This is a genomic window from Micromonospora peucetia (assembly GCF_900091625.1).
Taxonomy (GTDB): Bacteria; Actinomycetota; Actinomycetes; order Mycobacteriales; family Micromonosporaceae; genus Micromonospora; species Micromonospora peucetia.
On sequence record NZ_FMIC01000002.1, the window covers coordinates 3,078,869 to 3,191,012 of the forward strand.

The following is a 112,144-nucleotide window of genomic DNA, read 5'->3' on the forward strand; positions in this document are numbered from 1 at the left end:
CCTGGACCGGGCGGCCCACCGGCGCACCGACCCCGGGTGGCTGGCACAGGCGTGGAGCCAGGCCCGGGTGCTGGTGCTCGACTCCTCCGACGGGGGCCGGGCGCTGGTGCGTACCGACACGCCGACGCCGACGCTGGTGCTGGTCGACCGGGCCGGGTTGCCGGCGGCGACGTCGCCGATGTTTCTCGGCGTTGAGCCGGACGGGGTGCCGGTGTTCGCCGTGGACGCCCCGCTGCCGGCGGTGCCCGGGGCCCGGGCGGCGCACCTGCGCGAGGTCGGCCACCTGCTCGGCGACCGGGACGCCGGGCTGTTCACCACCGCGCTCGCGCTGGTCAACTGGCACCTGCGGCACCGATACTCGTCGGCCACCGGGCATCCGACCGAGGTGGACGAGGCCGGCTGGTCCCGGGTCGACCCGGCCGGCGAGCGGATCTGGCCGCGTACCGATCCCGCGATGATCGTGCTGGTCCACGACGGCCTCCCGGGCCAGGACGGGCGGTGCCTGCTCGGCAACAACGCCACCTGGCCGCGCACCGCTGGCGAGCGCCGGTTCTCCTGCCTCGCCGGCTACGTGGAGCCGGGGGAGTCGGCCGAGGCCGCGGTGCTGCGCGAGGTTCGCGAGGAGGTGGACGTCCCGGTCGAGGACATCGCGTACGCGGGCAGCCAGGCCTGGCCGTTCCCCGGCTCGCTGATGCTCGGCTTCCTCGCCACCGCCGACCCGGATCATCCGGTGCGGGTGGACGCGACCGAGATCGCGTACGCCCGGTGGTTCTCCCGCCGGGAGATCGGCACGGCCCTGGCGGGGCGGCCGGTGGAGGTCGGCGGTGCCCGGCTGGTGCTGCCGCCGCCGTCGTCGATTGCGCTCTTCCTGATCCACCGCTGGCTCGACGGGCACTGCTGACCCGCCCTCGGCGTCGATGGCCGGGGCGCTGGTGCGGTCCCGGTCCGTGACCGCCGTTGCCGCGGCGGTCACGGACCGGGAACACGGGCCGTCGTGGTCGGCTGGGGCAAGGAACGCGGCGGGGGAGCCGGTCCGACCACGACGGACATCTGGGTGCGGGTCAGCTGCCGCGGTCTTTTGGTGTGGCCCGCCGGCCGAGGCCCGGCTCGTCGAGCGGGAGCACCTTGACCCGTTGTCTGCCGGAGCGGACCGCGCCGACCGTGGCGAGGGCCCGGGCCAGCAGCAGCGCGGCGTCGCGCTCCTCGGCGTGCACGATCTGGCGGCGCGGTTCGGGCGTGGTGGTCTCGTCCCGCAGGCGGTCACCGCACGCCCACGCGGCGGCGATGTCCACGTCGGCGGCGGCGCGGATGTCGGTGCGAACGATCAGGAAACGCATGTGGGTCTCCGTGATGAATCGCGACAGTGGAGAACGGGTGGAAGTTCCACGTCACTCTGCGCTCATGTTACGCCGCGCGGTCGTCTCATCAAGTGAAACGCGACGATTGGTTCGTAGCCTCGTCCGATCAGCGGATGCCTGGTCGGCGGGGTGGCAGGGCGCAGACGGGACAGGGCCGCCGGCACTCTGCCGGCGGCCCTGTAACGGTCTGCGGATCAGTTCAGATCGAACTGTCCGTTCTTCGCGCCGGCGATGAAGCCCAGCCAACCCGCCCGGTTGAACAGCAGCACCGGACCGCTCTGGTCCTTGCTGTCCCGCAGGGCCACCGCGGCCGGCCCGGTCCTCAGTGGTGCGACCTCGACACAGTTCGAGGTCTGGCTGCGCGTGCTCTTACGCCACGGGGCGTTCGTGAGCTGGGCGAGTACGGACGGCGTGTTGCGGATCTCGTTCATCGTGCCACTCCTGAGGTGAACTGCTCCGATGGAACGAGTGGCGCCGCACGGCCCGACGGTGGGACCCCCGTGATCACCGCTCCGTCAGGCGCCCGGAGTGCCGGCGGCGCTGGGTCGGCGCCGTTGCCGATCCGTACGCCACCGTGGACGCGGTCGCCGTGCCGGGCAGCCGCCCCGTCGCCTCGATCAGCCAGGAGAGGGTGTCCGATTCGGAGAGCGCCGCCGTGCATAGCCACTCGAACACCACTTTATAGCGATTTAGGGCGTTTGCCTCGGTCGACATGACGTCAGTGAACCCCCCTTCGATCGCCAACGTCTCCGGATCGAGCGGATCGGCGAACCGGTAGACCGAGAACGCGGTCGGTGGGAGGTACCAGTCGCCGATCTGGGTGTCGCGGGGCAGCACGTGCAGCGTGATGTTCGGCAGCATCGCCAGGTCGCAGAGCTGCACGAGCTGCTCGCGCAGGACCTCCGGTGGCGCGGTCCGCCCGCCGAGCGCGGCCTCCTCCAGCACCGCGGTGTAGCGGGGCGCGTCGGCGGCGCGGGTGAGCAGCGACTGGCGGGCCAGCCGGGCCCGCACCTCGGTGTCGATGTCCTCGCCAGCCTCCGGGTCGCCGGCCTGCTCGTCGACCTGCCGGGCCGAGGCGATCCGCACCGACGCGTACTCCGGCGTCTGGAGCAGGCCCGGCACCAGGACCGGGTTGTACTCCGAGATCTTCGCGCAGCCCGCCTCCAGTTCGGCGAAGCTGCGCTGCTGCTGGGTCATCACCGGGTAGTTCCGCAGCCAGCCGCGGATGTCGCCGGCCTCCTGGGTGATGCCGAGGAGTTCCCGGCAGGACGCCTCGTCTGCGCCGTAGAGATCCAGCAGCACGCGGACGTCGTCCGGGTCCGGGCGGCTGCGGCCGTTCTCCAGCCGGGACAACTTGGATGCGGACGCCCAGCCGATCCGCTCGATGACCTGGTCTCCGGTGAGACCCGCGGCCTCGCGCAGCCGGCGCAGTTCGGTGCCCAACCTGCGGCGGCGCAGGATCGGGCTGGGTGAGGCAGGAGGCACGACGTCCTCTTTTCCCGTGGACCGACGCGGACGCGACGGTAACTGTATGAAATTCGCCCCCCACGGTCAGTATGGACGGCGTGACTCTCGCCGGAGGTCCCGGTGGGGGCGTGTCTCGCAGAAAAAGAGGACCGTGGAGGGTGCGGCGTCCGGCACGACGCCGTCGCCCCACCCGCGCCATCCCCGACCGCGCCATGCCGCGCACCACCCCCGCCGGAGGGACCCCATGCGCACCGTCCTGCGCCGCCCGGAATTCCGCCTGCTCTTCGGCGGCCTGCTCGCCAGCATGGCCGCCGAGTCGATCCTGTTGCTGGCCCTCGCCATCTGGGTGAAGGACCTGACCGGGTCGGACGGACTGGCCGGCGCCACCATATTCGCGGTCATCGCCCCGATGACCCTGGCCCCGCTGGTCGGGTGGCTCGTCGACCGCTACCCCCGGCGCCCGTTCTTTGTGGTGGCGAACCTGGTGACGGCCGTCCTGCTCACCCCGCTCCTCGCGGTGCGGGACCGGGGCGACGTGTGGATCATCTACGTGGTGGCGGCCCTGTACGGACTGTCGTACATCACGCTGAGCGCGGTGCTCAGCGGCCTGATCCGCCAGCTCGTCCCGGTGGAGCTGCTGGCCGAGGCGAACGGGGTGCTCCAGACCGTGCGCCAGGGGCTGCGACTGATCGGCCCGCTGGCCGGCGCCGGGCTCTACGCCGCCGTCGGTGGCTGGATGCTGGCCGTGATCGGGATGGTCGGCTTCCTGTCGGCGGCCGTCGTGGTGAGCCTGATCCGGACGACGGAGACGCCGCCCGCCGGGCCTGGGCTGCGCTGGCCGGCCGAGCTGAGCGTCGGGCTGCGGCATCTGGCCGGAGAGCCGGCGCTGCGCCGGGCGCTGCTCGGCTACGGGCTGGGGTCGCTGGCGATGGGCTTCAGCGAGTCACTGATCTTCGCGTACGTCGACCAGGGGCTCCGCCGGGACGCCGCGTTCGTCGGCGTGCTGGTCACCGTGCAGGGCATCGGCGGACTGGTCGGCGGGCTGCTCTCCCCGGCCGTGGTACGCCGTGCCGGCGAGGTGGGCACGCTCGCCGCCGGGGTGGCGTTCTTCGGGCCGGCCTCGCTGGCGCTGGTGTACCCGAACCTCTGGCTCGGCTTCGTCGCGGTGCTGCTGGCCGGGGTGTCGCTGCCGCTGACCATGGTCGGACTGCACACGCTGATCCAGCGGCGTACCCCGCCAGGGCTGCTCGGCCGGGTCGCGGCGGCCTCGGAGGCCGTGGTCAGCGGCCCGCAGGCGCTCTCCATCGGCGCGGGGGCGCTGCTCGTCGGGGTGCTGGACTACCGCGTCCTGTTCGCCCTGATCGGGGTGGCCACCCTGCTCGCCGGCGGCTTCCTCTGGCACGGCCGCACGCTCAGCCCGCCGCCGTCCGCCCGGATTCCCGCCCCCCGCCGGCCGGCCGACGGGCTCACCCGCGCAGACCGGGTCGACACCGTGGGTCAGACGGTCGGCGGTACGACACCCCCGGGCCCGGGGCGATGACCTGCTGGCCCTTCCCGTCGCCGCCGCGATCGCCCCGCCGGGACGCGACGAGCGGCCGGCCCGGGTGGGCGGCCGCTCGTCGGCGACGGGCGTCGGATCAGGCGTCGATCGTGGTCAGGTGCTGCTTGACCTGGGTGATCGAAGGGTTCGTCAGGGCGCTGCCGTCGGCGAAACGCAACGTCGGGACGGTCTGGTTGCCGCCGTTGACGCTCATCACGAACTCCGCGGCCTTCGGGTCCTGCTCGATGTCGACCACCTCGTAGCCGATGCCCTCCCGGTCGAGCTGCGACCTCAGCCGGTGGCAGTAGCCGCACCAGGGGGTGGAATACATCGTCAGCATGCTCAAATCCTCCAACGGTCCACACGGCGGCTTGCCGATCAAGCCCAGGCTAACCGCTGCAACGTCCGGCGGAGCTGAGACAATTCCTCGCTGTGGTGGTTCACTCAGCATCGGAACGCGTGCTCGCCGGGCTCGACCCGGAGCAGCGGTCGGCCGTGACCGCCCCCGCCGGCCCGGTCTGCGTCCTGGCCGGGGCCGGCACCGGCAAGACCCGCGCGGTCACCTCCCGGATCGCCCACCGGGTGCTCTCCGGGGAGGTCTCCGCCCGGCACGTGCTCGCGGTGACCTTCACGGCCCGTGCCGCCGCCGAGATGCGGGCCCGACTCACCACGCTCGGGGTGGGCGGCGTCCAGGCGCGGACGTTCCACGCCGCTGCACTGCGTCAGGTGCGCTACTTCGCGCCCCGGCTGCTGGCGGGCAGGGCCATGCCCGAGCTGCTGGACAGCAAGATCCGCCTGGTCACCCTCGCCGCGGCCAAGGCCGGCCTGCGCACCGACCGGGCGGCGGCCCGGGACCTCGCCGGTGAGATCGAGTGGGCGAAGTCGTCGCTGGTGGAGCCGGGGGAGTACGTCGTCGCGGCGGCCAAGGCGATCCGGGACACCCCGCACGAGCCGGCCCGGGTCGCCGAGGTCTTCGCGGCGTACGAGCGGCTCAAGCGGTCCAACGGGGTGATCGACTTCGAGGACATGCTGCGCGCCGCGGTCTGGGGCATCGAGGAACACCGGGACGTCGCCGAGCAGGTCCGCGCCCAGTACCGGCACTTCGTCGTCGACGAGTACCAGGACGTCAACCCGCTCCAGCAGCGGCTGCTGGGGGCGTGGCTGGGCGGGCGGGACGACCTGACCGTGGTCGGCGACGCCAGCCAGACGATCTACTCGTTCACCGGGGCCACCTCGTCCTACCTGGTCGACTTCCCGCGCCGGTACCGGGGGGCGACGGTGGTCCGGCTGGTCCGTGACTACCGCTCCACCCCGCAGGTCGTCGGGCTGGCCAACGCGGTGATCTCCCAGGCGCGAGGCGCCGAGGCGCGGCTGCGCCTGGAACTGGTCGGCCAGCGCCCGCCCGGCCCCGAACCGCAGTTACGGATCTTCACCGACGAGCCGGCCGAGGCCAACGCCGTCGCCGCCCGCTGCCGCGCCCTGGTCGACGCCGGCACCCCGGCGAAGGAGATCGCCGTACTGTTCCGGACCAACGCGCAGTCCGAGGCGTACGAGAAGGCGCTGACCGAGGCGCAGGTGCCGTACGTCGTGCAGGGGGCGGAGCGGTTCTTCGAGCGCGTCGAGGTCCGGCAGGCGATGGTCGCCCTGCGGGCCGCCACCCGGTCGATCCCGGGGGAGACCCCGCTGCCCACCGCCGTGGTCGAGGCGCTCACCGCGGTCGGCTGGGCTCCCGACGCCGCACCGGCCGGCGGCGCCGCCCGCGAGCGGTGGGAGGCGCTCGCCGCGCTGGTGCAACTCGCCGAGGAGTACGCGGCCACCCCGCAGGTGCTGCCGATCGGGCCCGCCGCCTCGGTCGAGCGCCCGGTCACCCTGGCCGACTTCAACGACGAACTGGCCCGCCGGGCCGCCGCACAGCACGTGCCCACGGTCGACGGGGTGACCCTGGCCTCGCTGCACTCCGCCAAGGGTCTGGAGTGGGACGCGGTCTTCCTGGTCGGCCTCTCCGAGGGCACCCTGCCCACCACGTACGCCAGGACAGTCGAGCAGGTCGAGGAGGAGCGCCGGCTGCTCTACGTCGGCCTCACCCGGGCGCGGGAGTGGCTCTGGCTGTCGTACGCCTCGGCCCGATCGCCGGGCGGACGGGCCCGGCGGCCCTCGCGGTTCCTGCCGCAGCTCGACCGCTCCGGCGGGCCGGAGCGGGCCGGGGCCGCTCCGGTGGCACGCCGGCCGGAGCGCCGCCGGACCCAGATCGTCTCCTGCCGGATCTGCGGCGCGACCCTGCTCGCCGGGCCGGACCGCAAGCTCGGCCGCTGCCCGACCTGCCCGTCGGACATCGACGAGGAGTTGCACGAACGGCTGTACGCGTGGCGCCAGCGGGTGGCCGGCGGACAGCGGGTGCCGGCCTATGTGGTCTTCACCGACGCCACGCTGGTCGCGCTCGCGGAGCGGCGCCCCGGCCGGACGGAGGAGCTGATCGCCATCGCCGGCATCGGGCCCCGGAAGCTCGGCCTCTACGGGGAGGCGGTGCTGGCGCTGGTGGCGGGCGCGGCTGTCGACGAGATCTGCCCTGAGAAAACTTTCGAAATCTCGCCGTAAATTCGTTTGCCCTCGCCCCGTGGCGAGGAATAGCCTCATGACACACCTTGCGAGCGGCACCATTCGGGCTGCTCACGAGGGGTAGAGACCGTTTCGGCACGAGAGAACGTCAGAGGAGGTGGCCCCGATGGAGATCGTCTACAACTGCGAGCGTCCGGCGGCGCTGCCCGCTGTCGTCGCTCCGCTGTCGGCTGTCCGGGTGGCCCTCGCCACTGCGCGACCGCAGGTTTCCCAGGTGCACCGGGTCGAGGTTCAGGCCGAGCTGATCCTCGCCACCGCGCCAAACGGAATCCAGGGCACCAGTGGCTTCACGGGCAAGGGCGTCGATGCTGCCAAGCGTCGCATGGACGCCCGCGGAGTTCCACCTCGAGGTAGACCAGTCTGATCATCAGACACCGGCTCACCTCGAGGCCGCGGAACCCGCTACCGGGATCCGCGGCCTCAGTTTTTTGCCCGCCCGAAGTACGTCGGAAATGCGATCCATGAGATCGAAGTGTGAGAGAGAGGTGACCGGGCGATGAGTCTGGCGTTGGCACCGCTCGACGTGAGCGTCGACGTGGAGGCGAACCTGTCCTGCCGGAAGTTCGACCCCGACCTGTGGTTCTCCGACTCGCCCGCCGAGCTCGAGCTGGCCAAGTCGCTCTGCGGGGACTGCCCGCTGCGCGTCGAGTGCCTGGCCGGGGCGGTGGAGCGGGCCGAGCCCTGGGGCGTCTGGGGCGGCGAGATCTTCGAGCGTGGCGCGGTCGTCCCGCGCAAGCGGCCCCGTGGCCGCCCGCGCAAGGAGGACCTCGCCCGTGACGCGGCGCTCCGGGTCGAGGCCGAGGCACGACTGGCGGCCAGTGGGCTGTCCGAGTCGCGTCCCACGGTCCGGCTGGCGGCCTGACATGTACCCGATCCATCCCACCCATGCCGGTGCCACACCGGCAACGAGAGAGCTGACCACCATGCTGAACGTTCTTGACGGAGTCGCCGAGATGCAACTACTTCACGAAGCGTTGTCCCGGGCTCGAATGCGCCGGCCTCAGGCCGGTCGTACCACCACGAGCACTGAGGCAACCCTTTCCGCCCGTACCGTCGCCATGAACAGCCGCAACCGAGCGGCGCGCGACCTGGGCGTTCTCTAGAACCACCCGATGCCGAGGGGCGGTGGCCGGATTCCGGCCACCGCCCCTCGCGTGTTCCGTGCCTGAGCGCCGCCGCCCCGCCGGACGGCTGCTCAGCCCGCCGGACGGCTGCTCAGCCCGCCGGACGGCTGCTCAGCCCGTCGCCTCGCCGGACGGCTGCTCAGCCGATGGGGCGAAGCCGGGCAGCCAGCGCTCCAGGATGCCCCGGTAGGGCGCCTTCGCCTCCAGTTGGCACAACACGCCGATCGACCCGAGCGTCACCCGGTGGATGAGCAGGTACGACGGCGGCAGGTTGAGCTGGCGGCTCAACTGGTACGCGGGGGAGCGGGGGCTGGCCAACCGGGTCGCCTCCGCGCGCAGCCAGGCCCGAGTGAAGCGGAACTCCTCGGCGGCGATGGGCTCCAGCATCGGACGGAGGAAGTCGAGCACCGCCTGGGCGTCGAGCTGCTCGGTGGAACCGATGAAGCCCTCCGCCCGCAGGCCCGCCACCACCTCGTCGCCGTCGCCCCGCAGCGCCAGCGCGGCGATCCGGCCGATCGGCTCGGGCGTGCCCTCCGGCATTCGGGCCACCGCACCGAAGTCGATCACGCCGAGTCGGCCGTCCGCCAACAGCCGGAAGTTGCCCGGGTGCGGGTCGGCGTGCAGCAGCCCGGCCCGCTGCGGCGCGGACAGGTGCAGGATCGCCATCAGCCGGCCGGCCTCGTCGCGCTGTTCCTCCGTGCCCTCGCGGATGATGTCCGCCAGCGGGGTGCCCTCGATCCACTCGGTGACCAGCACCCGGGGCGACGCGGAGACCACCGCCGGGATGTGGATCTCCGGATCGTCGGCGTACGCGGCGGCGAAGGCGCGCTGCGACTCGGCCTCCAGCTCGTAGTCGAGCTCCTCCGTGATCCGTTCCCGCAGCTCCACCAGGAGCGGCTTGACGTCCAGCCCGGGCTGGATCGCCCGGAACATCCCGCCGAGCCGGGAGAGCTGCTTGAGATCGGTCAGCAGGGCGTCGCCGGCACCCGGATACTGGATCTTGACAGCCACGTCGCGGGTGTGCGGCGCGCCGGAGGGGCCGTAGCCCGGCTCCCGCCAGACCGCGCGGTGCACCTGGCCGATGCTGGCCGCGGCGGCGGGGGTGTCGTCGAACTCGACGAACCGGTCCCGCCAGTCCGGGCCGAGCTGCTCGGCGAGCACCTTGTGCACGCTGGCCACCGGCAGCGGCGGCGCGGCCTCCTGGAGCTTGGTGAGCGCCTGCCGGTAGGGGGCGGCGATCTCCTCGGGCAGGGCGGCCTCGAAGACCGACAGCGCCTGACCGAACTTCATCGCACCGCCCTTGAGCTGCCCCAACACGCTGAAGAGCTGCTCGGCGGTGCGTTGCTGGATCTCTGCGGAGATCACGTCGGAGGCGAGCCCGGTGACGCGCTTACCCATGCCGAGGACGGTCCGACCGGCGAAGCCGAGCGGCAGAGCGGCGAGCTTGGCGGTCCGGGACACGGCCCGGCGCGGGATGTCGGTCACCCGGTCATTGTTACCGACTCCGGGGGCCCGCGGCTGCTCTGCCGCCGGGCTGGGTGCCTGTCCCCGCCTACGGGAGGCGTCACCGGCGTCGTCGGGAGCATTCGCAGGAGGGATGCGGCGGCCACATCCGGCGACGGAACCGTCCCGCCCCGGTGATCTCCACCGCGCAGCCCAGGGTCTCCGGGGTGCCCCCGTCGAGCTGGGTCAGCGCCTCGGCCGCCGCGTACGCCCCGGCGGCCAGGATGGTGGCGGTGGCGCACGCCTGCTCGCCGCCACCGGTGGCGAGCTGGGCGGCCAGCGCCGGCCAGTCCGGGTCCCGGTCCGCCCGGTGCAGGTCGAGGCAGTTCAGGCAGGGGCCGGCTGGTGGGCGGACGAGTGGGCCGACCACGGGCACACCCTCGCGGAGGCCGAGCAGCAGGTGCGGCTGGCGGCGCTGGGTGTGAACGGCGGCGAGCAGGGCGGCCGGTCGGTCCGCGCCGAGCTGCACGACCAGGTCGACCCGGCCCCGCCGGAGGGGACCAGTGCCCGTGCCGGGGGCGGTCCGTTCGACGGCGTCGCGTACCGCCGGAGCGAGCGGCCGGCCGAGCGCGGCGGCCGGGATGCCGGTGCCGACCAGGTCCGCCGGTCGCACCGGGCCGGCCAGGTCCGGGTGCACGTGCCCGACGCCGGCCTGGGCCAGCGCGAGAGCGACCGGGGCGCCGAGGTGGCCGGTGCCGCTGACCACCACCCGGGCGGCCAGCCGCCGGCGCAGTATCTGGGCGGGTGTGCCGGGCAGCCGTGCGGCGGCCAGGGCGAGCGCCCCGGCCTCGGCGGTGAGCCGGGCCCGGGGCAGGCCGGCCAGGTCCTTCGGCAGCAGGGTGTGCGCGGGTACGACCAGGCCTGCGGTCCGCAGGGCGTCGAGCAGGGCGCGGGCCTCGTCGGGGGCCACCTCGGCGGCGACGGCGTGTTCCACGACGAGGCGTTCGCTGCGGGTGCCGTCGAGCAGGTCGAGCAGTCGGGCAGCCCGGGGATCGGTGATCTCCAGCAGCACGGCGCGGCCAGGCTCGACGCCGAGTTGGAGGGTGTGGCGGTTCCGCCAGAGTCTGGTGAGGCCCGGCAGCAGGGTGGGACGGGGCAGCGTGACACGGCGCATGACACGAATCGTGACCGTGTCCACGCTCACCGTCGATCGTTGTCCACAGGTGCGCGCTGCCCTGTCCAGGGTTGTCCACAGGAAATCCCGGGATATCCACAACCCGCCGGTAACCATGTCGGCGAGCCGACAGTGTGGCGGCCGGGTGCGCCAGCGCTGGGCGCCGGGTGCGCGGGCCGGGCGGAGTTGATGAGTGCGTCGGCCGGGGGCGGGTGCGCCAGGCGTCGGGGTCGGTTCCGGATGCAGGTGCGGTCATGCAGGAGGGGGCGGCCGACGGCCGCCCCCTCCGACGCATCCTGGGTCAGACCTTCGCCTTACCCAGGATGCGGTTCACTGTTGTGCCGCAGACCGGACACTTGCCCTTGGCCATGTTCATCCCGGTCTTCGAGACCTCGACGCGGCCCTCGAAGTCCCGCTTCTCCTTGCACTTGACGCAGTAACCGTTGTAGGTCTGGGCCTGGTCGGCCACGGTGCCCTCCTCGTCTCGTCCGCCGGCCGATGCCGTCCCGGCGGGTTCCCGGCGGCGGGCCACTCGGGCACCGGCGCTGGGTCGTCTTCCCACGGCCACGCTCGTGACCGCTGGTCCGCGGACCCTACCCAGGTCTGGGCAGTTCCATGTCAGCTGTGCTTCGTCACTGTGAGCAAGTCGACGTCGAGAGTGTGCACGGCGAATTACGTCGGATAAGTCAGTTTGGCGGGGACACGCCGACCGAACCCGGCCAGATACCCCGTGCGGGGCACCCCGAGCTGCGCCCGCTACGGAGATCACCTACGGTGGGGTTCGTCCCCGTCGCGCCCTGCGGACGGCCGCCACGAAGGGTGACGGCGACGAATCGCCGTGATCCGGCAAATATTTTTTCGGGACTCCGGCCGACCAATCGCCATTTTCCGGGCGGATGTCGGGGTGTTGACCCTTGCGGACCCCTGGTCAGTACGCATTAGCTTTCCTTCGTGGCAGGAATCCGAGGCTGCGCGGCCCACTGATGGCAGGGGTGCGGAAGCCGGTCGTCGAAGTGCGGCGCAGCCAGCGTCGGCGACGCACGGTGTCCGCGTACCGCGATGGCGAGCGGGTCGTCGTCCTCATCCCGGCCCAGTTCTCCCGAGCCGAGGAGAGCGAGTGGGTCGACCGGATGCTCGCCCGCCTCGCCGCCCGGGAGGGGCGCCTCGCCCGGTCCGACGCCGAGCTGCTCGCCCGGGCCACCCGTCTGATCAAGCTCTACCTCGCCGAGCACGGCACGCAGGCGGTACCGGCGAGCGTCCGCTGGGTCACCAACCAGAACGGCCGGTGGGGGTCCTGCACCCCGGCCGACGGCACGATCCGCATCTCGCACCGGATCCAGGACATGCCCGACTGGGTGATCGACTACGTGCTCCTGCACGAGCTGGTACACCTCATCGTGCCCAGCCACAACGCCCGGTTCTGGGCGCTCGTCGCGCGCTACCCGAAGTCCGAGCGGGCGCGCGGCTACCTGGAGGGGGTCGCGGCGGCCTCCGGTACCCCGTTGACGGACTGACCCCTCGGCGCCAGCGTCGCGCACATCATCCCCGTCGCGCACATCACCCCGCCAGCGTTGCCCGGCACCCGCCGGGGCTGCCGGACGTCGACTGCGTCGGCTGGCGTCGACTGCGCCGGCTGACGTCGACTGCGCCGGCTGACGTCGACGGGGTCGGCTGACGTCGACGGGGTCGGCTGACGTCGACGGGGTCGGCTGACGCTGGCTGACGCCGAGCGCGAGGTCGTCGACGCGCCCTGACGCCCGCCCACCACTGCGGTTGAGGTCGACGGGGCCGGCCGCAGAGCTGGAGTTGGCAAGATCTTGGTACGAAACGGCCCCTCCAGGGGCCTGTTCCTACCAAGATCTCGACACCGTCTCCCGACGACCGCCCGGCCTCGGGTTGGGTGCCTGTCGCCTCTGGTTTCTGGCGTCGCTCGTCGTTCCGCACCCGTTGTGCCGGATCCGTGGCTCCAGGCCGGAGTCCCGGACTGGCGGTCCCGGACTGGCGGTCCCGGACTGGCGGTCCCGGACTGGCGGTCCCGGACTGGCGGTCCCGGACTGGCGGTCCCGGACTGGCGGTCCCGGACCGGCAGTCCCGGGCTCGTGGTCCCGGGCAGCGCGCCGGGGCGTCGTGCCGCGCCGTGGTCTGCGTGGGATCCGGCTAGGGTCGTGGGGTGGCCCGACGTGTGGTGGTGGCGTTGCTCGGACCGGTGGCCTGGGCGCCGCCCGGCATCGACCCGGTGGACTGGCGGGCCGCGCTCGCCGAGGACGTGGTCGACCTGCTCGCCACGCTCAACGAGGTGGAGACGGCGGTCGCCGTCACTCCGGCAGACCGGCGGCTGGCCGACGCGGTGGTGTGGCCGGGCACGGCCGTGCACGAGGTGCCCGAGGTGACTCCGAACGCTGTCTTCGCCGCTCTCGCCGACTCCGGCTACGACCAGGTGGCTGTGATCGCCGGTGACGCGCCCGACGTGCCGGGCCTGACCATCGGCAAGCTGCTGCGGACGCTCACCACCCAGCCGGTCGCGGTCGCCCCGGTCGAGGGCGGCGGACCGGGGCTGATCGGTGTGGCCGCGCGCCTGCCCGTACCGGCGTGGCTGCCGGCACTGGACCTGGACACCACGCGACCCGCGGCCGTGCGCGCGGTGGCACCGCGACCCGGCGACCTGGCGGTCACCCCGGCCTGGCGGCGCCTGCGCGGGCCAGGCGACCTGGCCTTCCTCGATCCGGCGGTCGAGGGCTGGGAAACCACCCGCGCGCTGCTCTCCGGCACCGCCCGGCCTCGCTGACCCGAGCATCGCCCGGGGTTGGTCGCCCGATCACAGCCCTACCCGGGCCGCGATCGGGCTGCCCTACCCGGCGCGCGATCGGGCTGCCCGACCGCGATCGGGCTGCCCTACCCGGGACGCGGCCCGGCCGCCTGACCCGGGCCGCGATCGGGCTGCCTGATCCGGGGCGCGGCCCGGCCGCCTGACCCGGAGCACGACGGGGTCGCCTGACCCGGACCACGACCGCAGGCCGCCCGGCCCAGGGCGGGTCGGGCGGCAGCCGCCGTCGGCGGGTCAGGGGCGGGAGTCGCCGTCCTCGGTGTCGTCCGGGCGCCGCTCCGGCTCGCCCGGGGCCTTCTCCTCCGGCCCGCCCGGCGCGCTGAAGTCGAAGCTCTCCAACTCACCGAGATCCCACTCGGACATCGCGAACGCCACCGGGTCGGCGAAGTCGTCGTCGGAGGGGAGCAGGTCGGGGTGGCCCCACAGGGCGTCCCGGCCGGCGATGCCCCGGTGCTCGGTCAGCGCCGCCCAGAGCGCCGCCGCCTCGCGCAGCCGGCGCGGACGCAACTCCAGGCCGACCAGCGCCGCGAAGGTCTGCTCAGCCGGGCCACCGGCGGCCCGGCGGCGGCGGAACGCCTCGCCGAGGCTCACGACGTTGGGCAGCCGGCCGTTCGCCGCGCTGTCCACCACGTGGCACACCCAGCCCTCGACCAGGGCCAGGGCGGTCTCCAACCGGGCCAGCGACGCCTTCTGCGCCGGGCTGTCCTCCGGGGTGAAGATGCCCTCCAACGCGATCGCCTGCATCGACTCCGGGTCGGTCGGGTCGACCCGGCCCATCGCCTCCTCGATCGCCTCCCGGTTGACCTTGATGCCGGCGGCGTACATCTCCACGGCGTTGAGCACGTGCCCGCGCAGCCACGGCACGTGCTGGAAGAGCCGCTGGTGGGCGGCCTCGCGTAGGGCCACGTAGAGGCGGACCTCGTCCTCGGGCAGCTCCAGGCCCTCGCCGTACGCCCGGATGTTGGCCGGGACCAGTGCGGCCGTGCCGGCCGGGCCGAGCGGCAGCCCGATGTCGCCGGCGGAGAGCACCTCCGCGGCGAGCGAGCCGAGCGCCTGGCCGAGTTGGCCGCCGAAGAGCGCGCCACCGAGGGTGGCGACCATCGACTGCATCGGGCCGAGCTGGGCGCGCGCCTCCGGCGGCACCAGGTCGCCCATCGCGCCGACCATCCGGCTGGCGACCGGGTCGCAGAGCTTGCGCCAGACGTCGAGCGTCTTGTAGATCCACTCGTTGCGGTTCCAGGCCACCGAGGTCTGGATGCCGGAGGGCAGGGCGGAGGCCGGCTCCAGCCACAGGTCGGCGAGCCGCAACGCCTCCTCCACCGCGTTGCGCTCGAAAGGCGACACCGCCGGGTCGCCCGAGGCGGCGAGCTGGCTGGCGGCCACCTGCCGGGCCAGGTCCCAGTTGACCGGCCCGCTGCCCGACGCGGAGAGCAGGTGCTGCAACTGCGACATGAACTGCTGCATCTGCGCGGGATCGTTGGGGTCTGGTGGTTGCCCACCGGGGAGCGCGAAACCGAACGGAATATCAGGCACGACGTCTACGGTACGCGCGCCGCGCCCCAGGTAGCCGCCGCTGGCGTTGCGCTGAGGGCGAAGTCGTGATTCACCCGCCGGACGCCCCGGCCCTGGTCGGTACGCTCTGCCGCATGAGACGTCGCGGCGTGACCGTCCTGGTCGGTGCTCTGCTCACCGCTCTGCTCAGCATCGGCGTGCTCGGCGCGCCCATCCCGTACGTGGTGCTCGGCCCGGGGCCGACCGTCAACACGCTGGGCAAGGAGAACGGCAAGGAGGTCATCCAGGTCACCGGCCGGGAGACATCCACCTCCGCCGGTCAGCTCCGGCTGACCACGGTCGGGGTGCAGCCCACGGTCAAGCTGCGCTCGGCGATCCAGGGCTGGTTCTCCGGCGACGAGGCGGTGGTGCCCCGCGAGCTGGTGTACCCGCCCGGGGAGAGCCGTGAGGAGGTCGAGGAACGCAACGCGGAGGACTTCAAGGTCTCGCAGACCAGCGCGGAGACCGCGGCGCTGCTCGAGCTGGGGTACCCGGTGCAGGTGGTGGTCAAGACCGTCGCCGCCGACGGCCCGGCTGCCGGCGCGCTCAAGCCCGGTGACGTGCTGACCTCGGTCGACGGGCAGCCGGTGCCGCTGGCGGCCCGGCTCACCGAGCTGATCCGGGCGAAGCCGGCCGGGACCGCGCTGGAGATCGGCTACACCCGGGGCGGCACCGCCGCGACGGCGACGGTCACCAGTCGGGAGCAGGACGGCCGCCCTCGCATCGGCGTCGAGATCGAGCAGCAGCAGCCGCACCCGTTCACCCTCAGCATCGACCTGGCGGACATCGGCGGACCGAGCGCCGGCCTGATGTTCGCCCTCGGCATCGTGGACAAGCTGACCACGGAGGACCTCACCGGCGGGAAGGTCATCGCCGGCACCGGCACGATCGACGACTCCGGTCGGGTCGGCCCGATCGGCGGCATCGCCCAGAAGCTGGTGGGCGCGAAGAAAGCCGGCGCGGCGGTCTTCCTGGTGCCGGCGGACAACTGCGCAGAGGCCGTCCGCAACCCGCAGCCCGGGCTGCCGCTGCTGAAGGTCGGCTCGCTGGACGAGGCACTGACCGCGCTGGAGACGCTGCGCGCCGGGGGCCAGCCGACCCGCTGCTGACCGCCGCCGCGTGGGTGGTTCGCCCGGGCTGCGGATCAGCCGGCCTGTGCCGCTTCGGCGTGCGGGGCGAGGACCGGCAGACGTCCCGACGAGCCTGCGCGCCCATCGACGCTTCTGCCATCCGGCGTGGCGCCGGGCAGTCGCCGTGTGACCTTGGACCGACACGTTCAGGAACACCCCGTACTCTGGGTGCCTGGTCGGAGCCGATCATATCGAGCGTGCGGAGCCAACAGTGGTCATGCGTAGCAGCAGCCCCCTGCCGAGGATGAGCCGACGCGGACGCGTCACGATCGGTGTCCTGGTCGGGGTGTTCGTGCTCTTCACCCTGCTCGGCTGGGGTGTCCAGGCGTGGACGGACTGGCTGTGGTTCGACGAGGTTCGTTACACCGGGGTCTTCACGGGGGTGCTGACGACCCGGCTGGTGCTCTTCCTCGCCGTCGGTCTGGGCATGGCGGCGATGGTCGGCGGGAACCTCTGGCTGGCCCAGCGGCTGCGCCCCCGACTGCGCCCGCACTCGCCGGAGCAGGTCACCCTGGAGCGTTACCGGATGCTGCTGAGCCCCCGGCTCGGCCTGTGGATCTCGCTGCTCGCCGTCGTGGTCGGCCTCTTCGCCGGGCTGTCGGCGCAGAGCCGGTGGAACCAGTGGCTGCTCTTCCGTAACGGCGGGGACTTCGGCGTGAAGGACCCCGAGTTCGGCATCGACGTCGGCTTCTACGTCTTCCAGTTGCCGTTCCTGCGCTACCTGCTCGGGGTGGGTTTCACCGCGGTGGTGCTCTCCGTGATCGGCGCGCTCGCCGTGCACTACATCTTCGGCGGCGTCCGGCTGCAGGGTGTCGGCGACCGGATGACCAACGCCGCCCGCGCCCACCTGAGCACGCTCGTCGCGGTCTTCGTCCTGCTCAAGGCGCTCGCGTACGTGCTGGACCGGCGGGCGATGCTGCTGGAGTACGGCGACGGACCCGTCTACGGCGCCGGCTACGCCGACGTCAACGCGCTGCTGCCGGCCAAGGAGATCCTCGCCTACATCTCCATCGTGGTGGCCATCGCGATCATCGTCTTCTCCAACGCCTGGATGCGGAACCTGGTCTGGCCGGGCATCTCGCTCGCCCTGCTGGGCGTCTCCGCGGTCGCCATCGGCGGCATCTACCCCTGGGCGGTGCAGACCTTCGAGGTCAAGCCCAGCGCGAAGGAGAAGGAGGCGCCGTTCATCGAGCGCAGCATCACGGCCACCCGTGCCGCGTTCGGTCTGACGGCGGCCACCACCACGCCGTACGCGGCGAGCAACCTGACCCCACCGGCGAGCCTGGCCACGGACACCTCCGTGGTGCCGAACATCCGGCTGCTCGACCCGCAACTGGTCTCCGAGACGTACACCCAGCGCCAGCAGGTCCGGCAGTTCTACGACTTCGGCGAGAAGCTGGACGTCGACCGGTACGGGGTCAACGGCAAGGTGCAGGACTACGTGGTCGGCCTCCGCGAGGTCAACTACCGGCAGCTGACCCCCCAGCAGAACACCTGGATCAACCGGCACACCGTCTACACCCACGGCTACGGGCTCGTGGCGGCGCCCGGCAACCGGGTGGTCTGCGGCGGCCAGCCCTTCTTCGTCTCCGGCTTCCTGGGCGACCCGCAGGAGCAGCAGAAGGAGCAGGGCCAGCAGCAGACGAGCGAGCAGTGCGCCGCGCAGACCGAGCAGATCGCGGCGAAGCAGCCCCGTGTCTACTACGGCGAGCGGATGGACTCCAGCGACTACGCGATCGTCGGCCAGAGCGACCCGGAACGGAAGGCGGAGTTCGACCGCCCGGTCGGCGAGGGCGGCGAGTCCTACACGTACACCGGCGAGGGTGGCGTCGAGATCGGCTCGTTCCCGCGCCGGCTGCTCTACGCGATCAAGGAGCAGGAGTCGAACTTCCTGCTCTCCGACGCGGTCAACGACGACTCCAAGCTGCTCTACGTGCGCAACCCCCGGGACCGGGTGGAGAAGGTCGCCCCGTTCCTCACCCTCGACGGCGACCCGTACCCGGCGGTGGTGGACGGCCGGATCCAGTGGATCATCGACGGCTACACGACGGCGGCGACCTACCCGTACGCCGAGCGGGTCAACCTCCAGGAGCAGACGGCCGACGAGTTGACCGGTCGGGGCACCTTCCAGCTCGCCCGGGAGAACGTCAACTACATCCGCAACTCCGTGAAGGCCACCGTCGACGCGTACGACGGCACGGTCCGGCTCTACGAGTTCGACGAGACCGACCCGGTGCTCAAGGCCTGGAACAAGGCGTTCGGCGGTGACCTGGTGGTGCCGAAGTCGGAGATCCCGGCGGAGCTGGCCGAGCACTTCCGCTACCCGAGCGACCTGTTCAAGGTGCAGCGCAACCTGATGACCCGGTTCCACGTGACGGATCCCGGTGCCTTCTACTCGGAGACGGACTTCTGGCAGGTGCCGAACGTGCCGGACGCCCCCGACACCGGCCAGAAGCAGCCGCCCTACTACCTCTACACGCAGTTCCCCGGCCAGGACTCGGCCCGCTTCCAGCTCACCTCGGCGGTCACTCCGAACGGCCGGGAGAACCTCGCCGCGCTGATCTCCGGGTCGTACGTTGACGGGCAGCCGAGGCTGGAGGTGCTCGACCTGCCCGACCAGACCCGGGTATCCGGCCCGGTGCAGGTGCACCAGTCGATGACCAACAACGCCAACATCCGGCAGCAGCTCAACCTGTTGCAGTCCCAGCAGGCCCAGGTGCAGTACGGCAACCTCCTCTCCCTGCCGTTCGGCGACGGCATGCTCTACATCGAGCCGGTCTACGTGAAGACCGCCGCGCAGAACGCGCCGCCGCTGTTGCAGCGGGTGCTGATGTCCTACGGCGACGGCGGCTCCTACGTGGTGCTGGCCAACAACGTGGCCGACGGCATCAAGCAGCTCGTCGAGCAGGGCAAGCAGGCCGCGGCCCCGGGCACGCCGCCGCCGGCCGGTGGCACCCCGCCGCCGGCCGGTGGCACCCCGCCCGGCGGAACCGCGCCCCCGATGACCGGTGAGCTGGCCGAGGCGGCGACCCGCGTCCAGACCGCCATCACGGAGGTCCGGGCCGCGCAGACCTCGGGTGACTTCGAGCGGTACGGGCGCGCGTTGAAGGCGCTGGACGAGGCGCTCACCGCCTTCCAGCAGGCCCAGCGGGCCGCCAGCACCCCGGCCCCCGGGGCCAGCGCTCCGGCGGCCTCCCCGTCGCCCGGCGGCAGCGCGCCGGCATCCCCGGCACCGGGCGGCAGCGCCACACCCACCCCGGGCGGCTGACCCGCGCCACTCCCGGCAGCGCCCCCGGCACACGGACCGATCCGGTCCCGACGCCGGGGGCGCTGTCGCGTTCACGACGACCGGCCGGGCACCCGCAACCCGCCGCCCCGTGCTGCCGTCTCTCCTGCAAGAGGCGGGTACGACCGGGGAGCGTGGGTCGGGGACATGAGAGACGCGACGAGCTTCGACGAGTTCTACCGGAGCACCTCCCGGCGGATGCTCCGCTACGGCCACGCCGTGGCCGGTGACCACACCGAGGCGCAGGACCTGGTGCAGGAGGCGTACGCCCGGGCCTGGCGGCAGTGGGGGGCGCTGGCCGCCCACCCGGCGCCGGAGGCCTGGCTGCGGCTGGTGGTCGCCCGGCTGGCCACCGACCGGTGGCGCCGGTTGCAGGGCTGGCGCGCGGCGCTGAGCCGCACCGGCCCGCCCGAGCCGGTGCTGCCGCCGAACGAGGATGCCGTGCTGCTGGCGGGCGCGCTGCGCCGGCTGCCGGCCGCCCAGCGGCAGGCGCTCGCCCTGCACTACCTCTTCGACATGTCGGTGCGGGACATCGCCCGGGAGACGCAGGTGCCCGCCGGCACCGTGAAGTCCTGGTTGTCGCGGGGGCGGGCGCGGCTGGCCACGCTGCTGCCCGGCCTGCCCGCCGAGGAGTTGGAGGCGAACGATGTCGCGTGAACTGTCCGATCTCTACCGGTCGCTCGCCGAGGATGCCGACGGCCGCAGCCTGGCCGGCCCCGGGGGCCTGCGCAGGCGTGCCGACCGACGGGCCCGGCGCCGGATCACTGGTGCCGCGCTCGGAACGGCACTGCTGGTCGGTGGGCTGGCGACCGGCACCGGGCTGGTGCTCGCCGAGGAGCGCGGTCCCGTTGCGCCGCCCGCCGCCGTCCCGCCGCAGGCGACCGTACCGGCGTCGCCGGCCGCGTCCGCACCGCCGAACGCCACGACTCCGTCCAGCGGCCCGCCCCGGGCGACGGGCACGCCCGCGGCGACGGCGGGAGGCACCGGCGCCGCACCGCCGCGGGCACCCCGCTCCGTACCGGATCGGGCGTTCTTCGTCCAGGCGGCCGGGAACCGGACGGGCATGGAACCGGCCTTCCGGGACACCGACGCGCTGCCGGCGCTCTGTGACGCCCGCTACCGCAGCGACGCCGGGATCGTGCAGCGCCGCACCCGCAACCTGGCCTACAAGCTGCCCCCGACCCCACCGGGGTACGTCCCGGACGGCAGCTACGCGCACACCATCACCCTCTACCGGCCGGGGCGGGCCGACGAGTTCCTTCGCGAGCTGCGGGCGGCGGTGCGGGACTGCCCCGCGCAGCCCGGGGTGGGCGGCGGCAACGCGTCGACCTCCCGACTGCGGCTGCTGGCCGATGACGGCTTCGGCGACGGGTCGGTGCTGTTCGAGATCCGGACGCCGGCCCGGGACGTCGACGGCAACCCCACGGGCGGCGACGAGGTCCGGCTGGTCCGGGCGATCAGGGTCGGCGACGTGGTGACCGTGCTCTGGGAGCAGGGCTGGGAGGGCACCTCGTCGACGCGGGCCCAGGTCGACATCGACAGTCGACGGGCGGTGGACGCGATCGAGGACTGGCTGCGCTGAGGGGTGTGCCGCCCGGGCCGGATTTCGGACCCGGGCGGCCGGCCACCGGGGTCGTTTTGCGGCGACGGGGGTAGGTGGGATACCGTATAGAAACCGACGCGGGGTGGAGCAGCTCGGTAGCTCGCTGGGCTCATAACCCAGAGGTCGCAGGTTCAAATCCTGTCCCCGCTACCACGATCGGAACGGCTCCGAGGATATCTCCTCGGAGCCGTTCCGCTTTCCACGACCGCCTGCCTCGCGACCGTCGGCCGCCCGCCTCGCGGGTCTGGTGTCGGCCTTGCCCGGTGTATGCCGGAGCGTCCGCGCCTCCCGCCGGCGTGCTGCCGTCGCCGTCCTTCAACGTTCCGGATCGTCCGTGGATTGTGTGGCCCCGGTCACTTCTCGCGGAAATCTTCGCCTGATGTGGCGGGGAACCGGGCGTCGAGTGATGGGCGACGGGCTGCGGGTCGTGGGCGCACTGCGACGGCTGGCAGGCTGTTTGCGCTGGTCGGGGGCGGTGGCCTCAGTCGGTTGGGGGGTCCGCTGATCATCGCGACGTCGGGTGCGCTACTGTTAACGAGCCGACGCGGGGTGGAGCAGCTCGGTAGCTCGCTGGGCTCATAACCCAGAGGTCGCAGGTTCAAATCCTGTCCCCGCTACCACGATCGGAACGGCTCCGAGGATATCTCCTCGGAGCCGTTCCGCATTTCCGGGCTCCGACGTCGCCGTCTGCACCTGCCGGCTGCGCACCCCACCGGAGCATCGGGCCGGGCCGACCGGCGGGGCCGTCGCCGGACCCGGCGGTACGTTCCCGGGCCGACCGACGTGCCGAGGTTGCGGTTGTCGGCGAGGATGTGGACATGTCTTCTTTTGGTAAGTGGTGGGGCCGGTTGACCGCCGTCCTCGGTGTTGTCGTGTTGTCGGTGTTCGTGCCCGTCGCGGCCTGGGCGTCCACCGGCACTGGTGAGCTCGTGGTGGAGGCCGCGCGGCGGCGGCGCGGTGGCGGGTTCGGCTTCATCGGCCTGCTCTGCTGCCTGGTCGTGGTCGCCGGCGTCGTCTTCCTGTTGCTGCGCATGATGCGCAACCGCCGGGGCGGCCCGCCGCGCTGAGTCGCGGCACCGCCGCCGAGCCGGCCCGAGGCAGCACGCTGCGGCCCCATCGCGCCGCGCCGGGAGCACCACGCCCCGGTTACCACCGCGCCGCCCCAGGCTGGAGCCGCACGCCCCGGTACCCGTCGGGTGCTGCCTTCGCGGCGACTGGGCCTATCCGGCCAGCGCGGCGTTCGCCTGGGCCATGAAACGGGCCGTGGCCGCCCGGGTGCCGGCCGCGCCGCCACGGACGTTCTCGGCGGCCTCCAGCAGCAGCGCCCGCACCCGGGGATGGCCCTGCGGCGGTGGGTTGGGCGCCGGCCCCAGCCGGTTGGCCAGCGCGGTGCCGAGGGCCGCCGCGCGCCGCTGCGTCGGATCGGTGATGCCGGCCTCGACGTAGCTGCGCACGGCGAGGCTGGGGCTGAGCCCGCGCTCGTGACCGAGCACGGCGCCCGCCTCGCCGTTGCCGGTCAGGAAGTTGATCACGTCCGCGACCAGGGCGGGTTGCCGGGTGCCCCGGAAGGCCGCCCAGTACATCGACGCCCGGTGCCACTGTGCCCCCGGAGGACCTGGCAGGGCGGCCAGGCCGAGTTCGGTGTCGGTGAGCCGCTGGAGTTCCGGCAGTTGGTGTGACCAGGCGAACGAGGCGGCAGTGGCGCCGGTGACCACGAGCTGCCGGGCCGGTTCGCCGCCGTCGGCCTGCTCGACCAGGGCGGCACTCGGGGTGGCCCGGCCGGACCGGGCGCGACGCCACAGCTCGAACCACTCGATCAGCGCGTCGGCACCGAAGCCGAGCTGTCGATCCCGGTAGAGCTCGTCGCCCCGGCCGCGCAGCCAGAGCCAGAATGCCCGGTAGTCGCCGGACGGGTCCATCGTGCCGGCCACCCGGCCCTCGCCGGCCCGGGTGACCCGCCCCGCCCAGGCGACGTACTCGGCCCAGGACATTCCGGTGCTCGGCTCGGGCAGCCGCAGCCGGCGCAGCAGCGTGCGGTCGTAGACCACGGCGGCGGCGGTCTGCGCCGCGGCGACGCCGACCGTGCGCCCGTCGACCTGCCCGTACCGGACCAGGCCCGCGGGCAGGGTGCGCAGGTCCAGGCGGTGGTCGGCGACGTACTCGCTGAGGTCCAGGACGATCTCGCGGCGGGCGTACTCGGTGAGCATGCTGTCGTCGAGCTGGATCAGGTCGGGCACGTTGCCGCCCACGGCCTGGGTGGCCAGCCGGTCGTAGTAGCCGTCGGGGCCCTGCCAGGTGACCCGGAAGCCGACGCGGGGGTTGCGGTCGGTGTAGAGCCGCAGCACCCGTTCGGTGAGCTCGGCCCGCTTCGCCCCGCCGTACCAGAACACCGACAGCTCGACCGGCTCGGTCTGCACCGGGGCCGCCCGGTCCTCGCCGCACCCGGTGAGCCCGCCGGTGGCGAGCACCGGGGCGCCCAGCAACGCGGCGAGCAGCCGCCGCCGGCCCGGATCCGCTCCGGCGCGGAGCAGCGGGGAACGGACAGCGGACACGAAAACTCCTGGCGGACCGGTGGGGCGGGCGGCCGGATCATTCACGCAGGCGTCGCGGGAGGGTGTCAACGTACGTCCGGCCACACCGCGGTGCCCCAGCCGTACGCATCGATGCCAGCGGCCACCGGGGGAGGCCGTACGCGGCCCGCATGGTGTACTAACGCGCGTGGAACTTCTGCACTCGGGCAAGGTCAGGGACGTCTACGCCGACGGCGAGGACCTGATCCTGGTCGCCTCCGACCGCATCTCGATCTACGACGTGGTGCTGCCGACGCCGATCCCCGACAAGGGCAAACTGCTCACCGCGCTCTCCCTGTGGTGGTTCGAGCAGTTGGCCGACGTGGTGCCGAACCATGTCATCTCCGCCACCGACGTGCCGGCGGAGTTCGCCGGTCGGGCGATCCGCTGCCGGCGGCTGGAGATGGTTCCCGTCGAGTGCGTCGCCCGGGGCTACCTGACCGGCGGCGGCCTGAAGGACTACCAGCGCACCGGGGCGGTTTCCGGCGTCGAGCTGCCGCGCGGCCTGGTCGAGGCGTCCATCCTGCCCGAGCCGATCTTCACCCCGTCGACCAAGGCGCCGGTGGGTGAGCACGACGAGCCGATCACCTTCGCCGAGGTGGTGGACAAGGTCGGCGCCGAGACCGCCGAGCGGCTGCGCCGGATCACGATCGACGTCTACCGCCGGGGCGCCGAGCTGGCCGCCGACCGGGGCATCCTGGTCGCCGACACCAAGATCGAGCTGGGCTGGGCGCCGGACGGCACCCTGACCGTCGGCGACGAACTGCTCACCTCCGACTCGTCCCGGTTCTGGCCGGCGGAGTCGTACCAGCCGGGCCGGGCGCAGTTCTCCTACGACAAGCAGTACGTCCGGGACTGGGCGGTGCAGAGCGGCTGGGACAAGCAGGCCCCGGCGCCCGAGGTGCCGGCCGAGGTGGTCGAGGCGACCCGGGCCCGCTACGTGGACGTGTACGAGAAGCTCACCGGCAACCGCTGGAACTGAGCCCGCACGGCGGTCAGTTCTCCCAGTCGAGGGTGCGCTGGACGGCCTTGCGCCAGTTGCGCAGCTCCCGCTCCCGGTGCGCCGGCTCCATCGTCGACTCCCACTGCGCGTCGGAGCGCCACTGGCCGCGCAGCGTCGCCAGGTCCGGCCAGAAGCCGACCGCCAGGCCGGCCGCATACGCGGCACCGAGGCAGGTGGTCTCGGTGATCCGGGACCGGACCACCGGCACGTCGAGCACGTCGGCGAGGAACTGCATCAGCAGCCGGTTGGCCGTCATCCCGCCGTCCACCCGGAGCCGGCGCAGCGCTACGTCGGAGTCGGCGTTCATCGCGTCGACCACCTCGCGGGTCTGCCAGGCCGACGCCTCCAGCGCCGCCCGGGCCAGGTGCCCCTTCGTGATGTAGCCGGTCAGGCCGGCGATCACCCCGCGTGCGTCGCTGCGCCAGTGCGGGGCGAACAACCCGGAGAAGGCCGGCACGACGTAACAGCCGCCGTTGTCGTCGACGGTGCGGGCCAGCTCCTCCACCTCGGGCGCGGTGGAGATCAACCCGAGGTTGTCGCGCAGCCACTGCACCAGCGAACCGGTGACCGCGATCGCCCCCTCCAACGCGTACGCGGCGGGCTGGCCGTGGATGCGGTAGGCGACCGTGGTGAGCAGGCCGTGGGTGGAGGGGACCGGGCTGGCACCCGTGTTGAGCAACAGGAAGGCGCCGGTGCCGTAGGTGCACTTGGCCTCGCCCGGCTGGAAGCAGGTCTGCCCGAACAGGGCGGCCTGCTGGTCACCGAGCGCGCTGGCCACCGGCACCCCGGCCAGCACCCCGGTGGCCTCCCCGTAGACCTCGGCGGAGCTGCGGATCTCCGGCAGCATCGCGGCCGGCACACCCATCGCGTCGAGCAACTCCGGGTCCCAGTCGAGGGTGGCCAGGTCCATCAGCAGGGTGCGGCTGGCGTTGGTCACGTCGGTGACGTGCCGGCCGGTCAGCTTCCAGATCAGCCAGCTGTCCATCGTGCCGAAGAGCACCTCGCCGGCCTCGGCGCGCCCACGCAGCCCGTCGACGTGCTCCAGCAGCCAACGCAGCTTCGGCCCGGCGAAGTAGGTGGCCAGCGGCAGCCCGGTGCGGGAGCGGAACCGTTCCTCGCCGTACGCCTGATCCAGCTCGCGCAGCAGCGGCCCGGTGCGGGTGTCCTGCCAGACGACGGCGTTGGCCACCGGGCGGCCGGTGGCCCGGTCCCAGACGAGCGTGGTCTCCCGCTGGTTGGTGATGCCCACGGCGGCGAGGCCGGCGGCGTCGGTGCCCGCGGCGTGCAGCGCCTCCCGGACCACCCGCTGCACGTTGTCCCAGATCTCCTCGGCGTCGTGCTCCACCCAGCCCGGCCGGGGGAAGATCTGCCGGTGCTCCCGCTGGGCCACGGAGACGATCTCCCCGGCCCGGTCGAAGACGATGCACCGTGAGGAGGTGGTGCCCTGGTCGATGGCGGCGACGTACTGGGGGGTCACGGCAGCACCGTACCCGGACCGGCCGCCTTCCGCCTTCCGCCGGCCGACCGGGCCCGGCCCGGTTCCCGTCCGTACGATGTGCAGACGTGCGTGACATCGCCGTTTTCAGTGGAACCGCCCATCCCGAACTCGCCGCCGAGATCTGCGCCCATCTCGGCGTGCCGCTACATCCGGTACGGGTGTCCCGGTTCGCCAACGACTGCCTGGAAGTGCAACTACAGGCCAACTGCCGGGAGCGGGACGTCTTCCTGATCCAGCCGCTGGTGCCGCCCGTGCAGGAGAACCTGGTCGAGCTGCTGCTCATGATCGACGCTGCCCGGGGCGCCTCGGCCGGCCGGATCACCGTGGTGCTGCCGCACTACGCGTACGCCCGGTCGGACAAGAAGGACGCGCCGCGCATCTCGATCGGCGGACGGCTCGTCGCCGACCTGCTCACCTCGGCGGGCGCGGACCGGGTGCTGGCGATGACCCTGCACTCGCCCCAGGTGCACGGCTTCTTCAGCGTGCCGGTCGACCACCTGCACGCGCTACGTGAGCTGGCCGACCACTTCACCCGCTACGACCTGAGCAACACGGTGGTGGTCTCGCCGGACCTCGGCAACGCCAAGGAGGCGGCGGCGTTCGCCCGGCGGCTCGGCACCCCGGTGGCCGCCGGGGCGAAGCAGCGGTTCAGCGACGACCGGGTCAAGATCAGTGCGGTGATCGGCGACGTGGCCGACCGGGACGTGATCGTGCTCGACGACGAGATCGCCAAGGGCAGCACGGTGATCGAGCTGATGGAGCACCTGCGCGAGCGGAAGGTCCGCTCGATCCGGCTGGCCTGTACGCACGGCCTCTTCTCCAGTGGCGCGTTGCAGCGGCTGAGCGAGCAGGAGGGTGTGCTGGAGATCGTCTGCACCAACACGGTGCCGATCCCCGCCGACAAGCGGGTGCCGAAACTGGAGATCCTCTCCGTGGCGCCGGCCCTGGCCGAAGCGATGCGCCGCATCCACAACGGCGAATCCGTGAGCACCCTCTTCTCCTGACCCGCCCCCGCGCCCCGCCCCGCCCCGCGCGCGTCGGCGATCTTGCACTTTTGGCCCTCCGTATGGGCGCTCTGTCCAGGTTTGTCGGGGCAGAAACTGCAAGATCGCGGGGGCGGGGATCGCGGGCCAGGGGTGGGCGGGGATCGCGGGCACGGGGACGAGGTGCGCGGGGGCCGAGGTGTACGGGGTGGGGTGAAGGTGCGGGGGTGTGGGTGGGTCAGCCCCGGCGGTGGCGGGCGGTGTGTTGCGGGGCTGCGACGGCGGTGCTGATGCGGACCGTCGTGCCGTTCGTGCCGGTCTCGACGTCCATGCTGTCGCTCATCTCCCGGGCCAGCCAGAGGCCCCACCCGCCGGCGGTGTGCGCGGCGGGGCGGCTCCGGTCGCCCAGCCGCTGCGTGCTGATTCCCTGCCCGTGGTCGGATACCTCGCAGAACAGCTGACCCGACTGCCGCCACATTCGCAGCCAGCCCCGTCCGCCGCCGTGCCGGACCGCGTTGGTGATCAGCTCGTTGACCGCCAGCACGAAGTCGTCCAGGCGCTGCCCGCTCAGTCCTACCGCATGCGCACATGAGGTGACCGAGTGGCGAAGCTCGGTCACCTGAGCCTGCTCGAAGGCTTCGGCGATGAGAAGGGAGGGTTCGATGGGCACAACCGTACGCTGTGCACCGGGTTCCGCATTCGTCATGGCCCCGTCCCGACAGCGGATCGCGGAGATTTTCGCGGCTTTTCTACCGTACGTCAGGATTTTCCGGAGCGCATCCGCCGGCCCACCGGCCGGTCCGCCGGCTGTGGCATGGTGACGGGCGTGCCGACGCCGCCCGGTGGTTTCGAGGTCCCGCTCTGGCGGGCGATCGCCGTGTTCCGGGTCGCCTCCCTGGCGTACGTCTGCGTGCTGGCGCTCCGGGACGCCGACCGGTACGCCCATCCGCTCGCTGCCGGCGGTCTGGTCCTGCTGATGGCGGCCTGGACCGGCGTGACCGCCGTCGGCTACGCCGACCCGACGCGCCGGGGCTGGCCGCTGCTCCTGGCGGACCTGGGGGTCGTCCTCGGCATCATGCTGGCCACCCCGTGGGTGATCGGACGGGCGGCGCTCGCCGCCGGTGTGCCCACCCTGGCGGTGGCGTGGCTGGCCGGTCCGGTGCTGGCCTGGGCGGTCTCCGGCGGTCGGCGCCGGGGGACCGTCGCGGCCCTGGCGCTCGGCGCGGCGGACCTCGCCACCCGCGAGCGGATCGGCCAGTCGTCGCTCACCGGGGTGATTCTGCTGCTGCTCGCCGGGGTGGTGGTCGGGCACGTCGCCCGGCTGGCCGTGACCGCCGAGGAGCGGCTGCACCGGGCGGTGGAGTTGGAGGCCGCCTCCCGGGAACGGGAGCGGCTGGCCCGGGACATCCACGACTCGGTGCTCCAGGTGCTCGCGTTGGTGCAGCGGCGCGGCGCCCACCTGGACGGCGAGGCAGGTGAGCTGGCCCGGCTCGCCGGGGAGCAGGAGGCCGCGCTGCGTGCCCTGATCGGCGGCGCCGCGCCGGTCGGGGCCACCGCCGACGGCAGGTCGGTGGACCTGCTCGGGCTGCTCGGCCGGTACGCCTCGGCGACGGTCTCGCTGTCCGCACCGGCCACCCCGGTGCCGCTGCCCGGACGGATCGCGCACGAGTTGGCCGCCGCGACCGCCGCCGCCCTGGACAACGTGGCCCGGCACACGGACGGGCGGGCCTGGGTGCTGGTCGAGGACGAGGGGGCGACGGTGACCGTGTCGATCCGCGACGAGGGGCCGGGGTTCCCGGACGGCCGGCTGGAGGAGGCCGCCGTCGAGGGGCGGCTCGGCGTCGCCCGGTCGATCCGGGGCCGCCTCACCGACGTCGGCGGGACCGTGCGGATCACCTCCGCTCCGGGCGTCGGCACCGAACTGGAACTGACCGTCCGGAGGGAGGACCCGTGACCGGTGTACGGGTGATGGTGGTGGACGACCACCCGATGTGGCGGGAGGGGGTGGCCCGGGACCTCGCCGAGGCCGGGCATGTCATCGTCGCCACCAGCGGCGAGGGTCGGCAGGCCGTCCGGGTGGCCGCCGCAGCCCGGCCCGACGTGGTGGTCCTCGACCTGCAACTGCCGGACGTCTCGGGAGTGGAGGTGATCCGCGGGCTACGGGCCGTGCTGCCGCAGGTGCGGGTGCTGATGCTCTCGGCCAGCGGCGAGCAGCAGAGCGTGCTGGACGCGGTGAAGGCGGGTGCCACCGGCTACCTGGTGAAGTCGGCCGCCCCGGCGGAGTTCCTGGAGGCGGTGCGCCGGACGGCGGCGGGGGAGCCCGTCTTCACGCCCGGCCTGGCCGGGCTGGTCCTCGGCGAGTACCGCCGGCTCGCGGCCGACCCGGGAGGGGCCGGCCCGGCCGCCGGGCGGGACGCCCGGGGCGTCGGTTCGGCGCCCCGGCTCACCGACCGGGAGACCGAGGTGCTGCGCCTGGTGGCCAAGGGGATGTCCTACAAGCAGATCGCCGAGCGGCTCGGGCTGTCTCACCGTACGGTGCAGAACCACGTGCAGAACACGCTCGGCAAGCTTCAGCTGCACAACCGGGTGGAGCTGACCCGGTACGCGATCGAGCGGGGCCTGGACGACTGAGGGGCCGCCGGGGAACCTCCCCCCGAAGGGTTCCCCGACAGCCCCGGCCACTCAGACCGAGTGTGGCGGTCGCGTCTCGTGGATGGCCAGTTCCTCGGCGCTCGCGCCACCGCCGGCCGAACCCGCGTCGTACGCCACCGAGTCGGTCTCCTGGTCGGTGTGCGCCCCCTCGTCCGGTTCGACGAGCCGGCCGACCTGGCCGTCGGCGACCGTGCCGAGCCTGCCGTGGTCGTAGACGGAGACCGGCGAGTTCGGGTCGGAGGTGGGGCCGGGGTCGATCACGTCCGCGTCGAGCTGGGCCTGCGCCGCGGCCTCCTCGCTGTCGGCCTCGGCGGCGATGTCCGGGTCGACGGGCCCGGCCAGCGGGTCGTCGGCCGGGCGTTCGAGCTGCTCCCGGTCGAGCTTGTAGTCCAGCGACTCGCCGTCGAGCTGCTCCTCGGCGGTGGTCCCGAACCGGTCCACCGCGACCGGCGTCCGGTCACCGGGCAACTGGGCCGGCTCCGGGCCGTCCGCCTCGCGCCCGGTCAGGACGTCGTCGTTGGCGCTCGAGTCGTCGTCGGCGGTGTCGGGCAGGCCCTCCGCCTCGGGGTCGGACACGGGGGTCGGGTACTCGTCGTCGCGCATGGCAGATCACTACCCACTGCCCTCCCGGCATAACCGGTACCGCCCGTGGCCATCAGGGCGAAAGGGGCACGTCGGGGGACGGAAGGGCCGGATCGGGGCGGCGGGCCGCGGCCTCGTCGTCGGCGTGCAGCACACACCAGACGACCTTGCCGTCCGGGACCCGGCTGCTGCCCCAGCTACGGGCGACGGTGTCGATCAGCAGCAGGCCCCGCCCGCCCGCGGTGTCCAGCGGGGCCGACCCGGTGAACGTCGGCTGCCGGGACGAGTGGTCGCGTACCGCCAGGTGCAGGGTGTCGTTCCGGGGCGCCAGGCGGACCGTCATCGTGGTGTGCGCGTGGGCGACGACGTTGTTCACCATCTCGGTGACCGCGATGCAGGCCGGCTCGACCAGCTCGTGCAGGTTCCAGCGGTCACACCCCTCGGCCACGAGCTGCCGGGCCTGCCGGGCGGCCCCGACGACGGGCGGAAGGTCGGCGCCGACCACCGCGGCCGGCGGCGTGGCGGCCAGCCCGGCCCTCGCCCCGGCCAGGGTGGGCCAGGCCGGCACCCCCTCGACGGCGCCGGTCGGATCACAGAGCAGCAGGTCGGCGGCGGGCCAGTCGCGTATCTCCCGGCGCACCTCGGCGAAGACGCCCCCGGCCACCGGGTCGGCCACCCGCAGGCCGGTGAGGTCGGCGACCACCGGGCCGGGCCGGCCGCAGAGCCGGGCGAGCAGGCCGTCGCGCACCACGTCGACGCCGGACCGGTCGAGCACTCCGGTCAGCCGGACCACCTCGGAGGCCTCGTCGGTCTCCACCCGGCAGCGCACATCGGTCGGCATGATCGCCCCATTGTGCACCGCCGGCCCGGATCGCGCACCCGACCGCTCGGCCCCTGGCATCAGCGGTCCGTCCGCGCTCGGCGGGTCATCGCGGCCACCGTCCCGACAGCCGTCCCCGCCGCCGCCAACCCGAAGGCGGCGGTCATCCGGACCAGGTGCCGTCGCCGGCCGTGCCAGTCGCCCCCGCGCCGTGCCGCCGCGTCCGCGTGGAAGACGTTGCCGGTGCTGTCCGGCCGAGGGGCGGGCCCGAACTGGGTGCGGTGCGCGTACCAGCCGAGGACCCGCTCGGCGAGCGCCGGGGCGAGCCGCCACTGGAGGCCGATCAGCCGGGCGGCCCCGCCGGCGTACGCCTCGCGCCGGGGGCGGCGCAGCAGCCGGACGATCGTCTCGGCCACCACCTCCGGCGGATAGACCGGGGGCGGCGGCACCAGTTCCCGGCCGCTGTGGTTGGCGGCGTGCCGGAAGAACGGGGTGTCGATGGTGGCCGGCAGCACCGTACAGATCGAGACGTTGCCCCGCCCGGTGACCCGCATCTCCTGGCGGACCGTGTTGGCGAGCCCGCGGATGCCGTGCTTCGTGGCGTTGTACGCCGACTGGTAGGGCATCGCCACCTCGGCCAGCACCGAGGCGTTGTTGACCAGCACCCCGCCACCCGCCGCGCTCAGCTGGGGCAGGGCGGCCCGGGTGCCGTACGCGGCACCGAGCAGGTTCACCTCCAGCACCCGCCGGAACTCCTCCACCGGAATCTCGTCGAAGAGCCCGACCACGCCGACCGCGGCGTTGTTGACCCAGCCGTCGATCCGGCCGAACTCGGCGACCGCGCGGGCGGCGAGCCGTTCCACGGCCGCCGGGTCGGTCACGTCGGTCGGCACCACCAGTGCCCGCCCGCCCAGCTCCCGGCACCGCTGGGCGACCTCCTCCAGGGCCACTTCGCTCCGGGCGGCCAGCACGACGGCGGTGCCGCGCCGGGCGAGGGCGTACGCGGTGGCCGTACCGATGCCGCTGGAGGCGCCGGTGAGCACGACGGTGGCGTCGGCGAGGCTGCGGGTGAGAGGCATTCTTCGCCCGTACCCCCGCTGACATGGCTCATGCGACCGACGTCGGCCGGATGACCGTGCAGCCGGGCGGCATCCGGCAACAGTTGCCGTCGCGCAAGTACCTGCCGGGCTCTTCCCGATCTGCCAGGTTTCGGCTCCCGGGGGTTCGGTTAATGGGACCCTCTGACCGAGGACCACCACTTGAGAAGATCGCATGGAGGTGACCCATGCGCGTCGGCCTCGTCTGCGCGCACGCCGGCCCGCCCAGGGGCGCCGACGGCCTGACCGTCGGCACCCACCAGCACATCGCCCGGGTCGCCGCCGAACTCGCCGCGCGGGGCCACGACGTCCGGGTGTACGAACGCCGGGACGACCCGGACCTGCCGGAGACGGCGACGGTCGACGGCTACCGGGTGGAGCGGGTGCCGATCGGCCCGGCCGCCCCGCTGCCCACCGCGGAGCTGGTGCCGCACGTGTCCGCGTTCGGCGCCTGGCTGGCCGACCGGTGGGCGGGTGACTGGCGTCCCGAGGTGGTGCACGGGCACTACTGGATCGGCGGGCTGGCCGCCGCGCACGCCGTCCGCGAGACCGACGTCCCGGTGGTGCAGACCTTCCACTCCCTCGGCGTCGAGCAGCTGCGCCACCTCGGCCGACAGTACGACGGGCCGGGGGAGCGGATCCCGCTGGAGCGGGCGCTGACCCGGGCGGTGGACATCGCGGTCGCCCAGTGCAACGACGAGGTCGACGAGCTGACCCGGATGGGACTGCAACGCGCCTCCGTGGCGATGGTGCCGGCCGGCGTCGACACCGCGCAGTTCCACCCCGACGGCGAAGCCGCCCCCCGCGACCAGCGGGCCCGGATCCTCTCCGTCGGCGGGCTCTCGCCCGGGCACGGCCAGGAGGACCTGATCCGGGCCATGCGGCTGGTCGGCGACGCCGAACTGGTGATCGCCGGCGGCCCGCCCGCCGGGCAGCTCACCAACCACGCCGAGGCCCGGCGGCTGGGCGAGCTGGCCGAACGCAACGGGGTGGCCGAGCAGGTGAAGCTGGTGGGTGCGGTGCCGCACGACCAGATGGCCACCTGGTACCGCTCGGCGGACGTGGTCGCCTGCACCCCGCGCTACTCCTCCGCCGGCCGGGTGTCGCTGGAGGCGATGGCCTGCGGGGTGCCGGTCGTCGGCTACGCCATGGGCGGGATCGCCGACGCGGTGGTCGACGAGGTCACCGGCCGGCTGGTGCCGCCGGGCGACGTCCGCACGCTGGGCGTGACGCTGCGCCGGCTGCTCGGTGACAACGCCGGGCGGTTCGCGTACGGGCACGCCGCCGTGGACCGGGTGCGGTGCAGCTACACCTGGGAACGGACGGCGGGCGCGCTGGAGCGCCTCTACGAGCGGGTGGTGAGCCGCCGCAAGCCGGTCGAGGCGGCCTGACGGACCGTCCTCTACAGCGGGCGGCCGGGCACCCCGACGCCGACCATGCCCCGGTCCCGTTCCCCGGCGACGGCGTGGTGGTGCTGGGGTTCGGCGTACCGGGTGAGACCGATGACCGCGGCGAGGGTGACCAGGAACCCGACCGCGGCGAGCCACTCCCGCCCGGGCCAGATCTTGTCGTTGAGCAGCAGCAGACCGACGATCGCGGCGGGCACCGCCCCGGCGGCGTCCATCGCCGCCACGGCGGCCGTGGTCGAGCCGCGCTGCATGGCCAGGCCGAGCAGTAGCTGACCGACGATCGAGTGGGCGATCAGCAGGTAGAGCAGCGGGTCCTGGACGAAGGCCTCCGGCGTCGGGGCGGAGGCCAGCGGTCGGGCGGCCACCGCGGCGGCGGAGAACGCCAGCCCGGCCAGCGCGCCGAGGGCCACCGAACCGGGCGCCCCGTGCAGGCGTACCGCGAAGAAGCCGACCACCGCGATCACGCCGAGCGTCACCGCCAGGACGATCATGCCGGCGGTGCCGAGCGGCTTCGCCGGCGCGGGCTCGGCGGAGAGCACCAGCGCGGTGATCCCGGCGAACAACAGCACCAGCAGGGCCACCTCGGCGGCCGGCAACCGCCACTTCAGCACCAGCACGCCGAACAGGGCGGTGACCCCGAGCCCGGCGGCGACGCTGGACTGGACCAGGAAGAGCGGCAGGTCCCGGCGGGCCAGCAGGGCCAGCACGAAACCGGCCACCTGACAGCCCAGCCCGATCAGGTAGGTGCGGTGCCCCGCCAGCCGCAGCAGCAACCCCGGGTCGAAGGTGTGGTGCACGGTGGTGCGGGCGGCGGCCACCGACTGGAACAGGTTGGCTACGCCGTACGCGACGATCATCGCCGCGAGGAAACACCAACCGGAGGAGACCACCTGGCGAGGATAGAGGCTGCCGGAGGTCAGTGCTCGGTTGGCTGACCCAGCCGGGAGAGGATGTCGGCGTGCAGCGCGCCGTTGCTGGCCACGGCGCTGTTCTCGGTGCCGGCGTCGCCGGAGGGGGCGGGCCGGCCGGCCAGGTCGGTGAACGTTCCGCCCGCCTCGGTGACGATCGGCACCAGCGCGGCGACGTCCCACAGCGACAGCTCCGGCTCCACCATCACGTCCAGCGCGCCCTCGGCCAGCAGCATGTAGCCGTAGAAGTCGCCGTACGCCCGGCTGCGCCAGGTGTCCCGCATGAGCTGGAGCATCGCGTCCAGCCGGCCGGTGGACTCCCAGCCGGTCAGGGACGAGTAACAGATGCTGGCGTCGGCGAGATCCCGGACCGCGGAGACCCGGATCGGGGCGCCGCCAGCGGCGTCCGGGCCCGCGTACGCGCCCTCGCCGAGCGCGCCCCACCAGCGGCGGCCGAGCGCCGGCGCGGAGACCAGCCCGGCGACCGGGCGGTCGGACTCGAGCAGCGCGATCAGGGTGGCCCAGACCGGCACGCCGCGGATGAAGTTCTTCGTGCCGTCGATCGGGTCGACCACCCAGCGCCGGCCGTCCGGGCCGCTGGCCGGCTCCTCGCCGTACTCCTCGCCGAGCAGGCCGTCGCCCGGCCGGTGCGCGGCCAGCAGCGCGCGGATCTCCCGCTCCACGGCGGTGTCCGCGTCGGAGACCGGGGTCAGGTCGGGTTTCGCCTCGACCCGCAGGTCGAGCGCGCGGAACCGGGCCGTGGAGACGGCGTCGGCGGCGTCGGCGAGCAGGTGGGCGAGGGCGATGTCGTCGGCATACCCGGGCATACGCAAACGGTAGCGACGCCTGGGTCACGACCCGGCGAGTGGGTCGCCCGGATTCCGCTGGTCGGGCTCGCCGCGGGCGTCGCCCTCCCCGGACCGGGAGGCCAGCAACCGGCGGTACGACGCCAGCCGGCGCGGGTCGGCCCTGCCGGCGGCCACCCAGGCGTCCAGGCCGCAGTCGGTCGCGTCGGGCGTGTGCGGGCAGTTGGCGGGGCAGTCGACCGTCCCCTCGACCAGATCGGGGAAGCCGTGCAGCAGGCTGTCGGCCGAGACGTGTGCCAGCCCGAAGCTGCGTACGCCCGGGGTGTCGACGATCCAACCCGCGTCGTCGTCGCGGTCGGGCAGCCGGGGCAGTCGCAGCGCCACCGCGCTCGTGGAGGTGTGCCGGCCCCGGCCGATCGCGCTGACCGTGCCGACCGCTCGGGCGGCGTCCGGCACGAGGCGGTTGACCAGCGTCGACTTGCCCACCCCGGAGTGCCCCACCATGACCGAGATCCGCCCGGCGAGCAGGCTGCGCAGGGCGTCGAGGTCGGACTCTGGGCGGATCAGCACGTACGGCAGTTCCAGCTCGGTGTAGTAGCCGAGCACGGTCTCGGGGCCGGCCAGGTCGGCCTTGGTGAGGCAGAGCAGCGGCTCGATGTCGGCGTCGTACGCGGCCACCAGGCACCGGTCGATGAAGCCGGTGCGCGGTGGCGGGTCGGCGAGTGCGCTGACGATGACCAACTGGTCGGCGTTGGCGACGACCACCCGTTCCAGCCGCCCCTCGGCGGTGGTCTCGTCGTCGTCGGCGGTGCGCCGCAGCACCGACGTACGCTCGGCGATCCGGACGATCCGGGCCAGCGCCCCGGCCGCACCGGAGGTGTCCCCGACCAGGCCGACCCGGTCGCCGACCACCACCGACTTGCGTCCCAGCTCCCGGGCCCGCATGGCGGTGATCATGGGCGCGTCCGGCCCGGTGCCGGGCAGCACGCACGTGTAGCGGCCCCGGTCGACGGCGATCACGAAGCCGTCCACCGCGTCGGAGTGCCGGGGTCGGGTGCGGGTACGCGGGCGCGACGATTTGCCGGGCCGAACCCGGACGTCGTCCTCGTCGTACTCCCGCTTTCTGGTCGCCAGGACCTGCCCCCCCGTCGTGTCAGCTCTTGCCGGTCACCATTGCCGACCATAGCGCCGGGAACTCGGGCATGGTCTTCGAGGTGCACGCCACGTCGCTCAACTCGATACCCGGCACGGCCAGGCCGGCCACCGCGGCGGCGTGCGCCATCCGGTGGTCGTGGTAGGTCTCGAACACCCCGCCGTGCAGCGGCCGGGGCCGGATCTCCAGCCCGTCCGGGGACTCGGTGATGTCGGCCCCGAGCGCGGCGAACTCCCGGGCCAGCGCGGTCAGCCGGTCGGTCTCGTGGCCCCGGATGTGGCCGACCCCGGTGAACCGGGACGGCGAGTCCGCGAGCATCGCCAGCGCGGTCAGTGCCGGGGTCAGCTCGCTGACGTCGGAGAGGTCGGCGTCCAGGCCGTGCACCACGCCGGTGCCCCGGACCGTCAGCCCGGCGGTGGAGAGCGTCACCTCGCCGCCCATCCGTTGGAGCAGCGAGCGGAGCTGCTCGACGGGCTGGGCGCTGCTGCGCGGCCAGCCCTGGAGGGTCACCTCCCCGCCGGTGACCAGGGCGGCGGCGAAGAACGGCACGGCGCCCGACAGGTCGGGCTCGATCTCCCAGCCGCGCCCCGTCAACGGGCCCGGCTCGACCACCCACACGTCGGGGGTGCCGTCGTCGACCGCCGCGCCGGCGGCCCGGAGCATCTGCACCGTCATCCGCAGGTGCGGCGCGGAGGGCACCGGCGGGCCCACGTGCCGGACCACCACGCCCCGGTCGAAGCGAGGCGCGGCCAGCAGCAGCCCGGAGACCAGCTGGCTGGAGGCGGAGGCGTCGATCACCACCTCGCCGCCGGTCACCCGCCCGGTGCCGAGCACGGTCAGCGGCAGGCTGCCGGTGGCGGGGGCGTCGACCCGTGCGCCGAGGGAGCGCAGCGCCCCGATCAGCGGCCCGAGGGGCCGGGTGCGGGCCTGCGGGTCGCCGTCGAAGGTGATCCGTCCGTCGGCCAGGCCCGCCACCGGCGGGACGAAGCGCATCACGGTGCCGGCCAGGCCGACGTCGACGTGCGCCGGGCCGACCAGCGGGTGGGGGCGGACCAGCCAGCGCTCGTCGTCGCTGATCGACATGTGCGCGCCCATCGCGCGCAGCCCGGCGGCCATCAGTTCGGTGTCCCGGGCGCGCAGCGGCCCGGCCAGGGTCGACGGGCCGCTGGCCAGCGCGCTCAGCACCAGGGCACGCGCGGTCATCGACTTGGACCCGGGCAGGCGCAGCGTCGCCTCGACGGGATCGGAGGCGGTCGGAGCGGTCCACGGCTGCGGCGGCCGGGTCGCGATGAGGTTCCCCACGCCTACATTCTGCCGTGTCCCGGGGCGGGTGAGGCCGGCCGACGCCCGTACTCCCGGTCAGCGGGACAGCTGGGCGGCCTGCGGCGGGTTAGCGTGTGCGGCATGTGCGGGAGGTATGCGACGACCCGGAGCGCGGGCGACCTGAGCGCGATGTTCGAGTCCCACGACGAGACCGACGGCCGGGTCGGCCCCGACCGCAACGTCGCGCCCACCGATCCGGTGCCGCTGGTGCGGGTCAGCCCGGAGGGCCACCGCGCGTTGTCGGTCGGCCGCTGGGGGCTGGTCCCGTCCTGGTCCCGGTCGCCCGCCGGCGCCGCCCGCATGATCAACGCACGCGCGGAGACGGTCGTCACCAGCCGGGCGTACGCGAGGGCCTTCGCCCGCCGCCGCTGCCTCGTCCCGGCCGACGGCTGGTACGAGTGGGTCCGCTCGGCGGACGGGCGCAAGCAGCCCTACTACATGACCCCGCTGGACGGCTCGGTGCTCGCCTTCGCCGGCATCTGGTCGGTCTGGGAGGGCTCCGGCACTCCGCTGCTGACCTTCAGCGTGCTCACCACCGCCGCGTCGGGCGAGCTGGCCGAGGTGCACGACCGGATGCCGCTGCTGCTGCCCCGGGAACGCTGGGGGGCGTGGCTGGCGTCGACCGGTGAGCCGGAGGGGCTGCTCGCCCCGCCCCCGCCCGACTGGCTGGCGACGCTGGAGATCCGCCCGGTGGGGACGGCGGTGGGGGACGTACGCAACGACGGGCCGGAGTTGACCGTGAGAGTGCCGCTCGCCCGGGCCGCCACGCCGGAGGAAATGACGCTTTTCTGACAGCCCGACACATAGTCGGGTGTGATTTGCCAGAGTTGCGGGTGAAACGTCGCATCGTTGTTCACCCATATTTGCCGTGAAGTCTTGTCCCGATGTCCGTAAGTGCGATACAACACAGCGCCGGTAGTGGGCGCGACTCGCACGGGGCGGACGACGCACACCGATCTTGCCGGTCCCACGGGGGAGGTGGGTGGATGACACGGGCACGTATGCCCCGGCCGCACGAGGTGGCCACCGCACGACGAGATCCGCGGCTGTTGCGGGCGCTGCGGGAAAGGCGACAGGACGAGGCGTGGCGGACCAGGGGAACCTGTCAGAACGTCGACCCGGAAACGTTCTTTCCGGCGCCGAACGAGCCGGCCGACGCGGCCGTGGCGCTCTGCCGAAGTTGCGACGTGCAGGGCTCCTGCCTGGCCTGGGCGCTGGACGTGGGTGACTGCCACGGCGTCTGGGGCGGCACCACCCCGCGCGAACGGCGGGCGATGCTGGTCGCCTGGCGCGACGAGGTGCAACCGGATCCGGACGCCGTCGACGAGGCTGGCCCGCCGGTCCGGGACCAGCTGCTCACGCTGGTGCCGCTGAGTTGACCGTCGGCTGAACCCGGTCGCAGCCGGCCCGCCGCAACTGGCGGGCCGGCTGTCCGTCGTGCCCCGGACACCGCAGAATGGGTCGGTGCCGCAGGACGACGAGCTTCCTACCCCGCGTGGGCCGGCCAGGGCCGACCAGGACGACGAGCTTCCCACCCCGCGCGGGCCGGCCAGGGTCGACACCGACGTGCCGACGGGTGCGCCGAGCGCCCTGCTGGTGCTCGGCCACGGCGCGGGCGGTGACGTCGACGCCCCCGACCTGCGTGCGCTGCGGGACGCGGCGGTCGGCGCCGGGCTGGTGGTGGCCCGGGTGACCCAGCCGTACCGCGTCGCCGGCCGGCGCGCGCCAGCTCCGGCGGGGCACCTCGACGAGGCGTGGACCGCCGTGCTCGCAGTGCTGCGGCAGCGGCATCCCGGCGTACCCCTGCTGGTGGGTGGGCGCTCCAGCGGCGCGCGGGTGGCCTGTCGCACCGCGCCGGCGGTGGGCGCCGCCGGGGTCGTCGCGCTCGCGTTCCCGCTGCATCCGCCCAGCAGTCCGGAGCGGTCCCGGGCGGCGGAGCTGGCAACCGGCCTGCCGACCCTCGTGGTCAACGGCGACCGTGACCCGTTCGGGGTGCCGGAGCCAGGGCCGGGAGTGAGCGTGGTGACCCGCCCGGGAGAGCGGCACGACCTGCGGAAAGACCCGGCCGGCACGGCCGCGCTGGTGTGCGACTGGCTCCACAGCCAGGCCTGGACGCAAACCTGACCCCGCACCCCACGCCCCGCTCCTGCACCCACGCCCCGCACCCCCGCACCCCCGCACCCGCGATCTTGCAGTTTGTGCCCGGACAAAAGGGGCTATTCGTGCATTCGGGGGGCCTGAAGTGCAAGATCGGCGGGGTTGGGGGCGGAAGCTCGGCTTGCTGATGGCGCTGGGGGCGGGTGCCAAGGGGGTGGGGGGTGGAGCGGGGCCGTGTCCGGTGGTGGCGGCGGGTCGTTGCATCGGATGGCGCCGCGTGCCCCGCTCGGGCGGGCGGCGACGGTCCTCCCAGGCCCTTCCTGGTCCCAGCGTCGGCCCGTCTCGGCGCCGGGGCCAGGAACGGGGGAGGGCGGCGGAATGCCCTGCCCTGTCGAGGGCGTTGCACCCTCCGGACGACATTTCTGGCGAGGGGGGAGACCGGTGCCGACCGAGACACGGGCCCGGGAACGGGACGAGCGGGGAGCGCGGCAGGTACAACGGTTGCTGGGCGGCCCGGACTGGCCCGCGGTGCCGCCGCCGGTCGGCCCGGCCGCGGTGAGCACAAGCACACCCGCCGGAAGTGAATCTGCCGGCACGTCCGTACGCGTATCCTCGGCGGGAAAGCATCCGACGCGAGGGGATGTGCGGTTGACCACCGAAAAGACGGACGAGCGCAGGGCCCGCTTCGAGCGGGACGCGATGCCCTTCGTCGATCAGCTCTACGCTGCCGGGCTGCGGATGACCCGCAACCCGGCGGATGCCGAGGACCTGGTCCAGGAGACCTACCTGAAGGCGTACGCCGCCTTCCACCAGTTCGAGCAGGGCACGAACCTGAAGGCCTGGCTCTACCGGATCCTGACCAACACCTACATCAACACCTACCGGAAGCGGCAGCGCCAGCCGATCCAGGCGCCGACCGAGGAGATCACCGACTGGCAGCTCGCCGAGGCCGAGTCGCACACCTCCAGCGGGCTGCGCTCGGCCGAGACCGAGGCGCTGGACCGGCTGCCGGACAGCGACGTCAAGGAGGCCCTCCAGGAGTTGCCGGAGGAGTTCCGGTTGGCCGTCTACCTCACTGATGTCGAGGGCTTCTCCTACAAGGAGGTCGCCGAGATCATGGGTACGCCGATCGGCACGGTCATGTCGCGCCTGCACCGCGGCCGTCGTAATCTGCGCAAGCTGCTTGAGCAGTACGCCGCCGAGCGGGGCTTCAGCGCCGCGGCGTCGAAGAAGGGCTCGACTGCTGCCGCCAGCCGGGAGGTGTGACGTGAGCTGTGGGAAGCCGCACGAGACGGACTGCCGAGAGATCATCGCGGAGGTCTACCTCTACCTGGATCTGGAGTGTGTCGAGGAGCGGCGCACGCTGATCCGGCACCACCTCGACGAGTGCGGGCCGTGCCTGCGCGAGTACGGCATCGAGCAGGAGGTGAGGGCGTTGGTGGCCCGCTGCTGCGGCAACGAGACCGCGCCCGACCAACTGCGGGAGCGGCTGCGGCTGCGCCTCACCGAACTGGTCGTCTTCGAGAGCACCGAGTCGAGGGAACTGACCGACTGAGGTCGGGCCGGGACGGCAGTCGACTGCGATCGCCCGACGCCGGCCCACCGGGTGCCTCGCCCGTTGGCCCGGGCCCACGCAGACAGCAAACGGACCGCGGCCGGGGTCACCTCGACGCACTCGTCCTCACGGCAGAACTCGAGGGCCTGCTCCAGTCGTCAGAGACAGCAAACCGGTGGCCCGGGTCGTCCCGACCCGGGCCACCGGCATTTCCGCTGACTGCTCGACGCCGGGCCGTGGGGCCCGGCAGCTGGTCAGGAGTTGGGGCGCTTGCCGTGGTTCGCGCCGCTCTTCTTACGGGCCTTCTTCTTACGGGCCTTCTTCGCCATGGTGACCTCCTCGTGATGGTCGGATCCGCCTGCGCACGAGCTCGGCGCCGGTGCACGCACCGGTCCTCCCGGCGCCGGGGTCCGACCCGCTGATGCTAGTGCGGCCGGCACCCGCCGTTGTCCGCCGGGGCGGCCGGCCTCACGACACGCCGTGGGCCACGCAGGCCCGGAGCCGATCAGCGGCGCCCGGCCCGGAGCCGAGCCGGCCCGGAGCCGAGCCGGCCCGGAGCCGAGCAGCTACCCGCTGCGGGCCGCTCCACGCCCGCCGGAGGGCACCCGCATGATTGGATACGTCGGCAGGCAGTCGCGAGAGGGAGGGCTCTGAAGATGGCCGAGGAGATCCGCGCCGAAATGGTGGCGAACGTCTGGAAGGTCGTCGCGTCGGCCGGGGACACCGTGTCCGAGGGGGACACGCTGGTGATCCTGGAGTCGATGAAGATGGAGATCCCGGTCATCGCCGAGTCCGACGGTGTCGTCAAGCAGCTGGCGGTCAACGAGGGCGACGTCGTGCAGGACGGCGACCTGATCGCGGTGATCGATTGACCGGCCTGTCGGTCCGCCCGGCCGGGCCCGCCGACTTCCCGGCGGTGGCCCGGCTGACGGTCGCCGCCTACGAGGCGGACGGTCAGCTCAAGGGCGAGCACGGCTACGCCACCGTGCTGGCCGACGTGGTCTCCCGGGCGGAGGGCGGTGAGGTGCTCGTCGCCGCCGACGACGTCACCGCCGAGCTACTCGGCTCGGTGACCTTCGTCCTGCCCGGCAGCCGGTACGCCGAGATTTCCGGGCCGGGCGAGGCGGAGTTCCGGATGCTGGCGGTGGACCCGGCCGGGCAGGGGCGGGGCGTCGGCGCGGCGCTGGTCGAGGCCTGCGTGTCGCGGGCGGCCGAGCTGGGCTGTTCCGCCGTGGCCATCTGCGTCCGCAGCGGCTTCGCCGCCGCCGCCCAGCGGCTCTACCTGCGGCGCGGCTTCGTGCGGGTGCCCGAGCGGGACTGGGCGCCCCTGGACGGGGTGGAACTGCTCGGCCTCCGGCTGGAGCTCACCGGCGGGTGAGGCGCCGCCGGGAATCGCGGGCTCGGAGTTGACTCGGGCCGGGGCGGACCGCCTCACCGGCTCGTGAGGCGCCGCCAGAGACGGCGCAGGCGGGAACGCGGCCGGGGCGCCGGGCGGGTGGCAGCCAGCGAGGCGGCCAAGGCCGCTGTCTCCGGGTCCAGGGCCGGGCTGGCCAGGGCCAGGTGTGCCAGGGACAGCGCGATCGGCACCGCACGGGTCCGGGCGACCGCCGCCACGTCGGCCAACCGCTCGGTGACCACCCGGGCCACGTCGGGGCGTACCGCCGGGTCGACCCAGGCGGCGGTGACCAGGGCGAACAGTGCCGCCTCGGTGACCCAGTCCTCGACACCCCAGACCAGGTCCAGCAGCACCCGGCGCCGGGTCGACTCCGCCCACGGCTCGTCGGTGCGGTGGTGCAGCAGGCCGAGGCACGCCCACACCTGGACGCAGCGCACCCAGAGCGAGGGATCGTGCCCGAGCACCCGGCCCAGCGCGGTGGGCGGCACCTCCGGGGGGTGCGCCAGCAGTCCGAGCAGGTCGGCGAGTTCCAGGGTGGCCAGGCCCACCGCCGCGTCGTACGCCGCCGGCGGGTGCGGCCACGCCGGGTGGGCGAGCTGCCGTAGCCGCGCGGTCGCCTCCGGCGAGGGCGGCGGCACGGCGGGCACGACCGTCGTACCGTCGTGCCGCCAGAGCTGCGAGGCGACCGGCCGCCGGGGCTCGCGCGGGTCCGGGTCGGGCACGCCGGCCACCTCGATGCGCAGCCCGGGCGCGAACGTCGCGGCGGTACGCGTCGCGCTGGGCGGCGCGGGCGAGTCCAGCCGTACGGCGCCGAGGCCGACGTGCTCGTCGGTGACGGCCTGACGCAGCGCGTCCACCACCGCCCCGATGGCGGGGGTGACCTGCCCGAGCCAGGGCCGGCTACGGCAGCTCTCGGCCAGGTCGCCATGTTCGTGCGTGTCGTCGGGATGGTCCCGGACGAAGTCGGCGAGCGCGACCAGGTGCGCCACGTCGCCGTCGCGCTGGTGCCGCAGCCGGTGCGCGGTGTGCACGGCGCAGTCGAAGGAGGGGTCCCGGGCCAGCGCCCGGTCTATCCAGTCGAGCGCCTCGTCGAGCCGCCCGTTGTCGGCGAGGGTCCCGGCGAGGTCGGCGTAGACGGTGAGGTCGTCGGGTTCGTGCTCCACGGCGCGGCCGAGCGCCGCCAGCGCCTCCCGGGTACGGCCGGCGCTGCGGTACGCGTACCCGAGCCACACCTCACCGATCTTCGACGGCTCGACGCGTACGCCTCGGGCTGCCCAGCGGATCGCCAGGTCGACCTCGCCGACCCGCCGGGCCAGCGCGGACGCCGCGCCCAGCAGCAGGCCGTGCTCGGGATGGACGGTGACCGCGTTGCGGGCCAGCGCCAGGTAGGGGGCGAGGGCGGCCCGGCCGGCCCGGGGCACCGGGTCGGACACGGCGGCGCAGACCTGCATCAGGATCCGGGCGGTCCGCTCCGGTTCGAGGCGCTCGGCGAGTTCCGGGGTGGTCACCCAGGGCACTCCGGCCCAGTCCGTTCCCGGGGCGTGGCCGGTCGCCGCGACCAGTAGGTCCAGCCCTTCCGCCGGCCGACCGGTGGCGGCGAGCAGGTGGGCGCGGGCCACCACGGCACCGACGTAGGCCTGGCCCTGGAGTGGGAAGAGATCGACGCCGCCCGCGCCGTCGGCGGCGGCGAGCCGGGCGAGGATCTCGTGCACCTCGGGCAGGGTCGGGGCCTGGGCCAGCGCGGCGGCGACGTGACCGGCCGCGTGTGCCAGGTCGCCGTCGTCCATGGCCAGGCGGGCCAGGGCAAGTTCCTCCGCCGCGGACAGCGACCGGTCGTCCTCGGGCACGTGGTCCTCTCGCTCGTCGGTGCTCCGGTGGGCCGGGCAAGCCTAGGTGATGTTGCGCCGACATGGTGATCATCTGCGCACTTGTGCTCGTTCAATTGCTCTGATCAGTTCAAAGGTGCAAGACTGAGCAGGAAACGCGCGGCAATCGCGCAGTGGGAGGGGTTTCCGTGACACGTGCAGGGGCTGGCATGGCCGCCGACATCGACGAGCAGCCGGCGGGCTACGAGCGGTTGCTCTCCGCCGAGCACGCCGGGCCCATCGCCCGGGTGGCGGCGGTCATCGCGCAGCGTCGCCCCCGGCACGTGGTCTTCACCGCCCGGGGCACCTCCGACCACGCCGCGCTCTACGGGGCGTACCTGACCGAGATCCGGCTCGGCCTGCCCGCCGGCCTCGCCTCACCCAGCGCCGTCACCGTCTACGGCGCCCGGCCGGACCTCTCCGACGCGCTGGTCGTCGGCGTCAGCCAGAGTGGCGGCTCGCCCGACCTCGCCGAGGTGCTGCGGACCGCCCGGGACTCGGGCGCGCTCACCCTCGCGGTCACCAACGCGCCCGACTCCCCGTTGGCCGGCGTCGCCGAGCTGAGCGTCGACATCGCCGCCGGGCACGAGCGCGCGGTGGCCGCCACCAAGACCTACACCGCCGAACTGCTCGCCCTGCTGCTGCTCGTCGAGGGCATCCGGGCCGGCGACGGCGCGCTGCCCGCCGACGAGCGCGCGGCGCTCGCCGCCCTGCCCGAGCTGGCTGCCCGGACCCTGGAAGACCCCACCCCGACGCAGCTCGCACCCCGCTACCGGTTCGCCGGCCAGCTCGTCACCACCGGCCGGGGGTACGCGTACCCGACCGCCCGGGAGGCCGCGCTGAAGCTGATGGAGACCTCCTACCTGCCGGCGCTCGCGTTCTCCGGCGCCGACCTGCTGCACGGCCCCCTCGCCATGACCGACCCGGACGTGCCGGTGCTCGCCGTGGTCGGCTCCGGGCCGGGTGGGCGGTCGATGGGCGAGGTGCTGCCCCGGCTCGGCGAGCGCCGTGCCGATGTGGTGGTGGTCGGCTCCGCCGACGTCGAGGGCGCCACCCGGATGGCCGTCCCCGAGGTCGACGAGCGGTACGCGCCACTGCTGGACATCCTGCCGTTGCAGCGCCTGGCGCTGGCGCTGGCGCTGGCCCGGGGCGAGAACCCGGACGCGCCGCGTGGGCTGAAGAAGGTCACCGCGACGATGTGACGCCCGTCGTGGCACGCTGGTCAGCGTGTCCACGCTGCGCAACCTCGCCGAGGAGCACACCCGCCTCCGCCCGGCCGACATCGACCACCTGCACCGGATCGCCGGCGACTGGCAGTTGCTGTCCGATCTGTCCTTCGCCGACCTGCTGCTCTGGGTACCCGTGGACGCTGACGGGACGTTTCTGTGCGTCGCCCAGGTCCGGCCGACGACCGCACCCACCGCGTACCTGGACGACCAGGTGGGGCGGATCGTCGGCGGGCCCGAGGTGGCGCACCTGGAGGTGGCCCACCGGCAGGGCCGGATCTGGCGGGAGGGCGACCCGGTCTGGTACGGCGACGTGCCCGCCCGGCACGAGGCGATCCCGGTCCGGCTGCGCACCACCGACGGCGAGGCCGGCGAGGTGATCGCCGTGGTGGGGCGGGACACCAACCTCTCCACCGCGCGCACCCCGAGCCAGCTGGAGCTGAACTACCTCACCACCGCCGACGACCTGGCCCAGATGATCGCCGACGGGACCTTCCCGCCACCACGCCATCCCGGGGAGACCACGTCGGCCCCGCGGGTCGGCGACGGGCTGGTCCGGCTCGACGCCGGCGGCAAGGTCACCTACGCGAGCCCGAACGCGCAGTCGGCGTACCGTCGGCTGGGCTACGCCTCCCACCTGGTGGGCGAGGATCTGGCGGCGCTGCACCGCCGGCTGGCCGGCGACCCGCTGGAGGGCACGGACGCCGCGAACGGCATCCTCGCCGCGCTGCGCGGCGAGGCGCCGCCCCGCCGGGAGATCGACGCGCGCGGCGCGACGATGCTCACCCGGGCGCTGCCGCTGATGCCCGCCGGAGTGCCGATCGGCGCGCTGGTCCTGGTCCGCGACATCACCGAGGTACGCCGCCGCGACCGTGCCCTGATCACCAAGGACGCCACCATCCGGGAGATCCACCACCGGGTGAAGAACAACCTCCAGACCGTCGCCGCCCTGCTGCGTCTCCAGGCCCGCCGGGTCTCCATGCCGGAGGCCCGGGTCGCCCTGGAAGAGTCGGTACGCCGGGTCGCCTCCATCGCGCTGGTGCACGAGACCCTCTCCATGTCCAGCGACGAGGCGGTCGAGTTCGACGGCATCGTCGACCGGGTGGCCAGCGCGGCGACGGAGGTGGCCGCGACCGAGTCGACGGTCGGGATGCGACGCGAGGGCAGCTTCGGGGTGCTGCCCGCCGAGGTCGCCACGTCGCTGGTGATGGTGCTGAACGAGTTGCTGCTCAACGCCGTCGAGCACGGCTTCCCGCCAGCCCTCGATACGACCACCGGCCCGACCGGGCCTGGAACGCCCGCCCCGGCCGTGCCTGTTCCGGCCGTGCCTGTTCCGGCCGTGCCTGGTTCGGCGGTGCCTGTTTCGGCCGTGCCGGAGCCGCCCGCCTCGGCCGTGCCGGAGCCGCCCGCCTCGGCCGTGCCGGAGCCGGCTGGTCCGCCGGAGGTGGTGGTGTCGGTGCATCGGTTCCGGAAGATGCTGCACGTCTCGGTCACCGACAACGGGCGCGGGCTGCCGTCCGACTTCGACGCCGACCGGGGTGGCAACCTCGGGTTGCAGATTGTCCGGGCGCTGGTCACCGGCGAACTACGCGGCACCATCGAGCTACGCGACGGCGCGAAGGGCGGCACCGAGGCCACGCTCGTCGTCCCGCTGGCCCGCAACGCCCCCGAGGGCCGCTCCGCCGGCTGACCCCGGGCGCCGGTGGCGGTGACGGTGGTCGGGTGCGGGTGCGGGTGCGGGTGCGGCTGCACAGGATGCGGGGGCGGGGTGTGTCGACGCCGTCCGGCAGTTGCATGCCCGGCGTCACGACCGGTACGGCCGGCGTATGGGGGTGTGGTGGGCGTTGTGCGTTGTGCGGTGGAAGCTGTGCGGTGCGGGGTGTGCGGTGTGTGCGGTGTGGGGGGTGTGCGGTGTGCGGTGTGTGGGGTGCGGGGTGTGCGGGGCGCCGGTGGTGCCGGCGGCGGGGCGCCATGATCAGTTGATCGGGAGCCGGCCCGGAAGCACTCGCCACACCGGCCCACCATCAAACGATCGAGCCGGGGACGGGGAGTCGGGCGGAGGTCGGGGCGGGGAGTTGGGACGGGGGTCGGGGCGGGAGTGCGGGGGTTGGGGCGGGGGAGTTGGGCGGGGGCGGGAGTGGGGAGGTAGGAGGCAGGGAGGCAGGTGGGTCAGCGGGTCAGCGGGTCAGCGGGTTAGTAGGGCGACGGTCAGTCCCGGGCGTGGCCAGACTCGCTCGACCGTGAAGTCGGCACGTAGCGCGTCGCCCTTGGCGCCGGGGACGGCGGCCAGCGGATCCTCGCGGCGGCCGGTCACGACCAGCCAGACCCGATCCATGCCGGCCAGGCACTCGGCCGGGCGGGCGCACTCGGCGGCCCACAGGTCGCCCCGGCGGGCCTGGTCCTCGGTCACCAGCACGTCGCGGGGCCGACGGTCGCCCAGGTGGTACGCGAGACCCAGGTCGAGGAAGAACCAGCTCTCCCGGGGCGAGTAGACGATCACGTCGCCCGGCCGTTGACCGTCGGCGACGATCCGGGCCGCGCCCCGGTAGTCCACCGTCGCGCTGCGTGGCCACTCGTGGGTACGCCGCAGCGATGCCTGGTCGGGTAGGCCGAGCAGCCCGGCCAGGGCGACGACGGCGAGCGCCGGTGGTAGCGGCACAGTGGCGAGCGCCGCGCCGGCCAGCAGGCAGGCGAAGGGCACCACGAAGACGAGGTACCGGGGCACCCAGAGCGGCACGACCAGCCCCGCGGCGAAGAGCAGCAGCACGGGCAGCAGTACGGCCAGCCCGGGCAGCAGGGCACGCCGGCCCAGTCGTGCCGCGCCGAGCGCCGCGAGACCCACCAGCAGCCCGCCCACCACCCCGCTCTGTGCCACCCCGCCCGCGAGCGCGGCCAGGTCGTCGGGACGGGCGGTCTCCACCCAGCCGAGCTGTCGGGACCGCTGTCCCCGGGCGAGCAGGACCAGCGGGGTCAGCAGCAGCACGGTCGGCAGCAGGGCGAGCACCCAGCGCAGCGGACGGTTTCCGGGCCCCGTACGCCGGGTGGCGAGCACCGTCACGGCGTGTGCGGCGAGCAGGGTGAGCGCGACCAGGTGGGTGAGCCCGAGCGCGGCCACGGCGACGGCGTACCCGGCCCAGCGCGTCCACCCGGGCCGGGCCAGCGCTTCGACCAGCAGCAGGGTCGCCAGTACCGCCAGGAAGGTGGCCAGCGCGTACGGGCGGGCCTCCTGGCCGTACCGCGAGGTGCCCGGGAGGACCGCGAAGAGCAGCCCGGCGAGCAGCCCGACCCGGGCGCCGACCAGCCGCTGCCCGAGGACCGCGGTCAGCCCGGCCGTGGCGGCCATGGCCAGTGCGGCGGGCAACCGCAGCGCGGTCACCGAGTCGCCGAAGACGGCCACCCAGGCATGCATGAACAGGTAGTACGGGCTGGTGGCGGCGTCGATGGTGCCGGCGAGCCGGACGAGGTCACCGAGCGGCCGGCTCGCCGCGCTCCAGGTGGCCAACTCGTCGCGCCACGGCTGCGCGTGACCGATCCCGGTCAGTACGACGGCCAGGGTGGCCAGACTCGGCCCGATCCAGATCAGCCGGCCCGTGCGATCCGGCCCGCCCTCCGCCTCGCGCACCGGCGGGACGCGGTCGCTGGGCGGATCAGCGGAACCGGTCACGTACCGTAGCGTCACACAACCCGGACCTCCCGTGCGCCGATCCGCCGATCGGGCACCGCCGGGCGACGAAGCTCTCGTGCCGGACGGCCGGCCTGGGCGTCAGCCCTCGATCGTGACCCCGTGCTTCCCGCACGCTGCCACGAAGTCGGGCAGCGCCTCGCGCAGCGACTGCCGGTAGAACTCGGCCCCCGGGCCGGTCTCGCCGCGCATGCGCTGGACCCGTTCCACCAGGCCGACCGTGGTGAACCCGACCTTGGCCAGGTGGGGGTCCGCCGACGCCTCGAAGAGCTCGGTCAGTTCCACCAGCTTCTCGCGGGGCACGATGGGCCCCTGCTCACCGTGGATCAGCACCCCGCTGGAGCGGCACGCGCGTACGCCGCTGTCCTCGTCGGCGGGCGACGCGAAGCTTTGGTACGCCAGCACCGCGCCGACCCCTACCAGGACGAGCCCGAGCAGGGCGGCCGTGGCCACCACGCCGCGGCGGCGCCGCCGGAGCGGGCCGGCGGACGGCGCGGTCGTGGTGCCGGCGTCCGGGGCGGGGTCGACGTGCGGGTTGGCCATGGGGGTTCTCTCCGTTCGGGTGGCGGCGGAGCCTAGCACCGGCGGTGGCCGGCAGGTCGCCCGTGATGTGGGATGCCACACGCGCTCGTTGGCCGGTCCCTGGTGGGTGTGGCAGCATGACTTCCATGACCGCCGCTGTCGTCCGCCGCTTCGTGGCTCGCCGCCACGTCGATTACGGCCGCGTGCGCAGCGCGATCTGTCCGGCCGACTGACGACGCCCGACCACTCTGTCTCGGGCGCGCCTCGCGCCGGCTGCTTCGACACCGTTGTCGCCAGCCCGTTCTGACGGGTCGGCCGCGCGCCTTGCGTGTCTCTGGGGCACCTCAGACAACGGAGGACGCCGCCATGGCGGTCAGCAGCATCCCGGCCCGGGCCGGGGACCCCACGTCCCCCCGACCGGCCCGGACCCCCCGCCGGCCCCGTGGGGAAGGTCAGTGGGCGCTCGGTCATCGCGAGCCGCTCAACCCCAACGAGCGGATCAAGAAGGACGACGATCCGCTGAACGTACGGGCCCGGATCGAGCACATCTACGCCCACCACGGGTTCGCCTCGATCGACCCGCAGGATCTGCGCGGCCGGTTCCGCTGGTGGGGCCTCTACACCCAGCGCAAGGCGGGCATCGACGGCGGCCGTACCGCCGTGCTGGAGCCGCACGAGCTGGAGGACGAGTTCTTCATGCTCCGGGTCCGGGTCGACGGGGGCCAGCTCAACCTGGCTCAGCTCCGGGTGGTCGCGGACATCTCCCGCGAGTTCGCCCGGGACACCGCCGACATCACCGACCGGCAGAACATCCAGTACCACTGGATCCGGGTCGAGGACATGCCGGAGATCTGGCGCCGGTTGGAGTCCGTCGGCCTGCAGACCACCGAGGCGTGTGGGGACTGCCCCCGTATCGTGCTGGGCAGTCCGGTCGCCGGGGTGGCCCGCGACGAGCTGGTCGACCCGACCCCGGCGATCGACGAGATCGTCCGCCGGTACGTGGGCGACAAGGCGTACTCCAACCTGCCGCGCAAGTTCAAGACTTCCATCTCCTGGCTGGTCGACACCCCGTACGAGGCGAACGACATCTCCTTCCTCGGGGTGGACCACCCGGACCACGGCCCGGGCTTCGATGTCTGGGTCGGCGGTGGCCTGTCCACGAACCCCATGCTGGCCCAGCGGCTCGGCGTCTGGGTGTCGCTGGACGAGGTGCCGGACGTCTGGGCCGGCGTGGTCGGCATCTTCCGTGACTACGGCTACCGCCGGCTGCGTAACCGCGCCCGGCTGAAGTTCCTGGTCGCCGACTGGGGCGTGGAGAAGTTCCGCGAGGTGCTGGAGAAGGAGTACCTGGGCCAGGCCCTGCTCGACGGCCCGGCCCCCCAGTTGCCCGACCGGCCGGTGGACCACATCGGGGTGCACCCGCAGCGCGACGGGCGCCACTGGGTGGGTGCCGCCCCGGTGGTGGGACGGGTCTCCGGCGGGCAGCTCGCCCGCCTGGCCGACGTGGTCGAGGCGCACGGCAGCGGGCGGGTGCGACTCACCCCGTACCAGAAGCTGTTGGTGCTGGACGTGCCGCCGGAGCGGACCGACTCGCTGGTGCGGGAGCTGCGCGGGATCGGCCTGGAGGCGCAGCCGTCGGCCTGGCGGCGCGGCACCATGGCCTGCACCGGCATCGAGTACTGCAAGCTGGCCATCGTCGAGACCAAGGCGCGCGGCGAGGAGTTGGTGGCCCGGCTGGAGGAGCGGCTGCGCGACTTCGACGCCGACATCTCCATCCACCTCAACGGGTGCCCCAACGCCTGCGCCCGCACCCAGGTCGCCGACATCGGTCTCAAGGGCCAGTTGGTGGTCGGCCCGGACGGCCAGCAGGTGGAGGGCTTCCAGGTCCACCTCGGCGGCGGGCTCGGCATGGCCGCGGGGCAGACCGCCGGGTTCGGCCGCAAGCTGCGCGGTCTGAAGACCACCGCCGAGGAGCTTCCGGCGTACGTGGAGCGGCTGGCCCGGCGCTACCTGGCCGGCCGGGTGGCGGGCGAGACGTTCGCCAACTGGGTGATCAGGGTCGACGAGGAGGAACTCCGATGAGCGAGCGCAGCGAGCGAATCAGCAGGTGCGGTGCCATGGAGCCTCGTCGCGGTGCCGAGCGCAGCGAGGTGACGCGATGAGCGAGCGCAGCGAGCGAATCAGCCGGCTCCGGGGCCCTCGTCGCGGTGCCGAGCGCAGCGAGGTGACGCGATGAGCGAGACCCGGTCCGCGCCGCTGTACTGCCCGTACTGCGGCGAGGAGGACCTGCGTCCGAGCGAGGCTGGCCACGGCGCCTGGGAGTGCCACGCGTGCGCCCGGGTGTTCACGGTGAAGTTCACCGGCCTGCTCGGCAGGGCGGTGGCCCGGTGAGCGGGGGCACGGGCGACCAGCCGGGCCTCGTCTCGGCGGCAGGCCTGGGCCTGGTCGGCCTGGGCCTGGTCGGCCTGGGCGGTCCGGCGCCGGCCGACCCGGCCCGGCGTGGCGCCGACGAGCTGCGCGCGCTGGCCGAGGAGGCCGGCCGGGAGTTGGAGGGCGCGCCCGCGCTGGAGATCGCGCGCTGGGCGGCCGAGACGTTCGGCGACCGGTTCTGCGTCACCAGCTCGATGGCTGACGCCGTGCTGGCCCACCTGGTTTCCCGGGTCGCCCCGGGGGTGGACGTGGTCTTCCTCGACACCGGCCTGCACTTCCCGGAGACGCTCAGGGTCCGTGACGAGGTGGCCCGGACGCTGCCGGTGAACGTTCGGTCAATCCGGCCGCGACTGACCGTGGGCCAGCAGGACGGCCAGTACGGCCCCCGCCTGTTCAACAAGGCCCCGGACGACTGCTGCCAGTTGCGCAAGGTGGAGCCGCTGGAGCGGGCCCTCGCCGGCTACGACGCGTGGGCCGCCGGGCTGCGCCGGGACGAGTCGCCGACCAGGGCGAACACAGCGGTGGTGACCTTCGACGCCCGCCGGGGCAAGGTCAAGGTCAACCCGATCGCGGCGTGGCGGCAGGCCGACGTGGACGCCTACGTCGCCCGCTGGAACGTGCCGGTCAACGAGCTGTTCAAGCAGGGCTACGGCTCGATCGGCTGCTGGCCCTGCACTCGGCGCACGAAGGCGGGGGAGGATCCGCGGGCCGGCCGCTGGGCCATGTTCGAGAAGACCGAGTGCGGTCTGCACCTCTGACCGGGCCGGTCCCGGGCTCTCTCGCGTGGGGAGCGCCCGGGCCGTCCGGTGCGGCCTGGCCGGGAACACCAGGGCTGTCCGGTGCGTCCTGGCCGGGAGCGGCCGACCCGGTGGTTCTGGTCGCGCACGGCAGCCGGGACCCGAGGGCTGCCGAGGCGACCAGGGCACTGGCCGGTGCCGTGTCGGCCGCCCGGCCGGGGGTGACGGTGCTGGCGAGCTGGCTGGACCACACCGAGCCGGGACCGACGACGGTGCTGCGGGACCTGGCCGCCACCGGGCACCCCCGGGCGGTGCTGGTGCCGCTGCTGCTCACCGCCGCGTACCACCGGCGGGTGGACATTCCGGCGGCGGTCGCGGCAGCCCGGGAGACGGGCCCACCGATCGCGGTACGGGTGACCGACGTGCTCGGCCCCGCCGACTGTGAGGTGGACGCCGGGCTGTTGGCGGGCCTGTACCGACGGCTGGGTGAGGCGAGGCCGGGGCGGTTCGACGGGCTGGTGCTCGCCGCGGCGGGCACCAGGGACGCCCGGGCGCGTAGGTCGGTGGGCCGGGTGGCCGCCGCGCTGCGCGCCGGTCTGGGCGTGCCCACCCGGGTGTCGTACGCCTCGGCGGCCCCGCCTGCCGTCGAGACGGCGGTGGCGCGGCTGCGGGCCTGTGGTGCCCGGCGGGTGGCGGTGTCGGCGTACTTCCTGGCTCCCGGCCTGTTCCACGACGCCGTCGTCGCGGCTGCGCGGGGCGCCGGGGCGGTGGCGGTGTCCGACCCGTTGACCGACGCGCCGGAGCTGGCCGATCTGGTTCTGCGGCGGGTGGACGCCGTGAGCCGGGTGGCCGGGTTCACAGCCCGTCCATGATCGGAAGAGGGGTCCGACGGGTATGAGGATGGTGGGCGGACAGCAGTACGCCCCGGCGGGCGTACCCGGCCGGGGCGTATCGCTGGTGTGTGGGGGATTCAGGCGGAGTGAGCGCGCAGCACCCGGAGGCCACCGCGCCGCTTGACGGCGCGCCGTTCCTCCTCGCTCATCCCGCCCCAGACGCCGGCGTCCTGACCGGACTCCAGCGCCCACTGCAGGCACTGGTCGGTCACGGAGCAGCGCCTGCAGACGGCCTTGGCCTGCTCGACCTGCAGGAGAGCCGGTCCGGACGTCCCGATCGGGAAGAACAGTTCCGGGTCCTCGTCGCGGCAGACAGCATGGTGACGCCAGTCCATGGCGGCAACACTCCTCATTCTGGATGGGTGGCAGATATCGCTCTGTTTGCTTTTCCTATATGCATCCGCAGCGCCGACAGTGACGGTTCGCGTCCGGCTATTCGGCAGTGCGTGAGCAGGCTGTGTCAGCCCCGTGGACCTGCTGGAACAGCTCAACCTGCCGAGCATATCCAGGCAATGTCCCGGTAACTCAAGTTCGCTTGTGAATACTTTCACGAACGCCTGGGATGTCAAGGGTGACGCTCGGAAAAACTCCGGGCGGTGAGCAAGCCCACAACCCCTTTGTCCGGATTCCAGCGCCTTCCTGGTTACCCGGCGTACCACTGTCGAGGATCAATATAGTACAGTCCGCGTGACATTGCTGACATTTCCGGCACCTGCCCCTCGGTGTGGCGGTCGTCGCATCGGTGTGGCGACCCGACCTCGTCGACCTAGGGCAGTACCCGAGAGCTAGCAGATTACTCTCAGTGCGGCGGGAATGGATGTGAATCTAACTTTTTCCCGTTCGCCAAGATAGTCGCCGTCGAGCTGGAACCCCTGCGGCCGGGCCGAGAGCAGGGTGAACTCGGCGACATCGTGCAGCCGCAGCACCTGAGGGCCGTGCGGATCCGGCGTTCGGGAGAAGAACTGCGTCACTGTGCGTGTCGTGCTGGCCACCCGGAGCTGCCGCAGGGCCAGCACGTCCAGGCCCAGATCGAAGGACGCCTCCGGATTCGGGTTGACCTCGCGGTCACCCAGATAGGTCCACGGCGCGGTGTTCTGGATGATGGCAGTCGCCAGCTCACCCTCCGCCGGCTCGCCCGGGCGCTCCAGGCTGATCGCCGGGTGGCGGCGGTCGGAGTTGAGGAAGTACTGGGCGGCGGTGGAACGGAAGTAGAGGGCGGGCGTCGAGACCCGGCCCCGCCGCCGCGCCTGCTCCACCCGGTGGATGACCGCCGCGTCGATCCCGAAGCCCGCGCAGAAGGTGAAGTAGCGGTCGTCGGCCCGGCCGAGCCCGATCGTCCGGTGCCGGCCCAGCCGCAGACCCTCCAGGATCATGCTGGTCCCGTCCGGCCAGTCCCGGGGCAGGCCCAGCGCCCGCGCGAAGACGTTCGTGGAGCCCCCCGGAACCGTCGCGAGGGCGGGCAGCCGCTCCGCCGTCGTGGCGCCCGTCGGCATGGTCGGCGGCTGCGCCGTCATCAGGCCGTTGACCACCTCGTTGACCGTGCCGTCGCCACCGAGCGTGACGACGACATCGACGCCCTCCTCGGCCGCCTCGCGTGCCAGCGCGGTCGCGTGCCCCCGCCGCCGGGTGTAGCGCACCGAGAGGTCGACTTCGCTGCGCAGCGCCCGGACCAGGACGTCCCGGCTGCGCTCGCTGGTGGTGGTGGCCTTCGGATTGACCACCAGGACGGCCCGCATGGGCGGCACTGTACCGCGTGGTAGCCCGGGTATCGTGGCGCGCGTGACCATCGACTCCGACCCGATCCCCGTCACCCTCCGCTGGGCGGCCCGGTTGCTGCGGGCCGAGGCGGTCGGTGTGGGGCTGGTCGCCGCGTGGCTGGTCTGGGCCGATCTCACCGCCGCCACCACCGACGTCACGTCGGCGTTGCTGGTGACCGCGTTCGCGATCGGCGCGGCGGCGGCCCTCTGGGCGCTGGGCGGCGCGCTGACGCGCCGGAAGGCGGGAGCCAGGGCCCCGGCGATCGTGCTCCAGCTCATGCTGCTGCCGATCGGGTGGTTCATGATCCAGGGCGGGGTGGCGTGGCTCGGCGTACCGCTGATGGCGCTCGGCCTCGGTGTGACCGCACTGCTGGTCAGCACCCCCACCACCCGGGCCCTCGGCTTCGAGTGACGCCCCGCCGGCACCGACCCGACCGGCGCGGTGCGGGCGGGCGGTCAGTAGCCGGAGGCGCGACGGGTGAGCAGCGAGATGGTGGCCCGACCGTCGGTGGCCGTCGCGGCCGCCGACGTGGTCAGCGCGGTGAGCACCTTCCAGGCGAAGGACGACTCGGCGGGAAGCGTGGCACCGCGGACGGTCGGCACCGTCACCTCGACGGTGAGCGCGTCCTCGGTGACCGCGAAGCGGCAGTCGAGCTCCGCGTCGCGGGTGGCGATGGCGAGCAGCATCGCGCACGCCTCGTCGACGGCGATGCGTAGGTCCTCGATCTCGTCGAGGGCGAACTGCAGCCGTGCCGCGAGCCCCGCGGTGGCGGTACGTAGCACCCCGAGGTAGCCCCCGTCCGCAGGCACGGTGAGGTGCACGACATCGTCGTCGGTCATCGGCTGTCCGGTCAGTTGAGTCACCACTCATCCCCCCGGTCGGGGACTCTACCCGCTCGGCGGTCCGGATGTGTGGGGACCGCCACGTGCCTGTGTGGCGAGGCCGGTCAGGGCGTCCCCGCTGAGCCGGTAGGGGACCCACTCCTTCATCGGCTGGGCGTCGATCGAGGCGTAGAAGCCGGCGGCCGGGTTCCAGTCGAGCATCCACCACTCCAGCCGCTGGTAGCCCCGCTCCACACAGATCGCGGCCAGGGTGGCCAGCAGCGACCGGCCCGCCCCGGTGCCGCGCGCGACCGGGCGGACGTAGAGATCCTCCAGGTAGATGCCGTGCACGCCGGCCCAGGTGGAGAAGTTGAGGAACCAGAGGGCGAACCCGATCGGCTGGTCCTGGCCGTCCACGGCCACGTGGCCGTGCAGCGCCGGCGCCGGGCTACGACTGCTCCAGCCCGGCGCGTCTGACGCCGCGCCGCGACCTGGAGCAGTCGCGAACAGGGCGGCGGTGAGCTGTTCCTCGGTGAGGTGGCACTGGTCGGCGGCGCGTTCGTACTCCGCCAGCTCGTGCACCATGGCGACGACGGCCGGCACGTCCTCGGGACGTGCCGGCCGGATCGACGGACCGGTGAGGGTCACGCCTGCTTGGTCTCCCAGAAGATCTTGGAGATCTCGTCGATCTTCTGGAGCAGCTCGTCGGCCTTGGACGGGTCGGTGCCGCCCTTGGCGCCGGCGGCGCCGGCCAGCTTGGTGGCCTCGTTGAACAGCTGGTGCAGGTGCGGGTACTTCTCGAAGTGGGCCGGCTTGAAGTAGTCGGTCCAGAGCACCCACAGGTGGTGCTTCACCAGTTCGGCGCGCTGCTCCTTGATCAGGATGGCGCGGGTGCGGAACTCGGGGTCGGTGTTGGCCTGGTACTTCTCGCAGATCGCCTTGACCGATTCGGCCTCGATCCGGGCCTGGGCCGGGTCGTAGACGCCGCAGGGCAGGTCGCAGTGGGCGCTGGCGGTCACGCGGGGCGTAAGGATGCGCGGAAGTCGCATCAGGATCCTCCATGGGAAGTTTGCGATGATCCAAGACGACATTACTCCTGGACGCGGTCCGGGGAGGCCGGGTGGAGGGGAAACCGATGGGGGCTGATCACCCGACGGGAGCGCCCCGGCTGCGGTGGCCGCTGACCGCCGTACTGGTGACCGGTCCGTCCATGTCGCCCACGCTGCGGCACGGCGACGCGGTGCTGGTCCGCCCGGGAGACCGGGCCGTGCGCCCCGGCGACGTCGTGGTCGCGGTCTTCCGCAGCCGCCCCGACCTGCTCGTGGTCAAACGCGCGGTCCGGGCCCAGGACGGCGGCTGGTGGCTACGCGGCGACAACGACCTGGTCACCGACGACTCCCGGGCGTACGGGGTGGCTGACGTGCGGGGCCGTGTGGTGGCCCGCTACTGGCCCCGGCCCGCGCGGGTGCGCCCGCGTCGGATATGACCCCGCTCACATCGGCGTGACGGTGGCGACACTATGCTCGAAAGGTGCCCGGGTGACCCCCGCACCGCGTGTCGCCGCTCGGCGCCTCACCTCACCTCGCGTCCGCGCCGGCCGCCCCGTCTGCTCGACAGATCCTGGAGTCACCATGTCATCGTCCACCGTGGACCCCGCTGATCCCGTCTTCCGGCTGCACCGTGGCGGCAAGATGGCCGTCGCCTCGACCGTCCCGCTGACCAGCCGGGAGGACCTCTCCCTCGCGTACACCCCGGGGGTGGCCCGGGTCTGCGAGGCGATCGCCGCCGACCCGACACTCGCCGACGAGTACACCTGGGCGTCGCACACCGTCGCGGTCGTCACCGACGGCTCGGCCGTGCTCGGGCTCGGCAACATCGGCCCGCGCGCGGCGCTGCCGGTGATGGAGGGCAAGGCGGTGCTGTTCAAACAGTTCGCCGGGGTCGACGCGGTACCGGTCTGTCTGGACACCCAGGACGTGGACGAGATCGTGGCCGTGGTGCGCGCGCTGGCGCCGTCGTTCGGTGGGATCAACCTGGAGGACATCAGCGCCCCGCGCTGCTTCGAGGTGGAGCGCCGCCTGGACGAGGCCCTGGACATCCCGGTCTTCCACGACGACCAGCACGGCACGGCGATCGTCGTGCTCGCCGCCCTGCGCAACGCCGCCACGCTGCTCGACCGCAAGCTCGGCGACCTGCGGGTGACGGTCAGCGGCGCCGGCGCGGCCGGGGTCGCGGTGACGAAGATGCTGGTCGCCGGCGGCGTGAACCCCGACCAGGTGGTGGTCTGCGACTCCAAGGGGATCATCGGCCGGCACCGGCTCGAACTGACCGGCGCCAAGGCCGAGCTGGCGGCGAGCACCAACGCCGCCGGTCGCGAGGGCGACATCACCGAGGCGCTGCGCGGGGCGGACGTGCTGATCGGCGTCTCGGGCGGGCAGATCCCGGAGGCGGCCGTCGCCGGCATGGCCCCCGGCGGCATCGTCTTCGCGCTGGCCAACCCGACGCCCGAGGTGCACCCGGAGGTGGCCGCCCGGCACGTGGCCGTCGTCGCCACCGGCCGCAGCGACTACCCCAACCAGATCAACAACGTGCTGGCCTTCCCGGGCGTGTTCCGGGGTGCCCTGGACGCCCGGGCCACCCGGATCACCGAGGGGATGAAGGTCGCCGCCGCCGACGCCATCGCCGGCGTGGTGGCCGAGTCGCTCACCGCCGAGGCGATCGTCCCGTCCCCGCTCGACCCCCGGGTCGCCCCCGCGGTGGCCGAGGCGGTGGCCGAGGCCGCCCGCCGCGACGGCGTCACCCGCTGAAAGCGTGGGGAAGGGCCCTTTCCTGTCGCCCGGGCGACAGGAAAGGGCCCTTCCCCACACCGGTGCCCTTCTTGTCGAGGGCTCGGCTTGTTACCGTGCCGATCATGCGTGCCGCCTTCGTCTCCCGCTTCGACGACGCCAACCCGCTCGCCGCGCTCGCCGTCGGCGAGCAGCCCGAGCCGACCCACCCGGCCGACGACTGGGTGACCGTGCAGGTGCGGGCCAGCTCCCTCAACCACCACGACCTCTGGTCGCTGCGGGGGGTCGGGCTGCGCGCGGAACAGCTGCCGATGATCCTCGGCTGCGACGCTGTCGGGGTGGACCCGGACGGCAACGAGTTCGTCGTCTATCCGGTGATCCCCACCCCGGGCGACCCGCGCGGCATCTCCATCCTCTCGGAGCACTTTCCCGGCACGCTGGCCGAGCGGGTCGCCGTACCCCGGTCGAACCTGCTGCCGCTGCCGGCGGGCCTGGCGGCGGCGGACGCGGCCTGCCTGCCGACCGCCTGGCTGACCGCGTGGCGGATGCTGACCACCGTGGGCCGGGTCGACGGGGCCGACGCCGTGCTGGTCCAGGGTGCCGGCGGCGGCGTGGCCACCGCGGCCGTCGTGCTCGCCGCCGCGATGGGCAAGCGGGTGTACGCGACCAGCCGCGACGCGGCCAAGCGGGAGCGGATCGCCGAGCTGGGCGCCACCGCCGTCGAGCCCGGCGCCCGGCTGCCGGAGCGGGTCGACGTGATCATCGAGACGGTCGGCGCGGCCACCTTCGACCACTCGCTGAAGTCCGCGGCGCCGATGGCCCGGATCGTGGTCTCCGGCGCCACCGCCGGGCACGAGCCGAAGGTCAACCTGCGCCGGGTCTTCGCCATGCAGCTGGAGATCCTGGGCACCTCGATGGGCACCCCCGACGAGCTGGCCGCCCTGCTCGCGTTCTGCGCCGAGCGTGACGTGCGCCCGGTGGTGGACACCGTCGTGCCGTTCAGCGGGGTCGCCGACGCCTTCGCCCGCCTGCACTCCGGCGACGTCTTCGGCAAGGTCGTCGTCGACCACACCGCCTGACACGTCTCGGTCCGCCCCCACCCTCGCCCGCCCGCGGGGCGGATCTTGAGAAGGGCCGGGGGCGCGGGCGGATCTTGCGGAGGCGCCGTGGCGGGGTGGTTCAGAGGCGGTTGTCGAGGGTGGCGATGCCGTCGCGGGCGGCGTCGGTGGGGATGCGGCTCTTGGCGGCCCCGTCGCCGTAGAGCGACCAGCGCAGGAACTCGACCGTGGTGTCCGAGACCACCCGCAGCGCGGCGCCGTCGCTGAGCAGCGCCCGGCCGTGGTCGCCCTTCGGCAGGCTCAGCATCGCCTTCGGCCACGGCACCTTGTCGTAGGCGGCCTTGCCGGCGGCGTACTCGACCACCTCGTCGGCCTCGCCGTGCACGAAGAGCTGCGGGGCCACGGCGCCCGCGAAGGCGGTGCCCACACCGAGCGCCGTGCCGGCGAAGACGACCCCGGCGTCCAGCCGTTCGTCCCGGTTGGCGGTGAACAGGCCGATGGTGGTCACCCCGCCGGCCGAGTGCCCGGCCGCGGCCACCCGGTCGGTGGCCAGCCGGCCGCGCAGCGGGTCGCCGGCCTTCGCGTCGAGGGCGAGCACCTGGGTCAGCACGTACGACACGTCGGCCGGCTGGTTGAGCACGTCGAGCACGTTGCCGTCGCCGCCCTGGGAAGTGTGCGGGAAGGTCGGCGCGGCCACCACGAAGCCGGCCGCCGTCCAGCGGGTCAGCAGCGTCGCGTAGTCGGCCGGTCGTGCGCCCAGCCCGTGGCTGAACATCACCACCGGGAACTTCCCCCCGGCGGCGTCCGCCGACCGCGCGGGCTTGGCACCGGCCTTCCCCGCGGCCGGATACCAGACGGTCACCGGCAGGGGCCGCTTCCCGTCGCGGTTGAGCCTCATCTCGCGTACGCCGACGGCGAAGGCCTTGTCGGGCGCTGTTCCGGCGGGCACCTGTGGCGTCGGGGCGGCGGCCAGCGGTGTCGGGGTAACCGCCTGCGTGGGCGGTGCCGGGGCGGTCACCTGCGGGGCGGTCGCCTGCGGGGCGGGCCCGGCGTCGTCGGAGCAGCCGACCAGACCGACGGTGAGCAGTGCGGTGGCGAGCAGGGCGGAGGCGACACGACGCGGCATGGGACTGATTCTGCCTTCCGCGCGCTCCCGCCCGTCGGCGACCGACGCGGTGCGCTCGTTGCCGCCCGCCCACCCCCGGGGCCCTGCCTCCAAGCTGCCGTACGCCCACCCCCGGGGCCTGCCTGCCTCGCCGCAGCCCTCGGTGTGCCCCAGCCCACGTCCGTTGATCGCCTCTCGCTGACCCCGGTGCGTACGCGCCAGCCCGCGCCAGTGATCCGGCCTCGCCGCCCCCGGTGCGTGCGGGCCAGGCCCGCATCCATGATCGGTTGACGCTGGCCCGGGCGGGACGCGGCCCAAAGCCCGGCGGATCGTCAACCGATCATGAGTGGACCTCGGGGACACCGGTGGCGCGGAGGCGGGTCAGGTCGGCGGCGTCCTTCGCACGCCGGGGCCGGTCCGGCATCCAGACGGGAAACATCTCCTTGAACTCGACCTGGGCGGCCACCGAGATCATCGGGACGGTCAGCGGGCCGATCCGACCGAGCGGGCCGGCCAGCATCCCGTCCGGAAGCGCCGTGCCCGCCCAGGGGCCGGCACCCACCACCACCTGCCCCGCCGAGTTCCGGGCCAGATACGCGACGCTCATCTCGACGTCCTCGCGGACGAGATCGAGCTGCACGTCGACAGGCATCCCGGGATCGGGCCGCCAGCCGTGTCCGCGAAGCAGGCCGGCCAGCCGGTCGGCGTCGGTCCGCCAGCAGTACCAGTCGACGTCGACGTGCGGCCGGGTCACCTCGCCGAGGTGGAAGTCCATCGCCCAGCCGCCCCGCAGCCACACCTCGATGCCGGCCGCCGATGCCAGCCCGGCCAGCTCGGCGATTCCGTCCAGTTGCCGCCCCGCGAGACCTTCCACAGCGGCACCGTAGCCCGCTGGCCGTCCTTCGTGCCATGGCGTTGCTCCGGCGGTCGTCCTCCGTGGCACCCGGTCCGGCCGCGTCGCCCCACTGCGGGCCCGGATCGAACCGCCTTCCTGCGGTGTCCGGGCTTCGGGGGCGGCGGCGGGCGGGGGACGGGTCAGCGGGCGGGGCGGGTCTCGATCGCCGTCACGCCGGGGCGGCTGGCGTTGCCGGGCAGGCGGCGGCCGGCGGCCAGGTCGCCGTAGAGCGTCCAGCGGAGAAAGTCGGTGGTGGTGGCGAGAACCTGGTCGAAGCCCGGCAGCCCCGGGGTCAGGTACTCGCCGTGGCCCTGCCCGAGCAGGCTCAGGAAGTAGGCCGGGCCGGTCGTGCGGTGGTATGCGGCGCGGCCGACCGTCACCGGCACGATCCGGTCCGCCGTCCCGTGTACGAAGAGCAGCGGGGCCGCCGGCCCGGCGAAGCTGCCCGCTGTCCCGCCGCCGGCGATCACGATGCCGGCGCGCAGCCGCCCCGACCGCCCGGAGGTGAACATGCCGGCTGTCGTGAAGCCGCCCGCCGAGTGGCCGGCGGCGGCGAACCGGGCGACGTCGAGGTGCCCGGCGAGCGGGTCTCCGGGCCGGGCGTCGAGGCGCACCAGGTGCCGGATGACCCGCCAGCCGTCGGCTGGCTGGTGGCGTACGTCGGCACGGCTGAACCGGGCTGCGCCGCGTCGGGTGTGCGGGTAGGCCGGGGCGGCCACCACGAACCCGGCGGCGGCCCAGCGGGCGGTCAGCCCGGCGTGCAGCTCGGGCAGGCTGTACAGCCCATGGCTGTAGATCACCACGGGGAACCGCCCGGAGGCCACCGCGCCGCCGTCCGCCGGGTACCAGACGGTCACCGGCAGGGGGCGCGCCGAGGCCGGGTCGACGGTGAACGTGCGTACGCCCACGGCGTAGGCCGCCGCGGGCACCGGACGGGCCGGTGGCGGTGCGCCGGGCGCGGCGGTGGCCGCCGGGGCGCAACCGGCCAGCAGCGTCGTCATCAGTACGGCGACCAGCCGCTTGATCCCCACCGCTCAACGGTAGGTCTCCGGCCGCCCGGATCGTCCCCGCCGTCCGGACCGGACACCCCCGCCACCTGGCCGGATCACCTCCACCGGCCGGCTCGACCTGACCCCGGGCTGCGCGCGGCGGACGGTGGTGCGGATCCGGTTTGGCTAGGGTCACCGCCATGCCTGAGAACCACACCGACCCGAGCGGCAACACAGCGGCGTTCCGCGCCTTCGCCCACACCGTCGAGCCCGAGACGCCGGCCGGCGCGTCCCGGACGCCGCTGCTCGTCGGCGCGGCGGCGGTCGTGGTCGTGCTGGTCGCCCTGCTCGCCTGGCTCGCACTGAGCTGAACGGCGTGCAGCCACCAGGCGACCCGGGGCCGGGCGCGGCCCAGTCGCCGCCCGGTGCGGAGCGTCCGGAGCGCGCCCCGGGGCGGTGGAGAAAGCTCCGCTCCGGTCTTCACAACATCCACCGCGGCAGCGCCGCCCTCGGCCTGGTACTGCTGCTTGCCGGGCTGACGTACGCGGTGGCCATCGGTGCGTACAAGTGGCACCTGCACGCCAAGGCGGAGCGGTTGCGGGCGGACGGCGTCCCGGTCCAGGCCACCGTGACCGACCGGCGTGACAACGTCGGGCGCGGCGGCGGCACCGACACCGTCCAGGTCTGGTACGACTACGAGGGCGTCCAGCACAACGAGCGCATCCTCTGCGGCTCGGCCGGCGGCTGTGTCCACGAACCACCCGAGGTGATGATGCTCTGGGTCGACCCGGAGCGCCCCGGGGAGTTCGTCGCTGCCAACGGCAACACCGACGACTCGGTGTTCTTCCTCAACGCCTGGGGCGGCATCCCGTTCGGGCTGCTGGTCGCCGCGTTGGGCGGGGTGTTCATCTTCGCGGCTCTCGTCCCGACCGGGATGTTCGACGGGCCCGCACCCGCACCACGCCGAAAGGGGCCGGGACGCGACCGGGTCCGGCGTACCCGAGCCGCCCGGCGCCGCGGTAAGGCCCGGCGCTGAGGCCGGCGGCGACCGCACGCCGCCTCGACCAGAAGCGGTGTGAACGTCCGTCGCCAGGGCGGCCTCCGGGCCGGCGTCCGGTAGCCGGCACGGGCGTACCGACCGCCCGTGCCATGCGCGTTTCGGCGTTGCTGTCCACGCGGATCAGCCCGCCCGGCTGGCCGGTCAGCCGGCCGCGTCGACCACCGCGCGGGTCTGGAGGGCGATCTCGCGTTCCTCGTCGGTGCCGACGACGCAGACGGTCACCTCGGCACCCTCCGGCGAGATGACCCGGTCGCCGGTGCCGGCGTTGCGCCCCGGGTCCACGGCGATACCGAGCCGGTCCAGCCCGGCCAGGGCGGCGGCGCGGACCGGCGCGGCGTGCTCGCCGACGCCGGCGGTGAAGGTGACCGCGTCCACCCGGCCGAGCAGGGCGTAGTACGCCCCGACGTAGCCGGTGATCCGCCGGCAGTAGACGTCGAAGGCGAGCGTCGCCGCCGGGTCGCCGTCCGCCCGGCGGGTGAGCACCTCGCGCATGTCGTTGGCGCCGGTCAGCCCGAGCAGCCCGCTGCGGTGGTTGAGCAGGTCGTCGATCTCGTCGACGGAGAGCCCGCCCTCGCGACGCAGGTGGAAGATCACGGTCGGGTCCAGGTCGCCGCTGCGGGTGCCCATCACCAGGCCCTCCAGCGGGGACATCCCCATCGAGGTGGCCACGCTCCGGCCGCCGGCCACCGCGCAGGCGCTCGCGCCGTTGCCGAGGTGCAGGGTGATCGTGTTCACCTCCGCGTACGGGCGGCCGAGCAGTTCGGCGGTGCGCCGCGACACGTACGCGTGCGAGGTGCCGTGGAACCCGTACCGTCGGATGCCGTACCGCTCTGCGGTGTCCCGCTCGATCGCGTAGGTCGCGGCGGCCTCGGGCAGGGTGTGGTGGAACGCGGTGTCGAAGACGGCCACCTGCGGGACCTCCGGCAGCGCCGCCCGGGCGACCTCGATGCCGGCGAGGTTGGCGGGGTTGTGCAGCGGCGCGAGCGGCACCAGGTCGCGGATCGCGGTCAGCACCGCGTCATCGATCAGTACCGGCTCGCCGAACCGCTTCCCGCCGTGCACCACCCGGTGCCCGACGGCGGCCAACCCGCTCAGGTCGAGCCCGCCGAGGATGCCCCGGACGGCCGTCTCGTGGTCGGCCGGCCCGCCGCCGTCCTCGCCGATCCGCTCCACGGTGCCCTTGTCGACCACCCGATCACCGTCGAAGAGCCGGAACTTGACCGACGACGACCCGCAGTTGAGCACGAGGACCCGGTCCGCCGGTCGTTCCTGCGCGGCGTCGCTGGCCGGCGCGGTTGCGCGGTCCGCCGGTCGCTCCCGCACGGGACTGCTGGCCGGCGTGTTCATGACGACTCCTCGGCGGCTGCGGCCTGGATGGCGGTGATCGCCACGGTGTTGACGATGTCCGGCACGGTGGCGCCCCGGGACAGGTCGTTCACCGGCCGGCGCAGGCCCTGCATCACCGGCCCGACGGCCACCGCCCCGGCCGAGCGTTGCACCGCCTTGTACGTGTTGTTGCCGGTGTTCAGGTCCGGGAAGATGAAGACCGTGGCCCGGCCGGCGACCTCGCTGCCGGGCAGCTTGGTCGCCGCCACCGCCGGATCGATGGCCGCGTCGTACTGGATCGGCCCCTCGACGAGCAGGTCGGGCCGGCGCTCGCGGACCAGCTTGGTGGCAGCCGCGACCTTCTCCACGTCGGCGCCCGCCCCCGAGCTGCCGGTGGAGTAGGAGAGCATCGCGACCCGTGGCTCGATGCCGAACCGGGCGGCGGTGTCCGCCGAGGAGATGGCGATGTCGGCGAGCTGGGCGGCGTCCGGGTCGGGGTTGACCGCGCAGTCGCCGTAGACCAGCACCCGGTCGGCGAGCAGCATGAAGAAGACGCTGGAGGCGACCGAGACGCCTGGCACGTTCCGGATGATCTCGAACGCGGGGCGGATGGTGGCGGCGGTGGTGTGGGTCGCGCCGGAGACCATCCCGTCGGCGTGCCCCGTCTGCACCATCAGCGTGCCGAAGTAGTTGGGCTGGGCGACGATGTCGTGGGCCAGTTCGGCGGTGACGCCGCGATGCTTGCGCAGTTCGGCGTACGCGGTGGCGAACTCGTCGCGCCACTCGCTGGTGACCGGGTCGACCACCCGCGCGCCGGTGATGTCGATGCCCAGTTCGCGGGTGCGCCGTGCGATGTCGTCGGGGCGGCCGAGCAGGGTGATGTCGGCGACGCCCCGGCGCAGCAGGATCTCCGTCGCCCGCAGGATCCGTTCCTCCGTCCCCTCGGGCAGCACGAGGTGCCGGCGCCGGGTCCGGGCCCGGTCGATCAGGTCGTACTCGAACATCAGCGGGGTGACCCGCTCGGAGCGGCTGACCCGCAGCCGGCGGGCCAGGTCGTCGGTGTCCACGCAGCGTTCGAACGCGCCGAGCGCGGCCTCCACCTTGCGCGGGTTGGCCGCGCTGGGCCGGCCCTCGATCCGGCTGGACGCGGCCACCGTGTCGTAGCTGTCGCTGGGCACGGAGAGCACCGCGAGCCCCGTGTTGAGCCCCTCGACCAGCCGCATCGCCCGCGGGTCCGGCTGCTCGCCGAGGGTCAGCACCAGCCCGGAGATCGAGACCTGCCCCGCCACGTGCGCGGCGCTCGCCGCCACCATCAGGTCGGCCCGGTCGCCGGGGGTGATCACCAGGGCGCCTTCGGTCAGGTGGTCCAGCAGCGTCGGGACGTGCGCCGCGCCGACCACGTAGTCGAGCACGTCGCGGCTGAGCGCGTCGTCGTCCCCGGCGAGCAGGGTGGCGCCGAGCGCCGCCGCCACCTCGGCCACCGTCGGCGCCGACACGGTCGGCACCTCCGGGATGGCGTACGTGGGGACGGGCAGCTCCGGCAGCGTCATCGGGCCGGGGACCCGGTTGGCGATCACCGCCAGCACCGTCGCCCCGAGGTCCTCCAGATCGTGGTACGCCCCGCGCGCCGCCGCCGCGATCGTCGCCGGCTCCTGCCCGAAGCCGTCGACGACGGGCACCACCACGCTGCCGAACTCGGTGGCCAGCCGGGCGTTGAAGGCCAGCTCGCGGGGACCGGCCCGGTCGCCGCCGTCGGCGAAGTCGCTGCCCACCACGACCACGGCGGGGCAGCGCCGCTCGACCTCCCGGTAGCGTTCGATGATGCTGGTGATCAGCTTCTCCCGCTGGCCGTCGGCGACCAGCGCGGTCGCCTCGGCGTAGCTGGTGCCGCTCAGGTCGGCCAGCGGCAGCTCGATCCGGTAGCGCTCGCTGAGCAGGGCGAGAATCGGGTCAGGCCCGTGCCCGCCGACCAACGGCCGGAACGCGCCGATCCGCTCGACCTGCCGGGACAACAGCTCCGCCAGCCCGAGGGCGACGGTCGACTTCCCGCCGCCGGACCCCACACTGGTCAGGTACACACTCCGCGCCACGCACCCACCCTAGAAGATCGCTGGAAACCCGGCTCGGGTCCTTCGCCCTGTTTCGTTGATCATGAAGTTGTCGTCACGACACGCCGGGGCGGGTGGTGGGAACCTCATGATCAACGGCGCTGGCCGGGTGGGTCTACTCGTCGTCGTCGTCCAGGCGGGCCAGCCAGGTGGCGAAGCGTTCGATCGGGGCTTCGAACTCGGGGTTCAGGTCTACGAAGTCGCGCAGGCGCTCGCCGAGCCACTCCACGCTGACGGACTCCTCGCCGCGCCGCTGCACCAGTTCCTCGATACCACGGTCCGTGAAGTACATGCTGTCGTTCCTCGCTCGTCGGTGTGCGGGGTTGGGTATACGGGGTGCGGGGTGGGGCTGGGTGGGTCTGCGTCGATCGGCGCTGGCCGGGACCGCCCGGGTGCGGGCGGGGCCGGACGTCGATCGGGGCAGAGTCGTCGTGGTGACGGTCCCTGCCCCGGTCGGCGGTGTTGCGGTCAGGTCACGGGCGGGGCAGGGCCGCCTCGATCAGCGCGGTCTGCTCGACCTCGTGCATCTTCGCCGAGCCGACAGCCGGGGCGGCTGCGGCCGGGCGGGAGATCCGGCGCAGCCGGACGTCCTCCAGGTGCTCCAGCAGGTTGAGCGCGACGAACGACCAGGCGCCCTGGTTGGCCGGCTCCTCCTGCACCCAGGCGAAGTCCTCGGCGTTCGGGTACGCCGCCAGGGCGGCCCGGATCTCCTCGACCGGCATCGGGTAGAGCTGCTCGATCCGGATGATCGCGGTGTCGGTGACGCCACGCTCGTTGCGGGCCTGGAACAGGTCGTAGTAGACCTTGCCCGAGCAGAGCAGCACCCGCTTCACCGCCTCCGGCGCCGGGGTGCCCGAGTCGGGCAGCACCGGCTGGAAGGTGCCGGTGGTGAAGTCCTCGACCGGGGAGACGCAGAGCTTGTGCCGCAGCAGCGACTTCGGCGTGAACACCACCAGCGGCTTGCGCTTCGGCGACAGGGCCTGGCGGCGCAGCAGGTGGAAGTAGTTCGCCGGGGTGGTCGGGATGGACACCCGCATGTTGTCCTCGGCGCACATCTGCAGGAACCGCTCCGGGCGGCCGGAGGTGTGGTCCGGGCCCTGACCCTCGTGGCCGTGCGGCAGCAGCAGGGTGACGGCGTTGCGCTGGCCCCACTTCACCTCGCCGGAGGTGATGAACTCGTCGATCACCGACTGGGCGCCGTTGACGAAGTCGCCGAACTGCGCCTCCCAGGCGACCAGCGCGTTGATGTTCTCCACCGAGTAGCCGTACTCGAAGCCCATCGCCGCGTACTCGCTGAGCAGGGAGTCGTGCACGAAGAACCGGGACCGCTCGCCGTCGCCGGTCAGCGACTGCAACGGCAGATGGTCCTGGCCGGTCTCGGCGTCGACCACGGAGGCGTGCCGCTGCACGAAGGTGCCCCGGCGGGAGTCCTGACCGGCGAGCCGGACGGTGATCCCGTCGTGCAGCAGCGAGCCGAACGCGATGATCTCGCCGAAGCCCCAGTCGATGTTGCCCTCGACGGACATCCTGGCCCGCCGGTCGAGCAACTGCTGGATCCGCTTGTGCGGGGTGAAGCCCTCCGGCAGGTTGACGTGCGCCTCGCCGACGGCCTTGACGACGGCGGCGTCGGTGGCGGTCTCGACCTGCGGCTCCGGCTCGTCCGCCCGCTTGGGGCGGCTGAGCTGCCGCGGCGTCGTGGCCGCGTCGCGGGTGGCCTTGAAGACCCGCTCCAGCTGCGACTGGTAGTCGCGGAGCAGCTCCTCCGCGTCCTCGACGGTGATGTCGCCGCGCCCGATCAGCTCCTCGGTGTAGAGCTTCCGGACCGACCGCTTCGAGTCGATGATCTTGTACATCTGGGGGTTGGACATCGAGGGGTCGTCGCCCTCGTTGTGCCCGCGCCGGCGGTAGCAGACCATGTCGATGACGACGTCCTTGTTGAACGCCTGCCGGTATTCGAAGGCCAGCCGGGCGACCCGGACCACGGCCTCGGGGTCGTCGCCGTTGACGTGGAAGATCGGTGCCTGGATCATCCGGGCGACGTCGGTGCTGTAGAGGCTGGAGCGGCTGTACTCCGGGGCGGTGGTGAAGCCGACCTGGTTGTTGACCACGACGTGGACGGTGCCGCCGGTGCGGTAGCCACGCAGTTGCGAGAGGTTGAGCGTCTCGGCGACCACCCCCTGGCCGGCGAAGGCGGCGTCACCGTGCACCGCCAGCGGGAGCACCGTGTAGCCCTCCAGCTTGAGGTCTATCCGGTCCTGCTTGGCCCGGACTATGCCCTCCAGCACCGGGTCGACGGCCTCCAGGTGCGACGGGTTCGCCACCACCGAGACCTTGACCGCGTGGTCGCCGTCGGGCGTGGTGAACTTGCCGTTCTGGCCGAGGTGGTATTTCACGTCGCCGGAGCCCTGGGTGGAGCGCGGGTCCAGGTGCCCCTCGAACTCCGAGAAGATCTTCTCGTACGGCTTGCCGACGATGTTGGCCAGCACGTTGAGCCGGCCGCGGTGGGCCATGCCGATGACGACCTCGTCCAGCCCGCCCTCGGCGGAGGCCTCCAGCACCTCGCCGAGCAGCGGGATCAGCGACTCGCCGCCCTCCAGCGAGAAGCGCTTCTGCCCGACGTACTTGGTCTGCAGGAAGGTCTCGAACGCCTCGGCGGCGTTGAGCCGGTTGAGCACGTGCTTCTGCTCGTCGGGCGACGGCTTCTCGTATCTGCGCTCGATCCGTTCCTGGATCCAGCGCCGCTCCTCCGGGTCCTGGATGTGCATGTACTCGATGCCGACCCGGCGGCAGTACGAGTCGCGCAGCACGCCGAGGACGGCGCGCAGCTTCATCCGCTGCTTGCCGGCGAAGCCGTTGACCGGGAACTCGCGGTCGAGGTCCCAGAGGGTCAGCCCGTGCTGGAGCACGTCCAGGTCGGGGTGCTTGCGGATCTTGAACTCGAGCGGGTCGGTGTCGGCCATCAGGTGACCGCGCACCCGGTACGCGTGGATCAGCTCGTGCACCCGGGCGGTCTTGTTGATCTGGCCCTCGTTGTTGACCGCGACGTCGCGCATCCAGCGCACCGGCTCGTACGGGATGCGCAGCGAGGTGAAGATCTGGTCGTAGAAGCCGTGCTCACCGAGCAGCAGCTCGTGCACGACCTTGAGAAACTCGCCGGACTGGGCACCCTGGATGATCCGGTGGTCGTAGGTGCTGGTCAGGGTGATGACCTTGCTGACGGCCAGCTCGGCCAGGGTGGCCTCGGACATGCCCTGGTAGGGGGCCGGGTATTCCATCGCGCCGACGCCGATGATCGCGCTCTGCCCCTGCATGAGCCGCGGCATCGAGTGCACGGTGCCGATGCCGCCGGGGTTGGTCAGCGAGATCGTGGTGCCGGAGTGGTCGTCCATGGTCAGCTCGTTGCGGCGGGCGCGCCGGACCACGTCCTCGTACGCCTGCCAGAACTGCCGGAAGTCCATCTGCTCGCAGGCCTTGATGGAGGGGACCACCAGGTTGCGGCTGCCGTCGGGCTTGACCAGGTCGATCGCGATGCCCAGGTGGACGTGCTCCGGCCGGACCATGACCGGCTTGCCGTCGACCTCGGCGAAGGAGTTGTTCATCTCCGGGTGGGCGACCAGCGCGCGGACCAGCGCGTACCCGATGAGGTGGGTGAAGCTGACCTTGCCACCACGCCCACGGGTGAGGTGGTTGTTTATCACGATGCGGTTGTCGACCAGCAGCTTGGCCGGGACGGCGCGCACGCTGGTGGCGGTCGGCACGGCCAGCGAGGCGTCCATGTTCTGGACGATCTTCGCCGCCACGCCGCGCAGCGGGGTGGTCTGCGGGCCGGTGGCGGTCGGCTTGGCCGCCGCGGGCTTGGCGGGGGCCGCCTTCGCCGGGGCCGGCTTCGCGGGCGCCGGCTTGGCCGGGGTGGCCTTGGCTGCTGCGGGCTTCTCCGGCCCGGGCTCCGGCTTCTTCTCCGCCGGCTTCGGGGCGGCCGGCTGCGCGACCGTGGTGGCGGCCTCCTGCTGGCCGGCGGGCTCCGCCTCAGCGGTGGGCTTCGGCTCGGCGGTGGGCTTCGGGGCCTGCTCGGCTCCGCGCGGCTTGCCGGCGCCGGGCGCCGGGCGGTAGTCGGCGAAGAAGTCGTGCCAGGCCGAATCGACGCTGGTGGGGTCGGCGAGGTAGCGCTGGTACATCTCCTCGACGATCCACTCGTTCGGACCGAAACCCGCCAGGGGGTTCTCCTGCGAAGTCTGCTGGGTCGACACGGCCGGTAATCGCCTCTTTCACGCGGGTTTGTGTGTCACGCGGTGTCCCGGCGACGCCCAGCCTGCGAGCGCACACGAGACGGCTCCCAGGCTACGCCGTACTGATGCCGCAGGCATTTCCGCCTCCATCGGGTGGCCCGTTTCACAGAAGATGCCAGAAGTTCGCCAAACGCTGCGTGTCCGGTCGACTGCTGGTAGGACCCGGTGGGTGGGTGAGCCCCCGTCGCGACGCGGGCGGGGGTGGTGCCGAGCACCACCCCCGCCCGTCGTCCGTCCGGGTCAGGAGACGTCACGCCGCCGGGTGATCAGGATGCCGGTGACCCCGCTCACCACCGCGTAGCCGATCAGCACGAGCGCGCCGACCCACCACGCGGGGGTGAAGTCCGTCTGGCCCTCGCTGACCATGACCGTCGAGGCGACGGCCGGCCAGATCACCTGCCACTTGATCACGGCCTGGCTGTCCAGCAGGTTCGCCAGCAGCATGAACAGCAGCCCCACCACCTGCGTGCCGACCAGGTAGAGCACCGCGGCGGTGATCACCGCGCCGAGCTGGTTGGTGATCAGCGTGCCGATGCCCACGCCGAGGACCGTCCAGATGGCGTACGCCAGCAGGTTGAGCAGCAGCGCCCGCTGCACGGCCCACTCGCCGAGCAGGGCGCCGTGGCCGTTGGCCGACAGGAACACCGAACCGGCGATCAGGTCGATCACCGTGGTCACCAGCCAGAACCCGAAGCCCAGCAGGCTGGCCGCGATGAGCTTGCTGACGATGACCGACGTACGCCGTGGCGTGGCCAGGAACGTCGTGGTCGCCGTCTGGTGGAAGAACTCGTTGGTGACCATCAGGATGCCGATCAGCATCACGAACATCAGGCCCAGGTACTGCCCGGAGGTGTAGAGGTTCGCCGCCTGCGCCGCCGCGGACGCCTGGTCGCCGGTGAGGCCCAGGTCCTCGCCCTTGCCATTCAACGTCTCGTTGGCGACCCAGGCGTTGAACGCGAAGGCCAGCACGATCGACAGAAACGCGGCGATGGCCAGCCACCACCACGCGCTGGTGGTACGGATCTTGAGCAGCTCGGATCGGACGAGATTCATCGGATGCCCGCCTTTCCGGCCGTCAGCTCCAGGAAGACCCGTTCCAGATCGGGCCGTTCCGTGGTCAGTTCGTGCAGTTCGACGCCGGCCGTCAGGGCGACCCGGCCCACGGTCGGGGCGTCCACCCCGCCCACCAGCAGGACGCCGTGCTCGTCGACGTCGACGCTGGCCGGCCCCTCCTTGAGGGCGGCGGTCAGCGCGTCGGCCTGCGGGGTACGCACCCGTACCCGGATGCCCTGCGCCATCGAGCCGATCACCTGCTCGACCGTGCCCTGCCGGACCAGTTGCCCGGCGGCGATGATCACCACGTCGTCGGCGAGGAGCTGCATCTCCGACAGCAGGTGGCTGGAGACCAGCACCGTGCGGCCCTCGTGGGCGAGGTTCTTGAGGAACCCGCGCATCCACCGGATGCCCTCCGGGTCGAGCCCGTTGGCGGGCTCGTCGAGCATCAGCACCTGGGGGTTGCCGAGCATCGCGGCGGCGATGCCGAGCCGCTGCTTCATGCCGAGCGAGTAGCCCTTGAACTTGCGCTTCGCCGCCGGGGTGAGCCCGACCTGCGCCAGCGCCTCGTCGGCCCGCTCCTTCGGCAGCCCGGCCGCCGCGCAGATCACCCGCAGGTGGTTGATGCCGGTGCGGCCCTTGTGCGCGCTGGACGCCTCCAGCACGGCGCCGACCTGCCGTAGCGGGTCGGTCAGGTCGGCGTAGCGCCGTCCGCTGATGGTCGCCGTCCCCTCGGTCGGCGTGACCAGGTTCAGCAGCATCCGCAGCGTGGTGGTCTTGCCGGCGCCGTTGGGGCCGAGGAAGCCGGTCACCCGCCCCGGTTCGACGGTGAACGACAGGTTGTTGACGGCCCGGAGGTTCTTGTACTGCTTCGTCAGGCCGGACACCACGATCTGACCGTCACCGGTGGGGCTTCTCTGCCCGTCAGTCATTGCTCTCCTTCGTGCGGTGGCGTCGGGGTACGCCGTGACACAGCGTGGCGGGCGGGCGCAACCAGGTCAATCAGGCGCGCTTCCTAGATCGACCTCCGCCTCAGGCAGGAGGCCCTCATCCCCAGGGACGATTATCGGGCTTCGTCCGCCACCGCGATCCAGGTTGCCCGGGCCGAGGCCAGGAGGGTGCCGTCGGGGGCGTACAGGCTGGTGTGCACGAGCGCCTTGCGTCCCTCGCCGCCGACCATGACGCCGGTCACCACGCACTCGTCGCCCGGCTCCGGCAGCGCCGCGACCACCGCCGCGATCCGGCCGAGGACGTACGGGCGGCCGGGAGCGATCACCGCCCAGCCCCCGGGACAGTCCAGCGCGGCCCAGACGGTGGGCATCGTGACCGACCCGGGCACCCGGAACGGCGCGGCGGTGCGGCCGTCCGGCAGCCGCCCGGGAAAGATCCGCAGCCCGTCGACCCGGTCCGGGCCGCAGACGTAGCAGCCGGGGAAGGGGTGGTCGACCAGCCCGGCGTACGCCGCCGAGGCGGCCCGCGCGGCCGGCAGGTCCACCGGCGGCACCACCGCGTGGGGGTCCTCCGTGGGGCGGACCTGGGCGACGACCAGGCCCGCCGGGTCGCGGACCTCTCCGTCGACGAGAGTGAGCGGGATCTCCAGCGGGGGCGGGCGCCGCAGGGTCACCTCGACCGGCCCCGGGGCGCCGGACCCGACGGCGAAGACGCCGGCGCTCCAGCCGCCGTTGCCCGAACCGGGCGGCCCGTTGAAACGCGACTCGATGATCATCAGATACCTCCGGCGACGACGCCCGGCCCCGTCGCCGGCACGCCCCGGGCAGCCTCGCACGCTGTCAGCCCGTCGCCGGTACGGGCCGGGCAGCCTCGGACGCTGTCGGCCCGTCGCCGGCACGGGCCGGGCAGCCTCGGACGCTGTCGGCCCGTCGCCGGCACGGGCCGGGCACCTCAGGGCCGCCGTCGGCGGACCAGTGACCGAAGGAGCCGGACCCACGGCGTCCAGCGGTTCGGGGTCGGCACCGCCACTCCCAGGTGGCGGGCCGCCGTGTCCAGACTGTCTTCGATGAGGGCGTCGTGCAGCGGGCGGTAGACCACCGGCCAGCTCAACCACGCCGGCCACCGCGTGGTCATGACGAGTGAGTGACGCAGCAGGCAGCGTTCGTCGGTGTCTGGCAGGACCTCGTACTCGTGGTAGCCGTGGAAGCCGGCCGGCGCGGAGAACTCGAACCGGATCCGGGTCCCCGGCTGGTAGGCGACGACGGTGTAGCCGATCGGCCCGTGTCCGCCGCGGGCGCCGACGTCGAGTGGGCGGTCGAACCGCATGGCTGGCCACTGCTCGCGCGGCCACAACCGGTCTTCCGGGGTGGCCAGGGAGTCGATCAACGCGCCGACCGCTGCGCAAGGTGCCGCGAGCTGCCGCTCGTGGATGTTGCGGACCATTACTCTCCTAGAGAGCATTCGCTAGTTGAAGTAGTGGGTAGTCTCTACTTCATGCCGCAGCCGGTCAAGCACTCGACGGACGTGATGCTCGACGCCGTACGTGCTCTGGTGCTCTCGGGCGGGCCGGCCGCCGCTTCCGCCCGTGCCGTCTGCCTGGCCACCGGTGCATCCAGCGGTTCGGTCTACCACCGCTTCCCCCGTCGCGACGACCTCGTCGCCGCCGCCTGGCTGCGTGCGCAGGACCGCTTCCTCCGCGGCTACCTGGATGCCCTCGCGCCCGCCGACGCGCAGGCCGGCGTCCGCGCCGCGGTGGCCGTCCTGACCTGGTGTCGTACCGACCCTGAGGACGCGGCCCTCCTGCTGCGCCACGCACTGCGCGACCTGCTGCGCGGCGACACCTCACCCGCGCTCGCCCAGCAGGCGCAGACTCACCACCGCGCCCTCGGCGACGCCCTCACCACGGTGGCCCACGCCACCGGGCACCGCCTGACCGACGTCGTGCTGGCCCTCGTCGACCTGCCATACGCGGTCGCCCGCCGCGCCATGCGCGACCACGGAACTCCCGGCGACGAGGACATCGCCGCCGTACGGCGAGCCGTCACCCTGCTGCTGCCCGCCACCCCGGACTCCTCGCCGTGCCCCTCGTCATGACCCGTGGGCCCGCGCGATCGGCGCCGGTCGCACCGCGACAGGGCCGGACCGAGGCATCGTTGCAAGGCGGCCCACCAGTCGGCGCCCGGCGTCCTCGCGGTCCCGGGTCACTGTGATGGCTGTGCCCAGCACCTCCCTGCCGGCCAGCCCGACTCGCGAGGCGGCCCGGCGTCGGCTCCGCTCACTCGTCGGGTGGGAACTGCTGAACGTTCCCCTCCAGGCGTGGCTTTGGTTCCGGGTGGTGGGCGTGCCGCTGACGGCGGTGAATCTCGCCGGCTTCGGGGCGTTCGCGGCCCTGCTCGTGGTGGGCGCGGCGTACTGGGCGCTCAAGCTCCGGCAACTGCGCCGCAGGGAGCCGCGCCTCCCCGGCCGGCGCCACTTCGCCACCGCGCGCGCCGCCCTACCGATCCTGCTGGCCGCCGTGGTCACCGCATGCGCCGTGGCCGTGGTGCGGGCACCCGGCGCGCAGTCGTACCCAGGGTTGGCCTTCGGCATCTTCGCCGCGCTCGAGTACGTCAACTACTTCCACGTCCAGCTCATGCACGACAACTGGGCCGACCTGCGACGCCTGGCCACGGTGGGATTCCGGCGCTCACATCTCGCCCGGGACCTGCGCATAACCCGCTGAAACGAGCGCCGCGCCGCGCCCGCCCCCGCCCGCGCTCGCCCGCGCCCGCCCCCGCGCGCTCTCGGCTCGGCGATCTTGCACTTTATGCCCGGGCGTATCCGACATAAAGGTTGGATCGGGGGCCGAAAGTGCAAGATCGCGGCTGGTGGAGTGCGGGAGTGCGGGAGTGCGGGAGTGCGGGAGTGCGGGAGTGTGCGTCGGGGGTGCATGGTGTGGGTGTCGAGTTGCTTCGCCTTCCGTCCCGCCAGCGTCTTCATCCGCCCGATCATGTTCTGGGTCATCCGGGTTCTCGACTGGGTCACCTGCGGCGGGTGGCTGTGGATCGAGGGACACGAACTGGATGCGAAGGGCTGTGACGTCCCGGCGTTCGCTCTTCGTGTGACCCGCCGGGCTGTGCTGGATGGCCCAGCCCTCGGTGGGCAGGAGGCCGCGACGTCAGCCGACGCGCAGCAGGCGCTGTCGATCTATCTCGCCGGCCTGTTGTGCGAGGCGATGCGCGATCTCTGCCACCTCAACGCGCACGACGGGTCCCAGCCCTCGCCACCTGTTCGACCGTTTTCGTGGCCTGGGGCCCGTACCGCCGGCCGATTGTGGAACCGCCGACGTGAAGGTGTCCGCGCTACCGCTTGTCGTATCGCGATGTATCGCGTTAGTGTGCTGTCATCCGACGCGCCGGTGATGGCGGCGCGTCGTCGGAGGGAGGGCCCGATGGCCGACTGGACCGTGCACGCGCCGCAGCGGATCACGCTGGACGAGGGGGTCACCCGACTCGATGTCCACCTGATCACCGGCCGGCTCAACGTGGTGGCCACCGACGGCCCCGCCCGGGTCGACATCACCCGGGTCGGGCGCCGGCCGGTCCTGGTGGAGCACCGCGACGGCCGGCTCTCCGTACGCCAGCAGCGGCGCTGGCGGCTCTCGGACCACGTCTTCTGGCTGGGGCCGCTGTCCCGACTGCCCCGGGTCGACGTCTCTCTCGCGGTCCCCGCCGACGTGCTGGCCGACCTGGAGCTCGTGCAGGGCTCGCTGGTCGCGTCGGGCCTGTGCGGCGAGACCCGGGTGGAGATGACCGCCGGCCAGATCACCCTGATGGGGTTGCGCGGCCGGACGTCGGCGAAGATCACGGCGGGTCCGGTCGAGGCGCTCGGTGTGGCCGGCGACCTCCACCTGGAAACGGTCTCGGGCGAGGTTATCCTCGCCGACAGCGCGGCCGGGCAGGTCCGCGCGCAGACCGTCTCCGGTGCCATCACCTGTGACCTGGACAATCCACGGCGCAGCGACATCCGGCTCAGCACGACCTCCGGCAGCATCACCGTCCGGGTCCGCGTGGACAGCGACCTGGCCGTCCGCCTGCACACCACGTCGGGCCGGATCACCAGTGGCTTCCCCCAGGTGCGGGGCAACGCCCGGCCGGGAGTCGTGATGGACAGCGAGGGTGTGCTCGGCACGGGTGAAGGTAGGCTCTCCGCGTCCGCCACGTCGGGCAGCATCGCGCTGCTCGCCCGTCCGGTGGGTGACGACGACGAGGAGCTGCCGTGACCGCCGTGTTCAGTCACGGGCGGCTCCGGCTCTACCTGCTCAAGCTTCTCGACGACGGCCCGAAGCACGGCTACGAGCTGATCCGCCTGCTGGAGGACCGCTTTCTCGGCCTCTATGCGCCCAGCGCCGGCACCATCTACCCCCGGTTGCAGCGGCTGGAGGCCGACGGGCTGGTAACCCACACCGCCGCCGGTGGCCGCAAGGTCTATGAGATGACCGAGGCGGGCCGCGCCGAGCTGCGGCAGCGGGCCGGCGAGCTGACCGCCCTGGAGTCGGACATCGCCGCCTCCGTGGAGGATCTGTCCGCGCTGGCCGGAGAGATCCAGAGCGAGGTACGCGGCTCGGTCCGCGACCTGAAGCGGGAGCTGCGCGAGGCGGCCCGACAGACCCGCCGTCCCCGCTGGGCGGCCCCCGGATTCGGCCCCATGCCCGCCCCCGGTCCGACACCCGATCCCTCGCCCGGCCCGTCGCCGTCGCAGCCCGCCCCCGGCCTGACGCCCGGCTTCGCCCCCGGCTCTTCGCCGGCAACCGGCCTGTCGTCGGTGCCTGGGGCGTCGTCCATGCCCGGATCGACGGCGCTCGCCGAGTTCGACCAGCGGCTGGCTGCCTTCGCTGTCGAGGTGGGCGCCCTGGTGCGGGCCCGCCGGCTGAGCGATTCGCAGTTGCGTACCGCCGTCCGGCTGCTCGACGGCGCGCTGGACGGCCTGCGCCGACTGCTGCGCTGAGCCCGACAGCCCTCTCACAGGTTATTTCCAGCAAGTGCCCAGCGCGGACGCAGCGAGAGCGCGGAAGATGGGCGGCATGGCCGCTACCCAGACCGAGGCGCGACTGCTCGTCGTCGAGGACGACCCCAACATCCTCGAACTGCTCTCCGCGAGCCTACGCTTCGCGGGCTTCGACGTGGCCACCGCGACGAGCGGCAGCGCCGCCCTCACCGCCGCCAAGGACCACCGGCCCGACCTCGTGGTGCTTGACGTGATGCTGCCCGACCTGAACGGCTTCGAGGTCATCCGGATGTTGCGCGAGGGCGGCACCCGTACGCCGGTGGTCTTCCTCACCGCCCGGGACGCCACCGACGACAAGATCCGCGGGCTCACCCTGGGCGGGGACGACTACGTCACCAAGCCGTTCAGCCTGGAGGAGTTGACCGCCCGGATCCGGGCGGTGCTGCGGCGCACCAGCAGTGGCGAGCAGGCCCCCTCCCGGCTGACCTTCGCCGACCTGGAGCTGGACGAGGAGACCCACGAGGTGCACCGGGCCGGTCAACGGGTGCAGCTCTCGCCGACCGAGTTCAAGCTGCTGCGCTATCTGATGCTGAACGCCAACCGGGTGCTCTCCAAGGCGCAGATCCTCGACCACGTGTGGAACTACGACTTCCGGGGCGACGACAACATCGTCGAGTCCTACATCTCCTACCTGCGCCGCAAGGTGGACAACACCCAGCCCCGGCTGATCCACACGCTGCGTGGAGTCGGCTACGTGCTGCGCAAGCCGGCGGCGTGAACTCGCTCGACCAGGGGAAGGCGCGACTGCGCGGCGTCCCGCTCCGGGTCAAGCTGGTCGCTTCCGTCCTCGCCCTGGTCACCGGAGCGCTGGTGGTGATCAGCGCGTCGACCACCTTCTTCCTCCGCAGCTACCTTGAGGGCCAGGTCGACGATGACCTCCGGCTGGCCGAGAGCACCCTGTCCCGGGCGGTCGACCTGGTCCTGCAGGGCAAGACGACCCAGGTCGGTCTGCCCAGCGAGTTCATCGTGCTGGCGGTCGACGTCAACGGCGTGCCCAGGGATGACTACTTCAACCCGACAATCCGCCCGGAGGACCTGCCGCCGTGGCCGACGACCGAGCAGGGCTTCGCGGACCTGATCGGCGACCCTTTCACCGTCCGTTCCCGCGACGGCCACAGCCGTTGGCGGATGCTCTACACCCAGCTGCCGAACGGCCAGATGGGTGCGGTGGGACTGCACCTCACCGACGTGGACCTGGCCGTCAAGCGCCTGGTCTGGATCGACGTGCTCGCTGGCACCGCCGTGCTGATCCTGCTCGCCTCCATCGGGGCGGCGATCGTCCGGACCAGCCTGAAACCGCTGGTGGAGATAGAGCGTACGGCCGCCGCCATCGCCGGTGGCGACCTCACCCGGCGGGTGCCCGACCCGGAGGAGGGGCAACCTGTTCCGACCTCGGAGCTGGGCCGGCTCTCCCGGGCACTGAACGCGATGCTGACGCAGATCGAGGCGGCCTTCACCGCGCGGGCCTCCTCGGAGACCGCCGCCCGGTACGCCGAGGCTGCCGCCCGGGACGCGGCCGGGTCGGCGCGGGCCTCCGAGGCGCGGGCGCGCCGTTCGGAGGAACGGATGCGGCAGTTCGTGGCGGACGCCTCGCACGAGCTGCGGACGCCGCTGACCACGATCCGGGGCTTCGCCGAGCTCTACCGGCAGGGCGCGGCGAGCGCGCCGGAGCAGACCGCCGACCTGCTGCGCCGGATCGAGCAGGAGGCGGCCCGGATGGGGCTGTTGGTGGAGGACCTGCTGCTGCTGGCCCGGCTGGACCGGGAACGACCGCTGTCCCTCGCGCCGGTGGAGTTGCCCGTGCTGGCCAGTGAGGCGGTCGAGGCCGCCCGGGTGGTGGCGCCGGAACGCCGGATCGAGCTGGAGATCAGGCCCGGCTCCGGCCCACTGGTGGTCTACGGCGACGACGCCCGGCTGCGTCAGGTGATCGGCAACCTGATGACGAACGCCCTCACGCACACCCCGCCGGACGCCTCGGTGACCCTGCGGCTGCGCGCCGAGCCGGGGAACCTGGCCGTGGCGGAGGTGGCGGACACCGGACCCGGTCTCACCCCCGACCAGGCGGAACGGGTGTTCGAGCGTTTCTACCGGGTGGACGCGGCGCGTACCCGGCGGGCCGGCGGCAACACCGGCACCGGGCTCGGGCTGGCCATCGTCGCGGCGCTGGTGCGTGCCCACCACGGCACCGTCGAGGTGGCCGAGACCCCCGGCGGGGGAGCGACCTTCCGGGTGCGACTGCCGCTCGTGCCCGACGACAACGGTGATGGCGAGTGACTTTCAGCCAACATTCAGGTGCGTTCCAGGCAGATCGCAGTGGTACGCGTCAAAGTGGTGGCATGACCGAGCACGAGTCCGACCCGCAGCGCCGGCCGGCCCACACCGACGCCGAGCCGTCGCACCCCACCGCCGAGCTGCCGCGCGTCGAGCGCGCGCAGTCCGACTCCGACCCGATCGCCCCGCCCGCCGGCGACTCCGCTCCCACGGTGGGCTTCACCGCCCCCGCCACCGACGGCCCCGCCCCGACCGCTCCCTTCGCTGGCGAGGCCGCCCCGACCGTTCCCTTCGCCGGTGGCTCCGCCCCGACCGCTCCGATCGCCGGTGAGGCCGTCCCGGTGCGCGACGAGGTGCCCCGTACCGCGGAGTCGGGCCCCGCTGCCGACGGCGCCCTCGGTGCCGCCGAGTCCGCCCGCGCGCCCGAGGGCGGCGGCACGTCCGCCCAGCCCACCCCGCCGGGTCCCTTCGCGCCCGCCCCGGCGGCGCCGCAGTACCCGGTCTCCGGCCAGTCCCAGCCCGGCTACCCGCAGGCCGCCGGCCACTCCGGTTACCCGCAGGCCGCCGGCCAGGGTGGTTATCCGCAGATCGCCGGCCAGCCCGGTGCACCCTGGTACGGCCAGCAGTCCGGCTGGAGCGGCGGGGGCCAGCCGGGACAGCCGTACGGCCACCAGCCGCAGCACCCGGGCCAGCCGCAGCACCCGGGCCAGCCGCAGCACCCGGGCCAGCCGGGGCCGCCGTGGGCGGCCCCGCAGGAGACGGGCCCCCGGCCGGGCCGGATCGCCAAGTTCGCCGGCGCCGGCGTCGCGGTGTTCGCGCTGATGCTCGGCTCGGGCGTCGCCGGCGGGGCGCTCGCCCTCGCCCTCGACGGCGACTCGGGCATCACCCGCACCTACTCGGCCGCGCCGGTCATCAACAGCGCCGACCTGCCCCGGATCGCCGCCTCCGTGCAGCCCAGCGTCGTCTCGATCGGCACCGACAACGGCGAGGGCTCCGGCGTGATCCTCACCGCCGACGGCTTCGTGCTCACCAACAACCACGTGGTCGCCTCCGCCACGGAGGGCCGCGTGGTGGTGACCTTCGCCGACGGGAAGACCGCCCAGGCCAAGATCGTCGGCACCGACCCGAAGACCGACCTGGCGGTGGTGAAGGCCAACGGCGTCAGCGACCTGAAGGCCGCCACCTTCGGCGACAGCGACGCCATGCAGGTCGGCGACCAGGTGCTGGCCCTCGGCAGCCCGCTGGGCCTACAGGGCTCGGTCACCGCCGGCATCCTCAGCGCCCGGGACCGCACCATCCAGGCGGGCAGCAACGAGCAGCGGCAGGAGTCCAACCAGGGGGCCAGCTCGATCGCCGGGCTGCTCCAGACCGACGCGCCGATCAACCCGGGCAACTCCGGCGGCGCCCTGGTCAACACCCGGGGCGAGGTGATCGGCATCAACACCGCCATCGCCACCGCCGGGCAGGGCAGCAGCGGCAACATCGGCGTCGGCTTCGCGATCCCCAGCAACAAGGCCAAGGACGTGGCCGGCAAGCTCCAGCGGGGCGAGAAGGTCAGCCACCCGTCGCTCGGGGTCAGCGTGACCGCAGCCGAGGGCGGCGGGGCACTGGTCGCCGCCGTCACCCCGGGCAGCCCCGCCGAGAAGGCCGGGTTGCAGCGTGGCGACGTGATCACCCGGTTCGGCGACAAGGCGGTCAACGATTCGGACGACCTGGTCGGCGCGGTGCAGGCCGGCAAGGTCGGCGACCGGGTCGGGGTGACCTACAAGCGCAACGGCACCGAATCCAAGGCAACCGTGACGCTCGCCGAGACGTCGTAACCGGTAACCGAAGACATTCCTCCTCCCTCCGGCGGCGGGTGGCGGGGCCAAGGGGGTTGGCTCCGTCACCCGCCGCTCCCTCTTGACGGCGGTTCACCCGGTGCGGGTGAACCGCCGTCACCCGTCGCGCCGGCACCGTCGGAGAGGCAGGACCCGGCGAGGCGTACGGAGGGGTGCGATGACCACGGCAGCGGCCGTCCGGACGGACGGGCGGATCCAGCAGGACGTGCTCGACGAGCTGGCCTGGGACGCCCAGGTGCAGCCGAACGAGATCGGGGTGACCGTCGCCGAGGGCGTGGTGACCCTGACCGGCTGGGTGGACGGGTACGCGCGGAAGTGGGCGGCGCAACGCTGCGCGCAGCGCGTACGGGGGGTGCGGGCGGTCGCCGACGACGTCGAGGTGCGCCTGCCCGGCGAGGCGGGGCGTACGGACGCCGAGATCGCGATCGCGGCGAGCCGGGCGCTGGAGTGGGACAGCTTCGTCCCCGCCGAGCGGCTGGACGTCACCGTGGCCAACGGTTGGGTGATGCTGCGTGGCGAGGTGGAGTTCGGCTGGCAGCGGCGTACCGCCGAACGGGAGCTGCGCCGGCTGCGGGGCGTACGCGGCGTGACCAACCTGGTCGAGGTGCGGCCCGCCGCCAGTCCCGACGCCGAGCGGGCCCGGCGTGACCTCCAACGGGCGTTGGGGCGCGGAATCGGCACGGAACGGGTGACCGTCGAGCTGGACGGGGACACGGTCGTGCTGACCGGGGTGGTCCGGTCCTGGTGGGAGCGGGACGAGGCGGAACGGGTGGCCTGGTCCGCCGAGGGGGTGCGGGCGGTGCGGGACCGCCTCCTCGTGGGCGGATGACCGCCCCGGGCGTCCGGTTTGGTGATGCCGCCGGCGGGAAACCGTGGCCGATCCCGCCGAGCAGCGGGGGCCGGTCGCGGTGCGACGGGCCCGCTGACCGATCCACAGCAGTGACCGACGGGGAGGAACCGTGGCCGTGAACCACCTGTCGCCCGACCGACCGGCGGAGCCGCCGTTGCGGATCGCGATGGTGGTGCCGCCATGGCTGTCGGTGCCGCCGCCCGGCTACGGCGGGCTGGAACACGTGGTGACCGGCCTGGTGGACGGGCTGGTGGACAGGGGTCACGCGGTGACCGTCTTCGGGGCGGGCCGGGAACACGGGACCGGTGCCGCGTTCGTCTCCACGGTGCCCGAGCTCCAGTTCGAACGGCTCGGCGAGGCGCTGCCCGAGCTGGCCCACCTGGCCCGGGTCAACCACCGGGTCCACGCCGGCGACTTCGACGTCGTCCACGACCACACCACCATCGGCCCGCTGATCGCCGGTCACCGGGCGGTGCCCACCCTGGCCACCGTGCACGGCAACCCCGTCGGCGAGTACGGCGACGTGCTCAGCGAGACCGACCGGGGCGTCGGGCTGGTGGCCGTCTCGCACGCCCAGCGCCGGCTCAACCCGGGGCTACCCTGGGCCGGCACGGTGCACAACGCGTTGGACGTCCGGGGCATCCCGCACAAGACCGCACCCGGGCAGGGGCCGGTGCTCTGGCTGGCCCGCTTCAGCCCTGACAAGGGGCCGGACGTCGCCATCCGGGCGTGCCGGGCCGCCGGTTTGCCGCTGGTGCTGGCCGGCAAGTGCAACGAGCCCGCCGAGCATCGCTACTACGACGAGGTGGTCCGGCCCATGCTCGGCGAGGACGTCCGGGTGGTGCTCGACGCCGACCGGACCGAGGCGCTGCGGCTGCTGATCGAGACCCGGTGCCTGATCATGCCGATCCAGTGGGAGGAACCGTTCGGCATGGTGATGGTGGAGGCGATGGCCACCGGGACTCCGGTGGTGGCGCTGAACCGGGGTGCCGTGCCGGAACTCGTCCGGCCCGGAACGACCGGCCTGATCTGCGAGCACGTGGACGAGCTGCCGGGGGCGTTGCGCGCGGCGGCCGGCCTCGATTCGGCGGCCTGCGTCGCGCACGTGAGGGAGAACTTCTCCACCGAACGGATGGCCGCCGGCTACGAGGCGGTGTACCGCCGCTTCACGGCGGGGACGCCCCAGTCCGCCGCAGCCCGGGAACCGGCCCGAATCCCGGCCCGCTGAGCGCCGCCGGTCAGACCCGCGCGGTCCCGAGCACGCTGATCGCGCTTCAGGCCCGCGCGGTCCCGAGCGCGGTGATCGCGCTGTCCAGCCGCCGGGCGTACGCGTCGGTGATGGCGCCCTCACCGCGCCGAACCGCGACCTTCTCGCGGAGCTGGGTGATGCGCTCGCCCAGGTCTCCCGAGCGGGCGCGGGCCGCGTCGGTCAGGTTGCGCAGTTCGTTGCGGAAGTCGAGGCCCACGTCGGGACGGATGCCCCCGTCGTCGAGACCGGCGCCGATCAGCCCGTCGATCCGGTTGGCCGCCTCGATGAGGTCGCCACGCTCCGGAGGCGTGCGGGTGGGCGGGGGCGCGACCGGCGTCGCGGATGTCGGGGTTGGTGCGGCAGCCGGGGTCGGTGCGGTCTCGGCTGTCGCTGTGGGGGTGGCCGGCAGCTCGGACGGGCCCGGGGTGGGCAGCGACCGGGGCGGGCTCGTCTCCTCCTGGCGGATCGCGGGCACGGCCAGGGCCACCCCCACGATCAGCACCACCGGCACGATCAGCAACGGCCGTGGCAGCCGGCGCCGCCTGCGCTGCCGGGCGAGGCGGGCGCTACGTGACTCGGACCCACCGCTCGGTGCTGCCGTCCCGCCTGTGCCCGGTTCCGCCGTCCGGCCCGGTCCTCCTGTGCCCGGTCCTGCCGTCCCGCCCGGTCCTCCCGCGTCGGCGAACGCCAGCGCGGGGTTGGTCGTCGGCACAGGTCCGGTCGTCGGCACCGGGTCGGTCGCTGGCATCGGGTCGGTCGTCGGGGCGGGCAGCGTCGGGAGGGTGACCGTCGGCGCGAGCATGGTGGCGGCCTGCGGGTCGGCGGGGAGTAACTGGTCGCGCAGGACAGTGGCGACCTGCCGGGCGGTGGGCCGCTCCAGCGGGTCCCGTGCCAGGCAGCGCAGGCAGGTACGGGCCACCTCCGGCGGCAGCCCCGGCAGCTCGGTCAGCGGGGGCGGGCCGTCCCCGGCGAGAGCCTCGCCGAGCTGTTCCCAGGTGTCCGCCGGGTACGGCACCCGGCCGGTCAGCGCCTCGTAGAGCAGGACGCCGAGGGAGTAGACGTCGGTGGACGGCTGGGCGGGCGCCCCGTCGAGACGTTCCGGCGCCACGTACGCGGGCGTGCCGAACGTGCCCCCGTCCTCGTCGTCGTCCGGCGCTCCGATCCGGGTGGCGATGCCGAAGTCGAGCACCTTGACCCCCGCCCGGGTCATCATCACGTTGGCCGGGGTGATGTCCCGGTGCACGATGCCGAGCCGGTGCGCGGCGGCGAGCGCGTCCGCCACCTGGACGCCGACCTCGACCGCCTCGGTCCACGGCAGCGGCCCCTCGGTGAGCCGGACCTCCAACTCCTCGCCGGCCAGCAGTTCCATCACCACGAACGACGTGATCGACCCGTCGGGCGCGACCGTCTCGCCGTAGTCGTGCACCGAGGTGACGTGTGGGTGGACGAGCTGGGCGGCGGCGCGGGCCTCCTCGCGCACCATGTCGCGGAAGCGGGCGTCGGCGGCGAGCGACGGGGCGAGCACCTTCAGCGCCACGACCCGGTCGAGCACCTCGTCCCGGGCCCGCCAGATCACCGACATGCCACCGGCGCCGATCTGGTCGATGAGCCGGTACCGGCGGGCCAGCAACCGGCCGGGGTGCAGTGCTGCCTTCACGGGATCGCACCTACCTCGCTGTGGGAGCGCTATCAGGTTGCGCGAACACCCCGCCCCTGTCAACGCCCACCCCACCCACTCCCCGCCCCGCCCGCTTCCGGGCCCGCCCCGCTTCCGCTTCCGGTCCCCGCTTCCGGGCCCGCCCCGTTTCCGGGCCCGCCGATCATGAGGTTATCGCCCTGGATAGCGCTTTCCGGGGACAAAAACCTCATGATCGACGAGGTGGGGCGCGTGGGGTGGGCGGGGCGGGCGGGGCGGGGGCAGCGGGGCGGGGACCGGGGGTGGGGTCGGGTGGGGAGGTGAGTGGGGGAGGTGGTGGGGGTCGGGTGGGCGGGGTGGGGGGTGGGTGTTTGGGGCGTGCCAGGATGGGGTTCATGGCGGGAGGCGTGGTGGCGTTCGTGCTCGGGGGCGGCGGAGTCCTCGGCGCGGTCGAGGTGGGCATGCTGCGGGCTCTGTTCCGGGCTGGCATCCGGCCCGACGTCGTGCTCGGCACCTCGATCGGGGCGGTCAACGGCGCGCTGGTCGCCGCCGAGCCGTCCGAGGCGGTCACCGACCGGCTGGTCCGGCTCTGGGCCTCGCCCGAGGCGAGCGAGGTGTACGGCGACTCGGTGGCCCGCCAGTTGCGCCGGTTCGCCGCCCGCACCCATTTGCACTCGCCCCGCCCGTTGCGCAAGCTGCTGGAGGCCGAGCTGGGCGCGGAGACCACCTTCGCCGACCTCCAGGTGCCGTTCCGCTGCTGCGCGGCCAACATCGAGCGGGCCGCCGAGCACTGGTTCGACACCGGGCCGCTGGTGCCGGCCGTGCTCGCCTCCGCCTCGGTGCCGGGGCTGCTGCCGCCGGCCCGGATCGACGACCAGCACTACATCGACGGCGGGATCGTGAACTCCATCCCGATCGGCGAGGCGGTCGCCGTGGGCGCCACCCGGATCTTCGTACTCCAGGTGGGCCGGATCGAGCGGGAGCTGAGCCCGCCCCGGCGGCCCTGGGAGATCGCCCAGGTCGCGTTCGAGATCGCCCGGCGGCACCGGTTCGCCCGGGAGATGGCGGCCCTGCCCGACGGAGTGGAGGTGCACGTGCTGCCCACCGGCGGGCTGGAGCCGCGCGACGACACGCCATGGGCGTACCGGGACATGGCTGCGGTGGGGCGACGGATCAGCCGCGCCTACACGGCCTCCCGACGCTACCTGGCGACCCAGTTGGAGCACTGATGCCGCTGCCCCCACGGTGGGTGCGCCGGCTGTTCCTGGCCCCCGGCGTGGTGCTGTTGGCCTTCCTGGTGGTGACGACCCTGCCGGTCTGGGCGCTGTTCGCGGCGGCCGTCTCGCCGCTGGTCCCGGGCCGGCTGCGGCCGTTGCGCCTGCTCTGGATCGGCTGCGTCTACCTGGTCTGGGACGCGGTGGCGCTGCTCGCGCTCTTCCTGCTCTGGGTGGCCTCCGGCTTCGGCTGGCGGGTCCGGGCGCCCGCCTTCCAACGGGCGCACTACGTGCTCGCCGGCTGGTTCCTGAAGGTGCTCTTCTGGCAGGCCCGGTGGGCGCTGCACCTGAGCATCGACGTGGTGGGCACGGACCCCGACACGGCCCTGCCCGGCCGCCCCGAGCTGGTGCTCTGCCGACATGCCGGCCCGGGCGACTCGTTCATTCTGATCCACGCCCTGGTCAACTGGTTCAACCGGGAGCCGCGGATCGTGCTGAAGGACAGCCTCCAGTGGGATCCGGCGGTCGACGTGCTGCTCAACCGGCTGCCGAACCGCTTCCTCGCGCCTGGCCCGGACGGCCGGGGGTCGGTGACCGAGCAGATCGGGCACCTGGCCCGGGGCCTGGACGACGACGACGCTTTCGTGATCTTTCCGGAGGGCGGCAACTTCACACCCGGTCGCCGGCTGCGGGCCATCGACCGGCTGCGCGGCCTCGGCCTGGAACGGATGGCGCGGCGCGCGGAACGGATGCGGCATGTGCTCGCCCCGCAGCCGGGCGGGCTGCTCGCGGCGCTGGACGCCGCGCCGGACGCCGGGGTGATCTTCGTGGCGCACACCGGCCTGGACCGGATGCTCACCGTCGCCGACGTGTGGCGGGAACTGCCGATGGACAAGCGGATCGTCATGCGCTTCTGGTCGGTGCCGCCGGAGGAGGTGCCGACCGGTCGGCAGGAGCGGATCGACTGGCTTTTTGACTGGTGGGCGCGGATCGACGAGTGGATCGCGGCCAATCGGGACGGTGCCGCGTAGGGTGCGCTGGTGGACCAGATCTGCGTGGTGACGACGGTGGTGGACGCCCGCTCGGTCGCTGACGTGATGGCGGCCGCGGCCGTCGCCGGTCGGCTCGCGGCCTGCGCGCAGGTGGGCGGCCAGGTGGACAGCACCTACTGGTGGCGTTCCGGGGTGGAGACCAGCTCCGAATGGTCGGTGCAGTTCAAGACGGCACCGGACCGGGCCGCCGCGTTGGTGGAGCAGATCCGGGCCAGCCACCCGTACGAGGTGCCGGAGATCCTGGTGACCCGGGTGGACAGCGGCGACCCCGCCTACGCCACCTGGGTGCACGAGCAGACCCGGCCCTGAGTACCCGCACTCTGGCCAGGTGATCTTCCAACCACCATGATGGCCGGGTGCAGAACAGCGGCTACCCCTGTCCCGCCTGCGGCGCGCCGGCCGACCTCGGCTCCGGCTGCTCCGGTTGCGGCCGGCCACCGTATCCGGCCGCCGCCGAGGTTGTCCGGCTCGACCGGGAGATCGTCGCGCTCGGCGGTGAGGTCGAGCGGGCCCGCGCGGCGTACCAGGGGCTCGTCGGCCGGCTGGGTGCGGCCCGGCAGCGTCGGGCGACACTGGCCGCCGCGGTCCGGACGGAGTTCCCCGTGACGCGCCCGGCGGTTCCCACGGCTCCGGCACCCGTGCGTCCCGTGCCGACCGCGGCTCCGGCACCCGTGCGTCCCGTGCCGGCCGCGATGCCGGTGCCAGCCCGCCCGGTGCCGCCTGCGATGCCGGTGCCGGCCCGTCCCGCGCCGACCGCGACCCCGATGCCGGCATGGCCGGGCCGGGGGCCGGTCGCTCCGGTCCCCGCGCCGGCCGGTGCGGGCGTCGGTGGGGCGGAGACCTCCACCCGGACCGTGCAGGGCCTGCTCTTCGTCCTCGGTGGGTTGCTGCTCGGCACCGCCGCGGTGGTCTTCACGGCGGTCGCCTGGGCGGCGGTCGGGGTCGCCGGCCGGGCCCTGATCCTGCTCGCGTTCACCGCGCTCGCCCTGGCCGCGCCGCTGGTGGCGGTCCGGCGAGGGCTGCGCGGCACCGCGGAGACCTTCGCCGCCGTCGGGCTGCTGCTGGTGCTCCTCGACGGGTACGCCGCCTGGTCGGTGGGCCTGGCCGGTGTGGCGGACTGGCCGGCCACCAGGTACGCCGCGCTGGTCGGGGGGGCCAGCGCGGCGGTCGCCGCCGGGTACGCCCGGCTCAGCGGGTTGACCGTGCCGTGGTTCGCGGCCCTGGTGACCGCGCAGCCGGTGCTGCCCCTGCTCGCCGTTGACGCCCGGCCGGACGCCGCCGGCTGGGCGATGGTCTTCCTGGGCGTGGCACTGTTCGACCTGGGGGTGCTGGTCGCGCTGCGCCGCCAGGTCTGCTCGGTGGCTGGCGGCGTTGCCCCGGTCGGCCCGGCTGGCGCCGTGGCCCCGGTCGGTCCGGCAGCCGGTGCCGTCATGGGTGCCGGCCCGGTGGCCGGGGCTGTGACCGGGGGCGGCCGGGCAGCCGGTGCGATGGCCCCGGCCGGTGGGGGGACGAGCATGGTGCCCGCGCCGCCCGGCGAGCGTCCGGCGGTGCTCGCCGGGCGCGTCCTCGCCTGGGTCGGACACGCCGGCGCGCTGCTCGTGGCCGCGTGCTGCGCGGTGGTGCCGCTGACCGTCGGCCAGGCCGCCGGCATCCCGGTGCTGGCCGGGGTGCCGATGCTGCTGGTGGCGCTGACGCTGCTCGGCACTGCGCTGCTCACCGGCGGGGCGGTGTTCCGCGCGGTGGCCGCCGCGCTGGTGGTGCCGGCGCTGGCCGGAGCGGTGATCCGCCCGATCGCCGAGCTGGGGCTGTCGCCGCTGCTCACGGCGCTGGTCCTGGTGGCGCTGGCCGGCGCGGTGCGGCTGCTGCCCGCCGGATGGCGGACCGGCCCTCGGGCCGGCGCGCTGGCGGTGGTCGGTGGGACGGGCCAATTCGCCGTACTGCTGGCCGTCGCGCTTGCGGGAGCCACCGCGGGCCGGTCGCTGCCGCCGTGGCGGGGTGCCGCCGCCGGGCCCGACCTCGGCCAGGGATGGCAGCTTCCGGTGGTGATCGCGCTGACCGTGGCCGCCCTGGGACTCCTGCTGCCGAGGGCCGCCCGGCCGGCGCTGGCCGCGATCGGCGTGGCGGCCGTCGTGCTGGCGGTGCCCGCCAGCTGGCCGTCGCCCTGGCCTGCGGTGATGGCCCTGGACCTGGTGGCGGCCGTGGGCCTGCTGGCCGTCGCGGTGGGGCGGCCGGGCACCCGGTCCTGGACGGCCCTGACCGCGGCGGTGGCCGGGAGCGTCCTGCTCGGGCACGGCCTGCTCGTGGGGCTCGCCGCACCCGCCGGGGCGGGCGCGGCGCTCGCGGTGGTGCTGGTCGCCGGGGTCGCCGTGGCGGTGGTCGGCCGGCGCGGCACGGCCGTGCAGCGCGGGGTGGCCGGGGTGGCGCTGGCCGTCGTACCGCTCGCGGTGCCGGCCGGCGCGGTCGTCGCCCTCATCGCCGGTGCGCCGGCCTGGTGGCAGGCGCGGGCGGCCCTCGCCGCCGTCGCGCTACTGCCCGTCGGGCTGCTCGCGGTCCGCCGGCACTGGCCCGACCTGCGGGTGTACGCCTCCGTCGGGGTGGCCGTGGCGGTCGCGGCGGTCGGATTGGCGCCGGTGGTCGTACCGGCCGACGAACCGGTGACGCTCTACGCCGCCGTGACGGTCCTGCTGGCGACGCTGGGCGGTGCGGCGCGCTCCGACATCGCGCTGCGGGTGACCGGCGTCGGGCTGCTCGTGGTCTCGGTCGCCAGCGCCGTGCCGGTGGCGCTGACGGCGCTCGTCGCCCCGTACGGCGGAGTGTCGCCCTGGTCCGGTGCGCCCACGGTCGGGGCCGACCCGGGGGCGCTCCCGGTGGGCCTGGCGCTGGCCGTGCTGGCGGTGGCCGGGGTGCTGGCCGGCCTGCCGGACCGGGGCGTCGTGCGGACCGCCCCGGAGCAGCTCGGAGATGTCCCGCGTGATCCCGGAACCGGCGTCCCGGCGGTGGGTGCCGGCTGGTGGCGGCCCGCGCTGGTCGCGTTGCCGTTCGCCGCGACCGCGCTGCCCGTGCTGCTGGTGGCCGCCGGTGTGCCGTGGCCGGTGCTGCCGGTCACCACGCTGTTCGGCGGGGTGGCCGTGGTGCTGGTCGCCGCGCTGACCGCCCCGCGTCCGCTGCTTGCCCCGGTCGGGGTGCCGGTGGGGTTGGTGCTGGCGACGTCCGGGCTGCTCGGGCTGCTGGCCACCCGGGCGGGCACGATCGTCGGCCTCGGCGTGCTGGTGGTCGCGGCGACGGTGGTCGGCGTGGCCGCCCGCCGGGCCGACGCCCGCCTCGGTGGTGCCCTGGTCGCGGTGGCCGCCGCAACCGGCCTGGCGTTCGTCGCGCCGCTGGCCGGCGGGCTGCCGCTGCGGACGGCAGCGTTCAGCGTGCTCGCCGTCGCCGTGCTCACCCTGGCCGCCGCAGCGGTGCCCGGCGGCCCCCGGGCGCCCGCCGGGCCGCCTCCTGTCGGCGTGGCGACGCCTGTTCCGGTGGGCGCGACGCTGCCTCCGGTTGACGCGATGCCTGTTCCGGTGGGTGTGGCGTCGGCTGCTCCGGCCCGCCCGGGACGGGGCACGGCGGCGGCGCTGGACGCGGCAGCCCAGGCGGTGGCGCTGGTCGCGCTGCTGCTCGCGGTGGGCTCGCTCCGCCATGCCGCGGCGGTCTGCGTGCTGTGGGGCGCCGCCGTCGCGCTACGGGTGCTGCGCCGGGGCGAGCCGGCGGGCCGGCGGTGGGCCTTCGCGGGCATTGCCGGCGGCAGCGAACTGCTCGGCGGCTGGCTGTTGCTGGCCGCCGGGGACGTGGCGCTGCTGGAGGCGTACACGGTGCCGGTGGCGGCGTTGGCCCTCGTGACGGGCGTGGTGGCGCTGCGCACCCGGCCCGGGCTGACCAGTTGGCTGGCGCTCGGCCCGGGGCTCACGGCCGCGCTGCTGCCGAGCCTGGTGTCGGTGCTGGTGGCCCCGGACCCCCAGCCGTGGCGGCGGCTGCTGCTGGGTATCGCCGCGCTCGGCGCGGTGCTCGCCGGCGCGACCCGCCGCTGGCAGGCGCCGGTGCTGCTGGGCGGGGTGACCCTGGCGCTGCTCGCGCTGCACGAGCTGGTCCGTGGCTGGGACCTGCTGCCCCGGTGGGTCTTCCTGGCCGTCGGCGGGTTCGCGCTGATCGGGCTCGCCACCACCTACGAGCGGCGTCGCCGGGATCTGGCCCGGCTCCGGGCCGCCGTCGGCCGGATGGGCTGACCGGCGCTGCTCACGGGCGTCGGGGGTAGGGCTCGCCCTACCCCCGACCCGGGGGTGGGCAGGGTTACTCAGCGCAACCGTTCACCGGAGACTGAACGGCAGGGGCGCGCCGGCCGGCGCGGTTCCGGAATCGAGGAACGGGAGCCGCAATGGTGCTCGGAGCGGTGACGGACCCGCCGGTACGGCGGGGCAGTGACTACGCGCAGTTGTCCCGGCGGATCAGTGGGGCGGGCCTGCTGGAGCGACGCCCGGGCCGGTACGTCACCCGGATCGTGCTCACGCTGGGCGTCTTCGCGGCGGGCTGGGTCGCGGTCGGGCTGGTCGGCGACTCGTGGGCGCAGCTCCTGGTGGCCGTCTTCCTGGCCGTCGCCACCACCCAGGTCGCGTTCCTCGGCCACGACGCCGGCCACCGGCAGATGTTCCGGCGGCGCGGGCCGAGCGAGGCGATCGGCCTGCTCACCGGCAACCTGGCGGTGGGGCTCAGCTACGGCTGGTGGGTCGACAAGCACAACCGGCACCACGCCAACCCCAACCACGAGGACGAGGACCCCGACGTCGGGGCGGGCGCGCTGGTCTGGACGTACGAGCAGGCCGCCGCGACGCGCGGGCTCGGCCGCCGGCTGGCCCGCCGGCAGGCGTGGCTGTTCTTCCCGATGCTGCTGCTGGAGGGGATCGCCCTGCACGTGGCGAGCGTGCGGGCGATCGTGGAGCGGGACTCCGGCGGGTTCCGCACCCCGATGCGGCACCGCGGGGTCGAGGCGCTGCTGCTGGTGCTGCACGCCGTGGGCTACCTCGGCGCGTTGCTGCTGGTGATGTCGCCGGTGAAGGCGCTGCTCTTCGTCGCCGTCCACCAGGGACTGTGGGGCTTCTACATGGGCTGTTCCTTCGCCCCGAACCACAAGGGCATGCCGATGCCCACCGCCGCCGACGACGACCTGGACTTCCTGCGCAAGCAGGTGCTCACCTCCCGCAACGTGCGGGGCAGCCGGTTTGTCGACGTCGCCCTGGGCGGGCTCAACTACCAGATCGAGCACCACCTGTTCCCGAACATGCCCAGGGCCAACCTGCGCCGGGCCCGGCCGATCGTCCGCGCCTACTGCGCCGAGCAGGGCGTCCCGTACGCCGAGACGGGGCTGGTCGAGTCGTACCGCCAGGCGCTGGCGCACCTGCACGAGGTGGGCCGGCCGCTGCGCGACTGAGACGCGCGACGGGGGCGGCGCCGACCGGCGCCGCCCCCGTTTCCGCGTGCGGCAGGGCTCAGGAGCCCAAGGACTCGATCAGCTCCTGCGGGGCCTCCTGCGTGTCGCTCGCGGGCGGCTTCTGCACGGTGACCGGGGCGCCGAAGTCCGAGTAGGTGGTGATCATCGTGCCGAGCGACTCGTGCAGCACCTGGGTGTCGATGGCGAACTCGACGAGCCGTCCCTGGTCGTCGACCCTGGCGGTGAACGGGACGGCCTTGGCCTTGTCGCCGAGGGCCTGGATGGACTTGTCCTCGGCCTTCGTGCGGGTGTAGTCGAGGATGCCGGAGTAGCTGCCCGGGCCGGTCTTCTCGACGTCCACCACGCTCTGGGTCATCTGCTTCGCGCCGCCCGGGTCGCCATCAGGCATCAGGTTGAGCTGGCCGCTCTTGCCGAGCTTGGTGGCGTCCATGTGCATCCACTTCTTCGGCATGCCCTCCATCCCGGTGATCTTCAGGTAGGCGTCGTTGCCGAGCATCAGGATCCGGAAGGTGCCCTCGGCGCCCATCTTCATCGTCATGTCGCCGGTCTTGGTGGCCGGGTCCATCGCACCGCTGCCGTTGACAACCGACGACTTGAGCTGCATCTTCACGCTCTGCTGGCTCAGCTTCTGCGCGGCGGCGGTCAGCTCGGCGCGGGCGTCGGAGGAGGCGCTGCTGGCCGGCGCCGCGCCGGTGGTGCCACCGTTGCCGCCCGGAGCGTCCGTGTCCCTCTCCGCGGCGCACCCGGTGAGACCGAGGGCGAGCGCGGCGACGAGCGCGACCCCCGTGGTCGCCAGCCGTCGAGTGTTCATCGTGGAAGTCTCCTCACGCAGGGTGGGCCGGGGGCAACGCGGGGTCGCGGCCCCGGCCGGGCCACCGGTCAGCCTAACCCCGCCCGGCCACAGCCGCGCGTCTATGTCCTGGCGGCCCATGGGGCCGTCGCACGCCGCGCGGCTGTGGCGGGCTGGCGCGGGGCGCTGCCGGGTCGGCCACCCCTCCCGCCGCTGCTTCGGCGTCGTCGTGGCCCGTCCCGGTAGGGTCTCCCCATGGCAGACGTGCTCACCGCCGAGGCGGTGCGAGACGAGCTGGGTGGGCTGGCGGGATGGTCGGGAGACCCCGCCGGCATCACCCGCACCGTGGAGTTGGCCAGCTTCCCGGAGGCCGTCACGGTGGTCGACCGGGTCGCCGTGACGGCGGAGGAACTGGACCACCACCCCGACATCGACATCCGCTGGCGCACCCTGACCTTCCGCTGCGTCACGCACTCGGTGGGCGGGGTCACCCGGCGTGACGTCGAACTGGCCCGGCGGATTGACGAGATCGTGGGGAGCGTCCGATGAGATTCGAGATCAGCAAGGTGCTGGACGCCATCGAGGGCCGGGTCAACACCGACCCGTCGCTGGCCCGGGCCGTCGTCGACCTGGCGGAGGTGATCCGCTATCAGGACCTCGACGGCGGCCGGCCGGCCAGCCTGCTCCGCCTCGGCATGGTGATCGACGCCCTCGCCCGGGAGATGGAGGAGGACAGCGTCCCGGTCTACGCGGTCGTCCATCGAGCCCTGCTCTCCGACGCCGACCTCACCTCCAACGAGCGCATGGTGGTCCGGCGTTGGGCCGACGACGGGCTGGTCGAGGTGCTCGACAACCCGGGCGACCGGATGCTGGAGGTGGCGGACCTGCTCGGGCTGCCCGTGCTCACCCGGGTGCGGGCCGACGGCCTGCGCGGGCGCTACCCGTGGGTGGTCGAGCAGCCCGGTCGGGTGCTCGCCCCGGTGCCCGGCGCGGGCGGGCCGGCCTTCGTCGCCCATATCGGCGGCGGGCACACCCCGGTCGCCGGTGACCGGTCGCCGGCCGGCGTGAAGCTGCTCTCCCGGCAGTGGCGCTGCGCGGAGCCCGGTTGCGCGCTCTTCGGCGGGGGCGGGGGCGGCGGGGCCTTCGCCGACCTGTCCCGGGTGGTGGAGCGCAGCCCCGCCGTTCAGCCGCCGCCCACGCTGCGCGGCGGCGTGCCCACCTGTCCCCGGCACGGCACCCGGCTCGGCGACGCCGGTACGCGACCGCGCAGCGCCGTCCTCGCCGTCCGGGTGGGCGGGCTGGTCCGGCGCCGCTTCGTGCTCACCGAGGACCAGCCGGCGGTGGTGGGCCGCGCGCCCGACCAGACCGGCGGGATCACGCTCGGGCAGTGGCTCAACGACGAGGCGCGCCGCTGGATCAGCCGCAGCCATGTCCGGTTCGAGCTGCGGGTCGGCGAGGTGATCGTGACTGACGTGAGCACCAACGGGTCGGGCATCCGGCCGGGCGGGTCGATGGCGGAGGCCGACCGCGTCCCGCTGGCGCCGCAGCAGTCGCGGGTGCTGGCCGAGGGGGACATGCTGGAGCTCTACCCCGGGGTGCAGATCGGCCGGCCCGGCGAACTGCCCGCCGGCGCCTCCTACACGCCGACCTCGGTGATGGCCGAGGCCCCCACGATGGCGATGCGCCTGCCCCGCTGAACTGCCGGGAAGACGACGGCGGGCGCCGGGACCGTGGTCCCGACGCCCGCCTCTGTCGTACGGGGCTCAGCCGGCCAGCACGGCGGCGAGCTGGGCGACCGCGTGGTCGATCTCCTCTTCGGTGATCACCAGTGGTGGGGCGAGCCGGATGGTGGCGCCGTGGGTGTCCTTGGCGAGCACCCCGCGCTCGGCCAGCCGCTCGCACGCCTCCCGGCCGCTCATCAGCGTCGGGTCGATGTCGAGGCCGGCCCACAGGCCCCGGCCCCGCACCGCGACGAGGCCCCTGCCGACCAGCGACCGCAGACCGGCGTGCAGCCGGGCGCCCAGCTCGACCGAGCGGCGCTGGAACTCGCCGGTGGCCAGCAGCCGGACCACCTCGGTCGCGACGGCGCAGGCCAGCGGGTTGCCACCGAAGGTGGAGCCGTGCTGGCCGGGCCTGAGCACGCCGAGCACGTCGGTGTTCGCGGCCACTGCGGAGACCGGCACGATGCCGCCGCCGAGCGCCTTGCCCAGCAGGTACATGTCGGGCGTGACGCCCTCGTGGTCGCAGGCGAAGGTGTCCCCGGTCCGGCCCAGACCGGACTGGATCTCGTCGGCGATGAGGAGCACGTTCTGCTCCGTGCAGACCCGGCGTACGCCCGGCAGGTAGCCTTCCGGCGGCACGACGACGCCCTGCTCGCCCTGGATCGGCTCGATCAGGACCGCGACGGTGTTCTCGTCGATCGCGGCGGTCAGCGCGGCCAGGTCGCCGTAGGGGACGACCGTGAACCCCGGGGTGTACGGCCCGAAGTCGGCCCGCGCGTCCTCATCCGTGGAGAAGCTGACGATGGTGGTCGTCCGGCCGTGGAAGTTTCCCTCGGCCACCACGATGTTGGCCTGCCCCGGCGTGACGCCCTTGACCTGGTAGCCCCACTTGCGGGCGACCTTGATGCCGGTCTCCACCGCCTCGGCGCCGGTGTTCATCGGCAGCACGAGGTCCTTGCCGCACAGCTCGGCCAGCTCCCGGCAGAAGTCGGCGAACTGGTCGTGGTTGAACGCCCGGCTGGTGAGGGTCAGCCGGTCGAGTTGGGCGTGCGCTGCCGCGATCAGCGTCGGGTGCCGGTGGCCGAAGTTCAGTGCCGAGTAGCCGGCCAGGCAGTCGAGGTAGCGGCGGCCGTCCACGTCGGTCAGCCAGGAACCCTCGGCGGAGGAGATGACCACCGGCAGCGGGTGGTAGTTGTGCGCGGTCCACCGCTCCGCGTCGCGGATCGCCTCTGGCGTCCGCAGCATGTCGTCGATCACTTGCTCGCCTTTCCCTGACGGAGTCGCAACGTGCAGCACTTCGGCCCGCCGCCGGCCTTGCGCAGCTCGGACAGGTCGACACCGATCGTCTCGTAGCCCCGGTCGCGCAGCTTCGCGGCGAGGCCGGTGGCCTGCGCCGGCAGCACCACGTGCCGGCCGTCGCTGACCGCGTTCAGCCCGAAGACCTCGGCGTCGGCCAGGGTGGCGTGCACGGCGTCGGGGAAGAGCCGGCGCAGCACGGCCCGGCTGCCGGGCGAGAACGCCTCCGGCAGGTATGCCACCGTCCGCTCGTCGAGCACGGTGAGCGCGGTGTCCAGGTGGTAGAAGCGCGGGTCGACCAGCTGCATGGTGACCACCGGGTAGCCGAAGACCTCCTGGAGCTGCGCGTGCGAGGCGTGCGCGGTGCGGAAGCCGGTGCCGGCCAGCAGGAAGTCGCCGGCCAGCAGGATGTCGCCCTCGCCCTCGTTGACGTGCTTCGGGTCGTGCATCTCGAAGCCGGCGGCCTCGAACCAGGCGTGGTAGGCGGGGGCCTCGTCGGCGCGCTGTGGGTCGCGGAACTGCACGGCCATCGCCTTGCCGTCGATCACCGTGCCGCCGTTGGCGGCGAACACCATGTCGGGCAGACCGGGCACCGGAGCGATCTCCTCGACGGTGTGGCCCAGGTCCCGGTAGGTCTGGCGCAGCTGCTCCCACTGCCGGACGGCGCGGTCGGCGTCGACCGGCGCGGTCGGGTCCATCCACGGGTTGATCGCGTAGTCCACGGCGAAGTACGTCGGCCGGCACATCAGAAAGTGCTGGCTGGTGGCGTCCATCGTCATCTGTCCTGCTCCCAGGGTCGGGCGCGCCCCGGCCACCTTCGGCCCACGGAGCTGGCGCCGTTGCTCAACGCTATGCGGCCCGGGGTGGCGTTATCCACCGGTGAGGCTTGCGTGGAATGGCCGATCATTGCGTATGTGGGGCAGCCTAGGAGCGATTTGTTGCGTCGTGACGCCCCGGTGGCCAAGCTGCTCCACCGGAACGTCCGACGCGGGATTCACCCCGTTCGCTGCCGTCAGCCCTGTTCCACGCCGAGATGGACCTGCCGGTGCCGGGGCGTCTCGATCTCGTCCAGCAGCGCGACGGCGAAGTCGGCGTACGAGATCCGGCTCGCCGCGTCGGCCGCCGCCTGCCGGTAGCGGCCGGTGCCGGTGCCGGCGTGGTCGAAGTCACCGGCCGGGCTGAGCACCAGCCAGTCGAGTTCCGGCCCGGCGTGGCGCAGCATCTCCGCCCCGGCGGCGTGGCCCAGGTAGAAGGAGCGGTACTCCTGTGGGTAACCCGCCGTGTCCATCAGCAGGTCTCCGCCAGCGGTCGGCAGCACCGAGGCCAGCCCGACGACCAGCAGCCGGCCGACCCCGGCCGACGCCAGCCCGGTGGTCAGCGCCCGGGCGGCGGCGGGGAAGAAGACGTCCGGCGGCGCGGTCAGGTCGGCGGCGGCGTGGATCGCGGCGTCGTGCCCGACGGCCAGTACGCCGACGCGGTCGGCGTCGGTGACGTCTCCGCTGGTCACCCGCACGGCGTCGGTCGAGGCCAGATCGGGATGCCGAGCCGGGTCCCGGACGACCGCGGTGACCTGGTGGCCCCGGCCCTGTGCCTCCCGTACCGCCGCCCGACCGGCCCGCCCGCCGGCCCCGAAGACAATGATCCTGCCCATCGCCGTACCCCTCACGTTCGTCGTTCCGGCCAGTCGCCGGAATCGGGACGGACGCTATTCGGCACGGTGGTTACCAACCGGATACCAACTACTGTGGCGGGCATGGCCGCGCCGCTCGATCCGGAGATGTTCGACCCGGTCTGCCCGTCGGACCTGTCCCCGGTCCGGTTCGGCGACAAGTGGGCAGGCATGATCATCCGCTGCCTGGAGGCAGGTCCCCGGCGCTTCTCGGAGCTCCGTGTCCCGCTGCGCGGCATCACCGCGAAGGTGCTCACCCGGTCCCTGCGGACGTTGGAGCGGGACGGCCTGGTCGGGCGCACCGTCCAGGCCGGGCCGGTGCGGCGGGTCGAGTACGCGCTCACGCCGCTCGGGCGCGGCCTGCTCGGACCGATGGACGTGGCGTGCGAGTGGACCGGTCGGCACTGGGACGAGTTGCTCGACGCACGGGAGGGCGTGGTCCCGGTCTCCGCTGCGGACTGACCCGCCCTTCGGCCGCCGGTCCCGGCCGGCCGCCGACCGGGCGAGCGCCGTCTGATCGGCGACAGCCGTCCGGTCGGGTCACCGTCGCGCTTGCGTCGACCTGGGAAAACACCTCGGGGGCGGCGAATCGCCGCCCCCGAAGAGGGTTGCCCGGCTGGTGAACCACCAGGCTGGTCGGGCGTTGCCGGTGAACCACCGGCGTTGCCGGTACGTCGCCGGCGAGCCGATCAGTGCCCGCTAGAAGCGGTCCACAAACTGTGAGTCAAGCCACTCCCGGAACCGCTGCACCCAGTCGCCGTCGGTGGTCGGCCAGTCGAACTGGCCGGTCATCGCCAGCACGCCGAGCACCACCGCGCCGAGGCCCAGCATGATGCCGAGCAGCGCGTCGGTCTTGCCAGCGATGTGCCGGCGGCGGGTGGCCATCAGGCCGAGTACCGCGAGCACCGCGCCCGCCGCGCCGAGCCCGATGCCGTACCCGGTGAGGGCGCCGGTGAGCACGAAGAGCGCCCCGGCCACGCCGACGACCAGGCCGAGCGTGGCGAGCATGCTGGCCCGGGGCTTCGGGCCGACCGCCACCGGCGGCTCCTCGCGGTCGGGCACGCCGTCGCCGTCCCGGTCGACGGAGCGGTCCATGGCGCGGTCCCCAGCCACGGTGCGGTCTCCCGCCACCGTGCGGTTCCCGTCCACGACCCGGTCATGGTCCGCCCGCGCGACCCGCGCCGCCGCGTCCCGGTCCCCGTCGACCGTCCGCCCGTCGGGCGTCTGTTCGACGGTGGGGTCGTTGTCGGTGATCCGGGGGGCGCGCCGGGAGTCGTCGTCGGTCGGTCGGGACGTGGCGGCCCGCGCGACGGCCGCCCGCTCGGCCGCCCGCCGCTCGGCGGCACCGTTCCGCCCGTCCACGTGGGACGTGGCGCTGCTGCGGTAGGTCGTCTGCTCGGCGTCCCGGTCCGTCACCACCGGCCGGCCGGGCGTGCCGCTCCGGTCCGCGTCGGTCTGCGCCGTGCCGTCCCGGCCGGTGCCGGCCGGAACGTCGGGCCCGTCGAGGTTCTCGTCCGTCGGCGCCGGTTCCGACCGGCGCGACAGCAGAGGAATCTTGACCACAACACACCTCCTGATGAATGCGTGGTGGCCGATCAAAACGACGCCGCCCACGCGGTACACGTACCGGAATACCCACTCGGCCGTTCGCCGACACGGGGATGCGGGTGCGCTGATACGTTTCCGCCGTGGGTTTCTACGACTTCAACTGCGCGGTCACCGGGGTCAGCCTCAAGGGCGTGGACGCCGTCCTCGTCGGGCTGTGCGAGAGCGACGGTGGCCTGCGGCCGGTGACCCTCGGCGTTGCCGGCAGCTACAACCGGCTCGGCTCCGTCGACGGCATCGCGGAGGACCTGAGCACCGAGCTGGTCTTCCGTTGGTTCACCGACCGGGTCGCGGACGGCCGGTTCGTGCTCAACCCCGCGTACGCGAACGACTACGGCAACCCGCCGACCGACCTCGAAGCCCTGCTGAGCTACCTCGAACGCAACGTCAGCGACTCCTCGGAGGAGCGCCCCGCCGCGGCTCTCGACGGCCGGCGGGTCTTCTCCGCCCTCGTCGCCGCGCCGGTCTGGGCGGCGCTGGCCGGGGATGCGGCATCGGACGAGTCACCGGATGCCCTGTTCAAGCAGGTGTTCGAGGGGGTGCCGACGGCCACCGAGATGTACGGGGACCGGATCTCCGAGCTGTCCCGGCACATCCGCGAGCTGTACGCGGTCGACAGCCACCTCCGTGCGCGCGGGAGATCCTGGGCGCCTCAGCCCGATGACGATATCGGCGATCAGCACTACGGCCAGGAGATGCGCGGCTTCCTGGAGTCCGCACGACGCGACCTCGGCGGGAACCCGACCATCCGCGCGGCCCTCGACCGGTACGCCGCCGAGGTGGCCGACCTCCTGCACGAGTAGGCGGCAGGGTGGAACCGTGCAGCCGGCAGGCCGGAGCCGGACGCGCTGGCTATCCTTGGCACCCGTGCCAGAAGGACACACCATCCACCGTCTGGCGGCGCGGCACGCGGACCTCTTCGTCGGGGACAAGCTGCACGCCGCCAGCCCGCAGGGCCGTTTCGCCGAGGGCGCGGCCCGGCTCTCCGGCACCGTCCTGGAGGCCACCGAGGCGTACGGCAAGCACCTGCTGCACCACTACGCAGGCGAACTGACCCTGCACGTGCACCTGGGGCTCTACGGCAAGTTCACCGACGGCGACGGGGAGCCGCCGGAACCGGTCGGCCAGATCCGGCTGCGGCTGGCCAGCGACCGGCACTGGCTCGACCTGCGCGGCCCCACCGCCTGTGAGCTGCTCACCCCGCCCGAGGTGGCGGCACTGCGCGGCCGGCTCGGCCCCGACCCGCTGCGCGCCGGCGCCGACCCCGAGCGGGCGTACGCCCGGATCTCCCGCAGCCCCACGCCGCTGGCCGCGCTGCTGCTCGACCAGTCGGTGGTGGCCGGCACCGGGCTGATCTTCGTCACCGAGGCGCTGTTCCGGGCCGGGCTTTCGCCGACGCTCCCCGGCCGGCGGCTGACCCGCCCCGGCTGGGACGCGCTCTGGGCCGACCTGGTGACGCTGATGCGGCTCGCCGTCACCCGCGGCCGGATCGACACCGTCCGCGACGCGCACCTGCCCGAGACGATGGGCCGCGCCGCCCGCGTCGACCGGCACGGCGGCGAGGTGTACGTCTACCGCCGCCCCGGCGATCCCTGCCACGTCTGCGGCACGCCGGTCAGCCGGGGCGGGCTGGCCGGCCGCAATCTCTACTGGTGCCCCACCTGCCAACCGGCCTGACCGCTCCGCTCTCCACTCCATCCCGCCGGCACCGCTGTCGAGCTGCCCCATCTGCGCGGGCGGCTTCGGCGGGAGGCGGCTGGTGCTGGTCGGGCCGTCCGGCTGCTCCATCTGTGCGGGCAACTCGACAGCGCGCGTATGGCGGCGGTCGCACCATGGCCAGGGCCCGGCGTGCGGCTGGCTCTCACCCCGCGTCGAGCAGCCAGCGGACCACCTCGACCTGGTTGGGGAAGACCTGCCCCTCGCCGATGCTCCAGGCCAGGGTCTGCCCGATCGTCCAGCCGCGCACCCGCTCCCGGTCCAGCCCCAGCTCCGCGCTGAGCCGGTCCAGCCGGTGCCGGACGGCGTCGGGCGAGTGGCCCAGCTCCGCACCGCGCACCAGCGGCACCACCCCGAACTCCCGCTCGCCGGTCAACGGCTTCGGGTCGATCACCAGCCACGGTTCCCGGGTCGCCCGCAGCACGTTGCCGGCGTGCAGGTCCTGGTTGACCAGCACCTGCTCGCCCTGACTGCCGACCAGGTCGGCCAGCAGCCCCAGCGCCGCGTCGAGCAGCCGCCGCTCGTACGGCCGGCCGGCCCGATCCCAGTCCAGCGGCAGTTGCTCCACCCAGCCGGCGGTCTCCTCGGCGAGCGGGGTGAACGGCGCACCGGCCGGCCGCCACAGCCGGGGCAGCAGCCCGACCGCCACGTCCAGCGCCTCGTCGGCGGCCAGCGCGTGCAGCGGCGTACCGGGCACGCACCGCTCGACCAGCAGCGCCCGCCGGTCCGGGTCGTGCCCGAGCAGCTGGGCCGCCCCCACCCCGGCCCAGTGCTCCAGCGCGGTCGCCTCGTGGACGCTGTCAGGGTCCGGGTACTGGAGCTTCAACACCACCGGCGTGCCGTCGGGCAGCTCGGCCGGCAGGGCCAGCGATGCGAAGGCGTAGGCGAAGGGCTGCTCCACCCGCAGCGACCAGTGCGCGGCGCAGGCGGCCAGCCGGTCCGGCAGCGCCGCCAGCCACTCCCGTCCGGCCGGCGTGCCCCGCACCCAGCCCAGCCCGTCCGGAATCAGGAGTTCGGAGTCCATCCGGCCATCCTGGACCGGGACCGCCCGGCCCACACGACCGCCCCCGGCCCCAGCCGGTCACAACGGGACCCTCGGCCCACCCGAACCCCCGCTCACCGAACCCACCCCACCCCACCCACCCTCTGCTCGTCGATCTTGCACTTTGCGCCCTCGGATTGGGTGCTTCGCCCCTTAGGCCGGGGCACAAAGTGCAAGATCGCGGAGGGCAGGGGAGGGCAGGGCAGGGGAGGGCAGGGCAGGGGTGAGGGGGAGGGCAGGGGGAGGGGAGGGGTTAGCGGAGGCGGCGGATGTCGCCGTGGGCTCGGTAGAAGCCGCCCCGGCCGGACTCGCGGACCTGGGTGACCAGGTAGCGCGCGCCCGGCTCGCGGATGCCCTTGGGGAACTGCACCGACCAGTCCCGGTGGTAGCCGGGGGAGAGCACGTGCACCCGCAGCCGGCCGCCGTTCTCGACGCACTGCACGAGCACGCCGCCGTCGACGTCGCTGGTCACCTCGACCGTCGTCCACGCTGCCGGCTCCGGCATCCGGGACGGGGCCTTGACGTCGACCACCTCCGGCACGCTGCCGGCCTCGGCCGCCCGGATCGCCGGCTCGCTGGCGTCGATGCAGGCCAGGTGGCCGCTGGTGGTGACGACATAGAGCCGCTCGTCGTGGTACTGCATCGAGTAGGCCGAGCCGCAGCCGGTGCCGAGCTTCCACAGCCGGTTGCCGGCCGCATCGAAGCAGTAGATCGAGGACTGGCTGTCGCCGGCGAAGACGAACCGGCCGCCCTCGGCCGTGGCGCAGGAGAAGACCGGGGCGTCGCACCGGTAGCTGCGTTCGGTGCGGCCGTCCTTCGCGAGGCGTACGACCTCGCGGGTGCCGGTGCCGGCGAACACCGCGTCGGGCTCCTGCCAGCCGAACAGCACCGAGCCGGTGCGGGTGTGCCACAGCTCGCGGCCCGTCCGCCAGTCGTAGCCGGTCACACCCTGCGAGTGGCCGTGGTAGATCGCGTCACCGTCGCAGCGCACCATCCACGCCGACCGGCCCCGACCCTGCCGGCGCCAGAGGAACTCGTCCTCGTGGTCGACGGCGACGATGCCGCCGCCCGCGTCGGAGACGCCCAGCACGCCGTCGTGGATGTCCAGCCAGTAGATGTCGATCTCCGGCGCGATCTCGTACGCCGCCCGGGGCACCTTGCCGGACAGGTCGTAGACGTTGCCGTCGTCGCAGCCCGCGTAGACCCAGGCGTCGTCGGCGACGATGCACTTCACCCCGTCGGGCAGGCGGACCTGGTTGAGCACCCGGGCGTCGTGGCCGAGCGTGGTGATGACCCCGCGCTCGTTGCCGACCATGCAGCTCTGCCCGTCGACGAAGATGCCGAAGGCCGGGGCGCCGGAGTCGTAGCGCCAGAGCACCGGGGCGGTGCGGGCGGTGGATCGGGTGCTGACGATCTGCCGCCGGGAGACGGCGCGCTTCTGTCGCACCCCGGGGACGGCCGGGGCGTACCCCTTGCGGACCTTTTCGCCGATCTTCTTCGCCGCCGCCGCGCGGGCCTTGGTGTTGTCAGCGAAGGCCGTGGTCTTGACCTGGCCCTGGTCGCCGATCCGCCCGTAGCGGACGGTCAGCACGGCGTCGTCGACGACGGTCTCGTAGAACTTGTGCGCACCGTCCACTTCGGACAGTTCGAGATAGGTCGTCTCCTGCGACATGGGTGCCTCCGAGGGGGGTCAGCGACCGGCCCGACATGGCCGACGCGGCGACAGCGGGCACACGTTAACCGCCACCCCCGACAAGCCCAACCGGGGTGATCGGAAGGGCTCCTTCCGCTCCTCATGCGATGGGAAGGTGCCCTTCCTGACGGGCGGCCTAACGGGCGGCCAGGGCGTCGACGGCCTTGCGGGCGGCGATCAGCACCGGGTCCCAGACCGGGGCGTACGGCGGGGCGTAGCCCAGGTCCAGCCCCGTCATGTCGTCCACCGTCATGCCGTTCCACAGCGCCACGGCCAGGGTGTCGATCCGCTTCGCCGCCTCGGACCAGCCGACGATCTGCGCCCCGAGCAGCCGCCCGCTGGGCTTCTCCGCGATCAGCTTCACCGTCATCGGCCGGGCGCCCGGGTAGTAGCCGGCGCGGCTGGTCGACTCGGCGATCACCGAGACGAACTCGAACCCCGCCGCCGCGGCGTCCTTCTCGCGCAGCCCGGTGCGCCCGACCTCCAGCTCGCAGACCTTGGTGACGGCGGTGCCGATCACCCCGGCGAAGGTGGCGTACCCGCCACCGATGTTGATGCCGGCGACCCGGCCCTGCTTGTTGGCGTGGGTGCCCAGCGGCACGTGCACCGCCATCCCGGTGACCCGGTGCACGGTCTCCACGCAGTCACCGGCGGCCCAGACGTCCGGCACCCCCTGCACCCGCATCCGGCGGTCCACCCGGATTCCGCCGGTGGTGCCCAGCGGCAGGCCGGCGGCCTCCGCGAGCGCGGTGTTGGGGCGTACGCCCAGACCGAGGACGACCACGTCGGTGGGGATGGGCCCCTCGGCGGTGACCACCGCGGACACCCGGCCGTCGGTCTCCTCCAGGCCGGTCACCCCGAGGCCGGTACGGATGGTGATGCCGATGCCCCGCATCGCGTCCGTGACCAGTTCGGCCATATCCGGATCCACGGTGGCCATCGGCTGCTCGGCCTGCTCGACCAGGGTGACGGCGAGCCCGCGCTGGATCAGCGCCTCGGCCATCTCCACGCCGATGTAGCCGCCGCCGACCACCACCGCCCGGCGCGGCCGGGGCTCGGAATCCAGCCAGTCGCGCAGCGCGGCGCCGTCGTCGAGGGTCTGCATCCCGAAGACCCCGCCGGCGTCGGTGTCCGCCCAGTCCGGCTTCTTGGGCACCGCGCCGGTGGCGTACATCAGGGTGTCGAAGCGCTCGCGGACCTCGCCGCCGCCGTCGAGGTCGCGCGCGACGACCTCACGCCGGTCAAGGTCGATCGCGGTCACCTCGTGCCGCAGCCGTACGTCGATGTCGAACTTCTCCCGGAAGGTCTCCGGGTCACGGGCGATCAACTGGTCCCGCTCGGGCACCAGCCCGCTGATCCAGTATGGGATGCCGCACGCCGAGTACGACGTGAAGTGTCCCCGCTCGAAGGCGACGATCTCCAGGTCGCCGCGGTCGCGACGGCGCCGTGCCTGGGACGCCGCAGCCATCCCCGCGGCGTCCCCACCGATGACGATCAGCCGTTGCGTCACAGGCACCATCCTGTCACTAGCGGTTCGCGCCGCGGGTCTGCCGCGCGACGTCCTCCACCACGTCCACGAGTTTTCCGGTACGCGCGTAGACGGCGCGCTGCCGGGCCGCCCCGCTGCCGTGCCGGCGCAACCCGCCGATGAGGTCGGTCACCTCGTCTAGGTCGCCGTGCCGTTCCAGCGCCGGGCGCAGCCGCTCGACGAGCTGGTCGAACAGCTCCCAGGCCGGCCGCAGCTCGCCGTCGGTCAGGTCGACGCCGTCGCCCTCCAGCCCGTCGTGGGCCGCCCGCCAGTGCGCGGCGACCAGCAGGTGGTGGTCGGTACGCAGGGCGGGCCGGCCGGCGGCCATGTCGTCCCTCGCGGTCGCCACCATGGCCCGCACCAGGGCGGCCACCAGCACCGCGTCGTCCACCGACGGGCAGACGTCGCCGATCCGGATCTCCACCGTCGGGTACTTCGCCGACAGTCGGGCGTACCAGTAGAGCATCCCCTCGTCGAGCATCACGCCACTGGCGATCAGTTGCCGAATCAGCCGTTCGTAGTGCTCGTGCGACTCCAGGTACGGGGTGGGTGCCACCGACGGCCAGCGCTCCCACTCCACCGACCGCCAGCTCGCGTACCCGGTGTCCTCGCCCCTGGCGAAGGGGGAGTTGGTGGTAACCGCGTGCAGCACCGGCAGCCAGGGCCGGACGTGGTTGAGCACCCGGACCCCGGTCTCCGGGTCCGGCACCCCGACGTGCACGTGCATGCCATTGTTGCCGGGGCCGGGAACCAGCAGGCGGAACCGCTCGATCATCCGGTCGAAGCGGGGCTTGTCGACCACCGGGGGCACCGGCCCGTCGACCGGCCCGGTGCCGATGGCGAGCAGCCGTACGCCGGCCCGCTCGGCCGCGTCGGCGAGCGCGGCCCGCAGCACGCCGAGGGAGTGCCGGATCGAGGAGAGTTCCAGGCCGGGCGGGCTGCCGATCTCGATCTGGCTGGTCTGGAACTCCCGTTCCACCTGACCGTGCAGCTCGGGCGGCACCTGCTCCATGACGAGGTCGACGGCGGGCACCGCGGCCCCGGTGTGCGGGTCGACGAGCAGGAACTCCTCCTCGACACCCACCGTGAGCAGGTCGGTCCCCTCGCCCGTCACGCTCGGAGCCTCCGTCACCTGGCCGGTCATCGCCACCACCGTCCGTTTCACGCCCGGCGGCGGTCCGTCCGCGCCGGGTCGGTCAGTGGTTACCCACCGTGCGGAGGTGGGGAAACGCAGGGCCGGCGTGTCGCCTGTCGCGTCGGGCCCCACCAGGGTCCTGATGAGCGTGCACCACCCGGGCCTGGTGACGGGCGGGGCCCGGTCACCGCCGATGGCGGTCCTCGCCGGCCTGCACCAGGGCGCGGACGCGGCGCAGCGTGGCATCCGGGGCCAGGATCGCCTCCCGCCACCGGTCCAGCGTCCGGCGCAGGTCCCAGACCGTCGCCCGCAGCTGCTGTTCCTGCTCGCGGGCCGAGTCCAGCTGCGCCCGGGTGAGCAGCGCGGCCTCCTCCAGCTCGGCGACCCGGGTACGCAGCGGCTGCACCAGCGTGAGGGCGGCGTCGGTGAGGGTGTCGGCGGCGTCCGCCTTGAACTTGCCCCGCTGCACGACGACGGTGGCGATGACGGCGAGCCCTCCGGTGCCACCGAGCACGCCGAGGACGGAGAGCAGGACCTGCACCCAGTGCGGGGCGGCCGGCGAGGAGGTGTTCACGTCCCACCTCCGGCGGAGACCGCGCCGCTGCCGGCCAGTCCGGCGAGACCGGTCGTCTGACCGGCCCGGGTGAGCCGGCGCAGGTCGAGCACGATCTGGACGGCCCGCCACCCCGAGCCGACGGCCACCGCGACGATGAACGACGTCGCGGCGACCCCCTGCCGGCCGGTGACCACCGTCAGGGCGACTGCGTACATGCCGGTGACCGTGCCCAGCATCAGCAGCGATGCGAGCTCGATCCCGAGGCCGGTGGAGAGCCGGCCCGGCCAGAGCACGCCCAGCAGCCCGGCGACGCCGACGACGATGAGGCCGGACTCCCATCCCGCCTGGATGGGGCCCGGCATCGCCATCGCCACCGACTGCGGTCGGACGTCGAGGACGATCAGGAGGGCCCCGCACACCGGGGCGGTCGCCATGATGGCGATCTCGAAGGGCTGGTGCCTCGAGCGGATTCGGTTGTGGGGCACGGCGGCTCCTTAGGACGGCCCGCCACCTCGTCGAGCGTTGGCTGTCGACGCACCAAGTCGTACCACTCCCATCGAGCCTCCGTCCACCCCGGACCTGTCGTAAAAGCGCAGGTCAGTGCAGGTGTGGACGGGGAGCCGCGCGAAAGGGGCCGGGTGGCGTGACAGCGGGTCCTAGGCTGGTCGGCGTGCCGGGGCTGGGGATCGTGCTGGGGATGTGGGCGTACGCCCTCACCCACCTGACCCTGCTCACCGACCGCCCGGCCGGGCTGCTCGCCGGGGCCGCGCTCGCCGCCGTGGTGCTGCTCGCCGTCGTGCTCGCGGTGCACGCGGCCGGCGCCGTCGACGCACCCCGGGCAGGCCGCGCCGCCGCCCTGCGCGCCCGGGCCCGCCACCGCAGGGTGCCGCGCCAGGTCGACCCGGACGCCGCCGGGCGTCCCCGTCCCCGCGCGCCCGGGGCACACCCCTCGGCCGCGTAGCACCGCCGCGCGGCCGATTCCGCCGCCATCCGCCCGTCCGGCGAGCTTTCCGCTCCACCGGACCGGCACCCGGAATCGGACCGAGGGGTCTTCCATGCTCGCCTTCGCACCCTTGCACGACGCCGTCGGCACCGCCGGCAGCGCGCTCACCTGGTTCACCACCCTGCTCGAACCACTGGCCGGCGACGCGGCCACGGCCGCCGCCATCGTCGTCCTCACCGTCGTCGTCCGGTTGCTGATCTCCCCACTGACCCTCGCGCAGGTCCGCGGGGAGCGGCGCCGCGCGGCGCTCGCCCCCGAGGTCCGCGAGCTACAGCGGCGGTACGCGGACGACCCCGCCCGGTTGCAGGGCGAACTGTTCGCGCTCTACCGGGCCAACGGCGCCAGCCCGGTGTCCGGCTGCCTGCCGCTGCTGCTCCAGGCGCCGGTCCTGCTGGTGATGTACCGGCTCTTCGCCACCGGCGAGGGCGGCACCGGACTGCTCGACGAGCGGTTGGTCGGGGTGCCGCTGGGCCACCACCTCGGCGACGGGCCGGTCGGCGGTGCGCTGCCGCTGTTCGGCGCCCTGCTGGCGGCCCTGCTCGCGCTGGCCTGGTGGACGTCGCGACGAATGCGGCGCGCGGCGGCGGCGACCGGGACGGTGGCCGGTACGCCGACGCAGGGACCGGGCGCGGCGGTGCTCGGCCGGCTGTTGCCGCTGCTGCCGTACACGACGGTGCTGGTGGCGCTGGTGCTCCCGCTCGCCGCGGTGATCTACCTGGTCACGACGACCGGCTGGTCGGCACTGGAGCAGGCGGTGCTGCGGCGCCCCCGGCCCGCTCCGGCAGGAATCGACATGCGTTGAACCCCGGTGGAGCCCTGGGCCGTCGCCGGGGCCCCACCGCTCGGCCCGATCGCTGTCCGATGGCTGCTTTCAGAACTTGCCGCGGGTTGTCAGCGGGCGTTCAGCGGATCGGTGTCGTCTGGGCCAGGGCAATGCGCCAGTCGTCGCCCTTGCGGGTCATGACGTAGGTCATGGCGCCCGCCGAGGGCAGCTCGGACGATTCCTCCGCCTCGGACCGTTCGTCGTGGATCGTCTTGGTCAGGCTCACGATGGCGACGTCGGGGGTGGCGAACCGGATGTCGTCGACTCCCAGCACGGTCCGGATGTCCTTGAGCGGGGAGGAGATCGCCTCGGTCATGGCCGAAACGAAGGACTCGCGCCCGAAGAGGCGCCGCCCGACGATGTTGATGATCACCATGTCGGTGGTGTGCAGCGCGGGCAGCACGTCC

107 protein-coding genes, 2 tRNA genes and 3 pseudogenes (2 of these 112 cut by a window edge) are annotated in these 112,144 nt (G+C 73.5%); 60 read left to right on the forward strand and 52 right to left on the reverse strand.

Features of this window, described 5'->3' with window-relative positions:
• A protein-coding gene (gene nudC, locus GA0070608_RS14490) for an NAD(+) diphosphatase (protein WP_091628163.1) crosses the window boundary here: on the forward strand, positions 1-901 show its 3' portion. The gene continues 38 nt to the left of window position 1, outside the view; 901 of the gene's 939 nt are visible here — the last part of the coding sequence; its start codon lies off the left edge, out of view; the stop codon is at positions 899-901.
• Positions 902-1,061: 160 nt separating this feature from the next.
• On the opposite strand, the gene GA0070608_RS14495 is transcribed toward nudC, so the two are convergent.
• The 3 genes from GA0070608_RS14495 to GA0070608_RS14505 form a co-directional block, all read right to left on the reverse strand.
• The gene (locus GA0070608_RS14495) at positions 1,062-1,337 is read right to left on the reverse strand and encodes a hypothetical protein (protein WP_091628165.1); all 276 of its coding nucleotides are present in this window, start codon (positions 1,335-1,337) and stop codon (positions 1,062-1,064) included.
• A gap of 215 nt (positions 1,338-1,552) precedes the next feature.
• Entirely contained in the window at positions 1,553-1,789 is a 237-nt protein-coding gene (locus GA0070608_RS14500; protein WP_091628167.1) for a DUF397 domain-containing protein, read from the reverse strand.
• Positions 1,790-1,862: 73 nt separating this feature from the next.
• On the reverse strand, positions 1,863-2,843 hold the full coding sequence (locus GA0070608_RS14505) for a helix-turn-helix domain-containing protein (protein ID WP_091628169.1): 981 nt from the start codon (positions 2,841-2,843) through the stop codon (positions 1,863-1,865).
• 226 nt (positions 2,844-3,069) lie between these two features.
• On the opposite strand from GA0070608_RS14505, the gene GA0070608_RS14510 reads away from it, so the two are divergent.
• Positions 3,070-4,365, forward strand: a complete 1,296-nt coding sequence (locus tag GA0070608_RS14510) for an MFS transporter (RefSeq protein WP_266320458.1) — start codon at positions 3,070-3,072, stop codon at positions 4,363-4,365.
• A 97-nt stretch (positions 4,366-4,462) separates the two neighbouring features.
• On the opposite strand, the gene GA0070608_RS14515 is transcribed toward GA0070608_RS14510, so the two are convergent.
• The gene (locus GA0070608_RS14515; RefSeq protein ID WP_091628173.1) at positions 4,463-4,705 is read right to left on the reverse strand and encodes a mycoredoxin; all 243 of its coding nucleotides are present in this window, start codon (positions 4,703-4,705) and stop codon (positions 4,463-4,465) included.
• Positions 4,706-4,797: 92 nt separating this feature from the next.
• On the opposite strand from GA0070608_RS14515, the gene GA0070608_RS14520 reads away from it, so the two are divergent.
• From GA0070608_RS14520 to GA0070608_RS14530, 3 genes are all read left to right on the forward strand, one after another.
• The gene (locus GA0070608_RS14520) at positions 4,798-6,960 is read left to right on the forward strand and encodes an ATP-dependent DNA helicase UvrD2 (protein ID WP_091628176.1); all 2,163 of its coding nucleotides are present in this window, start codon (positions 4,798-4,800) and stop codon (positions 6,958-6,960) included.
• 127 nt (positions 6,961-7,087) lie between these two features.
• Complete coding sequence (locus tag GA0070608_RS14525; RefSeq protein WP_091628179.1) at positions 7,088-7,345, forward strand: hypothetical protein; 258 nt, start codon at positions 7,088-7,090, stop codon at positions 7,343-7,345.
• A gap of 132 nt (positions 7,346-7,477) precedes the next feature.
• The gene (locus tag GA0070608_RS14530) at positions 7,478-7,843 is read left to right on the forward strand and encodes a WhiB family transcriptional regulator (protein WP_091628181.1); all 366 of its coding nucleotides are present in this window, start codon (positions 7,478-7,480) and stop codon (positions 7,841-7,843) included.
• A gap of 373 nt (positions 7,844-8,216) precedes the next feature.
• On the opposite strand, the gene GA0070608_RS14540 is transcribed toward GA0070608_RS14530, so the two are convergent.
• The 3 genes from GA0070608_RS14540 to GA0070608_RS33425 all read right to left on the reverse strand — a co-directional run bounded on the left by GA0070608_RS14540 (position 8,217) and on the right by GA0070608_RS33425 (position 11,191).
• Complete coding sequence (locus GA0070608_RS14540; RefSeq protein WP_091628185.1) at positions 8,217-9,590, reverse strand: ABC1 kinase family protein; 1,374 nt, start codon at positions 9,588-9,590, stop codon at positions 8,217-8,219.
• 79 nt (positions 9,591-9,669) lie between these two features.
• Positions 9,670-10,722, reverse strand: coding sequence for a hypothetical protein (locus GA0070608_RS14545; protein ID WP_091635088.1), 1,053 nt, complete (start codon positions 10,720-10,722; stop codon positions 9,670-9,672).
• Positions 10,723-11,023: 301 nt separating this feature from the next.
• Positions 11,024-11,191 carry a DUF5679 domain-containing protein gene (locus GA0070608_RS33425; protein WP_012014940.1) on the reverse strand — a complete coding sequence of 56 codons (168 nt, stop codon included), beginning with the start codon at positions 11,189-11,191 and terminating at the stop codon, positions 11,024-11,026.
• 514 nt (positions 11,192-11,705) lie between these two features.
• Between GA0070608_RS33425 and GA0070608_RS14550 the strand changes: the two genes are divergently transcribed.
• Positions 11,706-12,236: a M48 metallopeptidase family protein gene (locus GA0070608_RS14550; RefSeq protein WP_091628188.1), complete on the forward strand. Its 531-nt coding sequence runs from the start codon at positions 11,706-11,708 to the stop codon at positions 12,234-12,236.
• A gap of 656 nt (positions 12,237-12,892) precedes the next feature.
• Positions 12,893-13,507, forward strand: a complete 615-nt coding sequence (locus GA0070608_RS14555) for a hypothetical protein (protein WP_091628190.1) — start codon at positions 12,893-12,895, stop codon at positions 13,505-13,507.
• A gap of 273 nt (positions 13,508-13,780) precedes the next feature.
• On the opposite strand, the gene GA0070608_RS14560 is transcribed toward GA0070608_RS14555, so the two are convergent.
• The gene (locus tag GA0070608_RS14560) at positions 13,781-15,079 is read right to left on the reverse strand and encodes a zinc-dependent metalloprotease (protein ID WP_176733721.1); all 1,299 of its coding nucleotides are present in this window, start codon (positions 15,077-15,079) and stop codon (positions 13,781-13,783) included.
• A 113-nt stretch (positions 15,080-15,192) separates the two neighbouring features.
• Here GA0070608_RS14560 and GA0070608_RS14565 point away from each other — a divergent pair, with 113 nt between their 5' ends.
• The 7 genes from GA0070608_RS14565 to GA0070608_RS14595 all read left to right on the forward strand — a co-directional run bounded on the left by GA0070608_RS14565 (position 15,193) and on the right by GA0070608_RS14595 (position 22,183).
• Positions 15,193-16,206, forward strand: a complete 1,014-nt coding sequence (locus GA0070608_RS14565) for a YlbL family protein (RefSeq protein ID WP_091635091.1) — start codon at positions 15,193-15,195, stop codon at positions 16,204-16,206.
• 238 nt (positions 16,207-16,444) lie between these two features.
• Positions 16,445-19,495: a UPF0182 family membrane protein gene (locus GA0070608_RS14570; RefSeq protein ID WP_091628195.1), complete on the forward strand. Its 3,051-nt coding sequence runs from the start codon at positions 16,445-16,447 to the stop codon at positions 19,493-19,495.
• Between the two features lie 165 nt (positions 19,496-19,660).
• Entirely contained in the window at positions 19,661-20,170 is a 510-nt protein-coding gene (locus tag GA0070608_RS14575) for a SigE family RNA polymerase sigma factor (protein WP_091628197.1), read from the forward strand.
• On the forward strand, positions 20,160-21,095 hold the full coding sequence (locus GA0070608_RS14580) for a hypothetical protein (protein WP_091628199.1): 936 nt from the start codon (positions 20,160-20,162) through the stop codon (positions 21,093-21,095). Before GA0070608_RS14575 ends, GA0070608_RS14580 begins: the two co-directional genes overlap by 11 nt.
• A 97-nt stretch (positions 21,096-21,192) precedes the next feature.
• Positions 21,193-21,269 (forward strand) — tRNA-Met (locus GA0070608_RS14585).
• A gap of 390 nt (positions 21,270-21,659) precedes the next feature.
• Positions 21,660-21,736: transfer RNA gene (locus GA0070608_RS14590), tRNA-Met, on the forward strand.
• A 198-nt stretch (positions 21,737-21,934) separates the two neighbouring features.
• Complete coding sequence (locus GA0070608_RS14595; protein WP_091628201.1) at positions 21,935-22,183, forward strand: hypothetical protein; 249 nt, start codon at positions 21,935-21,937, stop codon at positions 22,181-22,183.
• 153 nt (positions 22,184-22,336) lie between these two features.
• On the opposite strand, the gene GA0070608_RS14600 is transcribed toward GA0070608_RS14595, so the two are convergent.
• The gene (locus GA0070608_RS14600; protein ID WP_091628204.1) at positions 22,337-23,668 is read right to left on the reverse strand and encodes an ABC transporter substrate-binding protein; all 1,332 of its coding nucleotides are present in this window, start codon (positions 23,666-23,668) and stop codon (positions 22,337-22,339) included.
• 166 nt (positions 23,669-23,834) lie between these two features.
• Between GA0070608_RS14600 and GA0070608_RS14605 the strand changes: the two genes are divergently transcribed.
• Positions 23,835-24,668 (forward strand): phosphoribosylaminoimidazolesuccinocarboxamide synthase, encoded by an 834-nt coding sequence (locus GA0070608_RS14605; protein ID WP_091628207.1) that lies wholly within the window; start codon positions 23,835-23,837, stop codon positions 24,666-24,668.
• Positions 24,669-24,681: 13 nt separating this feature from the next.
• Here the strand turns inward: GA0070608_RS14605 and glpK are convergent, their stop codons facing one another.
• Entirely contained in the window at positions 24,682-26,166 is a 1,485-nt protein-coding gene (glpK, locus tag GA0070608_RS14610; protein ID WP_091628210.1) for a glycerol kinase GlpK, read from the reverse strand.
• Positions 26,167-26,252: 86 nt separating this feature from the next.
• Between glpK and GA0070608_RS14615 the strand changes: the two genes are divergently transcribed.
• Positions 26,253-27,191, forward strand: coding sequence for a ribose-phosphate diphosphokinase (locus GA0070608_RS14615; RefSeq protein WP_091628212.1), 939 nt, complete (start codon positions 26,253-26,255; stop codon positions 27,189-27,191).
• Between the two features lie 217 nt (positions 27,192-27,408).
• Here the strand turns inward: GA0070608_RS14615 and GA0070608_RS14620 are convergent, their stop codons facing one another.
• Entirely contained in the window at positions 27,409-27,876 is a 468-nt protein-coding gene (locus GA0070608_RS14620; protein WP_091628214.1) for an ATP-binding protein, read from the reverse strand.
• A gap of 120 nt (positions 27,877-27,996) precedes the next feature.
• On the opposite strand from GA0070608_RS14620, the gene macS reads away from it, so the two are divergent.
• On the forward strand, positions 27,997-29,124 hold the full coding sequence (gene macS / locus GA0070608_RS14625) for a MacS family sensor histidine kinase (RefSeq protein ID WP_245715789.1): 1,128 nt from the start codon (positions 27,997-27,999) through the stop codon (positions 29,122-29,124).
• 14 nt (positions 29,125-29,138) lie between these two features.
• A complete protein-coding gene (locus GA0070608_RS14630) occupies positions 29,139-29,801 on the forward strand; it encodes a response regulator (RefSeq protein ID WP_091635094.1) in 663 nt (220 codons plus the stop codon).
• A 51-nt stretch (positions 29,802-29,852) separates the two neighbouring features.
• Here GA0070608_RS14630 and GA0070608_RS14635 read toward each other — a convergent pair whose 3' ends face one another.
• The 3 genes from GA0070608_RS14635 to GA0070608_RS14645 are packed head-to-tail and all read right to left on the reverse strand — an operon-like array spanning position 29,853 to position 32,303.
• The gene (locus GA0070608_RS14635; RefSeq protein ID WP_091628219.1) at positions 29,853-30,425 is read right to left on the reverse strand and encodes a DUF5709 domain-containing protein; all 573 of its coding nucleotides are present in this window, start codon (positions 30,423-30,425) and stop codon (positions 29,853-29,855) included.
• 52 nt (positions 30,426-30,477) lie between these two features.
• The gene (locus GA0070608_RS14640; protein ID WP_245715790.1) at positions 30,478-31,245 is read right to left on the reverse strand and encodes an ATP-binding protein; all 768 of its coding nucleotides are present in this window, start codon (positions 31,243-31,245) and stop codon (positions 30,478-30,480) included.
• A 59-nt stretch (positions 31,246-31,304) separates the two neighbouring features.
• The gene (locus tag GA0070608_RS14645; RefSeq protein ID WP_091628224.1) at positions 31,305-32,303 is read right to left on the reverse strand and encodes an SDR family oxidoreductase; all 999 of its coding nucleotides are present in this window, start codon (positions 32,301-32,303) and stop codon (positions 31,305-31,307) included.
• A 206-nt stretch (positions 32,304-32,509) separates the two neighbouring features.
• On the opposite strand from GA0070608_RS14645, the gene GA0070608_RS14650 reads away from it, so the two are divergent.
• A complete protein-coding gene (locus tag GA0070608_RS14650; protein ID WP_091628227.1) occupies positions 32,510-33,712 on the forward strand; it encodes a glycosyltransferase in 1,203 nt (400 codons plus the stop codon).
• 11 nt (positions 33,713-33,723) lie between these two features.
• Here the strand turns inward: GA0070608_RS14650 and GA0070608_RS14655 are convergent, their stop codons facing one another.
• From GA0070608_RS14655 to aroA, 4 genes are all read right to left on the reverse strand, one after another.
• A complete protein-coding gene (locus GA0070608_RS14655) occupies positions 33,724-34,587 on the reverse strand; it encodes a hypothetical protein (protein ID WP_176733960.1) in 864 nt (287 codons plus the stop codon).
• A 59-nt stretch (positions 34,588-34,646) separates the two neighbouring features.
• Positions 34,647-35,465, reverse strand: coding sequence for a histidinol-phosphatase (gene hisN, locus GA0070608_RS14660; protein ID WP_091628232.1), 819 nt, complete (start codon positions 35,463-35,465; stop codon positions 34,647-34,649).
• A 24-nt stretch (positions 35,466-35,489) separates the two neighbouring features.
• A complete protein-coding gene (gene rsgA / locus GA0070608_RS14665) occupies positions 35,490-36,431 on the reverse strand; it encodes a ribosome small subunit-dependent GTPase A (protein WP_091635097.1) in 942 nt (313 codons plus the stop codon).
• Between the two features lie 166 nt (positions 36,432-36,597).
• Positions 36,598-37,899, reverse strand: a complete 1,302-nt coding sequence (gene aroA / locus GA0070608_RS14670; protein WP_091628234.1) for a 3-phosphoshikimate 1-carboxyvinyltransferase — start codon at positions 37,897-37,899, stop codon at positions 36,598-36,600.
• A 102-nt stretch (positions 37,900-38,001) separates the two neighbouring features.
• Here aroA and GA0070608_RS14675 point away from each other — a divergent pair, with 102 nt between their 5' ends.
• The 5 genes from GA0070608_RS14675 to rsrA all read left to right on the forward strand — a co-directional run bounded on the left by GA0070608_RS14675 (position 38,002) and on the right by rsrA (position 41,572).
• Positions 38,002-38,712 carry an SOS response-associated peptidase gene (locus GA0070608_RS14675; protein WP_091628237.1) on the forward strand — a complete coding sequence of 237 codons (711 nt, stop codon included), beginning with the start codon at positions 38,002-38,004 and terminating at the stop codon, positions 38,710-38,712.
• Between the two features lie 194 nt (positions 38,713-38,906).
• Entirely contained in the window at positions 38,907-39,299 is a 393-nt protein-coding gene (locus tag GA0070608_RS14680) for a WhiB family transcriptional regulator (protein ID WP_091628240.1), read from the forward strand.
• 85 nt (positions 39,300-39,384) lie between these two features.
• The gene (locus GA0070608_RS14685) at positions 39,385-40,044 is read left to right on the forward strand and encodes an alpha/beta hydrolase family protein (protein ID WP_091628243.1); all 660 of its coding nucleotides are present in this window, start codon (positions 39,385-39,387) and stop codon (positions 40,042-40,044) included.
• A 414-nt stretch (positions 40,045-40,458) separates the two neighbouring features.
• The gene (locus GA0070608_RS14690; protein ID WP_091628245.1) at positions 40,459-41,283 is read left to right on the forward strand and encodes a sigma-70 family RNA polymerase sigma factor; all 825 of its coding nucleotides are present in this window, start codon (positions 40,459-40,461) and stop codon (positions 41,281-41,283) included.
• A 1-nt stretch (position 41,284) separates the two neighbouring features.
• Complete coding sequence (rsrA, locus tag GA0070608_RS14695) at positions 41,285-41,572, forward strand: mycothiol system anti-sigma-R factor (RefSeq protein WP_091628247.1); 288 nt, start codon at positions 41,285-41,287, stop codon at positions 41,570-41,572.
• 86 nt (positions 41,573-41,658) lie between these two features.
• Here rsrA and GA0070608_RS34155 read toward each other — a convergent pair.
• Positions 41,659-41,727 (reverse strand): annotated as a pseudogene (locus GA0070608_RS34155) (hypothetical protein); the annotation flags it as partial.
• A 99-nt stretch (positions 41,728-41,826) separates the two neighbouring features.
• Positions 41,827-41,901 carry a 50S ribosomal protein bL37 gene (locus GA0070608_RS34290; protein WP_369700219.1) on the reverse strand — a complete coding sequence of 25 codons (75 nt, stop codon included), beginning with the start codon at positions 41,899-41,901 and terminating at the stop codon, positions 41,827-41,829.
• A 321-nt stretch (positions 41,902-42,222) separates the two neighbouring features.
• On the opposite strand from GA0070608_RS34290, the gene GA0070608_RS14700 reads away from it, so the two are divergent.
• Together GA0070608_RS14700 and GA0070608_RS14705 are read left to right on the forward strand one after the other, a co-directional pair.
• Positions 42,223-42,444, forward strand: a complete 222-nt coding sequence (locus tag GA0070608_RS14700; protein WP_176733961.1) for a biotin/lipoyl-binding carrier protein — start codon at positions 42,223-42,225, stop codon at positions 42,442-42,444.
• Positions 42,441-42,950, forward strand: a complete 510-nt coding sequence (locus GA0070608_RS14705) for a GNAT family N-acetyltransferase (RefSeq protein WP_091628252.1) — start codon at positions 42,441-42,443, stop codon at positions 42,948-42,950. The genes GA0070608_RS14700 and GA0070608_RS14705 overlap by 4 nt, the downstream gene beginning before the upstream one ends.
• Positions 42,951-43,003: 53 nt before the next feature.
• Here GA0070608_RS14705 and GA0070608_RS14710 read toward each other — a convergent pair whose 3' ends face one another.
• Positions 43,004-44,755 (reverse strand): tetratricopeptide repeat protein, encoded by a 1,752-nt coding sequence (locus tag GA0070608_RS14710; RefSeq protein WP_411970828.1) that lies wholly within the window; start codon positions 44,753-44,755, stop codon positions 43,004-43,006.
• Between the two features lie 248 nt (positions 44,756-45,003).
• On the opposite strand from GA0070608_RS14710, the gene GA0070608_RS14715 reads away from it, so the two are divergent.
• From GA0070608_RS14715 to GA0070608_RS34160, 3 genes and pseudogenes are all read left to right on the forward strand, one after another.
• On the forward strand, positions 45,004-46,035 hold the full coding sequence (locus GA0070608_RS14715; RefSeq protein ID WP_091628256.1) for an SIS domain-containing protein: 1,032 nt from the start codon (positions 45,004-45,006) through the stop codon (positions 46,033-46,035).
• A 25-nt stretch (positions 46,036-46,060) separates the two neighbouring features.
• Positions 46,061-47,368: pseudogene (locus GA0070608_RS14720) on the forward strand (histidine kinase N-terminal domain-containing protein); the annotation flags it as partial.
• Positions 47,369-47,497: 129 nt separating this feature from the next.
• Positions 47,498-47,749 (forward strand): annotated as a pseudogene (locus tag GA0070608_RS34160) (ATP-binding protein); the annotation flags it as partial.
• A gap of 495 nt (positions 47,750-48,244) precedes the next feature.
• On the opposite strand, the gene GA0070608_RS14725 reads toward GA0070608_RS34160, so the two are convergent.
• Both GA0070608_RS14725 and GA0070608_RS14730 read right to left on the reverse strand, forming a co-directional pair.
• A complete protein-coding gene (locus GA0070608_RS14725; RefSeq protein ID WP_411970830.1) occupies positions 48,245-49,642 on the reverse strand; it encodes a glycosyltransferase family 39 protein in 1,398 nt (465 codons plus the stop codon).
• Positions 49,643-49,822: 180 nt separating this feature from the next.
• Positions 49,823-50,284: a hypothetical protein gene (locus GA0070608_RS14730; protein WP_091628261.1), complete on the reverse strand. Its 462-nt coding sequence runs from the start codon at positions 50,282-50,284 to the stop codon at positions 49,823-49,825.
• A 345-nt stretch (positions 50,285-50,629) separates the two neighbouring features.
• Here GA0070608_RS14730 and GA0070608_RS14735 point away from each other — a divergent pair, with 345 nt between their 5' ends.
• The 4 genes from GA0070608_RS14735 (at position 50,630) to GA0070608_RS14745 (ending at position 54,302) form a co-directional block, all read left to right on the forward strand.
• The gene (locus tag GA0070608_RS14735) at positions 50,630-52,345 is read left to right on the forward strand and encodes a nitrite/sulfite reductase (RefSeq protein ID WP_091628264.1); all 1,716 of its coding nucleotides are present in this window, start codon (positions 50,630-50,632) and stop codon (positions 52,343-52,345) included.
• Between the two features lie 150 nt (positions 52,346-52,495).
• Positions 52,496-52,654, forward strand: a complete 159-nt coding sequence (locus GA0070608_RS32030; protein ID WP_121399684.1) for an IS1 family transposase — start codon at positions 52,496-52,498, stop codon at positions 52,652-52,654.
• Positions 52,651-53,451, forward strand: a complete 801-nt coding sequence (locus GA0070608_RS14740) for a phosphoadenylyl-sulfate reductase (protein WP_091628267.1) — start codon at positions 52,651-52,653, stop codon at positions 53,449-53,451. Before GA0070608_RS32030 ends, GA0070608_RS14740 begins: the two co-directional genes overlap by 4 nt.
• A 74-nt stretch (positions 53,452-53,525) precedes the next feature.
• Positions 53,526-54,302: a sirohydrochlorin chelatase gene (locus GA0070608_RS14745; protein WP_091635103.1), complete on the forward strand. Its 777-nt coding sequence runs from the start codon at positions 53,526-53,528 to the stop codon at positions 54,300-54,302.
• 98 nt (positions 54,303-54,400) lie between these two features.
• Here the strand turns inward: GA0070608_RS14745 and GA0070608_RS14750 are convergent, their stop codons facing one another.
• Complete coding sequence (locus GA0070608_RS14750) at positions 54,401-54,658, reverse strand: WhiB family transcriptional regulator (protein ID WP_007072794.1); 258 nt, start codon at positions 54,656-54,658, stop codon at positions 54,401-54,403.
• A 450-nt stretch (positions 54,659-55,108) separates the two neighbouring features.
• A complete protein-coding gene (locus GA0070608_RS14755; protein WP_091628270.1) occupies positions 55,109-56,059 on the reverse strand; it encodes a diacylglycerol/lipid kinase family protein in 951 nt (316 codons plus the stop codon).
• A 43-nt stretch (positions 56,060-56,102) separates the two neighbouring features.
• Here GA0070608_RS14755 and GA0070608_RS14760 point away from each other — a divergent pair, with 43 nt between their 5' ends.
• Positions 56,103-56,492 (forward strand): hypothetical protein, encoded by a 390-nt coding sequence (locus GA0070608_RS14760; protein ID WP_091628272.1) that lies wholly within the window; start codon positions 56,103-56,105, stop codon positions 56,490-56,492.
• 44 nt (positions 56,493-56,536) lie between these two features.
• Here GA0070608_RS14760 and GA0070608_RS14765 read toward each other — a convergent pair whose 3' ends face one another.
• The 3 genes from GA0070608_RS14765 to sodN are packed head-to-tail and all read right to left on the reverse strand — an operon-like array spanning position 56,537 to position 57,951.
• Positions 56,537-56,944 (reverse strand): ATP-binding protein, encoded by a 408-nt coding sequence (locus GA0070608_RS14765; protein ID WP_091628275.1) that lies wholly within the window; start codon positions 56,942-56,944, stop codon positions 56,537-56,539.
• Positions 56,945-56,968: 24 nt separating this feature from the next.
• Positions 56,969-57,550 (reverse strand): GNAT family N-acetyltransferase, encoded by a 582-nt coding sequence (locus GA0070608_RS14770; protein WP_425413231.1) that lies wholly within the window; start codon positions 57,548-57,550, stop codon positions 56,969-56,971.
• Positions 57,547-57,951 carry a superoxide dismutase, Ni gene (sodN, locus tag GA0070608_RS14775; RefSeq protein WP_091628278.1) on the reverse strand — a complete coding sequence of 135 codons (405 nt, stop codon included), beginning with the start codon at positions 57,949-57,951 and terminating at the stop codon, positions 57,547-57,549. Before sodN ends, GA0070608_RS14770 begins: the two co-directional genes overlap by 4 nt.
• An 86-nt stretch (positions 57,952-58,037) precedes the next feature.
• On the opposite strand from sodN, the gene GA0070608_RS14780 reads away from it, so the two are divergent.
• The 3 genes from GA0070608_RS14780 (at position 58,038) to GA0070608_RS14790 (ending at position 60,767) form a co-directional block, all read left to right on the forward strand.
• Positions 58,038-58,388, forward strand: a complete 351-nt coding sequence (locus GA0070608_RS14780) for a S24 family peptidase (RefSeq protein WP_091628280.1) — start codon at positions 58,038-58,040, stop codon at positions 58,386-58,388.
• A gap of 145 nt (positions 58,389-58,533) precedes the next feature.
• Entirely contained in the window at positions 58,534-59,709 is a 1,176-nt protein-coding gene (locus GA0070608_RS14785; RefSeq protein ID WP_091628282.1) for an NAD(P)-dependent malic enzyme, read from the forward strand.
• 95 nt (positions 59,710-59,804) lie between these two features.
• Positions 59,805-60,767 carry a zinc-binding dehydrogenase gene (locus tag GA0070608_RS14790; RefSeq protein ID WP_176733724.1) on the forward strand — a complete coding sequence of 321 codons (963 nt, stop codon included), beginning with the start codon at positions 59,805-59,807 and terminating at the stop codon, positions 60,765-60,767.
• Between the two features lie 100 nt (positions 60,768-60,867).
• Here GA0070608_RS14790 and GA0070608_RS14795 read toward each other — a convergent pair whose 3' ends face one another.
• The 3 genes from GA0070608_RS14795 to GA0070608_RS14805 all read right to left on the reverse strand — a co-directional run bounded on the left by GA0070608_RS14795 (position 60,868) and on the right by GA0070608_RS14805 (position 63,747).
• Positions 60,868-61,872: an alpha/beta hydrolase family protein gene (locus tag GA0070608_RS14795; RefSeq protein ID WP_091628284.1), complete on the reverse strand. Its 1,005-nt coding sequence runs from the start codon at positions 61,870-61,872 to the stop codon at positions 60,868-60,870.
• Positions 61,873-62,191: 319 nt separating this feature from the next.
• Positions 62,192-62,725, reverse strand: a complete 534-nt coding sequence (locus GA0070608_RS14800) for a nucleotidyltransferase domain-containing protein (RefSeq protein ID WP_091628287.1) — start codon at positions 62,723-62,725, stop codon at positions 62,192-62,194.
• 161 nt (positions 62,726-62,886) lie between these two features.
• Entirely contained in the window at positions 62,887-63,747 is an 861-nt protein-coding gene (locus GA0070608_RS14805) for an alpha/beta hydrolase family protein (RefSeq protein ID WP_411970831.1), read from the reverse strand.
• Positions 63,748-63,935: 188 nt separating this feature from the next.
• Here GA0070608_RS14805 and GA0070608_RS32630 point away from each other — a divergent pair, with 188 nt between their 5' ends.
• Positions 63,936-64,106 (forward strand): hypothetical protein, encoded by a 171-nt coding sequence (locus GA0070608_RS32630; RefSeq protein WP_176733725.1) that lies wholly within the window; start codon positions 63,936-63,938, stop codon positions 64,104-64,106.
• Positions 64,107-64,111: 5 nt separating this feature from the next.
• Positions 64,112-64,771 (forward strand): DUF3592 domain-containing protein, encoded by a 660-nt coding sequence (locus GA0070608_RS14810; RefSeq protein ID WP_091628292.1) that lies wholly within the window; start codon positions 64,112-64,114, stop codon positions 64,769-64,771.
• A 165-nt stretch (positions 64,772-64,936) separates the two neighbouring features.
• Here the strand turns inward: GA0070608_RS14810 and GA0070608_RS14815 are convergent, their stop codons facing one another.
• From GA0070608_RS14815 to GA0070608_RS14850, 8 genes are all read right to left on the reverse strand, one after another.
• Positions 64,937-66,142, reverse strand: a complete 1,206-nt coding sequence (locus GA0070608_RS14815) for an acetate/propionate family kinase (RefSeq protein WP_091628294.1) — start codon at positions 66,140-66,142, stop codon at positions 64,937-64,939.
• Positions 66,139-68,211, reverse strand: coding sequence for a phosphate acetyltransferase (gene pta, locus GA0070608_RS14820; protein ID WP_091628296.1), 2,073 nt, complete (start codon positions 68,209-68,211; stop codon positions 66,139-66,141). The genes GA0070608_RS14815 and pta overlap by 4 nt, the downstream gene beginning before the upstream one ends.
• 133 nt (positions 68,212-68,344) lie before the next feature.
• Entirely contained in the window at positions 68,345-68,521 is a 177-nt protein-coding gene (locus tag GA0070608_RS32635) for a DUF6104 family protein (protein ID WP_091628298.1), read from the reverse strand.
• A 181-nt stretch (positions 68,522-68,702) separates the two neighbouring features.
• Positions 68,703-72,476, reverse strand: coding sequence for a multifunctional oxoglutarate decarboxylase/oxoglutarate dehydrogenase thiamine pyrophosphate-binding subunit/dihydrolipoyllysine-residue succinyltransferase subunit (locus GA0070608_RS14830; RefSeq protein WP_091628300.1), 3,774 nt, complete (start codon positions 72,474-72,476; stop codon positions 68,703-68,705).
• 279 nt (positions 72,477-72,755) lie between these two features.
• Positions 72,756-73,568 carry an ABC transporter permease gene (locus GA0070608_RS14835; protein ID WP_091628302.1) on the reverse strand — a complete coding sequence of 271 codons (813 nt, stop codon included), beginning with the start codon at positions 73,566-73,568 and terminating at the stop codon, positions 72,756-72,758.
• Positions 73,565-74,500 carry an ABC transporter ATP-binding protein gene (locus GA0070608_RS14840; protein WP_091628304.1) on the reverse strand — a complete coding sequence of 312 codons (936 nt, stop codon included), beginning with the start codon at positions 74,498-74,500 and terminating at the stop codon, positions 73,565-73,567. Before GA0070608_RS14840 ends, GA0070608_RS14835 begins: the two co-directional genes overlap by 4 nt.
• A 131-nt stretch (positions 74,501-74,631) precedes the next feature.
• Positions 74,632-75,294, reverse strand: a complete 663-nt coding sequence (locus tag GA0070608_RS14845) for a hypothetical protein (RefSeq protein ID WP_091628306.1) — start codon at positions 75,292-75,294, stop codon at positions 74,632-74,634.
• 176 nt (positions 75,295-75,470) lie between these two features.
• Positions 75,471-75,962, reverse strand: coding sequence for an SRPBCC family protein (locus tag GA0070608_RS14850; protein ID WP_176733726.1), 492 nt, complete (start codon positions 75,960-75,962; stop codon positions 75,471-75,473).
• A gap of 51 nt (positions 75,963-76,013) precedes the next feature.
• Between GA0070608_RS14850 and GA0070608_RS14855 the strand changes: the two genes are divergently transcribed.
• From GA0070608_RS14855 to GA0070608_RS14895, 9 genes are all read left to right on the forward strand, one after another.
• On the forward strand, positions 76,014-76,613 hold the full coding sequence (locus GA0070608_RS14855; protein WP_091628309.1) for a TetR family transcriptional regulator: 600 nt from the start codon (positions 76,014-76,016) through the stop codon (positions 76,611-76,613).
• A gap of 121 nt (positions 76,614-76,734) precedes the next feature.
• The gene (locus GA0070608_RS14860) at positions 76,735-77,241 is read left to right on the forward strand and encodes a hypothetical protein (RefSeq protein ID WP_245715791.1); all 507 of its coding nucleotides are present in this window, start codon (positions 76,735-76,737) and stop codon (positions 77,239-77,241) included.
• A 708-nt stretch (positions 77,242-77,949) separates the two neighbouring features.
• Positions 77,950-78,780, forward strand: a complete 831-nt coding sequence (locus GA0070608_RS14865) for a DUF4097 family beta strand repeat-containing protein (RefSeq protein ID WP_091628312.1) — start codon at positions 77,950-77,952, stop codon at positions 78,778-78,780.
• Positions 78,777-79,505 carry a PadR family transcriptional regulator gene (locus tag GA0070608_RS14870; protein WP_091628315.1) on the forward strand — a complete coding sequence of 243 codons (729 nt, stop codon included), beginning with the start codon at positions 78,777-78,779 and terminating at the stop codon, positions 79,503-79,505. The genes GA0070608_RS14865 and GA0070608_RS14870 overlap by 4 nt, the downstream gene beginning before the upstream one ends.
• A gap of 76 nt (positions 79,506-79,581) precedes the next feature.
• On the forward strand, positions 79,582-80,283 hold the full coding sequence (locus GA0070608_RS14875) for a response regulator transcription factor (RefSeq protein ID WP_091628318.1): 702 nt from the start codon (positions 79,582-79,584) through the stop codon (positions 80,281-80,283).
• Positions 80,280-81,839 (forward strand): HAMP domain-containing sensor histidine kinase, encoded by a 1,560-nt coding sequence (locus GA0070608_RS14880; RefSeq protein WP_091628321.1) that lies wholly within the window; start codon positions 80,280-80,282, stop codon positions 81,837-81,839. The genes GA0070608_RS14875 and GA0070608_RS14880 overlap by 4 nt, the downstream gene beginning before the upstream one ends.
• 62 nt (positions 81,840-81,901) lie before the next feature.
• Positions 81,902-83,656 (forward strand): S1C family serine protease, encoded by a 1,755-nt coding sequence (locus GA0070608_RS14885; protein ID WP_091628323.1) that lies wholly within the window; start codon positions 81,902-81,904, stop codon positions 83,654-83,656.
• Positions 83,657-83,834: 178 nt separating this feature from the next.
• Positions 83,835-84,506, forward strand: a complete 672-nt coding sequence (locus GA0070608_RS14890; protein ID WP_091628326.1) for a BON domain-containing protein — start codon at positions 83,835-83,837, stop codon at positions 84,504-84,506.
• Positions 84,507-84,693: 187 nt separating this feature from the next.
• Positions 84,694-85,755 (forward strand): glycosyltransferase family 4 protein, encoded by a 1,062-nt coding sequence (locus GA0070608_RS14895; protein WP_091635116.1) that lies wholly within the window; start codon positions 84,694-84,696, stop codon positions 85,753-85,755.
• Between the two features lie 46 nt (positions 85,756-85,801).
• Here the strand turns inward: GA0070608_RS14895 and GA0070608_RS14900 are convergent, their stop codons facing one another.
• A complete protein-coding gene (locus GA0070608_RS14900) occupies positions 85,802-87,433 on the reverse strand; it encodes a serine/threonine-protein kinase (RefSeq protein ID WP_091628328.1) in 1,632 nt (543 codons plus the stop codon).
• 374 nt (positions 87,434-87,807) lie between these two features.
• Between GA0070608_RS14900 and GA0070608_RS14905 the strand changes: the two genes are divergently transcribed.
• From GA0070608_RS14905 to GA0070608_RS14925, 5 genes are all read left to right on the forward strand, one after another.
• Entirely contained in the window at positions 87,808-88,641 is an 834-nt protein-coding gene (locus tag GA0070608_RS14905) for a patatin-like phospholipase family protein (RefSeq protein ID WP_091635120.1), read from the forward strand.
• The gene (locus GA0070608_RS14910; RefSeq protein ID WP_091628330.1) at positions 88,641-89,657 is read left to right on the forward strand and encodes a 1-acyl-sn-glycerol-3-phosphate acyltransferase; all 1,017 of its coding nucleotides are present in this window, start codon (positions 88,641-88,643) and stop codon (positions 89,655-89,657) included. Before GA0070608_RS14905 ends, GA0070608_RS14910 begins: the two co-directional genes overlap by 1 nt.
• A 9-nt stretch (positions 89,658-89,666) precedes the next feature.
• Complete coding sequence (gene cutA / locus GA0070608_RS14915) at positions 89,667-89,987, forward strand: divalent-cation tolerance protein CutA (protein WP_091628333.1); 321 nt, start codon at positions 89,667-89,669, stop codon at positions 89,985-89,987.
• Between the two features lie 47 nt (positions 89,988-90,034).
• Positions 90,035-93,940 (forward strand): SCO7613 C-terminal domain-containing membrane protein, encoded by a 3,906-nt coding sequence (locus GA0070608_RS14920; protein ID WP_091628336.1) that lies wholly within the window; start codon positions 90,035-90,037, stop codon positions 93,938-93,940.
• 149 nt (positions 93,941-94,089) lie between these two features.
• Positions 94,090-95,139 (forward strand): fatty acid desaturase family protein, encoded by a 1,050-nt coding sequence (locus GA0070608_RS14925; RefSeq protein ID WP_091628339.1) that lies wholly within the window; start codon positions 94,090-94,092, stop codon positions 95,137-95,139.
• Between the two features lie 58 nt (positions 95,140-95,197).
• Here the strand turns inward: GA0070608_RS14925 and GA0070608_RS14930 are convergent, their stop codons facing one another.
• Positions 95,198-95,971 carry a hypothetical protein gene (locus GA0070608_RS14930; protein WP_091628341.1) on the reverse strand — a complete coding sequence of 258 codons (774 nt, stop codon included), beginning with the start codon at positions 95,969-95,971 and terminating at the stop codon, positions 95,198-95,200.
• 234 nt (positions 95,972-96,205) lie between these two features.
• Here GA0070608_RS14930 and GA0070608_RS14935 point away from each other — a divergent pair, with 234 nt between their 5' ends.
• Positions 96,206-96,499: a 4a-hydroxytetrahydrobiopterin dehydratase gene (locus GA0070608_RS14935; RefSeq protein ID WP_091628344.1), complete on the forward strand. Its 294-nt coding sequence runs from the start codon at positions 96,206-96,208 to the stop codon at positions 96,497-96,499.
• Positions 96,496-97,647, forward strand: a complete 1,152-nt coding sequence (locus tag GA0070608_RS14940) for an FHA domain-containing protein (protein WP_091628347.1) — start codon at positions 96,496-96,498, stop codon at positions 97,645-97,647. The genes GA0070608_RS14935 and GA0070608_RS14940 overlap by 4 nt, the downstream gene beginning before the upstream one ends.
• A 66-nt stretch (positions 97,648-97,713) precedes the next feature.
• Here GA0070608_RS14940 and rocD read toward each other — a convergent pair whose 3' ends face one another.
• The 3 genes from rocD to GA0070608_RS14955 form a co-directional block, all read right to left on the reverse strand.
• Complete coding sequence (gene rocD, locus GA0070608_RS14945) at positions 97,714-98,928, reverse strand: ornithine--oxo-acid transaminase (protein ID WP_176733727.1); 1,215 nt, start codon at positions 98,926-98,928, stop codon at positions 97,714-97,716.
• A complete protein-coding gene (ddaH, locus tag GA0070608_RS14950; protein ID WP_176733962.1) occupies positions 98,925-99,740 on the reverse strand; it encodes a dimethylargininase in 816 nt (271 codons plus the stop codon). The genes rocD and ddaH overlap by 4 nt, the downstream gene beginning before the upstream one ends.
• A gap of 239 nt (positions 99,741-99,979) precedes the next feature.
• Entirely contained in the window at positions 99,980-100,618 is a 639-nt protein-coding gene (locus GA0070608_RS14955; RefSeq protein WP_091628353.1) for an NAD(P)-dependent oxidoreductase, read from the reverse strand.
• A gap of 102 nt (positions 100,619-100,720) precedes the next feature.
• Here GA0070608_RS14955 and GA0070608_RS14960 point away from each other — a divergent pair, with 102 nt between their 5' ends.
• Positions 100,721-101,098: a winged helix-turn-helix transcriptional regulator gene (locus GA0070608_RS14960; protein ID WP_091628356.1), complete on the forward strand. Its 378-nt coding sequence runs from the start codon at positions 100,721-100,723 to the stop codon at positions 101,096-101,098.
• Positions 101,099-101,335: 237 nt separating this feature from the next.
• Here the strand turns inward: GA0070608_RS14960 and GA0070608_RS14965 are convergent, their stop codons facing one another.
• The gene (locus GA0070608_RS14965) at positions 101,336-102,199 is read right to left on the reverse strand and encodes a DMT family transporter (protein WP_245715792.1); all 864 of its coding nucleotides are present in this window, start codon (positions 102,197-102,199) and stop codon (positions 101,336-101,338) included.
• A 125-nt stretch (positions 102,200-102,324) separates the two neighbouring features.
• Here GA0070608_RS14965 and GA0070608_RS14970 point away from each other — a divergent pair, with 125 nt between their 5' ends.
• Together GA0070608_RS14970 and GA0070608_RS14975 are read left to right on the forward strand one after the other, a co-directional pair.
• Positions 102,325-103,044 carry a hypothetical protein gene (locus GA0070608_RS14970; RefSeq protein WP_091628358.1) on the forward strand — a complete coding sequence of 240 codons (720 nt, stop codon included), beginning with the start codon at positions 102,325-102,327 and terminating at the stop codon, positions 103,042-103,044.
• A gap of 64 nt (positions 103,045-103,108) precedes the next feature.
• Positions 103,109-103,918, forward strand: coding sequence for an Fpg/Nei family DNA glycosylase (locus GA0070608_RS14975; RefSeq protein WP_091628360.1), 810 nt, complete (start codon positions 103,109-103,111; stop codon positions 103,916-103,918).
• Positions 103,919-104,102: 184 nt separating this feature from the next.
• Here GA0070608_RS14975 and GA0070608_RS14980 read toward each other — a convergent pair whose 3' ends face one another.
• The 6 genes from GA0070608_RS14980 to GA0070608_RS15005 all read right to left on the reverse strand — a co-directional run bounded on the left by GA0070608_RS14980 (position 104,103) and on the right by GA0070608_RS15005 (position 110,396).
• Entirely contained in the window at positions 104,103-104,981 is an 879-nt protein-coding gene (locus GA0070608_RS14980; protein WP_091628363.1) for an aminoglycoside phosphotransferase family protein, read from the reverse strand.
• A gap of 271 nt (positions 104,982-105,252) precedes the next feature.
• Complete coding sequence (locus GA0070608_RS14985; protein WP_091628365.1) at positions 105,253-106,671, reverse strand: WGR domain-containing protein; 1,419 nt, start codon at positions 106,669-106,671, stop codon at positions 105,253-105,255.
• Between the two features lie 157 nt (positions 106,672-106,828).
• The gene (locus tag GA0070608_RS14990) at positions 106,829-108,202 is read right to left on the reverse strand and encodes an FAD-dependent oxidoreductase (protein ID WP_091628368.1); all 1,374 of its coding nucleotides are present in this window, start codon (positions 108,200-108,202) and stop codon (positions 106,829-106,831) included.
• A gap of 16 nt (positions 108,203-108,218) precedes the next feature.
• Positions 108,219-109,364: a carboxylate-amine ligase gene (locus GA0070608_RS14995; RefSeq protein WP_091635132.1), complete on the reverse strand. Its 1,146-nt coding sequence runs from the start codon at positions 109,362-109,364 to the stop codon at positions 108,219-108,221.
• 175 nt (positions 109,365-109,539) lie between these two features.
• The gene (locus GA0070608_RS15000) at positions 109,540-109,887 is read right to left on the reverse strand and encodes a hypothetical protein (RefSeq protein ID WP_091635136.1); all 348 of its coding nucleotides are present in this window, start codon (positions 109,885-109,887) and stop codon (positions 109,540-109,542) included.
• Between the two features lie 38 nt (positions 109,888-109,925).
• The gene (locus tag GA0070608_RS15005; protein WP_245715793.1) at positions 109,926-110,396 is read right to left on the reverse strand and encodes a hypothetical protein; all 471 of its coding nucleotides are present in this window, start codon (positions 110,394-110,396) and stop codon (positions 109,926-109,928) included.
• Between the two features lie 185 nt (positions 110,397-110,581).
• Between GA0070608_RS15005 and GA0070608_RS15010 the strand changes: the two genes are divergently transcribed.
• Complete coding sequence (locus GA0070608_RS15010) at positions 110,582-110,872, forward strand: DUF6412 domain-containing protein (RefSeq protein WP_245715794.1); 291 nt, start codon at positions 110,582-110,584, stop codon at positions 110,870-110,872.
• Between the two features lie 94 nt (positions 110,873-110,966).
• Positions 110,967-111,716 (forward strand): YidC/Oxa1 family membrane protein insertase, encoded by a 750-nt coding sequence (locus GA0070608_RS15015; RefSeq protein ID WP_091628371.1) that lies wholly within the window; start codon positions 110,967-110,969, stop codon positions 111,714-111,716.
• Between the two features lie 100 nt (positions 111,717-111,816).
• Here GA0070608_RS15015 and GA0070608_RS15020 read toward each other — a convergent pair whose 3' ends face one another.
• Positions 111,817-112,144, reverse strand: partial view of an SgcJ/EcaC family oxidoreductase gene (locus tag GA0070608_RS15020; RefSeq protein ID WP_091628374.1) — the 3' portion only. It continues 95 nt past the right edge of the window; the window shows 328 of its 423 coding nt (coding positions 96-423); its start codon lies beyond the right edge, outside the window; its stop codon occupies positions 111,817-111,819.

Bases quoted from the DNA above. Each gene is read 5' to 3' on its own strand.
- GA0070608_RS14495 (WP_091628165.1), bottom strand. From the start codon at position 1,337: ATGCGTTTCCTGATCGTTCGCACCGACATCCGCGCCGCCGCCGACGTG.
- GA0070608_RS14500 (WP_091628167.1), bottom strand. From the start codon at position 1,789: ATGAACGAGATCCGCAACACGCCGTCCGTACTCGCCCAGCTCACGAAC.
- GA0070608_RS14510 (WP_266320458.1), top strand. From the start codon at position 3,070: ATGCGCACCGTCCTGCGCCGCCCGGAATTCCGCCTGCTCTTCGGCGGC.
- GA0070608_RS14515 (WP_091628173.1), bottom strand. From the start codon at position 4,705: ATGCTGACGATGTATTCCACCCCCTGGTGCGGCTACTGCCACCGGCTG.
- GA0070608_RS14525 (WP_091628179.1), top strand. From the start codon at position 7,088: ATGGAGATCGTCTACAACTGCGAGCGTCCGGCGGCGCTGCCCGCTGTC.
- GA0070608_RS14530 (WP_091628181.1), top strand. From the start codon at position 7,478: ATGAGTCTGGCGTTGGCACCGCTCGACGTGAGCGTCGACGTGGAGGCG.
- GA0070608_RS14545 (WP_091635088.1), bottom strand. From the start codon at position 10,722: ATGCGCCGTGTCACGCTGCCCCGTCCCACCCTGCTGCCGGGCCTCACC.
- GA0070608_RS14550 (WP_091628188.1), top strand. From the start codon at position 11,706: ATGGCAGGGGTGCGGAAGCCGGTCGTCGAAGTGCGGCGCAGCCAGCGT.
- GA0070608_RS14565 (WP_091635091.1), top strand. From the start codon at position 15,193: ATGAGACGTCGCGGCGTGACCGTCCTGGTCGGTGCTCTGCTCACCGCT.
- GA0070608_RS14570 (WP_091628195.1), top strand. From the start codon at position 16,445: ATGCGTAGCAGCAGCCCCCTGCCGAGGATGAGCCGACGCGGACGCGTC.
- GA0070608_RS14575 (WP_091628197.1), top strand. From the start codon at position 19,661: ATGAGAGACGCGACGAGCTTCGACGAGTTCTACCGGAGCACCTCCCGG.
- GA0070608_RS14580 (WP_091628199.1), top strand. From the start codon at position 20,160: ATGTCGCGTGAACTGTCCGATCTCTACCGGTCGCTCGCCGAGGATGCC.
- GA0070608_RS14595 (WP_091628201.1), top strand. From the start codon at position 21,935: ATGTCTTCTTTTGGTAAGTGGTGGGGCCGGTTGACCGCCGTCCTCGGT.
- GA0070608_RS14620 (WP_091628214.1), bottom strand. From the start codon at position 27,876: ATGACGAATGCGGAACCCGGTGCACAGCGTACGGTTGTGCCCATCGAA.
- GA0070608_RS14630 (WP_091635094.1), top strand. From the start codon at position 29,139: ATGGTGGTGGACGACCACCCGATGTGGCGGGAGGGGGTGGCCCGGGAC.
- GA0070608_RS14635 (WP_091628219.1), bottom strand. From the start codon at position 30,425: ATGCGCGACGACGAGTACCCGACCCCCGTGTCCGACCCCGAGGCGGAG.
- GA0070608_RS14640 (WP_245715790.1), bottom strand. From the start codon at position 31,245: ATGCCGACCGATGTGCGCTGCCGGGTGGAGACCGACGAGGCCTCCGAG.
- GA0070608_RS14645 (WP_091628224.1), bottom strand. From the start codon at position 32,303: ATGCCTCTCACCCGCAGCCTCGCCGACGCCACCGTCGTGCTCACCGGC.
- GA0070608_RS14650 (WP_091628227.1), top strand. From the start codon at position 32,510: ATGCGCGTCGGCCTCGTCTGCGCGCACGCCGGCCCGCCCAGGGGCGCC.
- GA0070608_RS14655 (WP_176733960.1), bottom strand. From the start codon at position 34,587: ATGATCGTCGCGTACGGCGTAGCCAACCTGTTCCAGTCGGTGGCCGCC.
- hisN (WP_091628232.1), bottom strand. From the start codon at position 35,465: ATGCCCGGGTATGCCGACGACATCGCCCTCGCCCACCTGCTCGCCGAC.
- GA0070608_RS14675 (WP_091628237.1), top strand. From the start codon at position 38,002: ATGTGCGGGAGGTATGCGACGACCCGGAGCGCGGGCGACCTGAGCGCG.
- GA0070608_RS14680 (WP_091628240.1), top strand. From the start codon at position 38,907: ATGACACGGGCACGTATGCCCCGGCCGCACGAGGTGGCCACCGCACGA.
- GA0070608_RS14710 (WP_411970828.1), bottom strand. From the start codon at position 44,755: ATGGACGACGGCGACCTGGCACACGCGGCCGGTCACGTCGCCGCCGCG.
- GA0070608_RS14715 (WP_091628256.1), top strand. From the start codon at position 45,004: ATGGCCGCCGACATCGACGAGCAGCCGGCGGGCTACGAGCGGTTGCTC.
- GA0070608_RS14730 (WP_091628261.1), bottom strand. From the start codon at position 50,284: ATGGCCAACCCGCACGTCGACCCCGCCCCGGACGCCGGCACCACGACC.
- GA0070608_RS14735 (WP_091628264.1), top strand. From the start codon at position 50,630: ATGGCGGTCAGCAGCATCCCGGCCCGGGCCGGGGACCCCACGTCCCCC.
- GA0070608_RS32030 (WP_121399684.1), top strand. From the start codon at position 52,496: ATGAGCGAGACCCGGTCCGCGCCGCTGTACTGCCCGTACTGCGGCGAG.
- GA0070608_RS14750 (WP_007072794.1), bottom strand. From the start codon at position 54,658: ATGGACTGGCGTCACCATGCTGTCTGCCGCGACGAGGACCCGGAACTG.
- GA0070608_RS14755 (WP_091628270.1), bottom strand. From the start codon at position 56,059: ATGCGGGCCGTCCTGGTGGTCAATCCGAAGGCCACCACCACCAGCGAG.
- sodN (WP_091628278.1), bottom strand. From the start codon at position 57,951: ATGCGACTTCCGCGCATCCTTACGCCCCGCGTGACCGCCAGCGCCCAC.
- GA0070608_RS14780 (WP_091628280.1), top strand. From the start codon at position 58,038: ATGGGGGCTGATCACCCGACGGGAGCGCCCCGGCTGCGGTGGCCGCTG.
- GA0070608_RS14785 (WP_091628282.1), top strand. From the start codon at position 58,534: ATGTCATCGTCCACCGTGGACCCCGCTGATCCCGTCTTCCGGCTGCAC.
- GA0070608_RS14795 (WP_091628284.1), bottom strand. From the start codon at position 61,872: ATGCCGCGTCGTGTCGCCTCCGCCCTGCTCGCCACCGCACTGCTCACC.
- GA0070608_RS14805 (WP_411970831.1), bottom strand. From the start codon at position 63,747: ATGACGACGCTGCTGGCCGGTTGCGCCCCGGCGGCCACCGCCGCGCCC.
- GA0070608_RS32630 (WP_176733725.1), top strand. From the start codon at position 63,936: ATGCCTGAGAACCACACCGACCCGAGCGGCAACACAGCGGCGTTCCGC.
- GA0070608_RS14815 (WP_091628294.1), bottom strand. From the start codon at position 66,142: ATGAACACGCCGGCCAGCAGTCCCGTGCGGGAGCGACCGGCGGACCGC.
- GA0070608_RS32635 (WP_091628298.1), bottom strand. From the start codon at position 68,521: ATGTACTTCACGGACCGTGGTATCGAGGAACTGGTGCAGCGGCGCGGC.
- GA0070608_RS14835 (WP_091628302.1), bottom strand. From the start codon at position 73,568: ATGAATCTCGTCCGATCCGAGCTGCTCAAGATCCGTACCACCAGCGCG.
- GA0070608_RS14840 (WP_091628304.1), bottom strand. From the start codon at position 74,500: ATGACTGACGGGCAGAGAAGCCCCACCGGTGACGGTCAGATCGTGGTG.
- GA0070608_RS14845 (WP_091628306.1), bottom strand. From the start codon at position 75,294: ATGATCATCGAGTCGCGTTTCAACGGGCCGCCCGGTTCGGGCAACGGC.
- GA0070608_RS14850 (WP_176733726.1), bottom strand. From the start codon at position 75,962: ATGGTCCGCAACATCCACGAGCGGCAGCTCGCGGCACCTTGCGCAGCG.
- GA0070608_RS14855 (WP_091628309.1), top strand. From the start codon at position 76,014: ATGCCGCAGCCGGTCAAGCACTCGACGGACGTGATGCTCGACGCCGTA.
- GA0070608_RS14865 (WP_091628312.1), top strand. From the start codon at position 77,950: ATGGCCGACTGGACCGTGCACGCGCCGCAGCGGATCACGCTGGACGAG.
- GA0070608_RS14875 (WP_091628318.1), top strand. From the start codon at position 79,582: ATGGCCGCTACCCAGACCGAGGCGCGACTGCTCGTCGTCGAGGACGAC.
- GA0070608_RS14885 (WP_091628323.1), top strand. From the start codon at position 81,902: ATGACCGAGCACGAGTCCGACCCGCAGCGCCGGCCGGCCCACACCGAC.
- GA0070608_RS14890 (WP_091628326.1), top strand. From the start codon at position 83,835: ATGACCACGGCAGCGGCCGTCCGGACGGACGGGCGGATCCAGCAGGAC.
- GA0070608_RS14895 (WP_091635116.1), top strand. From the start codon at position 84,694: ATGGTGGTGCCGCCATGGCTGTCGGTGCCGCCGCCCGGCTACGGCGGG.
- GA0070608_RS14905 (WP_091635120.1), top strand. From the start codon at position 87,808: ATGGCGGGAGGCGTGGTGGCGTTCGTGCTCGGGGGCGGCGGAGTCCTC.
- GA0070608_RS14910 (WP_091628330.1), top strand. From the start codon at position 88,641: ATGCCGCTGCCCCCACGGTGGGTGCGCCGGCTGTTCCTGGCCCCCGGC.
- GA0070608_RS14925 (WP_091628339.1), top strand. From the start codon at position 94,090: ATGGTGCTCGGAGCGGTGACGGACCCGCCGGTACGGCGGGGCAGTGAC.
- GA0070608_RS14930 (WP_091628341.1), bottom strand. From the start codon at position 95,971: ATGAACACTCGACGGCTGGCGACCACGGGGGTCGCGCTCGTCGCCGCG.
- GA0070608_RS14935 (WP_091628344.1), top strand. From the start codon at position 96,206: ATGGCAGACGTGCTCACCGCCGAGGCGGTGCGAGACGAGCTGGGTGGG.
- GA0070608_RS14940 (WP_091628347.1), top strand. From the start codon at position 96,496: ATGAGATTCGAGATCAGCAAGGTGCTGGACGCCATCGAGGGCCGGGTC.
- ddaH (WP_176733962.1), bottom strand. From the start codon at position 99,740: ATGGACGCCACCAGCCAGCACTTTCTGATGTGCCGGCCGACGTACTTC.
- GA0070608_RS14955 (WP_091628353.1), bottom strand. From the start codon at position 100,618: ATGGGCAGGATCATTGTCTTCGGGGCCGGCGGGCGGGCCGGTCGGGCG.
- GA0070608_RS14960 (WP_091628356.1), top strand. From the start codon at position 100,721: ATGGCCGCGCCGCTCGATCCGGAGATGTTCGACCCGGTCTGCCCGTCG.
- GA0070608_RS14980 (WP_091628363.1), bottom strand. From the start codon at position 104,981: ATGGACTCCGAACTCCTGATTCCGGACGGGCTGGGCTGGGTGCGGGGC.
- GA0070608_RS14985 (WP_091628365.1), bottom strand. From the start codon at position 106,671: ATGTCGCAGGAGACGACCTATCTCGAACTGTCCGAAGTGGACGGTGCG.
- GA0070608_RS14995 (WP_091635132.1), bottom strand. From the start codon at position 109,364: ATGACCGGCCAGGTGACGGAGGCTCCGAGCGTGACGGGCGAGGGGACC.
- GA0070608_RS15015 (WP_091628371.1), top strand. From the start codon at position 110,967: ATGCTCGCCTTCGCACCCTTGCACGACGCCGTCGGCACCGCCGGCAGC.